Source organism: Vibrio sp. Vb1755 (genome assembly GCF_033338635.1).
In the GTDB taxonomy this organism is placed as follows: domain Bacteria; phylum Pseudomonadota; class Gammaproteobacteria; order Enterobacterales; family Vibrionaceae; genus Vibrio; species Vibrio alginolyticus.
Genome location: NZ_JAWOTA010000003.1, coordinates 125,988 through 241,330, shown reverse-complemented (window position 1 = coordinate 241,330; position 115,343 = coordinate 125,988). Strand labels below are relative to the sequence as shown.

Sequence of the window (115,343 nt, the reverse complement as noted above, 5' to 3'; positions counted from 1 at the left end):
CAGCCATTCAATCGCACCAAAGTGAAACTGAAAAAAGAGATCGTAACATTAGGTGTTGAAGGTATAGACCCTCGCCACGTAGTGGGTACTTACGTGAAACCTCAAGAGTGGAACGATCTTATTGCTGATCCTGAAGTGTTTGTTGTCGATACACGTAATGATTACGAAATCGAGATCGGGACATTCAAAGGCGCTGTAAACCCAAATACTGAAACCTTTCGTGAATTCCCAGACTATGTAAAAGAAAACATGGACCCGGCAAAACACAAGAAAGTTGCGATGTTCTGTACCGGTGGTATCCGCTGCGAAAAATCAACGGCTTACATGAAAGAACAGGGCTTTGATGAGGTCTACCACCTAGAAGGCGGCATTCTTAAATATCTTGAAGAAGTTCCTCAAGAAGAGAGCATGTGGGAAGGCGATTGTTACGTATTTGACGGTCGTGTTGCAGTGAACCACCAGCTAGAAAAAGCAGATTACGATTTATGTAACGCTTGTCGTCTACCGATCACTGAAGAAGACAAACAGTCAGAATTGTTCGAGCAAGGCGTGAGCTGTCCAAAATGTCACGGCACACACTCAGAAGAACAAATTGCTCGATTCCGCGAGCGTGAAAAACAAGTTGTTCTTGCAGAGCAGCGAGGCGAGCAGCATGTTGGTGGTGAAAGTGCCAAGCAAAGAGAAGCCCGACGTGCCGCTAAGTACGCGCAAAAAGAAGCGCAGCGTAAACAAGACTAAGCCCAACTCTCCTTATATTTAGCGAGCTGCCGTAAGGTGGCTCGCTTTTACTACGCACCAATACTCTTTCAATACAATTTTGTATCCCTCACCAATACCTCTAGTTGATTGTCTCTTTTGCCTTCGGGTAGCCCCACCATTTCATCATAAGCACTTTGATGCACTAGAACCTGCTTATTTGCTTTGATATTCCTGCACTTCTTTTGCATCTCGATCAGGGAATGAGCCCTCAAAAAGATACCGTTGTCATCAGTGATAAATTGCGCTTCTCCATCAATCACGACAGATGCCTGGTACAATGCGAGATCAAGCGAATGAATGACCAATTTGTCTACATAGAAGTATTTTTGTAACTTACTCAATGGTATTGCCATGTGTCACCTCCCTGAAAGTTACCTCTACGTTTTGTAGAATAAAACCGATCATTGGATGAGATTTCTTCGGTTTACTTGCGTACAACATCGGAAACAAAGAGGATTCCGATGCAAACAATCAATGTCGTGTGGTTAAAGCGAGATTTAAGGCTGACTGACCATCAACCACTAACTCAAGCATTATCAACAAAGCACCCAACTGTGCTTTTGTATATTGTTGAACCATTGCTATTGAACAACCCACACTATTCTGAGCGCCACTGGCGATTTGTTTGGCAATCACTGCAAGACATGGATGAAACGCTCAAAGCGTATGGGCATCGAATCACGGTGCTGTTTGACGATGCCTTAGCATGTTTCCAATCAATTCAAGCGCAATATCAAATCAACGCTGTTTTTTCTCACCAAGAAATAGGACTCAACTGCACCTTTGAGCGCGACAAACAAGTTGCCGCTTGGCTGTATGAGCAGAACATCGACTGGTTTGAGTTCGAACACGGTGCTGTTATCAGAGGTGCAAAAAACCGGCAAGGTTGGGACAAACATTGGGACTCTGTCATGAGAGCCTCAATAAGCCCTATTGAGCTCCAAACCGACTTATTGCATTCATTGGATGCAGAAGCTCTCGGCTGTTCGTTTTCGCCACCATCATCCTGGCTATCAAAATGCAAAGGAATGCAAACGGGAGGAAGCCGGCTCGCTTGGAAAACACTAGAGGACTTTTTCCATCGTCGAGGTCGTGATTACTATCGAAGCATTTCTAGTCCCACAGCCTCACGCACAGCCTGTACTCGACTTTCTCCATATCTCGCTTGGGGTAACATATCCTTGCGTGAAGTTTATCAATACCTTTTGAAACACTGGCAAGTCGCTGGGTTTCGTCGCAGCTTAATTGCATTGTCTTCACGGCTTCATTGGCACTGTCACTTCATCCAAAAATTCGAATCGGAATACGACATGGAGTTTTACTGCGTTAATCGGGCTTACGAACCATTGATTAAACAAAGTAGTACTTTCGATGAAGAAAAGTTAGCAGCATGGAAATCCGGGCATACTGGCGTACCTTTGATTGATGCCTGCATGCGCTGTTTGCACCACACTGGTTACATTAACTTTCGCATGCGTGCCATGCTGGTTAGCTTTCTTACTCACCACATGAACATGAATTGGCGAGTAGGTGTAACGCATTTAGCGCAACTGTTTCTCGACTTTGAGCCCGGAATTCATTACCCACAATTCCAAATGCAAGCAGGAGTAACCGGGACTAACACAATCCGTATTTATAATCCGATCAAGCAAGCCCAAGAACATGATCCTGACGGCACGTTCATCTACAAGTGGGTACCTGAATTGCAAATGGTTCCTCCCCCTCTTTTATTCGAGCCTTGGACAATGACCCAGATGGAAGCTGTCATGTATCAGTTGCAGCCAGATAGCCGTTACCTTGCACCTATTATCACACCAGACAACGCAGCTAAGGCAGCAAGAGAGCGCTTATGGACGTGGCGGAAACGAGCCGATGTGAAACAAGAAGGCAGACGAATTCTTGCGCGACATGTTAGACCCTCAAAAGAAAGTAGGACGCGATGATCATCTCTCAATCACAATGCGTACAAATGCAAACACACTCCAGGGAACCCGTTGTACCCTCAACTAGTAAGGAACACATTATGTTCAAACGTATCTTAGTTATCGCGGCGACACTGATGGCGACGTTATCTTTTATGCTTCCCGTCAAGGCTCATGAGCATGGCATGATGAAAGCCGATATTGTCGACGTTGCCGCTGAAAACGGCTCTTTCAATACGCTTGTTGCTGCGGTAAAAGCAGCGGGCTTGGTTGACACTCTCAAAGGGGAAGGCCCATTTACTGTTTTTGCACCAACGGATGACGCTTTTGCAAAACTGCCAGACGGCACAGTCGACATGCTCTTAATGCCGGAAAACAAAGACAAGTTAGTATCTGTTTTGACTTATCACGTCGTCCCAGGGAAAGTGATGGCTGCCGATGTTGTTAAGCTAGACAAAGCGACTACGGTTCAGGGGCAAGATGTGATGATTAAAACCATGGGCGATAAAGTCATGGTTAACGATGCAAATGTCATTGCAACCGATGTGAAAGCTAAAAACGGTGTCATTCACGTGATTGATACTGTCATCATGCCGAAATAACACCATTCAAAGGGCGGTACACTCCGCCCTTTAGACAGAACTTCTTCCACCCTTAGCACGATTCCTCTCCACTTATCCCCAACAAACCCCCACTCATTCACGATGACTATAAAAAAGATAAAAACAAAATTAAAATCAATATCTTGCAAGACAACACTGCACAATATTGACGAGGTTAAGATATCGTTATCTTTCAATTTGAGAACAGGATTCCATGTCAGTGACGTTTACTTTTCCACATGTAAATTCTTAAGCTAAATTTTGGCTGCTCAATCACATTTCGGCAAACCATTCGAAAGGGTGGGACGCAAAGCTTCCGGTCTGTCAGCATTTAAAAATCTAAAAGAATGCTCATGATAGCGGGGTTACCATGACGCAGTGTTACAGAAGTCCAATTTCTGTAGCGTTGCTTTATGCTCAGCATGCGCCGGGGTGTGACACTAGTTTGTCAGCCATAACAGAGGACATGTGATGAAATCATTTCCAACCAAATCCGTACTCGCGTTAGCACTTGCAAGCATTAGCTCAGGTGCTGCGGCTCACGGTTATGTATCAGAAACCAATGGTGGTGTCGCTGCAAGTCGCTCGGCACTATGTAAGTATCCAACGCCAGATACTAACGAAAAAAATAATAACTGCGGTGCGATTCAATATGAACCGCAAAGCGTTGAAGGCCCTGATGGCTTTCCCGAAACAGGGCCTCGCGATGGTAAAATAGCGAGTGCCGAAACCGCTTTAGCAGCTGCCCTTGATGAGCAAACTGCCGACCGTTGGGTAAAACGCACTATTCAAGCAGGTACACAAACTTTTGAATGGACATTTACCGCTAACCACGTGACGCGCGACTGGAAATATTACATCACCAAGCCTGATTGGAACCCAAACGCTTCACTATCACGAGACTCTTTTGATCTAACTCCTTTCTGTGTCGTCGACGGCAATATGGTTCAACCCCCGAAACAGGTAAGCCATCAATGTAATGTGCCTACTCGCGAGGGATACCATGTCATCCTGGCAGTATGGGATGTTGGCGACACTGCAGCCTCATTTTATAACGTGATCGATGTGAAATTTGATGGTGACAGTCCCGTTATTCCAGATTGGAAGCAAGGCGGTCAAATTATTCCTACAATGGATTTAAATATTGGGGATTCGGTTTATACACGCGTATTTGATCAAGCAGGTGAAAACTTGGCGTATAGAACTGAACTAGAAATTACCGATGCAGCAATGGGCCAAGCGAAAAACTGGTCTTACGCACTCGCGACTAAGCTAAACCAAGAACAAGCAAAACTGCAAGCCGGGCAGTATGCAGAGGATAAATTCACTCCTGTTTATGGTACTAATCCGGTGTATCTGCAAGCAAATAGCGGCCTTGAGCGAGTAGAGATCGGCTATAACATTGAAACTCCTGTCCCAGAATACTCACTCACAGTAGATGGCTTAGCAGACGAGTATATCATTGAGTCAACACCGACAACGTTGGATCTGACACTAACTGCTGAAGGCGATTTAAATGCAGAACTCACCGTTTACAATCACCATCGCGAACCACTTGCAAGTTGGGCAAACGAAATGAAAGACGGCTCGGTAGAGGCGATATCGCTCGCTTTAAGTAAATCGGAGCCGGGTCACCATATGCTCGTAACACGTATTAAGGATAAAGATGGCAACTTGGTGGATCAGCAAACACTCGACTTTCACTTAAAAGAAGAGTCAGTTACTCCACCACCATCTGATGAGTACGATTTTGTCTTCCCTGAAGGACTATCTAGCTACACGGCGGGCACAAAAGTGCTTGCCAGCGACGGGGGCATTTATCAATGTAAACCTTTCCCATACTCTGGTTACTGTATGCAGTGGAAAGAAAGCGCAAACCATTACGAGCCTGGAATAGGTTCACACTGGGAGATGGCTTGGGATAAAGTCAACTAAATCACCCTTCGAACGTTAAGTAAAAAGAGCCTCACTATGAGGCTCTTTTATAATCAAACGCAAAAATGACAATTTTCCCGGTCTAAACCATAAACACCAGATAAACTAGTGAGATGCGCTCGCCCCTCAATCAGCCCCATTTCATACCCTTCTAGTAAAACGGATTGTCGCATTGATAAGCGCTGAACATGAAAATTATCTGGTGGGGCAATCACCCTAACATGTGTTCCTGGTGGAGGGTTACGAATAAACTCTAATGATTGATTATAGTTATCTGCACGTCTTAACATCGCATCCGCCATTTTGGGGTGCTCCGCAAACAGTTTCTTCATCAGCCATGTGGTCTTAACTGGTTTTTTGGCATAATTCAGCGGGTGAGAAAGTACTACGGTTATGTCGCGAGCCCCTCGACGATAAGCCTCACGCACTGGGATAGAATCAGCGACCCCACCATCGGTATAACAACCACCAGAAAAACAAGGGGTATGCTTGTAGGCAATCGGTAATGCTGTTGTCGCTTCAATCGCATGGTGAAAATTATCACGTGTCACGCGATAGTAATCTGCTTGCCCTGTATCTACATTTGTTGTCGCTGCGAGAAAAGGAACGCCATTAAACAGTTTATTTTCATCGACGGGATACAAGCGATTAGATTCTTCAAACAACCACTTCACATCGATGAGGTCTCCACCTTTAACGAAGCGAGTCGGGTCAAAAAAGCGTTTGCTTGTGGCCAGCTTAGTAATGACGTTAATACTGCGATGCGGGTAGTCGGTCAAATACCCAATCAAATTTGATGCACCAGCAGATACACCGATTGCAAAATCAAACGGTTTATAACTCTGCTCTAAAAACGCATCTAACACTCCGCTTGCGAAGACGCCTCGCATCGCGCCACCTTCTACTACAATTGCTTTTGTTGCCATATTTCCCCCATTCTCCTTGCCAAAAGAGTAATGAAATTCGTGCAATCACAACAATTGAATATTCTTATTATTGAAATAGGTGAAGTCTATTTATTTCTCTCTTAGAAAATGAAAACTAAAGTTCAAAAAAATCCGTACCCGTTAGAAATGTAATTGCGGGCTTAACCAAGGTGGCAAGGTCTAAGAGAAATCTAGGAGAAAACCGTTTTATAGGCTTCGCCCGCGCCATCAATGAACATTTGAGTACCAATAACCGCTAGAATTAAGCCCATCATTTTAGTCACAACATTTAGAGCACTTGGTCCAACCGCTTTGACCAATTTGTCTCCAAATAAAAACAGTACATAGGTGATCACACAGAGGACAGCGAAAGAAACGATAGTAATAATGGTTTGATCGAAACCACCCGCTGTCGCAAAGTTCATCGCGGTAGCAATCGTTCCAGGCCCAGCTAATATTGGCATCGCCAGTGGAGACACTGCAATACTCAATGCCGCCCGTTGCTGAGCTGGTGAATACGCCTTCTCTTTGGTTTTCTGATGCGTCGAATCACCTTGAAGCATGTTAAAACCTATCAAAAACACCAAAATACCGCCTGTTATTCGCAATGCATAAAGCGTGATACCAAACAAATCAAAAATTAACTTACCGGCAATAGAAAATATCGCGATGATAATAAATGCAATAAAAACCGAGCGGAGCGCAATGGAACGGATGGTTTCTTTATCTTCATCAGCAGTTAAACTCAAAAAGATGGGAATATTGGCGATAGGGTTCATGATGGCAAAGAAGCCCATAAACACCGTAACTGTATGAACAATGAGTTCTTTCATATTTTCCACTGCATTTAAATTATTGATTCTAAAAACAGTATATACGCTCTCAAACAGAACGAGTGGTGTAATCTCGAATCGTCTTCACACTTATGCGCCAAGCATTGTTTTTCTTTTGAGATAGTTTACCGACTCATCAAATGTCGCTAAGGTGAGTCTTCAGCCTTTAACGTAACAGGGGATGTTAAGTCACCATGAACAGCACGATTCAAACAATTCTCAATCACCGCTCAATTCGAAAATTCACCTCACAACCGATTGAGAGCGAACAATTAGATGCCATTCTTCAAGCCGGCCTTGCGGCGTCCTCATCAAGCATGTTGCAAGTCGTTTCAATTATTCGCGTGACCGACAAAGAAAAACGTACGCTATTAGCTCAATATGCCGGAAATCAAGGGTACGTTGAAAGCGCGGCTGAGTTTTTGGTGTTTTGCATTGATTACCAACGCCACGCCAGTATCAACCCAGATGTTCAAGCTGATTTTACCGAGTTAACGCTAATAGGCGCTGTAGACTCGGGCATCATGGCACAAAATTGCTTGCTTGCGGCGGAGTCGATGGGACTAGGAGGTGTGTATATTGGTGGTTTACGAAACAATGCCCAAAAAGTAGACGAATTATTAGGTTTACCTAAAAATACCGCCATTTTATTTGGTATGTGTCTTGGTCATCCAGATCAAGCCCCTGAAGTAAAACCTCGCCTACCTAAGCATGTCGTGGTGCATGAAAATCAGTATCAAGACCTAAGCTTGGATGATATTCAGACGTATGACCAAACTATGCAAAACTACTATGCAAACCGTTCGAGCAATCAAAAACAGAGTACTTGGTCACAAGAAGTCACCAGTAAACTGGCTAGCGAATCACGTCCGCACATCCTGCCTTACTTAAACAGAAAAGGGCTCACTAAAAGGTGATGACTACAATACGATAGGATCAAAAAAGGCCTCTGAAGAGGCCTTTAGAATTTATCAGCAAAAACTTGCTTAGTTACCGCCTGAACCGCCTGATGGTGGAGCAACCGGATCAACTGGCTTACCAGGCTTCGCATCTGGAACTGGTGGAACGGTAGGTTTGATTTGGTCTACAGGCTTACCTGCAGCAATGTCTTTTTCAACCTGCTCAACAACGTTCTTCGTATCTTCTTCAGAGATTTCTACGTAAATCACTTCTTCAGAATCCGCGCCTGCTTTAGGGTAATGCGGGTATTTCGCAATCACTTCTTCTGCCATTGATTTTGCAGCTACAGCCACGGCTTCAGGTGCAGCTGTTGGGTTCGCTTTAATGATATCAGACACGATATTTGCCGTAGCAACTAGCTTCGTAGCAAGTTCACTATTGCCGCCTTCACTTTGAAGGTTAGCAACTACAGACTCTGTATCACGAAGGATTTCGTCAACTGTTTTACCACTTGCATTGATATCGATACCTAAATTGGCAAATACTTTTTCAGCAGTATCTGATGAGTATACCTCTCCGTCATCTAGAGAGTTAGCTACCAACGTTGTAAATGGAGAACCTGTAACTAAAGAGTCAGCTTGGGCAAGACCTTTAGGAATCTTGTAATCAGACGTAATAGGTTTTCCGTTAGATGCATCTACACTCTTATCAGTATGCTTCAATGTGAAAGTACATTCACCTGGTGCACTCACTACGTCGATATGGCTAATGCGAGCTTTACCAACCATGCCTTCATAGTTTGTTGTTAGCTCATCAGCCTGACCTTTTAAGTCTCCACCACAGTCATAAGATACTTCCATGCCGATAACAGCTGGGTCATAAGCCTGTACTGAGTATGTTTTTACCTCAGGATCGCTGTCACTACCACAACCTGCTACTAGTAGAACAGCAGCCACACTTGCCGTTAAAAGTTTGATTTTCAAAATTAGCTCCAATATTTGTTGTTATATCCGACCGCAACACGAAGCATAACGGCAGTTGCATATAGTGTAAATAGGATGCATACAACTTTGGCATGAGTTTTTTCACATTACTGCCTGTTTGCTTGTGCAAAATCATGCATTCATCTCAATAACGTTAAATAGACACAATTTTGTCATGTATTCGTCAGTATTTTTTCAAGTAACTTGTTGCCTTTATTGCAACCAGATGGATAATAGTTGACTATTTTTTGTGGGTCGGATTTTCACACCTTCATTAATGAAACTAAGAGCTCTAAGTCGCTAGCAGCCATTTGGAGTGTTTATTACACAAATAATTCTGAATGGACTCGCTTTCTAAAGGCTTAAAACTGCATTTCATCAATATTGATGAAATGCAGTTCAATTAGAATGAATCAATTTCAGTCGGCAAACTTTCTTTCGGTAGTTATAAACCAATGAACACATTTAATAAATTTTTGGGGATATCAGTACTTCCTATCCTTCTTACAGGGTGTACTTTGCCTGGTAGCCACCTTTCGGTCAGTGACAAAACAGTCATGAGCACTGAATCGAGTGATATAGAGTCTCAGGTTACCGTTTATCCCTTAACTTTGGAGCGCGTAACGTCTTTAAATTCAGTGGACCCTTTTTCAAAACCAAACCCAGAGTTAGATATTGAAATCGCAAAATATGAATACGAAGTAGGACCTGGCGATATCCTAAATATCACTATTTGGGATCACCCAGAGCTAACGATCCCAGCGGGCTCATACCGAAGCTCAGCCGAAGCGGGTAACTGGGTGCATTCGGATGGCACGATCTTCTACCCTTACATAGGTGTCGTACATGTTGAAGGCAAAAACGTACGTCAGATTCGTGCAGACATTGCAAGCCGCCTTGCAAAATACATTGAGAGCCCACAGGTCGATGTAAGCGTTGCGGCATTTCGCTCTAAAAAGACTTATGTAACTGGCGAAGTTAACAAGCCAGGACAACAACCAATTACAAACATCCCCCTTACACTTCTAGATGCTGTGAATAGAGCTGGCGGACTGGCTGCCGAGGCTGATTGGCGTAATGCGACACTGACACGCAATGGCGTTGTTGAAAACGTCTCTTTGTATGCTCTGATGCAACAAGGCGATTTAACTCAAAACCGCCTTCTAAAGCCTGGCGATATTGTTCATATTCCTCGAAACGATGCGCAAAAAGTATTTGTTATGGGCGAGGTTAACGACCCGAAATTACTCAAAATTGATCGTAGCGGCATGAGCCTTACTGAGGCTCTTAGCAGCGTTGGTGGTATCAGTGAAATCTCCGCAGATGCTACCGGTGTGTTTGTCATCAGACGTTCAAAAGAAGAAGCTAAAATGGCGGACATTTATCAGCTAGATGTTTCTGACGCTTCTGCTTTGGTGATTGGTACTGAGTTTGATCTCAACCCTTACGACATAGTCTATGTGACGGCTGCACCTGTTAGTCGTTGGAATCGTGTGATTGCTCAGCTCGTTCCAACCATTTCCGGCTTTAATGAACTAACTGAAGGTGTACTACGAGTACGCACTTGGCCGTAAAACAACGTGCCGCAAGAAAATTATCTCTTGCGGCACGTAATCGATAGCTACTCAGCTCAATTGCGCAATATAAAGAAGCCAGCAATTCAGTTGAGATCATAAGCATACAACTTAAAGTAGGGTAAGCATTTGTTTTCTAATATTCTTGTCGTCTGTGTCGGTAATATTTGCCGCTCTCCAACAGGAGAGCGGCTTTTGCAGTCTTTACTACCAAACAAACATGTCGCATCAGCAGGAATCGCAGTAGATAAGAGCCATCTAACGGGAAAAGCTGCTGACGAGATGGCAACCACTATCGCGAACGAACATGGCGTAAGCTTAGATGGACACGAAGCACGACAATTAACACCTGAGCTTTGCGCTCAATACGATCTGATATTGGTTATGGAAAAAGGTCATTTAGAAGCCTTAACCAAAATCGCTCCTGAGGCACGAGGTAAAACGATGCTGTTTGGACAGTGGATAAATGAAAAAAGCATCCCTGATCCATACAGACAAAGTAGAGAAGCTTTCGAACATGCATATACGCTTATAGAAAAAGCAGCAAAAGCGTGGTCTCAAAAACTATAAGCCGCAAGGCTAAATAAACGCCAATGGCAAGGTATTTAAGAAGTTAAAGTAATGACAACACAAACTATTAAGCAATCACGTCAAGCCGACGATGAGATCGATTTGGGAAAGTTATTTGGGATCATTCTCGATGCCAAATGGCTCATTCTATGTACCGTAGTCCTATTTTCAATTATAGGCGTCGGCGTTGCCATTCTATCAACACCTATCTATAAAGCTGACGCTCTTATCCAAATCGAAAGTAAGAGTTCAGGTGGTATTTCAGCGATGGTTGGTGATATGGGAGAGCTGTTTTCAGCAGAATCATCAGCGACAACAGAAATAGAGATCATCAAATCTCGTATGATCTTGGGCGGTACTGTTGATAAGTTCAACTTAACGACTGTCGTTTCTCCAAACTACATGCCAATTATTGGTAAAGGCCTAGCTCGACTACAAGGTGAGCAAATCAGTCTGAGCGTTTCACGATTTAATGCTCCTTCTTACGCAGTTGGCGTTCCTTTAACTCTTGAAGTTATTGATTCTGAAAAACAGACGTTCAGGCTCTTAGAAGATGACAATAACGTCATTCTAGAAGGTAAAGTTGGTGAACTGCTTGAGAAGAATGGATACCAGTTTTTGGCGACTGAACTTGTGGCTCAAACTGGTGACTCATTCACGGTCAGCAAAATCAGTAAATTAGATGCAATTAATAAACTTCAAGAAAACTTATCGATTAGCGAACGTGGTAAGCAAACCGGGATTATATCTTTAAGCTTCTCTGGTGAAGACCGCGCTAAGATTCAAGATATCTTGAACGACATTAGCCAAAACTACTTCTTACAAAACGTTCAAAGAAATTCTGCAGAGGCAGAGCAAAGCCTCGAGTTCTTGAAAGGTCACCTCCCAGACATCAAAACAAAACTGACCGCTTCTGAAGACGTTTTAAATCGGTTCCGTCAAGAAAATGAATCTATCGATTTAGGCCTTGAAGCTCAGTCAACGCTGAAAGTAATGGTTGAGTTAGAAGCACAGCTAAATGAGCTTACATTCAAAGAAAGTGAGATCAGCCAACGCTTCACACAGGATCACCCAGCTTATAAGTCGCTACTTGATAAACGTGAAACACTACTAAAAGAGAAAGAACGTCTTAATAAACAAGTTCAAAAGTTACCGAAAACACAGCGTGAAGTTCTACGTATGACACGCGATGTAGAAGTAAACCAACAAATCTACATCCAACTATTGAACAAGGTTCAAGAGCTCAACATTATTAAAGCCGGAACAGTTGGCAACGTTCGAATCTTAGATAACGCTCAATCTTTCTCTAAGCCAATCAAGCCGAAAAAAGCGCTTATCGTTGTGCTAGCAACACTGCTTGGCGGTATGGCAGGCGTGGCTTTCGTATTAATTCGTGCAGCATTCCACCGTGGTGTGGAAACACCAGATCAAATTGAACAGATTGGCATGCCAGTTTACGCAAGCGTTCCAAAATCTATTCAACAACTGGAATTTGCAAACAAGCTTAAGCGCAACAAAGGCAGCAACAATGAGCTAGTCCTTCTAGCGGAAGCTAACCCAGCCGATCTTTCCATTGAGGCTCTACGTAGTCTTCGCACTAGCTTGCACTTTGCAATGATGGAAGCGAAGAATAACGTTCTTATGATTTCAGGTCCTGCACCATCTATCGGCAAAACATTTGTATCGACCAACTTTGCGGCCGTCGCTGCGAAAACCGGTCAGAAAGTGCTGCTTATTGATGCGGATATGCGTAAAGGTTATTTGCAGCAATGCTTCGGTCTACGCTGGGACAACGGTCTTTCTGATTACTTGAGCGGTAAGACATCCCTTAGCAACATCATTAAATCTACATCCATTGATAATTTAGATGTTGTGACTCGCGGCCAAGTACCACCAAATCCGTCAGAACTTCTTATGCACCCTCGCTTCAAGAGCTTTGTTGACGAGATGTCTGCACAATACGATCTAGTCATCATCGATACGCCGCCTGTACTCGCAGTTACCGACCCAAGCATTGTTGGCGCGCTTGCAGGAACAACTCTGATGGTCGCTCGTTTTGATCAAACGACTTTGAAGGAGATTGAAGTCGCGCAAGGTCGCTTCGAGCAATCAGGCGTTGAAGTTAAAGGTGTGATTCTCAATGCAGTTGAGAAAAAAGCATCTAACTCATACGGCTATGGATACGGCTACTATAACTACGCGTACAAAAGCGAATCATAACTTGAATTTAGATCGCTAATTAAACCAAATATGACAAAGCCCTGCTAGAAACAGCAGGGCTTTTTCTATTGCACTCTTAGTTGCTTGTACGTAATCAAACTAAGCAAGACAAAGAATATTGGGTCACTCCAACCAAAACCGACAAATACTCCGATAATGCCGGCATAGGTAGTAATCACTGCCCCTAAGCCATTAGTAATCAATAATGCTTTAAACAGCTGTTTCGCAGTATGCCCTGATTCCACATTACGTAACATCAAACTCACCGCTGCGATTCCACCTAAAAAGATCGAAGTATGCTGCGATAAAAACAGCGCGTACTGGTCGTTAATTTGTACTCCATACATCGGCCACATTATGGTTGGTACAAAAAACAACGCAAAAGCGAATACCGTATATACGACACCATGAACGGTTAGAAAAGTGCGGTTGGTCATCATCTCCTTATCCTCTAATAGGCCCTTGATTGAGCGTCGTTAACGGCACATTGATATCGAAAATTTGACCTCGTACTTCGACTACGCCCATTTTTCGTAAGCGTGCGGCATGCATTTCGAGATAAGCTTGCGCCGTGGCTTCATCTTCAAAAAGATAGATACCACCACCGAGTTTGTCTTTTTCGCTTTCCGTCCAGATTTTCCAAATCATGCCCGGCTCTTGGTTAATCGACTTAGCTAAGTCGACCAGAGCATTCGACATCTCGTCACCAAACGGACCATGAAATTCAAAATCAACTTGCAATAATTTCGCCATCTTGAGTCTCCTCTTCTTATTGACTCGTTTTCGATGACAAGATTATTACCTTTATAAAACTGACAGAAAAGTTCATAATTTCGCCATTAACTGTCTAAAAAATTGACTCATGAGACTAAAAACGACCTTAGAACAATGGCAAACGCTACAAGCGATTAATCAAGAAGGCAGCATTCAATCCGCAGCTTTACTGCTCAACAAGAGCCATACTACATTGATCTACTCGGTGAGGAAGTTAGAAGACCAACTTGGTATTCAACTTATCGAAGTACGAGGGCGCAAAGCGGGTTTGACAGAGCACGGCAAAACCATACTGCGTCGTGCACAATCCATGCTTGAACAAGCGCGGGAACTAGAAGTCATCAGCGAGCAGTTAAAAAGTGGGGTGGAATCTCAAATCACGGTCGCAGTAGATCATCTTTGTGACCCTTGTTGGCTTTATGCACCACTCAGTCAATTTTTGGAGGACAACAACACGACCTCCGTTCAAGTGGTTGAAACGTCACTGAGCAAAACAACCGAAATGGTCGTAAATGAGCTCGCTGACATCGCAATCATCAACTTACCGATAACCAACTACCCTGCCGAAGCATTTGGCGTAACAACCATGCTGCCTGTAATCGCAGCACACCATCCACTCGCTAAAAAGCCGCATGTTTCCATCGACGATTTTGCAACCACCAGCCAAATTGTCATCCGTGACTTAGGTGATTCAGACAAAACGAAAAGAGATGTGGGTTGGTTACGCGCACGTCAGCGTATTACCGTCGATAACTTCGACCACGCTTTTCACGCCGTAGAGCAAGGCGTTGGGTTTTGTCGGCTACCAGCGCACTTAGTCTCAGCCCGAAAGAGCGATAAAATTAAAGTATTGGAGCTCGAACACTCCCATCAATATCAAGTTGCGCTGCACCTCACTTTGCCCAAAGGAGCCAAAAGTGGTCCTGCGACTCAAGCGCTTTATCGTATTTTACTCAAAAGTGTAGAAACTCGAGTCTAGCAACAGTGGTATTGAGTTGAATCGCTAGTGTTATCGCCTATTGATTCTCCCTAAACATAGAGAAACGGCCATTTTGTGACGCTACACTCTCACAAAAGGTTGCACGAAGGATAGCGACCACCTACTATCACTCTGCTCATGCCTAAAGCACCCAACACTCGCGGAAAGAACTCGGTTCACGGCAATATCCTCACCTGCTTGGTTTAGCAGGCACAATCTGTTTTTACCTTCTTTTTAGCTTCTATTTAGGCGAGTGTGGAAGAAATAAGAAAGGTGAAATATGAACTCTACAAATAGCTTCTCGATCAATATCAATCAGCAAAAATCCATTGCTAAAAAAAGGCTCAAAGCTATCCGCCTATACGATGACGCCACGTTGGAGTTAGTTAAGCGATTTCACTCCAAACCAGAATCTTTGGCTCCCAATACAATTCAATTGGCTGACGTTCAACATGCACTCGCAAGAGAACTGGGCTTATCCAGTTGGAGTAAACTAAAAGCTCATGTCGAAGAGCTAGAAGCGCACAAACTAGCCATCAAAGAACAAAAACCGCCCCTAGATGCAAAAGTAAAAACGCTACACGTTCGTTGTGGCCACGACATTCAACAACAACTTAAAGCCAGCGGATTTGAAGGGACATTTTTAGCCCTGATCGATCCGCTTTGTATTGGCCCCATACCAGCAACACCACAGAACTTCCTTGCCATTCGTGCCCAATATGTCGTAGAGACTCTGCTGCCTGTGATGAAACGTGAAGACTCGGTTCAAGATATAGTCACATTGGAACAATCAAACCTCGATCTGTTGCAAAGTGATGTATTTGAACGAATCGTCTTTTGGGTCGAACATGACAGTTATGATCAATTGATGCTAATTCGTGCTCTAACACAGTTAGAGAATGTAGAGAATAAAGTGATAGAGATCATTGAGTTGAACCAGTTCCCGGGCACTGAACGATTCATCGGCTTTGGGCAGTTGCCTGAAGAAGCTATTCGTTCTTGTTGGCGATACCGTAAACCTGTGACAGCAAAATTATTCAGTCAGGCTAAACGGTGTTGGCACGCTATTACATCACCGACACCTATTTCCATAGTTAATTTGATTCAGCAGCATAACCTGGATTGCTTGCCCAATATATTCAACGTGCTTAAACGCCATTTGCAAGAGTTACCTAATTCACAAACTGGATTGAGCTTGACACAACACCTCGCACTAAAGGTCTTGAGCTCACAAAATCGTTCAATTCCCATCAAAGATTGGTTTGAGCAATATCAACAACTAGAACCTCTTCCTTACCTAGGAGACGTGATGTTTTACGCGTTACTCCTCCCTCTAGCACAGTGTCAAACACCGTTGATCACGATTGAATCACGTGAAAGGCACTGGTGGGAACAAAGCGTCCGTATCACTGAGGCTGGCAAGCAGTGTTTGGAAGGCTTAATACGAGCGAAACAATGCTATTGGGTTGGAGGGATTAAGAATACCCGTCAAAGTTATTGGAGCTGGGATCACCTCCAACTAACTACACTTGCCAACCATCATTGAGTTGACAAATATGAAAGCATAAAGGGTTCGTTGGCTCTGATGAACACTCAATACTAAAGTATCCCTAAAGAAGCGACCGCTAGCCTGAATATAACTTAAATAGTTATGCAGAAATGCATCCACTCAAAGAGAGTATGCACTCTATCTCTTATTAGAATTTATTGTAAATCCTCTTTGTTATCGGTTGTATATTCGATAAAAGTGTTAAAATACAAACTTTTTATCCAGGCAATTCGTTAATATTTGGTTAAAGTCCCATTTTTATTAGTGATAAAGTTCACATCTATTAACCATTTAGAGGATTATTCTTTCGTATTTTCTCACTCCGCTGCTAATCTGCTCGCCGCTTTGAAGTGAACTCAAGGTGCATAACTATAAGGAGTGTTCTCATGAATACCAAGAAACCGATGTCGCTTACCAGCCGCGTAATTTTAGGTATGGTTGCGGGTATCTTGACAGGATTTGCAATTCGCACACTTTTTGCCGACAACGGATTTGTCGACGCATACATTGTTAATGGATTATTCGAAGTTGGTGGACAGATCTTCGTTGCCAGCTTAAAAATGCTTGTTGTACCGCTAGTATTTGTTTCGTTAGTTTGTGGTACTAGCTCTCTCAAAGACCTTTCTACACTGGGTCGCATGGGTGGTAAAACCCTCGCTTTCTACGTTACAACAACGGCTATCGCGATTACGCTTGCTCTAACTATGGGTACTCTGTTCCAGCCAGGTGCTGGCGCTGACCTAACCGCAGCAAGTTCATTCAAATCAGCAGAAGCACCATCTTTGGGTCAGGTGATCATCGATATGTTCCCAACCAACCCTATCAGTGCGATGGCTGAAGGTAAAACCCTGCAAGTTATTGTGTTCGCGGTACTATTTGGTATCGCGATCAGCGCAGCAGGCAAACCTGGTGAACGTATTGCAGCGTTCTTCGCTGATCTGAATGAAGTGATCATGAAACTGGTCGCGATTTTGATGAACTTGGCGCCTTATGGTGTGTTCTTCTTAATGGCGAAGCTATTTACTGGTCTTGGTCTGGGCGCAATCGTCAATCTGGCAGAGTACTTCTTAGTACTGGCGGGGACGCTTGTCCTGCACGGCCTAGTCACTTACAGCTTAATGTTAAAAGGTTTCACTGGTCTAAATCCAATTACGTTCCTGCGTAAGATGGAAGACGCGATCATGTTTGCTTTCTCGACCGCATCATCAAACGCGACGATTCCAGTGACAATGGAAACAGCAAAGCACCGCATGGGTGTTGAGAACCGTGTATCATCGTTCACAGTACCGCTTGGTGCAACCGTGAACATGGACGGTACGGCGATCATGCAGGGCGTAGCAACTGCGTTTATTGCTCAAGCTTTCAATATTGATTTAACTATGGGCGATTACCTAATGGTTATCATGACGGCAACTCTGGCGTCTATCGGTACCGCAGGTGTTCCTGGTGTGGGTCTTGTCATGCTTGCTATGGTATTGAACCAAGTTGGTCTGCCGCTTGAAGGTATCGCGCTCATCATGGGTGTTGACCGTCTTCTTGATATGATTCGTACCGCGGTAAATATCACTGGTGACAGTGCTGTAACCGTCATCGTTGCAAAATCAGAGGGTGCATTGGATGAAGCTCGCTTCAACGACCCAATGGCAGGCGTAGCCGAAGAAGAAGTGCATCTTAAACGCGCTGACGCCTAAATCGTTCTACGATTACCATTCTGAAATTATATAGTCCTGTCTAAAAGAAAGCCCCGATGGAAACATCGGGGCTTTTGTTTTCTCCGCGTCTAGAAATACTCTTTCTAATCCGCCATCGAATTCAGCTTTTCTCTCGCTTGTTCTTCATGCTCGTCGGTGATGGCATTACCGACTGAGTTCGCGGCTAAGGTAAGTGCTGCCATGTCATCGGTAAAACCGACGCCAGCGAGTACGTCTGGCACCATATCTGTTGGTAGGACAAAGTATGCCAGCGCACCACCTAAAATCGCCTTATGGCGAACAGAGGTGTTAGAATCTGTCATCGCGAGCCATGATTTAATGCCCATTACGGCAATTTCTTCACCCGCTTTCTTAACCGACCCTTTCATTTTTCGCCAGAATGTTTTCTCATCTGGCGCTTGCATCGTTTGATCTTTGGCGTCTTTCGGCGCCGATTTTACAGACATTGTTGTGGTCATCGTTGCCTCCGAAATTTATGACTATGTCCAACATATTAATTAATCGAACCTGAACGCAAGATTAATAACAAGAAATGATAGTAAAGTGAAACACAGATAGAAAAATCCCCAAACCGAAGTCCGGGGATTATTGCATTGGAAAAAAGTCTTGCAAACCAAAAGGTTGAAGCCAAAAGCTTTGGGAACCAAGCTTTAAAAGCAGAATGCCCTATTGAGCAATCTTCTCCAATACACGCATCAGCATTTTGATACGTGGTTCGATAGACTCAAGCAACAAGTACTCTTGATCGCTGTGGAAGCCCGCACCGATAGGTCCTAGACCATCCAAAGTTGGAACGCCTAGAATCGCCGTGTTGTTTGCATCAGAGCCGCCACCCACTTCTTTCCAGTTGATGTCGATAGCCAGTTCACTTGCGGCTTCTTCAACTAATGCCATCAGGCTTTCCGTTTGCGCACTTGGCACCATAGAAGGTTTGTAAGCTTCACGAACCAACTCGATACTCACACCATCAACGAATGGTGTTTCCAGCATGCCGTTTAGCTTGCTGTCGACATCATCGTATTCTTCGTTGCTCCAGAAACGCACATCCACGATCGCTTCCGCGTGCTCCGGGACGATGTTCGCACCGTTGCCGCCAGAAACAATGCCGACGTTCAGCGTAGTACCAGATTCAAAGTTGGTCATTGCATTGACAGCCAGAATCCAATTCGCCATCTCAGTGATTGCGCTGCGGCCGTTTTCTGGCTCGTTACCTGCGTGAGCAGCAACGCCATTAAAGGTCATTTTGTAGCGAGCCATGCCTTTGCGCGCTTTCACTAAACCACCGTCTGCACGTGCGGCTTCCGCAACCAGCACATTCTTAGCGTTTTTCGCAACTGATTGAATCCAATCCACAGAGTCCAGAGAGCCCGTCTCTTCATCTGGGTTCATGCAGATAGCGATAGACAACTTATCCAACACCGCTTGGTCCAGATTGCGCATCGCGTATACGATGTTCAGCAAGCCAGATTTCATGTCCGAGACGCCCGGACCGTAGGCTTTCTCTGCATCTTGAGACATTGGACGAAGCTCAGCAGTACCCACAGGGAACACGGTATCCATGTGACCAATCAGCATTACGTCGATTTGCTCAGCTTCCGGCTTGTTTCGAACTTCAAGACCGATGCCCGCTCTGCCACAGTCGATGCGTTTTACGCTCCAACCTGACATCGCTTGGTACTTCTCTTCAAATTGAGAAGCGATAAACTCGATACCATCAGTCGTGTAAGTGCCACAATCCACATTAATCAGCGGACGTAGCTCTTCTAGATATTCATTTAGAGAGAATTGCATGACTCACTCCTAGACAAACAGATTCATCACTAGCATTGCGCCAAATGCGTTCAATACGGAAATCGCAATCATAATTGGGATATAACGACCTTCAGTACCGATAGGTCCCATAATTCGACCCATGTACTGAACCTGAGAGCCCATTAGGTAAATTGCAGGCGCAAGAATCGCAATGTGCGTGCCGTTCAGGATACCTTGGTCAAACAGTGTAATCACTACGCCAACCGCGCCGCCCATCGACATCCAAGCCCCGATCAATACCGCTGCTGCTTCACCCGGAAGACCAAACACTGCCATGATTGGAGAAAACACAGTGCCCATCAGATCCAGCGCACCAGTGATTTGCAGCGCTTTGATGATAACGAACGCCATTAATACGTTAGGAACCGTAGAGGTAGTCGCAATTACCCAACCTTTCTTAGCACCTTCAACGAAAATATCCGTCACCATTGGTTTTTTCGCTTTAACGTCACCCATTATGCCGTCTCCTCTTTTAGGTTCTCTGATTTGTTTTGGTCTTGCTTGTCTTCTTTACCTTCCGTCATGTTTAGGTAGATACGGAACAGGTTCGCACCAATGATCTTAAACGCGAACATCACCACAACCGCCAAACCAATAGAAGAAGTTACTGCTAGAGAGCCGTCAGCCATCGTCAACGTGAACAATACCGCACCCGATGAGAAGAAGTTCACGATGGTTGCACCCGCAGTGAACTGGAACATGGTAAATACGTCCGTTTCACGCTTAGTTAGGTGACCTTCATCTTTTAGTTGACGCGTCATAGCCGCACCTGCATCGGTACTTTGTAGAGAAGCAATTAAAGCCAGACCAGAGTTACCAGGGATACCCATTAGAGGACGTAGAAGAGGAGTAAGAAGCTTACGAGCGGCTTCAAGTGCACCGTAGTGCTCAAGTACGTTGATCATACCTAAGGCGAACATAACAGTTGGAATCAAAGTAAGTGCGAAAATGAAACCGTCACGAGCACCGCTACCACCAGTACCGCGAAGCGACGTTGTTGCAACTTGCACACCGTCAGCCGTTTCGGTGACACCATACGCCACCTTGCCGAAAGAGCCATTGAGCGTTGTAAAGTCGAATACACCGTACCATTCGCTAGATTGCATCAGGCCAGAAAAGAACACAACCGCAAACGCCAGAGCAACGTAGCACCCCAGTGTAACTTTACGCTCAGTTTGAACAGGAATTTTCATAACATTACCTACACATGTGGAACTTAACACATATGTTCACCTGAATAATGTGCTAGAGAGATGATCAAAATCAATCCGCCTGCCGAACATTATCGCGACTCAGTTATGAAGTTTTGTTTTATGATTTCAATCACAATTGAAAGATAATAAAAATTTGTGCTAACAATTAGGTATATTAATCTATGTCGATAGCTCACGACTTCTTCATCAACTCAAAAAATGATTCTGACGAATATTGCTTTCTACAACATTCATGACGTACTTCATACTTTGGCATTGAGGCAATATCGATTAACTCGAAAGTAACATTCAGCCACGAAATTTAGGTTAGGATGGTCCGGTCATATGTAAACGGCATAAACCAGAATTAACAGGACTATACGACCCATTGTTACGCTCACAATATAAAATAGCCAAATGGACACTCGCCCTCGTGCTTTGGGTGGTGATGATATGCTTAAGCCAAAATTCTGGTTTCTCGAAAAGCTGCCCAAAGGCTCACCAAATACAGAGTCAGCAAGATGAAAGCGTGAATTTATCACCATCTTGCGACCTTTCAGAAAAGTTGGTTCAAGCGTACCAACATCAGTTTGATCATATTCTTATTCCATTTTTTCTGTTTGCTTTGATTGTGGCGCTGCCGATGACAACCACAGCAATTCGCTATCTGGAATACACAGAACCGATACCGGAAAAGTATCGGGTTCACCTAAAACTTTGCGTGTTTAGAGAATAAAGCCAGCAAGGCGAGAGACCTTTCTGCCTGACTTTTGTACATATTTTATTCACTTCACATAACAAACAACGAAATTTAAAAGTTTTAGGAAATATTATGACATTCACTCGTACACTTTTGGCGTTAACGATGGCTATCGTACCTGCCGTATCTTTCGCATCAGAAAAGACCGCAGAACAAAAGCTAGAGGAAGTTACTCAGATACTAAAAGAAAACCCTCAAATTCTTGATTCATTGCACCAAAACCTTCAAGAGTACATTGCGTATCAACAGTCATTTGGCGACACCTTGAAGGAGGTTCGTCAATATCTAAGTGATGGCAAACATTCCTCTTTTGGTGCTGAAAACCCTGAGTTAACCATTATTAACGTAACAGACTACAGCTGCCCTTTTTGTAAACGTTTAGAAGGAGAGCTGGTCAAAGTTGGTAAGGAATATCCGCAGGTAAAAGTGCTTAACCTCAATGTCTCTTTTAAAGAACAATACGAGAAAAACGGCTACAACTCGGCAAGTTACGCATTAAATGTTTGGCAAAACCAGCGAGATAAGTACGAACAAGTGCATGAGTTATTGGTGAAAAAACCGGGCGCACATGACGCACGTTCCTTAAATCAAATCGCGAGAAAAACGGGGACAGAAGCACAGCTTGTCGACGACAAAGAGACCAAGGCGTTGCTTGATAAAAACTATCAGTATTTCACGCAACTTGGTTTACGCGGCACGCCCGCGTTGATCATTAATGATCAAGTCATTCCTGGCTATGTGCCGTTTGACGAGCTAGAAAAAGTCATCGACCAAGAACTGGCGAACTAATACAACAAAGCCCTTCCCTGATAACTCAAGGAAGGGCTTTTTCTATCTAGGCTTAAAACGAAGTTCTAACTACTTGTCGCGACCCACAAACGCCACAACGACTTTGTCATTGCCAAGCGAGCGAGAGAACACGTACGCGCCTTCTTGTTCAATTACTTGATGCTGACCCGCACCAATCGCTGGGTGCGCTTTACGGAACTGACCAAGAGTTTGCCAGTGTTTGAGCAGCGCTTGCTTCTCATCAGATAGCTTCCATACCATGTCAGAACGAGTGCCTTGGTGGAAATCGTCCGCGTAAGGACCAATGTTACGACCAACTTCATCACCATAATAAACCTGAACAGCACCAGGGCTCAGAAGCAGTGCATTCGCGGCGTTACGCTGCATACCGTAATCTTTGAAGCGAGAGAAGAACAACTCCGTATCGTGAGAAGACATGTAGCTCACTGGGTTGAAGTCTTTCTCATTGGCGATAGTATCTGCGTAACTTTGGTAGGTGTCTGCCATTTGGCTGAAACACGCCGCGCCTTTGTCTAATTTCTTCTGCATATCGAAGTTAATCAACGCGTCAAAGCCATCGTCAAAGTAAGGGCTGCGATAAGCGGTATGTCCCCATACTTCACCCATCATCCAGAATGGCTGACCTGACTTACCGTTCTCTTTACGCCACTGCTCAAGGCTGCTTGATGCCTCTTCTTTCAAGCGTTTCCACACATCGCCTTCAACGTGCTTCACCGTGTCGACACGGTAACCATCAATACCAAAGCGTTTCACCCAATCAGTTTGCCACTCAATTAGGTAGTCCGAGACGGTGTAATTGTCACGCTCCTCAACGCGAGTGCCAGGGTTATCCAATAGCCATTGAGCTGGCTTCACGGCTTTGTCTGATTCAGTGATAAAGTCTGGCAAACCCGCCAATGACATGGTGATATCACTGCTGCCCGGAACTGGGTATCCCGGTAGACCTGTTCTTACCCAGTCACCGCCCCACCATTTCGCCCAGTTTGGACTCTGGTAATCAATATTCTGGTGGTAGCTATGCCAGTTTTCGCCCGCTTTTGGTTTCCAATCCCCCCATTTCTTAGGTAGGTCAGCGTTTGGTTTTAACACCTCAATACCGTCAAATTGCAAATCGGCTAACGTTGAGTAACCAGTGTGGTTGATTACTGCGTCCATCAAGACTTTAAGGCCACGTTTATGTGCCTCTTCCACCAGCTTTTTAAGATCAGCTTCGTTACCGAAGTTCTCATCAATCTTGGTAAAGTCACGCGTCCAGTAACCGTGGTAAGCGTAAAATGGGAATGAGCCGCTATCGCCGCCGCCCACAAAACCGTGTACTTGCTCAACGATTGGCGACAACCAAATTGCATCTGTACCTAGGCTCTTTATGTAATCTAGCTTTTCGATCACACCTTTTAGGTCACCACCGTGAAAGGTACCAACCTCTTCTTTACCGTCTTTCTTGCGACCATAGCTGTTATCATTGCTGGTATCGGCATTGTTGAAACGGTCGACCATCACGAAGTAAATATTGGCATTACGGTAATCAAACGGTACTGCTTCTTTGGTTTTCTTCACTGGCTCTAGTAGCACCAAACCGCCTGAGTCTTTGCTTGGCGTCAGCGATACTTGCTGATCTTTTACTTCGACCATTTGACCAGAATAGGCATCACGCAACTTGGTGCCATCGGGGAAACTGTCACCCAGCGCGATGGTGACTTCGCCGCCTTGGTAAACCTCACATTGCACTTGTGGGATTGGGCGTTTGAATTCAGTCTTGGCGGCTTTCTTAGGTTCACGCTTGAAGCGCAGTGTTTTCGCTTCCGCATCAAAAGCAAAAGAGTAATCGCCAGTAAAACGGATTTTTAACGGCAGTTCTGTTGGTTTTCCGCAGTTCAGCGCGATAGGTTTGTTGAATTTGACCTTCTGGCCATCAGGCGCGACACAGTCGCCTTCAACACCCGTGATTTTGAGCGTGTATCCGTCTTTGGTTAAGGGCACAACCAAAGGCTGCTCTGCACTTAACGGAAAGTCACGGCTGTTGGTCGTGGTAGAAATGGTGATGTTTGGCTCGGCGATGGCACTTGCCGATGCAAGCAATAAGGTAGTCGTAATCAGATTCAGTTTCATCGTTCAGTCCATTGGTTGCGCATAGGCGCAGTATTCGTGTTGTAGTTTTATTCACACTAATAGTAAATGGATGAAAAACTGAGCGCATCATTCTGAAAAGCTACGCCCTAAAGCTTGTGACGCTTCACATTTTGCTTTTATGGGGGCGTAGTTCTACTTATGAGCAGGGTAAAAAGGAGTTTAAAGCTGAACGCTACCAAGGTTACGCATTTGTCTCATCGCCCAATTGACGCGGCTGATGGTGTAAGAAGTCTGAGGGTAAACTTTGATGCGATACGGATTTGGCAGCACCACCGCAAGCCTTGCTGCTTGGCGTGTTGAAAGTTGTTTAGCAGGAATACCAAAGTAGTTTTGCGCAGCGGCTTCCGCGCCATAAATACCTGGACCAAACTCCACCACATTCAAATACACTTCAAGAATGCGTTTTTTACTCCACATTGCTTCCATCAGCAGAGCAAAATAAAGCTCATACGCTTTGCGCACATAAGAGTGTGAAGGAAACAGAAACACGTTCTTTGCAGTTTGCTGAGTAATCGTGCTCGCACCGCGAGAGGGACCGCTCTCGCCAGACTCTGAGATCACTTTAAACAAGGAATCAAAATCCACTCCGTAATGGGTCGGGAACTTTTGATCTTCTGTCGCAATCACGGCCAGTTGAATGTGTTTAGAAATATCACTCAAAGGCACCCATTCATTTTGACTCTCTTCAGGAAATCCTTCAGGAGGAGAAATTATGCGGCTGATCTTCCATCCCCAAATTGGTGGATCGATGTATTTCACTATGCCAACGAGCATCACTGGTAAAAGCAAAAGCACCAATAAGATATTGAACAGAAGGGATTTAATCTTTCTCAAAGTCCGACCTAGCCTGATTTCATAAAACAATATGATGCAAGTATAGAGTATGCAGTCTGTTTATCGTTAGTGAAAACTTGGTTAAAAAAAGCCCGATTTACAATGTAAAACGGGCTTAGAATTTGATTAGACTAAATTATTTGTGCAGCTTGTAGAACACGGTTGAAAGTGGAGGCAAACGAAGCTCAAGTGATTGAGGCAGTGATTCACTTTCGACTTGTTCCGTTTTCACACTGGTCAGCACTTTAAAATCGCTTCCGCCGTATTTGCTGTCGTCCGTGTTCAGCAGCAGTTCGTATTGACCTGCATTTGGAACACCTAAACGGAAACGCTCGTGTGGTACGGGCGTAAAGTTGGTGATGATGAGAATACGCTCACCCTCTTTACTGATACGCTCGTGCGCTAGGATGCTTGCATCTGCCTCGTCTTGTAGACGCCACTCAAAACCAGCAGGAACACAATCTTGATCGTGCATCGCCGCTTCATTTCGGTACAAGTGGTTCAAATCGCGCATCAGCTTTTGAACGCCTTGATGACGTTCGTATTCCAGCAAGAACCATTGCAACTGATCATCGTGGTTCCACTCCGCCGTTTGGCCGATTTCCGCGCCCATGAAGTTCAGCTTTTTGCCCGGTTGACCATACATATAACCGTAGTATGCACGTAGGTTTGCGGTTTGCTGCCATTCATCGCCCGGCATCTTGTTATGGATAGAGCCTTTTCCGTACACCACCTCGTCGTGAGAGAGAGACAAGACGTAGTTTTCGCTGTGCGCATAAACCAGCGGGAAGGTGATGGTATTGTGGTGGTATTTACGGTGAACAGGATCTTCTTTGATGTATGAAAGACTGTCGTGCATCCACCCCATATTCCACTTGAAGCCAAAGCCTAAACCACCCATAAAGGTTGGCGCAGACACACCCGGAAACGCCGTTGACTCTTCCGCAATCGTCATCGCATTCGGGAAGTGCTTGTACACTTCTTCGTTCATCCATTTTAAGGTTGCGATTGCGTCGTAGTTTTCGTTGCCACCATCAACGTTCGGGACCCACTGATCGTGGCTACGTGAATAATCGAGATAGAGCATCGACGCAACAGCATCGACACGAATGCCATCAATATGGAATTGTTCAAACCAGTACAGCGCATTCGAGACAAGGAAGCGACGTACATGTTCACGGCCTAAATCGTAAATGTAGGAGTTCCAATCTTGGTGCCAACCGCGACGAGGATCTGGATCATGGAACAGAGGCGTACCATCAAAGTTAGCTAAACCATGATCATCCGATGGGAAATGCGCAGGAACCCAATCCAGCACTACACCGATACCAGCTTGGTGACACGCATCCACGAAGAATTTGAAATCATCAGGTGAGCCAAAACGGCTAGTTGGTGCAAACAAGCCAACAGGTTGATAGCCCCATGAACCATAGAATGGATGCTCAGACACAGGCATCAGCTCAACGTGGGTGTAGCCCATATCCACAAGGTATGGCACCAACTGCTCCGCGAGTTCGCGGTAGTTCAGGAAATCACCGTTCTCGTCGCGCTTCCATGATCCAGCATGTAGCTCGTAAAACGATAACGCTTCATCACGCTTTTGTGTCACTGCACGGTTTTGCCATTTCGCATCTTGCCATTGGTAACGCTTGTGATCGTAGGTAATGGATGCGAACGATGGGTATTGCTCAGAGTAGAAACCCCAAGGGTCTTGTTTGTGTGGCAACCCTTCCCCATTTGGCCCTTTGAGCTCAAATTTGTATTGTACCCCCTCTTCCAAACCAGGAATGAATAGGCCCCAGATACCGTAGTCTAAGCGTTGCATTGGATGACGACGGCCATCCCATTGGTTGAAGCAACCCACAAGGCTAACAGCAGATGCATGTGGTGCATAAACAAGGAAACGCACACCAGAGATGTTTTCACCGCCACGTTCTAGCGTGACAAAGTGTGCGCCCATGTAGTGATACATGTCTTTTGGCGTATGCAGATGCTCGTACTCTTGGTAGATATTGTGGTACTGGTACGGGTCATCAATAATTTGTTCAACACCATTCCAATCGACCGCTAAACGGTAGTGGGTCAGGTGTAAATCGCGTTGCTCTTTTAAGATGAAACCGCTGTCGCCATCACGCTCAAGCGCCACGCGAGGTTCACCATTAACAAGCAGTTCAACCTTGTTTGCGCCCGGCATCCAAACTCTCAGCGAAGCTTCGTCGTCAATGAAAGGACCCAGCGCCGCAAATGGATCTGAGTAAGCCGCCTCAGCAAGCAGTTCGTATGCGCGTTCGTGTTGTTTCTTTATTTTCTTGGTTTTGGTGGTTTTCAAATCTTTCTCCCTAGAGCCAACATCCTTTTCAAGACCAGAGATCTGAATCAAACATCGGTTTCTCCACAGCCAACGTTGTGAACTCACAAAAAGACTCCGCTTCTCACATTCGTTGCGTAAACGGCGTCAAAATACAAAAATGCCCGCTATTGTCGCGGGCATAATAACGGTACTTCATCCTAACGGATTGTGTTTTAGGAATGAGTGACCTAGACGGAACTTTCGTACCTCTGAGCTAACAAAATTGGTAATCAGCTCGTCCATCTACGCCACTCTAGGCATCTTACTTACTCGCCTGTGCACGAACTTCAGTAAGGCGTTTAGAAATACGATTCACATCTTCACGGCTGAAGATTTCATCTAGGTTCATCGACAATTTACGACGCCAGTTTGGATACTCATCCACCGTACCAGGAATATTGACCGGTTGATCCATTTCTAGCCAGTCTTCAAGCTGCACACTAAGCAGTGCAGAGTCACCCGCGGCTACGTGCAGTTGCAGCGCTTCGCTTAGGTATGAATCCATTGGCACGTACTGAGCATCATGACCAATGCCTTCTGGCAGATAGCCATGCCAGCGAACACTGTCTAGAATGCCTTGTTTGCACTTCAAGCGGTCAGCGAATAGGCCTTCCAACTGCTGCTCATCAGGGTACAGACCAATCTCACGCCCCATCTTCAAGTCATCACAGTGCCAGAAACCGCGTAGTGTTGGCATATCGTGCGTACACAGCGCAGCCATAGACTGCTCAGCGTAGTGCTTCGGAGAAATAAAACCGCCGTCGTCTTTTGATGTTTCGAAGAAGAAGACTTTGTACGAATGCACACCCGCATCACGAAGGATATCAACGATTTCATCAGGTACAGTACCCAAGTCTTCACCGATTACAGAACACTGATGACGGTGAGATTCCAACGCTAGGATTGCTAGCATGTCTTCAACTGGGTAGTACAGGTATGCGCCTTCTGTCGCTTTCTCGCCTTTTGGAATCCACCAAAGGCGAAGCAGGCCAAGTACGTGGTCGATACGCAATGCTCCACAATGCTTCATGTTAGCACGTAGCAATTTGATGTAAGCGTCGTAGCCAGTCGCTTCTAAAACCTGAGGGTTAAGCGGAGGCAGACCCCAGTTTTGGCCTAGTGGACCAAGTACATCTGGTGGCGCACCGATGCTTGCATCCAATACTAGCGCGCCTTCGTCAGCCCATGTTTCGCTGCCTGAATCTGCAACACCAACCGCAAGGTCGCGGTACAAACCCACAGCCATGCCTTTTTCTTCGGCTAGCGCTTGCGCTTCTTTGATTTGATCGTCTGCGATCCATTGCAGGTACATGTACAAGTGAACACGATCTTGGTTGTCCTTAATGTACTTCTGAGTACCGGCTGCGTCGAATGTGCGGTATTTCTCAGGGAATACTGGCCAGCCCCACATGTTTGCATCTTCTGCATGTAAATCAGCATGAAGTGCATCGAATGCAGCTTGGTGTAGCAAGCTGTCGCCGCCTTTTTCAACAAAGTCCAAGAAGGCACGAGCGCGATCAGTGTTCTTGTCTAAATGGCGAGCTTTAAACTCACTGAATAGCAACGGAAGAACGCTCATTTTTAGTTGCGAAACTTCGGTGTAATTCACCCAATGAGAGTCTCGCGCTTTTTGTAAACGTTGTTGGAACTCTGCACTACCGACACGTTGTTGTGCTTCTGCACTTAGCGCGAACTCAGGTACAGAGCTTACGTCGATGTACATGATGTTCAACCAACGACGAGAAGACGGGCTGTATGGGCTTGCCCCTTCTGGATTCGCAGGGAACAGCGAGTGAATAGGGTTCAAGCCAATGAAGTCACCGCCACGAGAGGCAATATCACTCACCAGTTGTTTTAGGTCGCCAAAATCACCGATGCCCCAGTTATGCTGAGTACGCAGTGTGTAAAGCTGGATACTAGGACCCCATAGCTTTTTGTGTTGGTTTAGATCGTCTTGTTTGAAACACGCTTTCGGCGTAATGATCAATGACATCTCGTAAGGTGTTTTACGACGCTTACGACTGATGATCAGTTTGTGATAACCCCAAGCCAAGTTCTTTGGCAATGCAAACACTAGAGGGCCACCCTCAGCACGCTCATCACGAACAATTTGGGACTGAAGATAGCCTTCAAGTACCTCTCCTTGTTCTGTTTCTAAACGCCAGCTGAATTCACTCTCACGAGCACTCGTACCTAGGTTTAGTTCCACTTCGACTGGTTCGCCGTCGCGTAAAACAAGAACAGGGGCTAGTACGTCTTTTTTATGTTTCTTTTCAGCAGAAGCCAGTAGTTTTTCATCACTGCTAGTATCGTAGCCAAGCGAAGCGAGCAAGCGGCGTAGCGTCTCCTCAGACACTTTCGCCTCATCTCCCCAAGCACTGACATAGCTATCAGCCAATCTCGCCATTTCCGCGACTTTCTTTAATGCTGTTTGTTCTTTCATCGCTTTCTCCGAAGGTAATACCAACACCTTCCATGTAGGGTTTTATTGTTATCAATAACTTCTTTTGGAAAATGACCAAAGGTAGCGCTTGGCTACCTTGGTCTTAACTAGGTTCTATTAGCGTTTCACCGCTTCAAGTTTCCAGATATTGTTCACGTAGTCGCGGATTGAGCGGTCTGACGTGAACTTGCCAACAAGGGCGGTATTAAGAATGGCCTTCTTCGCCCAACCAGCTTGATCTTTATATTGTTCGCTCATGTCTTCGTGCGCTTTCACGTAAGATGCAAAGTCCGCAAGACATAAGTACGGGTCACCGCCGTCTAGTAGGCTGTCGTATGTGGCACGCAGTAAGCCCGGTTGGCCTGGTGTGAACTCTTCACCCAATAGCAAGTCCATTGACGCTTTGAGTAAGTGATCCGCATTGTAGTAATCAAATGGGTTGTAACCTTGAGCTTTCAGCGCTTTCACACCTTCAACATCTAGACCGAAGATGTAGATGTTCTCATCGCCTACTTCCTCACGAATCTCAACGTTTGCACCATCCATTGTACCGATAGTTAGCGCACCGTTTAGCGCCATCTTCATGTTACCTGTACCTGATGCTTCTTTACCCGCTAGCGAGATTTGTTGAGAAACGTCAGCCGCAGGGATAATGATTTCAGCCATGCTCACGCGGTAGTCAGGGATGAATACCACTTTCAGCTTGTTACCGATGCGAGGATCGTTGTTCACCTTGTCTGCAATCTTGTTGATTGCGAAGATGATTTCTTTCGCTAGGTGGTAACCCGGTGCTGCTTTTGCTGCGAAGAACACAACGCGTGGCGTACACTCAAAACCTGGTTCATTAAGAATACGATGGTACAGAGACAGTACGTGTAGCAAGTCTAGATGCTGACGTTTGTACTCGTGCAGACGCTTGATTTGAACATCGAAGATTGCATTAGTATCGAGCTCGATACCCATGTTCTCTTTCACCCAAGTTGCTAGGCGTTCTTTGTTCTCTTTCTTCACTGCCATGAATTCTTTTTGGAATGTCGCGTCAGTAGCGTACTTCGCAATACCTTCAAGTTGCTCTAGTTTCGCTGGCCATTCTGGGCCGACTTTCTCAGTGATAAGCTGAGACAGACCTGGGTTACAGAACTTCAACCAGCGACGTGGCGTAATACCGTTCGTTACGTTGTGTAGACGTGTCGGGTACATTTCGTGGAACTCCGGGAATAGGTCTTTCTTAACCAATTCAGAGTGAAGTGCTGCTACACCGTTTACTGCGTAAGAGCCGATTACACATAGGTTTGCCATGCGAACCATGCGGTGGAAACCTTCTTCGATGATAGAAAGCTTCTGTTGCTTCGCGACATCACCCGGCCACATTGCACGTACGTCTTGTAGGAAGCGGTGGTTGATCTCGTAAATGATCTCCATGTGACGTGGTAGCAGGTGCTGGATTAGCGACTCTGGCCATGTCTCTAGTGCTTCTGGAAGTAGCGTGTGGTTGGTGTACGCAAATGTCTTAGAGCTGATTTCCCAAGCCGCTTCCCAAGCTAAACCTTTTTCATCCATCAGGATGCGCATTAGTTCAGGAATCGCAATCGTTGGGTGTGTATCGTTAAGCTGGATAGTCTCTTGCTTAGGTAGATCCGCTAGCGAGTAGCCCGCAGCTTCGTGGCGACGTAGGATGTCACGTACAGACGCTGCCGAGTGGAAGTACTGCTGCATTAGACGCAGTGTTTTACCTTTCTCGTGGTTGTCATTCGGGTAAAGCACTTTAGTGATGTTACCTGCGTCGATCAGTGCGTGCTGAGCTTCGAAGTAATCACCATTGTTAAAGCTTGCTAGTGAAAATGGTGCAATCGCCTGACATTCCCAAAGACGTAGCGGGTAAACCGTGTCTGATTCGTAACCCACAATTGGAAGATCCCAAGGCATTGCTCTTACTGTCATGCCTGGTACCCATTTGCGAACCTCTTTACCGTTCTCGTTAATCACTTCAACGTGACCGTAGAAACCGATCTCTTGCGCAAGTTCTGGACGCGCAATTTCCCAAGGGTAGCCTTCTACACCGCGCCATGCGTCAGGTGCTTCTTGCTGGCGACCATCTTTGAATGACTGTTTAAATAGACCGTATTCGTAATGTAAACCATAGCCGACAGTTGGGAATTCTTGTGCCGCACATGAATCCATGAAACACGCAGCCAGACGACCAAGGCCACCGTTACCCAATGATGGGTCGCGCTCTTCTTCTAGCAGATCAGTTAGGTTGTAACCCAGTTCAGCCATTGCTTCTGTTACTTGTTCATACAGACCCATGCTGATTAGGTTGTTACCCGTCAAACGACCGATAAGGAATTCTAGCGAAAGGTAGTTAACGCTCTTCGCACTTTTAATGCGTGGATCTTCTTCTGTCGCAAGCAAATCTAGAGTAGTAAATTCAGCCAGAGCATGCCCCATTGCTAGGTACCATGCGCGGCTGTCTGCGTTTTCAATCGTATGAGCGTAAGTTACAGATAGGTGTTTCTTTACGCTTTCTTGGAACGACTTCTTGTCAAATTGTTTTTGTTGAGTAGGTTTCATTACGAAATTCTCACGTCTTTTGGTAATTCATCTGCCATACATCGTGCATTTACCTCTGTGAATAAACATCCTCCTAATTCTCATCCTTTGAAGGAGGAGGGCTGAGGGCGTAGAGGGGGTACCATTGCTAGGTTAGTGATCCAAATCTCAACAAAGTGAACTTTGCACCAGTTCTTAGTGATTTTGATCACAATGGAATGTGAGAAAGGTTAAAACCCGTTCATGACGCTTTTTATAGTCCACTCATCTGATGATGTGAAAATTGTAATATCGGTCACATTAACTCGGTCAGCGTAGAAGAACTTTTCGTAATCTATGTGCAACGCGATCTTAACGCTAACGAAACAAACGATATTTAAGTGACGACAATCACAAATAAAGGGCGTAGTTGATGGTAAATCCATCAACCCTTGAGAATTAGGAAGTGGATCAAAGTAACGAACATTTCTGATGTCGTAACATCCCACTCAGCTCACAGGATTGTACGCTTTTTATACAAACTAGAATTAGGCGATGTGAGTTATTTCTAGTTTTCGCTAGCTTTTATATCTAAGTGACCGTATGGAATGGTTTTTCAGACGGACGCAAGCCCCAACAGTAGCGACATTATCCGGCATTCAAACAGTGTTTTTGATGCTGATGACATCATTCAGTAAGACGGCTTTCAAGGAGGCTTTACAAGAATGATCACGTTGCTGTCATTTGGGTATACATAAATAAGGACATAACTACTAATGTGGATTCCATCTAAGCTTACTCGACCAGGACGCCTGCACAATGCCATCGTGCGCCCACGAGTGTTGGACTTACTACAGCAAGCGCCTTACTACAAATTGGTTTTATTCCGATCCCCAGCAGGTTACGGAAAAACGACAATGGCAGCGCAGTGGCTATCCGATAAGCCAAACGTCGGTTGGTACAGCATTGATGACAGCGATAACGACGGCTTTCGCTTTGTAAACTATCTGCTTCAAGCATTAAACAAAGCCACCAACTTCAGTTGCGCTAACGCACAAAAACTGGCGGAAAAACGTCAGATCTCGTCTTTACGCTCCCTATTTAGCGAAGTATTCGCTGAAATGGCTGACTTTCATCAAGAGTGCTACGTGGTACTTGATGACTACCATTTAATCACGAATGATGAAATCCATGAATCCATGCGTTTCTTCTTAAAGCACATGCCAGACAACCTCACCGTTGTGGTAACCAGTCGTGCAGCGCCGCCTCTGGGCACTGCAAACTTACGTGTTCGTGATTTAATGATCGAAATCGGCAACGAGATGTTGGCGTTTGATACCGAAGAAACCACTCGCTTCTTTAACCAGCGTATCGCCGATGGTATTGATGAAGACATGGCGAACAGCCTAAGAACCTATGTTGAAGGTTGGCCATCGGCGATGCAGTTGATCGCATTACAAGCCCAACATCAAAACCGCACATTGGCACAAACTGTAGAGTCGGTATCGCAGTTCAATCACGCGCACTTGTGGGATTACTTGGTCGAAGAAGTGTTTGACTTACTCGATCACGAAACTCGTCACTTTTTAATGCAAGTATCCGTGCTTGACCACTTCAATGATGAGTTAGTGTTTGCCCTTACCCAACGCGAAGACGCACTGGGAATGATTGAATCGCTTAACCGTTACGGCTTATTTATTTACCCGCTCGAAGGGGAACAGAACTGGTTCCGGTTCCATAACTTATTTGGCGAGTTTTTATCTCATGAGCGCCAAGCTCGTATTCCTCAGCAAGAAAAAGATCTCCACCGCAATGCTGCTATCGCTTGGTTACAACAAAAAGCACCACACCAAGCGATTCATCATGCACAAAAATCGAATGATAAGGACTTAGTGGTAGAGATCCTAAACGAATTCGGCTGGAAGATGTTTAACCAAGGCGAACTCAGCACACTGGAAAGCTCAATTAACAAGTTGGACGATGATCTGTTGTTCAGCCACCCAAAACTTACGATGCTCCGAGCATGGTTGGCTCAAAGTCAGCATCGTTATAACCAAGTGGGCCACCTGCTTGAAGAAGCGGAAGAGGAACACAAAAAGCGTAACATTGCGTTAGATATTCATTATCAAGGTCAAGCAAACGCGTTGCTTGCTCAAGTGGCTATCAACAGTAACCAACCAGAAAAAGCTCTCGAATTAGCGGAGTTAGCGCTTAGCCAACTTGATAACACAATTTACCGTAGCCGAATTGTGGCGACTTCGGTTGTTGGTGAAGTTAACCACGTGCTAGGTAAACTAGACCGTGCTTTGCCGATGATGCAACAAACTGAAAAGCTAGCTCGTCAGTATCAGGTATATCACCAAGCGTTATGGGCAATATTGCAGCAAAGCGAGATTTTAATTGCACAAGGTTACGTGCAAGCTGCCTTTGAACTACAAGATTCCGCATTCCGTCTGATTGAAGATCAGCAGCTTCAGCATGTTCCTCTTCATGAATTTTTGCTGCGTATTCGCGCGCAAGTACTTTGGTGCTGGAACCGACTTGATGAAGCGGAAGAATGCGCGTACAAAGGTCTGCAAATTCTCGAAAACCATTCACCAAGCAAGCACTTACATAGCTATTCGATGTTGGCGCGTATTGCGATTGGACGCGGTGAATTAGACAAAGCCGGTAAATTCATTGAGCACATCCAACACTTGATGAAACAGTCGACTTACCATGTAGATTGGACTGCAAACGCTTCACTATCGTTGATTCTATTTTGGCAAGCGCGCGGGAATACCGATGCAATGCAAGAATGGCTCAACACTGCGGTTCGTCCTGAATCGGCATGCAACCACTTTTCTCAATTGCAATGGCGTAACATTGCCCGCGCCCACATTAACTTAGGCCAATATACCGACGCTCGTGCTGCGTTAGATTTCCTCCAAGGTGAAGCTCGTCGCACTAACCTAATCACAGATACTAATCGCAACTTAGTGGTTGAAGCGGTCCTTTCTGCTCGCCAAAAAGATGAGGAGCAAGCCAAGGCTCTGTTAAAAGAAGCATTAGTAATGACGAACCAAACTGGCATGGTCGGAAACTTCCTGATTGATGGTGCAACCATTGGCGGTCTGCTGGAGAAGTTGAGCCTCCGCCATGAACTGGGCGATCTTGAGCGTCACCGTGCTCAACAGTTAATGAAGGACATTTCATCGAATCAACGTAGCCGGTCGATTCACTTTGATGAAGACTTTATTGAAAAGTTGGTGAATCACCCTAATGTGCCAGAGCTAGTACGTACCAGCCCATTAACACAACGCGAATGGCAGGTTCTGGGACTGATTTATTCAGGCTTTAGTAACGAGCAAATCGCACAAGAGCTGGATGTGGCAGGTACGACAATTAAAACCCACATTCGCAACCTGTACCAAAAGCTTAATATTGCTAATCGTAAAGAAGCCATTGTGACAGCTGAAAATTTGCTACAGTTAATGGGGTACTGAACTGCTAGATAAACGGGTTAAAACGTAAAGTAAAACACAAGGGTTGGCGTAACACGTCAGCCCTTTTTTATGACTGACAGGAAGAGAAGTGCAATTTGCAAAGCACGTAAGTAACGTTGTTCATATAAAAAAATAGCCAACCGCAATAATCGCGATTGGCTTATATTTAGTGTGAACAAATTGTATTCACTAACAACGTCAGTTGGCTAGGTGACCCTCGGCTTAAGAAGGGTCGAGCAGTATTATGCATTAATCATGCCAAAATGCAAAGACTTATTTTTGGGCACAAGATCTCATATAAGCTGGATTTATTCACGCGCAAATTATCAAAATGCAATTTGATAATGCAAATTGCAATTGCATAATGCAACCAAGATTGATAATTGATAGTAGAGTTAATCATCTCAAAAATGTAAACCAAGCATTAAAAGCTCGTTACGGCGGCATTGTCTTTTGGCGGGTAATAAAGATAGGCAATAGATTGGATATAAAACCAAGTAGTTACAGCACTATTTCATACTTTTTTCATCGCAATGTTTGTATACTCTCTGCCATCGAAACGACTTAGCATTAGAGCAATGAACTACTTAATTACTTTCTTCAAGGGAATCGCCATGGGTGCAGCAGATGTTGTACCTGGTGTATCTGGCGGCACCATCGCGTTTATCACTGGTATTTACGATACGCTGCTTGAAAGCATTCGACGCATTAACCCCTCACTTTTCTCTATCTGGCGAAAAGAAGGGGTTAAAGCCGCGTTTAATCACATCAACGGATTCTTCCTTATCGCTCTGTTTGCCGGCATTTTCACCAGTATTGCAACGCTAGCAAAGTTGATTACTTGGCTTCTTGACACACACCCGATCCCACTTTGGTCATTTTTCTTTGGCCTAATTTTGGTCTCTGTGTATCACATTATTCGTCAGGTTGAGCAACGCGATCTTGTCCGCTTTGTCATTCTGCTCGTTGGTGTCGGGTTTGCTTATAGTATTACTGTGCTCAAACCTTTACACATGGAACCAACGGCCATTAACACCTTATTCGCTGGAGCTATCGCGATTTGTGCGATGATCTTGCCGGGTATCTCTGGCAGTTTTATTTTGCTGCTGATTGGCATGTATGCTCCTGTATTAGCCGCAGTGAAAGGTTTTCAAGTCGATACATTAGCGCTATTTTTGTCTGGCTGCGTGATCGGTTTACTGTCCTTCTCTCACTTATTGTCGTGGTTACTACGCAAGTTCCGTGATTTCACCCTGATGTTTTTGACTGGATTAATGATTGGTACGTTGCCAAAGATTTGGCCATGGAAAGAAACCATCACTTGGCGCACCAATTCGAAGGGCGAACAAGTGCCATTGCTACAGCACAACCTATCACCATTTGAATTTGAACACGTGACATCACAACCTTCTCAGTTAGTACTTGCTGTCGTGATGATGCTTGCAGCCATTGCTCTGGTTTTGGGTCTAGAGAAATTCGCAGATTCAGATAAATAACTTTGGTATCAAACACATACTGAACCAAATAAAAACGGAGTCAATTGGCTCCGTTTTATCTATTGGCTAAGGGCAAAACATCTCAATTGAAAACTCTGCTGTATTTGATGCAATAAAGTCCGTCGCGTTACTAGGAAGCTGGTCACCGAGGTATAACGCACAATTTACTGAGGTCACGAGTTGGCGAGCGGCGCATCTGTGCTACGATGCTCGTAATGTTAAGTGATAAATGCTGAACCTTAATGAAAGTGTTACAAATCGCCGCTGTTTCAGCCGCATTAGTTGCGGGATTTTATGCCCCGACTCTAATAAAAAGCTTTTCTTCTTCCACTCAAAGCAAGTCAATAGATGAATACTGCTTTCTCTCTACAACCTCTTGCGTCCAAGAAAATGTTACGATGACGCTAAACTCAGAAACTGCTCAACCCTTGGTTCCTACCACTCTAAATGTTGAGTGGCATACAAGCGATGCTAAGCAACTCATCCTAAGTCTTTCAGGAAGAGAAATGGAGATGGGTGAGCCTAAGTTTTTGCTGAAGCAAATCGCTCCTGGCCAATATCAAGGTGACATCATTCTCCCGGTTTGCACGGAGGATGCAATGACTTGGGTTGGTGAACTCAGTGATGGAGAGAATACCGTTTACCCTGCTATAAAAATGCAAAGATAAGGAATCGTTATGAGCCGCAATTGGTCCCTATTTCTCGTAGCTGCTTTCGCACTCGGGTTTGGCGTAAAGAGCTATTTAGATAATCAGAACACGAAGCCAGAGCTAGTGGACAGTTCCACCTCTCAACAAACGGTATTGTTTGGGGAAAATAACCAAGCTGTCAATATCTTCGATGTGAATGACCCTCGCATCCGAGTCGTCTATTTTGGCTTTACTCGCTGCCCAGACGTTTGCCCAACTTCTCTTGCAATGCTGGCAGGAGCACTGAATCAAATTGACGACGCGCAAAAAGCGCAACTACGCCCGATGTTCATTTCTTTAGACCCAGAGCGTGATGAGGCCGATGCATCAGCAAAATATGCCCATTACTTCCATCCAATGATTGAAGGCCTATCGGCACCACTTGATGTAACGACACCTTTGGCACACAACTATGGTGTCATTTTCCGCAAGACAGAATTGGAAGGCTCGGAACTAAAATACACGCTGGATCATAGCTCTTACTTTTACTTCTTGAAGCCGGATGGCACGTTAATCACTAAAGTACCGCATACGCTCTCGCCGGCACCGATTGTTGAAGCCATTTCAAAACTAACGACCGAAGGCTCTTCAAATGACGATTAAGTCAGTGCTGAAGCAATTTTTCAATTTCCTAACTCATACCAACCCCAATGTCGAACAAGACGTCGATACGATCATTGACGCCATTGGGGGCATAGAGAACCTGCTAGAAACTGGTGCATGTGCGACTCGGCTGCGTCTTACCCTCAGAGCGACGTCCGTCATCGATAAGAACGCACTCAAAAATCATGGCGCGCATGGCGTCGTGATATTGGATGATCGTCATGTCCAAATCATATACGGCTTAAAAGCCAACACGTATTCGCAGATTATGGAAGAGCGCATCACAAAACAAAGTTAATATTTTTGCAGTATAGCTACCCTCTTTAAAAAAGGGCAGCTATACTCTTTTGGCTTAATTAACTCACTTATTTATTAACCAACGAAGAGGACACAAGATGATTGTATTGAATAACACTAACTGGGCATCGCAAGGGTAATCCTAACAGCACCAACTCTGTGGCATAACCACAACTCCCCTTCTCTGCCCGGTCTTCACCGGGGTCAACTCTATCCGAATTAGACCCTAATGCGATTTGTATTAAGGCGCTTTGTTGCGTCTGGGATAATTCAATAATGAATCAAACACATACTTTTTGTGACACATTAGTTTCAACTTCAAACCCTCTAAAACAATTGGGTTGGAAACCATTTTTTCAGCAACAACTGACATTAGACGATTACGACAACACTATCTTTGCTCGTGTAATTGCGCATCACCGAAGTGGTTATTTATTGGCAACAGAAACTGGGCAAGTTCATCTTAATGCCCACCATTCTTTACCCAACATGACCGTCGGAGACTGGGTAATCTTAAATGAAGATCAGCAATTTGTTCGCTTACTGGATCGCTTGAGCCTCTTTAGCCGCAAAGCCGCTGGCAGCAAAGTGGCAGAGCAACTCATCGCAGCCAATGTGGATACAGTGTTTATCGTCTGTTCCCTTAACGACGACTTCAATTTAAGTCGTATTGAACGCTATCTTGCCTTGGCTCATGAAGCCGAAGTCGAACCCGTCATCGTGCTTTCCAAAGCCGATTTGTGTGACAATACTGATGAACTAAAAAGCCAAGTACAGAAGCTCGACCCTCTATTAGCTATAGAGACAGTCAACGGCTTAGAAATAGAGAGTGCTTCTAAACTCATGACCTGGTGCAAAGAAGGACAAACCCTCGCTTTTATCGGTTCTTCAGGCGTTGGCAAATCAACTCTTGTTAATGCATTACTCGGGCAACAAGAACAGGCAACTGGGCATATTCGTGAAGACGATAGCAAAGGTCGACATACAACTACATCGCGCTCTATCCATCTATTACCTGATGGCGGCATCTTGATTGATACTCCGGGAATGCGCGAGCTTCAACTAGCAGATTGTGAATCGGGGGTCAGCGAGGCGTTTTCTGACATTGAGGCTCTCGCTCAGCGTTGTCGCTTTGGTGATTGCCAGCATCAAACTGAGCCGGGTTGCGCAATTCAAACTGCGATTGAAAATGGCAAACTGGAAGTTCGTCGTTTCAATAACTATCAAAAACTATTGCGAGAACAAGCCTTTAACGGTGCGACTTTGGCAGAGCAACGAGCTCAAAGTCGACAATTCGGGAAACTCACTCGAAATGCCATGAGTGATAAGCGCAGGCGCCAACAAAGTTATTAATTTGTTGCGTTTGAGTTGTCAATAAAATCAAAGGAGACGAAAGTCTCCTTTTTAACAACTTTATTAAAAACCATTACTCATAACTAATGATAATTTTCAACATAAAAATCTTATTTAAATAACATTGAGCAAACATTTAATCCAAAAACAAACTAAAACTAGACACAAAATATTACCAAGCTAAGATATGTGATATTCAGCAAGAAAATGGCTGAATTTATAAAAACAGGATAATTGATAATCATGTGTCTTAGTGACCAGAAGCAATGCTCACCCCTTGTAATATAAGGGCATTATCGCCGTGTAATGATGGACTATTGCCCTGCCACTCTGGCATAAAATTGCAGGAATGATGTATGCAACACAACAGCCTCGTTGCCCGATATGCTCGTGGTAACCTCGTCGTCCAGATCCTTGTCGGTATCGTCTTTGGTATTTTGCTCGCGACAATTTCTCCAAGCCATGCCGAAAGCGCGGGATTAATTGGTAGCCTTTTTGTCGGTGCGCTTAAAGCGATCGCGCCAATTCTTGTGTTTATTTTGGTTGCCGCTTCAATTGCAAACCAAAAGAAAAACCAACACACTTACATGCGCCCAATCGTTGTACTGTACCTGATGGGTACATTCTTCGCGGCGCTATCAGCAGTGGTTCTAAGCTTCCTTTTCCCGACCAATTTAACGCTTGTCACCGGCGCTGAAGGTGCAACGCCTCCTCAAGGTATTGCTGAAATTCTACGCACATTGTTGTTTAAACTGGTCGACAACCCAGTAAATGCACTAGTAGAAGCAAACTACATCGGCATTCTTGCTTGGGGTGTGGGTCTGGGTCTTGCACTACACCACGCATCGGCAACAACGAAGGCCGTATTTGAAGATCTAAGCCACAGCGTGTCTCACATTGTGCGCTTTATCATTCGTCTTGCACCATTTGGTATCTTTGGCTTGGTTGCTTCAACGTTTGCGACAACGGGCTTTAGCGCACTAGCAAGCTACGCACACCTTCTGGCGGTTCTTCTTGGCGCAATGATGATCATCGCACTCGTTGTAAACCCAGCGATCGTGTTCGTTAAAACCAAACAAAACCCTTACCCACTTGTATTCCGTTGTCTACGTGAAAGTGGTGTAACTGCGTTCTTCACTCGTTCAAGTGCGGCGAATATTCCAGTAAACATGGCACTATGTGAGAAGCTAAAACTGGACGAGGATACATACTCAGTATCTATCCCTCTAGGTGCGACCATCAACATGGCTGGTGCTGCAATCACTATCACAACACTAACGCTTGCAGCTGTGCACACTATGGGTATCGAAGTTGATCTACTGACTGCGCTACTTCTAAGTATTGTAGCTGCGGTTTCTGCATGCGGCGCATCAGGTGTTGCAGGTGGCTCTCTACTACTTATCCCACTTGCGTGTGGCCTGTTTGGTATCTCAAACGACGTAGCCATGCAGGTTGTAGCGGTTGGCTTCATTATCGGTGTGATTCAAGACTCTGCAGAAACTGCGCTAAACAGCTCAACAGACGTTGTCTTTACGGCAGCAGTTTGTAAATCAGAGCAGCAAAAAGCTCAGTAAGACTGACAGAACAAAGAGAAAGGGGAGCCGATGATGGCTCCCCTTTTTTGTTTAATTGCGCTCAATTACGCGGTGACCAAAGCCACCTCTTCAATTGAGAAATGCTTACTTGGCTCAACAAACTCTTGCTGCGCAGCAATAGTTTGCAGCTCCCATTCGCCTGCATGGTACGTTGCACTTAACACCCCGTAGCATGCGTCATGACAATGTTGGAAAGCTTGCTTGGGAGACCAGCCTTTTAAGAGTCCCGCGGTAAAGATAGCTGAAATAAGATCGCCCACGCCAACAGGTTGTTTAGCAAACTCAAATTTAGGACGCTTCGCAAGGTAAATACCTTCTTGCGTAGCCAATAGCATGTTAAAGCTGCCATTTTCTAGGCAGTAAAGGTGCTTAACTAGCACCACTTTTGGACCTTTCTCTAGCGCACGTTGGCATGCGGTGATCGCATCGTCTAGTGAGTGGATTTCCATCTCAGCAAATTGACTTAGCTCGAATTGGTTCGGAACGATCACGTCCGCCATTGGCATCAAACGCGTTAGAAGATTTTCAGCAATGCCCGGAGCCACAATGCAGCCTTTGTCTGGCGCGCCCATCACAGGGTCGCAAACATAAAGTGCGTTCGGGTTCGCTTGCTTCACTTTCGTCACGGTATCTTCAACAGCAAGGCACTGCTCTGCGCTACCTTGGTAGCCCGTCAATACCGCTTGGCACTTTTCCAGCGCGCCGATGTTACCAAGTCCACGAACTAACTCGCTGATGTCTTCAGCCGCAAACGCTCGCCCAGTCCAGCCTTCTTGATACTGCGTGTGGTTAGAAAATTGAACGGTATGAATCGGCCATACTTCGAAACCCATGCGTTGCATTGGGAAAACGGCACTGCTGTTACCAGCATGACCAAAAGAAACATGAGATTGTATAGAGAGGATACCTTGCATAGTACCTTACCTCTTATTGTAGTTATCGATAGTTCAAAGACAGCGGCAAGCGCCAGTTTTGCGAAACCAGTAGTGTATCCGACAAACCAAGATTCTCTAACTCAATTCTCCTCAATATCTTCAGAGTAAGTTGGCGCGCTGGTTTTCAACACCATCTTCTTAATTTCCATTTTGTCTTTATTCAGTGCGATTTCTAGGGTATCTCCTTCCCTTATCCCGAGCTGAGCCAGGATTACGCTTGGAATGACTACGGCGGTGTCGTCACCGATTTTAACAGGTTGACTTATCATCTTTCGTCCTCCAAATGTCGAAAATGAGTTTTCACGTCATTGGATGTCTAGCCTCAAATACATTAAGCTGACTTGGATTTGGCGTAACATTTTAAAGACAAAAGAAAAGCCTCAATCTTGAGGCTTTTGGATAAGATAGGTTATGGTTGAAGGAAGTTTTGAGTGAAATCGAGCGCCTCTTTAGAAAGTTTTTTTTCGTTGGGCGATGTGCTTACCTGACCTTCTGCTGTTACCGTTGTCATGTTAGGCTGAAAATCTAGTGTTGATGCCTCCTCCCAAGCCTCGGAGGCTTCTTTACTCTCGTCATTCAACACCGCATTGAGCTCCTCTTCCGCAGGAAAATACGCTTCGCGTTTGTACACTTTGTTAAGGGCTCGAATAATAGAGTGCTTTCTCACCATTCCTGAGGCCAGCTTTCTTTGCAACGGCTTCGCTATGGACTGCAATCCAACGACAACATCAACACCAATATTGGTCGCCACTTCATCACGCAACGTACGCGCAGGTTGGTAGCCCATATTGGCAGAAAGAAACAGCCAAACGTAAGCAATTGCATTACCCGTTTTACCTTTATCCTTCCACGCTTCGCCAGCATGATACATCGCTTTAGCACTGCCACCTTCCGCGGCCCGTTCCAGCCAGTAGCAACCTTTAACCATGCTTTTTTCTGTACCAATGCCATTTAGGTAACATAAGCCGACTTGGATCTTGCCATCTGCACTGTCTTTTTCCGCCGCTTTCATAAACCAGTAAAGCGCATCTGCACTGCGTCCTGCACTATTGTCTGGTGAAAGCTGCCATTCCCCCATATAAATCATGGCATCAATGCAGCCTTCTTCGGCGGCAGTTTCAATCAGTTGGTTACCTTTTGGGATATTTTTTTCAGTTCCTCGACCAAAGACCAAGGCCTTGCCCGTCGAAAATTTCGCTTCGGTATCCCCTTCCATTCCCGCAATTGCGGTACGCCAGAAGTTTGCCTGCTCTTTTAAAATCACATCTTCGCGCATGCGTTCACTTAAGCGAACAATGCCGTACATCCCCGTCACATTGTCCAATTTAGCGGCTTTATCATACCAATACAGCGCTTGACGAATGTTGTCCTTTTCGGCTTCTTTCGCTAGAAATAAAATGGTGGGGATATGCCCGGTTTCTGCTTTGAACTCTCGCTCTTTACGCTCTTGCTCTCGCGCTTTATGCATCGCCTTTCGATAAGCGGCTTCGCGAGCTTTCCTCTCTGCCTCGAGTCTCTGTTTCCGCATCGACAACGAGATCATCCACACAAATATCAGGACGAGTGAAAGGCCAGTTGCCGCAATGGCAATGCCCATACTACTCATAAATAGCCTCTTTTGGTTTCAGGGCCCAATTCAACTCCCTTTCAGGGAAATCTTATGATTACGCGCCGACGTAACGCCGACTACCTTCATTATATAACGACCACTTAGCGAAAATCTGAAGCTTGCGAAGACTTAATGGCGGTATTTTATTCAACATCACTGCAACTTATTTTTAAAAGAAAAATATAGCCCTCATTTTTATAGAACTTAATCACGGTTTTGGGGCTGAGACATTCTCATCCCCTATCATCCCCCCTTACTCCTCCCATAAAAATTCACATTTTAATGATGTGCAGAACCTCTCACTATGCGCCTGTTTTATTATTTAATTTGTGAACAAAATCGACTGTGACAGAAAATTTGCACCTGTAAAAAACTTAACAGCCTGCTCTCACATTTTGCTGATGATTCAGTGTATTAGCATCTAATTGAACATTTCCTTTTTTGGCATCTGCCTTTCTAGCGTGTGCAAAACCTTCTTGATGATTGAGTCAGCGAAGGCAGCGCGCAGCTCAATATCAATTCAATAACAATGGATTTGTAAACGTGGACAATAAGACATTTAAATTATCAACAATTGCCAAAACCGTACTGCCTTTGATTTCCGTCGCGGTAATCAGTGGTTGTGGTAGTGATAGCACGAACGAAGATACGACGAACCCTGGCTCAGGCTTGTACCCTGCGGGAGAGAACGAAGTCGTCATTTATTACAAACGTGATGTAGCATCAGCTTCAACAGCAAGCGACTACGAAGGTTGGGGCTTGCACCTATGGAACGGTGAGGGCTGTACCAGCACAGATTTAGACGCAATGGGCATTCCGGGAACAGGAACGGATTGGTCTGCGCCACACCCATTCGATGGCATCAACGACACCTACGGTGCTTACTACGTACTGAAAATAAACCCTGACGCCTCTGACCCACACGAATGCATGAACTTCATTCTGCACAAAGGTGATGAGAAAGCGTTCGGCAGCGCAAACTCAAAAGTAGAGTTGACGAAAATCGGCGAATCGAAAGGTTTGTTTGGCTTCCACGGCAGCAGTGAACTTTACTACGAGCCAATAGAAGAGCGCCCTGTTGATATTGATGGTCAAAAAGCCCATTGGTTAGACGCCAACACCATCGCATGGGAAGCGGCGACCAGTGCGGATTCCATGAAGCTGTTCTACAGCCTTAGCAATGACATCAAAATGGATGAAGACAAGCAAATCTCTGGCGGTACAGCCGTTGAGCTGACAAAAGCTGGTGAGTTGTCTGATGGTCTGAAATCACGCTTCCGTCACCTTGCTAGCCTTCAAGCTGCGGGTATCGATGTCGATGACGCGACCTTGCGTACGATCCTGAAGTCACAAATTGTTATGGTGGCTTACAACGCAAATGGTGACGTCATTTCTGCAACTGAAATGCAAAAGCCGGGCGTTTTGGATGCGGTGTTTGCCGATTCCAAGGCAGGTAACGCGATCGGTCAAGAACTCGGTGCGATTGTGGAAGGCGGTGCCGCAACCTTCAAACTATGGGCACCAACTGCCCAAGATGTTGATCTGATAATCTACGATGAAAACTTAGCAGAAGAAGCGACCGTTGCCATGACGGAAGACCCAGCAACAGGTATCTGGGTTTCTGAGGCACAAAGCAACGTTGTCAACAAATACTATCGCTACCAAGTTAAAGTATACCACCCAACAACTGGCGTCGTTGAAACGCGTTTGGTAACAGACCCATATTCAATGAGCTTGTCTAAGAACTCACGATACTCGCAAGTGGTTGATTTAGATGATCCAAGCTTAATGCCTCAAGATTGGAAAAACTACGCACGCCCAACGGTTAAAAAAGACGAAGACCACGTCCTTTACGAGTCACACATTCGTGATTTCAGCTTTAACGACAGCAAAGGCACACCAAGTCTTGATGGCAAATATCTGGCGCTTACAGAACCTGAGCGTGAGTCTGTATCTCACTTACAAGCCCTGAAAGATGCTGGCCTAACAACGCTACATATCCTGCCTGCGTTTGATATTGCAACCGTGGATGAAGACGCTGACCAGCGAGTCGATATCACCGACACCGTGGGTAAACTTTGTGGCATCAAGCCAGAAGCCTCCATTTGTGAGACCGAAGATGACGGCAAAGTGATTGAAGAGGTATTAAATAGCTACGACCCAACAACGGGCAAAGCACAAGCGTTGATGAACGATCTTCGCATGCTAGACAGCTTCAACTGGGGTTACGACCCTTACCACTACACCGTGCCAGAAGGCAGTTATGCGACCGATCCTAACGGGTCTAAGCGTATTCTTGAGTTCCGCGAAATGGTTCAAGCGACGCATAAAATGGATCTGAAACTGGTCATGGACGTCGTGTACAACCACACAAATGCATCTGGTGTGAACGAAAAATCAGTACTGGATAAGATTGTCCCTGGGTACTACCACCGCCTAAACGTCAACACTGGCGGAGTCGAAAACTCAACCTGTTGTGATAACACCGCAACCGAGAACTTGATGATGGGTAAACTAATGGTTGACTCATTGATGGTATGGGCGGATGACTATAAAGTCGATGGTTTCCGTTTTGACCTTATGGGCCACCAGCCGAAAGATGTGATGGTTTACGCACTTGAAAAAGTCCGTGAAATTGATCCGAATACTCTGTTCTACGGCGAAGGTTGGGACTTCGGTGAAGTCGCGCAAAACGCTCGCTTCGATCAGGCGACACAAGTCAACATGGCGGGGACAGAAATCGGTACTTTCTCTGATCGTCTGCGTGACGCAGTTCGTGGCGGAAGCCCGTTTGATGGCGGTGTAGATTCTGAAGGTAAGCACCCACTTCGCTTTAACCAAGGCTTTGGTAACGCCGCTTATCCTAACGAAGAAACCAAAACTGACGCAGAGTCGGTGAATGGTCGTTTACACAACCAAGACCTGGTTCGTCTAGGTATGGCTGGTAACTTGGCTGACTACATCCTTCTTGATTACAAAGGCGAAACCAAACTGGGTAAAAACGTTGATTACAATGGTGCGCCTGCAGGCTACACAAAAGTGCCATCAGAGAACATCTCTTACGTGTCTAAGCACGACAACCAAACATTGTGGGATAACAACGCCTACAAGATTGCGACAGGCACTTCATCTGCCGAACGTGCACGTATGCAGGCTGTGTCCCTATCAACGGTGATGCTTGGTCAAGGCATTCCATTCATCCACATGGGTTCTGAGCTATTGCGCTCTAAATCCATGCAGCGCGACTCGTACGATTCTGGTGACTGGTTCAACCGTGTATTCTTCGACGGAAGCGACAATAACTGGAACGTTGGTCTACCACGTGAAGACAAAGACGGTGCAAACTGGGAGCTGATCAAAACCATCGTTGGTGACAGCACGGCGAAACCAGATTCAACCGACATCGAGCTGACTAAGCAACAATTCCTAGAGCTACTAAAAATCCGTAGCACAAGCGAACTGTTCCGCCTAGATACCGCGCAAGAAGTGATGAACCGTGTGGACTTCCGCAACGTAGGGAAAGACCAAGTGGAAGGCTTGATTGTGATGTCTATCGACGATGGTACATCAGCAGGTGCCGATTTAGATTCGAACTACGATGCTGTCGTGGCCGTTGTGAACTCAACATCAACTGAGAAGTCTTTCAAAGTTGCTGGCGCAACTGGTTTCGAGTTACATGAAGTTCAACAAAACTCTGCGGATGACATCGTGAAAGGTGCAAGCTTCACCAATGAAACGTTCACAGTACCAGCACTGACAACAGCGGTATTCGTGCAGCCACAAAACGGCGCACAAGGTGCTGGCCTACCAGTAAACACGGATAACAAAGACGTATCGAGCATTCCTCCTTACGGCGAAACCGTTGTTTACGTGAAAGGCACGATGAACGAGTGGTCTGATAGCAGTGATTGGGCGATGACCTTTATTGGCAACGGTATGTACTCTGTAACTGGCGTTCTTGAAGCTGGTGAACACGAGTTCAAATTCGCGGACTCTGGTTGGGCAAATCCAAACATCGGTTGTGATATTGCGAATATAGCTTCTGGTTCACTAGACTTAGGTTCAGAAGGTAACTGTAAGCTGTCTGTTGCTGAAACAGGTAAGTACAACTTCACTCTGAACGCGCTACATGTTCAAGATGAAAGCGTAGAAAAACCGGTCGTGTCAGTGACCAAGTCAGCAGATGCACCAACATTCGGTGAAACAGCACTTTACTTACGTGGCACTATCACTACATGGGATGCTCCAGCACAAGACTCAACTGCGAAGTTCAGCTATGTAGCAAATGACGTTTACTCGCTAGACATTACCCTAGCGGCGGGCAACTACGAGATGAAAGTTGCGAGCGCAGACTGGGCAGCAGACACCAACTTCGGTGGCGAAGGCAGTGTTGAGCTTGGTAAAGCGCTAACGATGGAAGTCGGTGGCGGTAGTGCAAACCTGAAAATTGCGATTGCAGAAGCAGGAAATTACAACTTCCACTTCAACGCGGCTGACAAGTCGGCGCCAATCGTGACGGTAACCAAAAACTAGTTTCATTTAAAAACATCCGTAATGAAAAAGGGGAAGCATCACGCTTCCCCTTTGTTTTATTGGCGTCACTAAATGGTGGATACCAAAATCAAAAAGGTGTTAGTTTCCCCAAATCTGTTCAACAAACTCAGGATGATCAATGAATGGATTACGATTGCCCTGAAAATCAAACACTTGTTGATTGCGATTTCGTTCTTTTTCACTAACGGGATCATTTTTGTGCCAACGCTTAAGCATGTTTAACACCCAAGGTTCAAAAACCGTCGAACTTGAACCATCAAGGACAGCATCCGCATTGCTTGAGTTACCTTCCCAATTACCTACAACATTTTCATAACGGGTCGCCATGTAGAAATAAGCACGGGCGAAGTCGCCCTTAAACTCATCAATCGGCTCAAACACCGTACCGAAGTAGCCCAGACTAGTGCTTGCTTGGCCAAGTTTAGAGCCATTACTAGACACGTAGGTCGCGGTGCCCACTTCACCAAATGGCCAATTACTGCGCTTCGCGTTTACATAACCATCAGTCGCAAACAAGTGATGACCGTCTGAGTTCATCGGCTCAACCTTACCGCCAAACCAGCTTTTCGGAAAAGAGTGCTCACGGTTGTAGCAATCCCCTTCCGTTTTGTATTGGCCACATTGGTCTGTGACTTTGGTAAAGCTTACTGTATCGCTAGCAGATGGCTTTTCAGAATACATATCGAGAATAGAGCCATCATTTTCGTAATAACGATCAATATCGGCATCTTTTACCAAGGCCCACACCGCAGAATAACCTCGGCTGGAGTGATTATTGATAATGTTAAACAGCGCCGTTTTTAGAGCGTAGCCCGTCTTACCAGATGCCGCTTGATAGTAACCATCAACCACTGGTGGGGTCGTGGTTGAGTCACCTAACGTAAAATCGGTGGTTTCACTTTTCGAGAATTCAGCGCCAGAAGCAAGAGTCTTATCTCCCTCAGTCAGAATGTACGACCCCGCGCCACTGCCACAACAAATGCCGTCACCATACTCGTCTTGAATCGTGAATTGGTAGTTACCGTCAGCTAAGCACATGCTCTTTTCAATGGTGATTGCTGACTCATATCCCTGACCAGAAAACAGTACTTCGGCTTGGTTATTTTTTAACATCCAGCTAGTTTCTGAACCATAATTATCTGTTGTGAGAGTCAAGACCACTTGGTGATCACTACAACTTTCTACAGGAGGTTGTGCACTCGTCTCAGTCGGTTGAAAATTATCGACGTAGACAACTTCTGAGCCATCAAAACTGGCTTCATCGTAAAAACGCAAACCGACGTTGATGGTCTTGTTCGAGCTCGCTGTGTAGTTGTGCGCCAGCTCTTGCCACTGGTTTACCTGCTGCGGATCTGAGTAATTGTGATAACCATCAACCACCAGACGTGCTTTTACATTTCCTTCGGTGTGATAAACCGAGACAGAAAACGGATAGGTTTTCCCTTGCTCCACATTAATGGTTTGCAAAAGGTCAGTGTTGCTTTGGGTACCTGTATTCACGACGACTTGAGCAGCCAGGCCGCCCGATTTGATTTGTTCGCTGCTTGGCGACACCGCGATGCCAGCGTCAATCACTGACCACTGCGTAGGTACATTGCCATTCCACTGTTCAAAGTCACCGTTGATAATTTGGCTATATGCAAACGGAGAGCTAACAGCAGCAAGGAGACAGAGGGAGTTCGTTATGGATTTCATTATACTTTTCCATTAGTTATATAAATCCCAAACACGATAAACATATTAGTGGGGCATAAGTAATCCTTCAGTCACATTTTTACGTTGCACAAGTGTTAATTTACTTTTTAATGTGCAGCTTATCTCACAAATATCCATCTGCTGAAAACAAACGCCAATACAAAAAGCGAAGCAACTTGTTGGCTACATCGTCGTAAAACCATTAAGGGAAAAGTAAAACAGACAGAAAAAAGCCAAGTGTGCGCCTATGGGGGTCAGCAACAACACTTGGCTTGTTTATAAGAAAGCTTGTGGTCAGCTCAACTGGTGAGCATCAATTCTGGATAATTCCTTAAGGTTTTACCGCAAAGAATCGTCCTTGTAGTGGCGACATCAGAATCTGATATTGACCATTGCTCGGAGTAATTTTTTCATTCGTGAGCAAATCCACCAACTCACCAGTACCAACACTCTCCTGAGTAAGAGTGACGCTTCTAGCGCTCTCTAAGGTATTTAGCGCAAACAAGACTTTGTCCGAACCAGATTGTTTCAAGTCCACATAACTGCCGTTACTCGCAACTAAATTCGTGCGTGACCCTTGATAAAGTGCAGGATGCGCATCGCGCATTGTCATCAGCGATGTCACATAAGATTTGAGATCGGCTTGGTTTGCATCAAGCGTCGCCGTCACGCCTTCAATTTTCGCACTGCTGCGCGCAACGTGATCATCGCACAAACCTTGAATGGCACAGGTGCTGTTGTCTTCTTTTGCGGCAAAACCATCCACTTGATCCCCGATTTCATCACCGTAGTACAACGTGATTGGCCCGGTGTACGCCGCTTGGAAAGCAAACGCGGCTTTATGGCGTAACCAATATTCTGCATCATTCACATCCGCCAAGTTTCCGCGCTGTAACAAGTCACCAAAGCGCACTAAATCATGGTTGCCGATCATCAAATTCGGCTGCGCATGTGTTGGATATTGGTTGTGTGTGCTGTAGCCGTTGTCTAACCAATCCACACCGCGACCACCCACGCCGCTCTCATTCACGGCCAAAGTTTCAACGATGCGATATCGCATAGGGAAGTCAAACGCAGAGCACAATGCTGGATCGCTGTTCGATCCATACGCCTCATTCGCAATCTCAGACTCCCCTTTCCAAATCTCTGCCACCATGTAACCCAACGGATTCACTTGATCGCCTTTGCTATTGGTGTACGTCACACTTTGTGAGGCTTCATCGACGGCTTTACGAAGTTGTGTCCAAGCGTCTGTCGGAACTTGATAGGCTTGATCTAAACGCCAGCCGTCAATCTTGAGTTCTTTGATCCAATACGTCGCCACCTCTTTGTAGAAATCGAGACTGGCTGGGTAATCCACGGGATTGCTTGAGCCTGAAGGCAACAAGCCGGAAGGCGAGGGTTTGATCAAACCATTCTTATGGTGGCCAAATACGCCATCAAAAAATACGTACAGACCGCGTTTGTGTGCTTCTTCGACTAAAGTTTTCGCGGTCGCTAAGTCACCAAATTTGGGGTCGATTTTAAAGTAATCTGTCGCAAAATAGCCGGTGGCGTCCAAACGATCCGCCCAATGATCTTGTCCTGCTATCTCTTCTGACTCAAAAACTGGCGTCAACCAAATCGCATTCATCCCTAAGTCTTGGATGTAATCGAGTGAATCAATCACTCCTTGCAAATCGCCGTTATGATGGCTGGTGCCATAACCTGTACCGTGACCAATGCTCGCATCACCATCCACAAAACTCTCTACCATGATTTGATAAGTACGAAGTTGGTTACTTTGCGCCATGACATTGGCTTGGCAAGCATAACTGGTATCCGGTAGCGGAGTGCTGCTATTAGTGTCGCCACCACCAGAAGAATTACACGCAGATAAAGCACCAATCACACTTAACGCAAGCAACGATCGAGACAGGCGATGGTTACGTAGGATATTACGCATTTTATTCTCCCTAACTTACTCAAATAAACTACGGAAATTTGAGTAATAAAATTAACCCCGACATGTGTTTCATGCAGGGGTTAATAAATAAAAATAGATTTTAAATAATTGAATGGAATATTATTGGCACTTATTTACCATGACATGAACAGGTTTGCCTTTTCCTTCAAACTGAAGACTCCATACATATTTACCATCTTCTTTAATATCAACCGAAGTATCCGTACCGTAACCACCAAATGTTAATGGTGTTAATTCACCAACGTTCATTCTATTACCTTTTGCGGTAAATTGTGGGAACCACAACTCGGTCGCATACTGCATTCTGTAGGAGCCTACTTTTTCTTGAACCACGGCTTGGTAGAAATTATTCCCTTTGTAGGTGTATTGACGCTGAGGCACGTGTTTCCAATCGGAATCCGCAAAAGTACCCACCACAAATAGTGGTTTAGAAATAGGTCCTTTCGCTGTGCTGTCTGGGTTGTCACACGCTTTCATGAAAGCAACCACTTCGTCTTGAGACATATTAACAACTGGCTCTGTGGCCGCTTCAGGTTCTGCCGTCGATTGACAACCTACTAAGGCAACAAGTAGGGCAGCAGCAAGAGAGGTCTTCATCATGTTCATTTCACGTAATTCCTTTTTAGTATATCCAAAGCAAAATAAACTCAACGGTTAAAAGAAATATTAATCGTTATTAAAATGGAAATATCAAACGCCAAATAAATATCGTCAGATTGCGAATTTAAATCACTTCGAGAAGTTTGTTTATTTCCTAAGTACAAAAAATAAGTTAGGAACTGCCATTAATTATTGATCCAACCTATATAAAAAACAAAGTAATAAAAATAATTATGTGAATAAGGTAACTCTATGTAGGGGTATTTTTATTGGTTTATTTTCTATGAAAAAGGTCAGCATTTCGCTGACCTTTTTTATCTGATTATTTTCTATTTACGGCTTTCACAAACACTTGTTGTGCACCTTCGATACCCAGCTCTTTTGCTTCATCAAGCAAAGTGAGCGCTTTCGGAATATCATTCGCTGCGACTGCTGCTTCAATGGAGCTGTAGTAGTAGCTAGTAAGGTCCGTACCTTGGGGAATGTTATCGTTTTTCGCAACAATCTTAGTATTCACGATATCATTCGCGGATACCGAAAAGCGGAACTGACCAAGTGGGCTATGTTTCGCTAGAGGGTCTGCAATATCTGGCGGCTGAGTGTGGCGCGCCATGGCGAAGGCTTTTGCAGGGTGTAAAACTTGTGTACTTCCTTTTAGATCGGCGGAAGTCGTGTAAACCAACACATGCAGATCGTTACCTGTCATGTCTGGAATCACATTGAGATCAAGTACGAATTTATCGTTGTCCAACAGTTTTGCTGGTTCATACTTAAACTTTGAAAAATCTGCTTGGTAAATGGTTTCTCCTGCCGAGTTCATCACTGCGACATTAGGAGCATAAAATTGAAGTTCTTTACTTACGAATGTCTCTAATTTGATATCGAGACTGCCACGGTTTCCTGGAAGAGCAAACGCTGCAATAGCGCCAGCACTGTTACCATCCAACAACATTTGGCTTTTATCAGTCAAAGCGAATTCAGTAACCACAGGCACGTTAAGCGGTACCCATTGAATATCACCCGATTGCGTGATCACTTGTTGCTGACCTTTTGGACTCATCTCTACTTGTTCTACAGACGCACAACCAGTAGCCAACATGCCCAGCAGTACGGGAGCAAGCCATTTTTTCATTACTGTCTACCTCGACTCTTTATTGTTTTTTAAATAAATACAGCCAGATAAGTTCTGGCTGTATCATTCTAGGACAATTTAGGACTTAGTGGTTAGATGATTACCACCAAGCTTCAGCTTGTACACCGAACTGGAACGTATCGTCTGAACGACCGTTGTCAAATGTGTTTGAGTTGTCTTCTTTGTCAGCCGTTAGGTAAGAAGCGTAAACACGGATTTCAGGACGAGCCCAGAAGCTAGAGCCAGCAGACCATGCTTGAGCAACAGTTAGCTTACCGTATTTGTTTTCTTCGCCGTCGTTATCGTCGATAGCGTAACCAGCTTCGAAAATAGTTTTGTGGTTGTCATCCCATTTGTACATTGGACGAACAACAACAGACATTGTTTCCCACTTGTCTTGGCCAGCCCACATGTCTTCACCAACACCGTACACTAGCTGGTGACCCATTTCCCAGCTGTCGCCCATGCCGATTACACCCCAGTTGATTAGGCGGTAACCAGATGCACCGTTGTCAGCTTCTGCGCCGTACCAGCTACCGTCGCCGTAGAATGCCATTGTTTTTGAGTAACCTTCAGTACCGTACTGAAGCACTGTTTTGTTGAAACCAGCGTCTAGACCTTGAGTCAATTCTGCTGTGAACATTACGCCGTTTTTCGCATCTTTAGTGCCGTTTGGCGCAGCGTCAGTTTCGTTAAGAATTGCGTAGTTCAAGCCCATTTCTAGAGAGCCGTTGTCCCATAGAGGAAGACCTGCGTAACGTACGTCTAGAGTGTTTACGTTTGTTGCGCCGCCATCGTTGCCTGGGTCTGCGATATCGCCGCGGTCGTTACGAACCCAAGCGAAAGAAACTTTACCAGGACCAGCTTCGATACCTTCAACACCAGCGCCCGCGCCAGAGATGTTCCAGTAGTAGAAGTCAGAGATATGAATGTCGTGACGTTGGTAGTAGCGTTTACCTGCCCAAAGCGTTGCTTCAGGAGCAAAGTTTAGTAGGCCTTTAGCTTGAACGTTGAACTGACGTAGTGCGAATTGTGCATCGTCTACACATTTCACTTCGCCGTTATCCAAACCACAGTTAGCAGAAGTGCTTTCCCAGTCGTTTGAACCGTTAGAAGTCATTGCAACCATAGAGTCTACGTAGAACGTTTTGCCGTTGTTGTTGTAAACTTCTTTACCTAGTTGAATCTCGCCGTAGATATCGCTTTCATTACCTAGACGACCGATCTTGTTCTTTTCGAATGTTAATTGTTGACCACCGTCAGCGTTCACGCCAACGCCAGCACGCATGTAACCGTGGAAATCCACTGCGAATGCAGAACCAGCAGCTAAAGTTGCAGCTACAGCAGCAGCAATTGCACTTACTTTTTTCATTCTTAACTCCATTAAGGGTATTTATAATTCTGTCTTCCCTGCTCACTCTTTTAGGTGAATATAGGCAGTAAAAACACACCTAAAGAAAGAGAGGTAAGATGGGAACGAATCCCCGTTTGTTTCAACAGTTGTGAGATTACCCGAGGCGTACAAGGATGACTTCCTCCGCCCTAAACTAATTTAAGGGGGATGAGAAGGGAGTAGAAAATTTACCGAATGGTGTTTTTTCGAGTCAGATCACCAATCTAGGGAGGAATTAGTAAGTTTGTTCGGTTTTGAGCCGCTACAAAGTGATAGCCATTTCATATTTTTGACTCTAAGCCGTCACATAAAGTAATTAAATTACACGAATATTTTTATATTTAGGGTGGTTGACCTTAGTAAGACAAAGTTTTTAACTTATAGTTTCCTAAAGGTAGCAATAAATATTAAATAAAGTATCTCCGATGACACGACTTCTCTCTCGCCCCTACCCCCTGGGCGCAACATTGAATAAAGAAGGCTGTAACTTCTCTATTCATGCTCCGGGCGTAAAAGACATTCAACTGGCATTGTTTGCAAACGATGGCAGCTACGAGCTTCACGGTTTACCGAATGAATACGCTGGCATACGTCATACTTTTATTCCAGATATTAAGCCGGGGCAAAAATACGGTTACCTTGTCTCCCACAAGGACGAGCCACTGTTAATTTCTGATCCGTACGCAAAATCAATAGATAAAGCCCTCCACTATCACCCTCCCTACTCTCCAGCCAAAAGTTTCGATATGCCGAAGTGCGTCGTTATCGAAGATGATTTTGACTGGCAAAACACGGATCACCCGCGTATACCCAGAGAAGAGATGGTATTGTTTGAGACGCACGTCAAAGGGCTTACCCAACGCCACCCAGAGGTTGAGGACAAGCTGAAGGGGCGCTATTTAGGTCTTGCATCACCTGAAATGCTGGCCTTTTACAAACAGCAAAACATCAACACGCTGCAATTGCTACCTGTCGCAGCATGCATGCATGAGCCTCATCTACTAGAGATGGAAAAGGTCAATTATTGGGGATACAACCCTTATCTCTTTATGGTGCCCGATCCGCGCTACGCAGAACAAGACGCCGTTACGGAATTAAAAACAACAATTCGCGAATTGCATAAAAACGGCATTGAGGTGATTCTCGACGTGGTTTACAACCACACTGCTGAAGGTGGTGAAGGGCCTACAATCTTCAACCTGAAGGCCCTCGATTCCCGTTTTTACATCAAACATGGCAACCACTTCGCCAATTACACCGGCTGCGGAAATACAGTGGATCTCACCTACCAACCAGCCTTAAACCTTGTGATGGATACATTGCGCTACTGGGTTAGCGAATTTAAAGTCGATGGCTTCCGTTTTGACTTGGCTGCAACGTTAGGTCGACAGGGCGATGATTACAACCCAGAAGCAGCTTTCTTTAAAGCCGTTGCGCAAGACCCAATTTTGCGTGAAACCAAATTGATTGCCGAGCCTTGGGATATTGGTCCAAATGGCTACCAAGTGGGTAACTTTCCATTTGGTTGGAACGAATGTAATGACAAACTGCGTGATATTTCCCGCAGTTTTTGGCGCGGTGATCAAGGCTATTTAAAAGAGTTTGCCACTCGATTAATGGGCTCTCGTGACATTTATAGTGCAGCGAACTGGCCATACAAACTCACCGTAAATTACATCACGTATCACGATGGCTTCACACTGCAAGATTTAGTGTCTTACAAGCACAAACATAACGAAGCCAATGGCGAAGAAAATCGCGACGGTCACGGCGACAATCGTTCAGAAAACTACGGTGTTGAAGGCGAGACCGAAAATCTGATGATCATCGCCACGCGTGAGAAGCAAAAACGCAACCTTATTGCTAGCTTGCTGTTTGCCTTCGGTATCCCACACATTCTCACTGCTGATGTTCTGTCTCACACCCAAGGCGGTAACAATAATGCCTATTGCCAAGACAACGAAACCAGTTGGCTGAACTGGGAAGAGACAGAACGTAAGCAACATTTCAAAGCATGGATGTCACAAATGGTCGCCAACCGAAATCAATACATGGTGCCATTTATCCGAGCTTTCAGTGGCGAAAACCGCAATAACAACCGCATTTTCTGGCGCCGAACAGACGGTCGCTTAATGGAGCACGATGATTGGAACCGTTTAAGCTCTGTCGCACTTCACCTTGGTATCGGTAAAGAAGGACAAGAGTTGGTCTACCTCATCAACCAAACTAACGCCACAGCGCGCTTTAAGCTCCCCAATGAGCGAAAGCAAGAATGGGTGACGATCTGTGATACAAACGTACGTAACCTCAACCCAGGACATGCTGAAGGCGAAGTCTTGCTGTCACCCACCTCGATGGTGATTTTGCACTATCAACCAAACCAAAGCACACCAAAAGGTGAGCAAACGCATAGCTAAATTATAAACGTTCCAAAAAAGGAAAGCCGATGCATCTCAGTGCTTCGGCTTTTTTGTTGGTTAGATGTGCCTAACTCATTATTCGCAAGGCGGCGCTAGGTGAATCAAAGCTAACCCACCCTGTGACGTCTCGCGGTATTTCTTGTTCATGTCCTTGCCCGTTTGGTACATGGTTTCAATCACCTTATCCAACGAGATCAAACATTTACTATTACGCTTTAGTGCCATGCGAGATGCATTGATCGCTTTCATTGCACCCATTGCATTACGCTCAATACACGGTACTTGCACTAAGCCACCAATTGGGTCACAAGTCATGCCTAGTGAGTGCTCCATGGCGATCTCGGCCGCAATACAAATTTGCTCATTACTACCACCACGCAGCGCGGTCAAGCCAGCTGCCGCCATAGAAGAAGAAACACCGACTTCGCCCTGACAACCTACTTCGGCACCCGAAATAGACGCATTAGTTTTGTACAAAATGCCAATCGCACCGGACACAGCAAGGAAGTCTTTAAGCTGTTTAGTATCAAGCTCTTTGATGAAGCGATGGTAGTACATCAATACCGCCGGAATCACACCCGCCGCACCATTAGTTGGCGACGTTACGACTTGTCCACCAGCCGCGTTTTCTTCACTCACAGCAAAAGCAAACAGGTTAATCCAATCCATGATTTCCATTGGATCGTTTTCGATTGCTGCATTTGCTTCAAGCTTTTTCAGCAAGTTTGGCGCACGGCGGGTCACGTTCAAGCCGCCATCCAAGATGCCCTCTGTTTCGAAACCACGCTCCATGCAACGCGTCATCACACGCCAGATCTGTTCTGCGCGTTGATTGATGGCTTCCATTTCCTGAAACGCTTGTTCGTTTTTCAGAATCATGCCGCCGAGGCTCATGCCGTTCTTCTCAGCCTGTGCCAACATTTCGTCCGCGCTGGAGAATGGGAACTCAACGTCTACGGGTGAAGTCGCACTGCCATTTTGCAGTTCATCCGCCGTTGCGATGAAACCACCACCGATAGAGTAGTAAGTTTCAAACCCAACCTGATTGCCATGCGCATCTAACGCAGTAATCGTCATGCCATTTTCATGCAGAGGAAGATTCTCTTCATGGAACAACATGTCCGTTTTGTAGTTGAATTCGATTTCATGACGGCCATCGACAGACATCATGCCCTCTTCAATCGCCTTGCGCATCGCTTTGTTTGCAGAAGCGATTTTGATGGTATCTGGTTTGTTACCCAACAGACCCAAAATCGTTGCACGGTCTGTATGGTGACCAATCCCTGTTAACGAAAGTGAACCGTATAAATCGACTTGAATACGAACCACTTTTGCCAAGTTCGATTCAATCAAACGAGTGAAGTGGTAACCCGCGATCATTGGACCATTGGTGTGAGAGCTAGAAGGGCCCACACCAATCTTGTAAATATCAAAGATGGACAGCATAAACTTACCTATTACGACAATGCAGCATAAAGCCAATCAGGGAGAACCATACAAGCAGCGATGGTCGCCACAGCGAACACCAACAGCCCGTAATGGCTTGCGGTTGGCTTTGCAAAAAGATGTTTTTGATTATTGATAAAGATTTGTTGCTCGGCAGTCACAGCGCCCCAACGACGACTCACTAACACACCAAACAAAAGGAAGACAAACGTACCAATTGGCGCGAACCACGGCCAAGCCACGTCGAGATACATTGCAGTAAACACCGCAATCACACTCATGATACTGCCAACGATCACGCCTTTTTCGTTGGCTTTCGACCAGAATAAACCAAGCACGAATGACCCCAAGCGGATACCAACGAAGATAGAAGTCAGACTAGCGATGGTTTTGAGTACCGATTCATTCGATACCGCGAGAAGAGCTGGCACTACCACCATGGCCGCAGCAAGCAAACTCATCTTTCTTGCGACTTTTTCGTAGTGCTCATCATCGGCATTTTTGCGAACGAAACGCTTGTAGATATCGAACGTCGCGACGGTCGCCATCGAGTTGTAGGTCGAGTCCAGCGTCGACATTGCGGCCGCCGCCAACGCGGAAATGATCAAACCAACGACGATTGGGTTAGTGTGGTTGAAGACGAAATCCAAAATCACTTCATTGCTGTTTTCAAACGATTGATCTTGATAGAAAACACTCAAAAGAACACCGAGTACCGCGAAGAACAAGTACACGAAAAACGCACCGTAACCACACAACAGCATCGACTTCTGCGCCGTCTTTTCACATCTCGTCGCTAACGTGCGTTGGATGATCAATTGGTTGGTGCCGTACACACTCAAATGCAAAAAGCTCACGGCAACCACGCCAGCCCAGAGTGTGGTATCTACGCCCAAATCAAAGTCTAAGTTGATGATATTCAGGTGATCACGAGAAAGGTAATCTGCCGCATTAATCTCTGTCATTAGAATGGCAAAGATGGCGATGCTGCCCGCTACCAATACTGCAGATTGCAACATATCGGTCCAGATAACCGTGGAAATCCCGCCCGCATAGGTATAGCAAGCGGTGAAAATACTGATGTAGATAATGGCTTCAGAAATACTGATAGGCAGAACTTGCACTAAGATCAGCGCCACGGCATACAAAATCACACCCGCAGAGATACATTGAACCACAATGAACACAATCGAGTTGATGGTTCTTGCATACACCCCAAAGCGGTGCTCAAGGTATTCATAAATCGAAGTCAAGCCCAGCTTATAGAAGACAGGCACAAAGAAAATGACAGTGAAAAAGATAACGATGGGATAGTTAAGGTGAATACTCATCGCTTCCATGCCAGAGCTATAAACCCAACCAGGCATCCCTACAAACGTCATCGCACTAATGTAAGTCGCAAGTATCGAAACACCCGCCGTAAACCAGCCAAATTGCTTTCCACCCGTGGAAAAGTCGCCACCATTGCTGTAGCGCTTATTCACTAAATAGCTGATTAGTATGGTAATTGCTACATATAACGCAATCACCACAAAACTTGAGTACGTAACCATTTTAAGGTTTTCCTAATTCTGGGTAGCTAATTATTATGCCCAGATATTACTGTAAAAAGGCATTTTTGAACGACAATCCCACTGTAAGTGTGATTATTATCACCAATATAGGCGAAAATGTATTCAAAATCGCCAAAAACGCCGATTAGTGAGATCCTTGTCACTAAAACCCACAAAATGGGTACGCATTCATTTTAAAATTGATTTTGATCACGGATCTAATAACCTTAAAAAAACTATGATTCACCCCGACACGAAATCGAAGATGATCCAAATAAGATCGTGTTCATTAAGTTTGAATAGCAACAAATCCTAAGTGAAATAGAGGTTTATCGGTCATGAATGCCAAAAGACACATGAGCGAAGTTCCTATGATTCAAAGGGTAGCAGCCTATCTAGCGATACTGGTTGGTTACTTTTTCTATTGTTATAACTTTGTAATTATTGACTACGTACGCCCATACATCGTTGAAGCGTATGATGGTATTAGCCTGTCAGACACTGCCCAGTTCTATACATGGCAGTCGGTTGGTGCACTTATCGGTGCATTGAGCTGTGCTTGGTTCGCAACAAAATTTGGTAAGAAATCCACTCTTATTACCATCACAGCCCTAAACGGTGGCGCAACGATCATCAATATGATGTTCACCGACTACACAACGTGGGCAGCAATGCGTTTCATCATTGGTTTGTCACTGGGTGGTTACTTCACCGTGGCAGTAAGCCTAATGATCGGCCTATTTACGCCAACGGTACGTGGTAAGTTGACGGCATTCGCGTCTTCTATGTTCTCTGTAGCACTGATGGTAATGGGTGCGTATGCAGCATTTATTGCAAGCATTGATGCTCCATGGGAAAGCCTAATGCTTGTAGGTGGTATCCCACCATTGGCAGCCGCTGTGGTCATGATCTTTGTACTACCTAGCGACAGCAAAGTGATCGCTTACGGTGAAGAAGAGCAAGCAAAAGTAGAAGAATCAAATGCACCAGCGAAAAGAGGCTCTTGGGGCGAAATGCTAAGTAAGCCTTACCGTAAGATCACATTAACGTGTCTATTACTGGCTGGCCTTAACTTCTACGGTTTCCAATTCTTTGGTGGCTTCGTAACCACTTACCTACGTGATGTACGTATGTTCGACGGTGCAACCATCGGTCTCATCTTCTCTATCTCAGCATTTGGTTCACTGTTTGGTGCGTGGTTCTGGGGTTGGGTAGCTGACAAATTCGGTCGTAAGGTGAACGCGTTTGGCTTCATCCTAGCGGGCATCATGGTTTCAATCTTCTTTGTTGCACCTGGCGACATGGTGATTGGCGGCCTAAACATGCTGGCTCTACTTGGTCTGATTTACAACTTCGGTCTGTCTTCTTCTGCGGTATGGGGTGGTTACTTCTCAGAACTGTTCCCAGCACACCTACGTAGCTACGGCGCGGCGCTATTCCACGGCGGTCGTATCCTCGGTATGTGGGCACCAATGGTACTTATCTTCATCCAAGAGCGTACCGACCTACAAACCGCAATGTGGGGTTCACCAATCGTATGGATCCTTGCTGGTCTTCTATGGCTATCACTGCCAGAGACACTAAAAGGCGGCGTGTTCGATAAGAGCAAAAAAGCCGAAGCAGCAAAAGCGTAACTGAATTTCAAAAACTCCGGCTGGCTCCCCGGCCGGATGAAAAAACTTAATTTCGAGTCCTGTTCCCAAAGCCGACTCGACAGCAAATAAGAGAGTTTATTATGTCTAAATATCAAGAAGCGAAACGCGTTGTACGTGAATACTTCAGCGCAATGGAAAACGCAACTCACGAGAACGTGGCAGAAGTACTAAAAGCACACACTTCAGAAGATTACCTATGGCGTGGTGTTTACCCATTCCGTGAGCAACAAGGCGCTCAAGCAGCGGCTGACGTTTTCTGGGCTCCTTTGATGAAATCAATGACTCGCATGCAGCGTCGTCAAGACATCTTCATCGGTGGTGAGAACGAAGTAACATCAGGTGAAATCTGGGTAATGAGCATGGGTCACTTCATGGGTCTATTCGACGCTGAATACCTAGGCATGCGCCCAACTGGCAAAATCATGAACATCCGTTACGCAGAATTTAACTGTGTTGAAAACGGCAAGATCACTAAGACTGGCCTATTCCTAGACCTTCTAGGCGCAATGGACCAAGCGGGTTGTTACCCACTACCACCATCAACAGGTAAGCACTTCGTATACCCTGGTCCTCGTAACCACGACGGTCTACTGTTCGAAGACGCAGCACCAGAAGAAGGCGTAGCAACACTAGCACTAGTGAACAAGATGGTTGATGACCTATCTGCACTGAACGACAGCGGCGCTATGGGTTGCCCACCAGAAGTTCTTGAGAAGAGCTGGTCTAAAGACATGATCTGGTACGGTCCATGTGGTATCGGTGCGTCTTACACAATTCCTCGTTACCAACAGCAGCACCAATTGCCGTTCCGTAACAACCTGAAAGACAAGAAGTTTAACGGCCACGTATGTCGTTTCGCAGAAGGTAACTTCTCTTGTTTCTTCGGCTGGCCAAACCTATCTAACACGCCAATCGGTGGTTTCCTAGGTATGACAGGTGGTGAAGTACGTGCAGACATGCAAGTGGTTGACGTTTACTACCGTGACGGCGACAAGCTATCTGAGAACTGGGTACTGATCGACCTTCCTTACTGGCTAAAACAGCAAGGTCTAGACGTGTTCGAGCGTACTCAACAGATCCTAAACCCTTCTCTATAAGAAGTCCTAGGGGCGGATTGTCAACCCGCCTTTATGTTGCCTGAATCCCCTCTCGGTTCAGGTGACATGCTCCCAACTCGTGCCTCAAGGATGGGGCACAACCTCAAGATAGAACCCTTATTCAAAACGGGCATGAACGCACGGTGGCTTTCTGCGCCCTGAATAATGAGATTGATGATGAAAAAGTCGACCCTTTCTGCAGTGATTTTAGCAGCGCTTACTTCTAGCTCAGCCTTTGCTGCACACACTTTTGTTAATGACGCTGGCGACAGCCTAACCATCGATGGCCGTTTCGATCTTCGCTACCAAGACCGTGGCGGTGATGACAACGGCGAATGGAACAGCGGCAGCTCACGTTTCGGTTTGAAAGGCCAAATGGGTCTGGATAACGGCTGGACTGGTTTCGGTCACGCGGAATGGGGCTACAACTCTGGCGCGAACGGCGACAACATTTACGACCGCTTGCTATACGCAGGTGTTGATCACGAAAAATACGGCAAGATTGCTGCGGGTACTAAGCAGTGGTCTACCTTCTACGACGTAGCATGGTACACCGATTTAGGTCGTGTATTCGGTACTCGTGGCTCAGGTGTTTACAATCTAGCTGACTGGGGTATCGCATCCGGTGCTGGTCGTGCAGAAAACTCAATCACGTACCGTAATTCAATCAATGAAAAAGTGAGCTACGGCTTTACTTACCAAACCACGCGTGAAGATGTTGCTCTAGCAAGCAATGCGACAGCCTCATTGAAAAACGGCATGGGTGCGTCGATCACTTACAAACCGGTTGATGGCGTAACACTGGGTGCGGCTTACCATCAAAATGAAGTTGCGGATCTAGACGCAAGCGTGGTTGGCGTAGAAAACGGCGACAACATGCGCATCATGCTATTGGGCGCGAACTACAGCAACGGTGGCTTCTACGCGGGTGCGACTTTCCACGTTGGCGAAAACTGGGAAGCAGTGAGTCAAGGCGGTACGGACGTGATGTTCGATACCCTAGGTGGCGAAATCTACACTTACTACCACTTCGACAACGGCCTACGCCCAACGTTGAACTACAACTACATGGAAGATCGCGGTGACGAGACACAAGGTTATGAGCGTAACTTGCTGATTCCTGGTCTTGAATACCACTTCCAGAAGAACAAATTCCTAGTTTGGACTGAATACCAGTTCGACCTAGGTAAAGATCAGTACGATGGCAGCAAATTCGAAAACCGTGATGATCAATTCGCGGCAGGTATTCGCTACTACTTCTGATAATACTCATCGCTCACCACCTATACCCAAGTAACCTTAAGGTGGTGAGTGATGAAGTTCTTATCAACACTAAGCAAAGTTATCTTGAAGCCAAGTAGTCATCACTTCACTAATAATTAAAGGCTGCTCAAGCGTAGATAGATGCCCACACTCAGGGATAACATGAAGCGTGACGTTTGGGATGCATCTCTCCATGAGCAGATGATTGTCTAGCGGACAAAGCTTATCTTCTTTACCTGTTATCACCAACGTAGGAGCTTGAATGTCCGCCAATAAAGGTCGAGCATCCGGGCGAGTTGCTAACGCTTTAGCATGTGCTTCAAATGCCTCCAAACCTACATTGACCGCCATGCCTTCTATACGCTCAGTTAACGCTTTGTCTTGCAAACGGCTTGGATGAATCAGCACAGGCATCAGAGTGTCAGGCGTAATGCGTTCAAACTCACCACTTAACGCACGGCTAACCAGTGCATCACGCTTTTGTGTCACCTCTGGCTTTTCATCTGCTGCATTGGTATCCATGAGGATCAAGCCTTTGACTCTGTTTGGCGCTTGACGGTACACCTCAAAGGCAAGAATCCCACCCATTGATAAGCCACCCAAGACAAACTCCTGCGGTGCGTCTTGCAACACTTTCTGCGCCAGCTGTTCCATTGACGGCAATGAGGCCAGCGTCGGGCATGAAGGCTCAACCCAACTTGGCAACGCTCGGTTGACTTCCTCAAACAATGTGCCATCACAAAGTAGTCCGGGTAGCCAAACTAACAAGGTGGGTTGCGTCATTTTATTCTCCTGCCAGCGGCTTTGGTTGATCAGACCCAAGAATGCAATACGTCAAACTATTACCACGCAAGTTCGTCAGTGAATAAGACGCACCTTCTGGAACATTCAGCACATCACCGCGCGTTAAAACAACACTCGCTTGTTCGCCTTGATGCGTGAGGACCACTTCAGTATCGCCATCAAAGTTGATAAGCACTTGTTTTTCTTCTCGGCAGTGTTGAGGAATCGAGCCACCTTCAGAAAGCTCATAAGCCATGATGCTCACTTCATCTTCACTCTTTACTTGGAAGTCATAACTCGCCAAAGGATGACCCGTTAAGGCGTATTGTTTCACGTTGCTTCCGCCGAAATCGCCTTTGATTTCACGATAATCTTTTTGCAGAGCGACAAATGGCATCATCTCTTCTGCGGTGTAGGTATCGAAGGTCGCGAGCTCTTCTTCGGTAAGCAGCGGCATCAATTCTGATTCTTGTGGCACCGGGTCGCCATTAATGGTGTCCACGAGTGTGCCATCGGCTTTGAGGTATAAACCATAACCTTGACTGTCTTTAATAACGTTTGGATGCCAAATAACGCCGCCACCTGAATCGTCGCCGCCAAGTACCGAGAACATAAAGCCGTAATCGCGGCCAACCACTTCAAATCCACGGAAGAGATTGGTTGGAATCGAGATGACGTCACCGTGAGACAACACCGCCTCATGCTCTCCATCGTTCCCCCAATAAAAACGGAACTGACCTTTGAACACCAAGAAAAGCTCGGCGGTACGATGAGAGTGCAACGAATTTTTGATGCCCGGCGGTTGGCCTGCGGCACCAATGTTAAAGCCCGCCGTATCGCGAATATGAACATGCTGACGACTGCTCTCTGCCACCCCAGCACCGATAATGCAAAAGTTATCTTTGAGATCACTGCCTGGCGTGCGCGCATCAATAAACGCACTCGTACCCGGAATCAGTTCCATGTAGCGGACCAGGTTATTATTCATTTTAGATTGTAGAGTCATTGTAAATCCTTGTTGTCCTTGTTTGGACCTAGCCTTTGAATTGTTAGTTACAGACCTAAAGGTCGCCCACCATCAACCGCGATGGTATTGCCTGTCGAGAAGGTCAAAACGTCTGCTGCGGCGTACACGGCTTGAGCGACTTCTTCATCATTGGCTAAACGCTTAAGCGGTGTGGATTGTTCTTGTTGATTACGCCATGCGTCATCCAAGCCTTTGACAAACTCAGTGTCGACAAGCCCTGGAGCAACAGCCAAAACGCGAACCTCGGGAGACAGAGCGCGAGCTAAAGAACGGGTCATGTTCTCCGCGGCAGATTTACTTGCACAGTAAGCAATGTTGCTCCCCATCGCAGTCTGTGCCGCGATAGAAGTAATGTTCACCACACAACCATTGGCTTGCTTAAGCCAAGGCTCAAACGCTCGAACCATGGCAAAAGGCGCACGGACGTTCACTTGGAAAATTTGGTCAAACAGCTGGTCATCTAAACTTTGCAAATCAGAGTGCGCGACGAATTTCGTCATCCCCGCACAGTTGACCAACAGATCCAGCTTGTCGCTTATTTCACTGACTTGATGTTTAAGCTGTTCAATCGCACTAGAATCTGCCACGTTCAATTTGAATGCTAGATGCTCGTTACGTGGCAGCGAGGAAAGCACATCCTCGGCCGCTTTCTGATTACTGTTGTAAGTCAGAATTACGCGATATCCCGATTCAGCTAGCTTGCGACAAATGGCGGCACCCAGTCCGCCACTGCCGCCTGTGACTAAGGCAAGTTTCGACATATTACGCCTCTTCCACTTTGCCTTTGTAACGGCGCACACGAATATCCGCTTGCTCTTTGTGGCCAGCAAAACCTTCGAGTGCACACAAGCGAGAGCAGTACTCACCAACTTTGAGCGACGCAGCTTCCGTTACACGCTGGTAAGTACAGGTCTTGATAAATTTACCTACCCAAAGACCACCGGTGTATCGCGCCGCTTTCTTCGTTGGCAGTGTATGGTTGGTACCAATACATTTATCGCCGTAAGAAACGTTGGTTTCACGACCTAGGAACAAGGCACCGTAGTTGGTCATGTTATCTAGGAAGTATTTAGGATCTTCCGTCATCACTTGAACGTGCTCAGAAGCGATATCGTCTGCCACTTCCACCATTTCTTCGTAGCTATCACACACAATCACTTGTCCGTAATCTGCCCACGCTTTACCCGCGACTTCAGCCGTTGGAAGAATGGTTAACTGACGTTCAATTTCTTTGATGGTTTCTTGCGCAAATGTTTCGCTATTGGTCAACAATACAGCGGGAGAGTTGTAACCATGCTCAGCCTGACCAAGCAAATCTGCCGCTGCTAATTCTGGGTCACAACCTTTCTCATCGGCAATGACTAGGGTTTCCGTTGGGCCTGCAAACAAATCGATACCAACGCGACCAAACAACTGACGTTTTGCCTCTGCTACAAATGCGTTACCCGGCCCTACAATCATATCGACTGGCGCAATAGTCTCCGTGCCCAATGCCATAGCTCCTACCGCTTGAACACCACCGAAGCAGTAGATTTCATCCGCACCCGCCATTGCCATCGCAGCGACAATCGCCACATTCGGTTGGCCATTAAACGGAGGTGCACAAGCAATAACACGTTTTACGCCCGCGACTTTCGCCGTCAGTACACTCATGTGAGCGGATGCAACCAATGGGTATTTTCCACCAGGGATGTAACAACCCACGCTGTTGACTGGAATATTTTTATGCCCCAGTACCACACCAGGCATGGTTTCTACTTCGACGTCTTTCATTGAGTCACGTTGAATTTGAGCAAAGTTTCGAACTTGTTGCTGAGCGAACTCGATATCATGACGAGTCGATTCATCAAGCGCATCCACACAGGCTTGGATTTGCTCTTCTGACAGGCGGAATTGCTCCGGCGACCAGTTATCAAACTTTTCAGACAACTCACGTACAGCGCTATCACCTTTCGATTCAATATCAGCAAGAATGTTTTCAACAATCTGACGCACTTTTGCGTCGTTTGATGCTGATGCTTCTTCAGTGATTCCGTTTTTTAAAATGCGTGCCATTGGGTTTCTCCTTGAACATTGAGGCTGACGAACGGTTACTTTTATACTTTTGGATACGAATGCAAAATCAGATTAAACACTTAATTAACATTTGACAAGTTAAGTCAACAAAACACAAAAACTATATTTAAGCCTTTGTATTAATTAATTAAAATAAATAAAAGAAAGTAATAAGGACCTTGATTGAGTTTAATTTTCAATCAAAAATGAGTTTTAGATCACATCATTTTTACTCATCATTTACATTTCTCCGTGTTAGTTTTTGCATACCTTTGCAAAGGAGATAATCATGAGCAATTTTAAGCAACGTCTGACTAAAGAAACGCTATTAGGTACATTTGTTAAAACCCCTCATCCTCACATTATCGAGGTATTGGCACTGGCAGAGTTGCCTTTTGTGGTACTGGATGCAGAGCACGCACCTTTCGATCGTTCCTCGCTTGATCTGTGCATCATGGCGGCCAGAGCGAATGACCTCGCGTGCGTGGTACGAGTACAAGACAGCGCCCCTTCAACCATTTTGAACGCGCTTGACTGTGGCGCGGCGGGTGTACAAATTCCCCATGTTTGTACTGCTGAGCAAGCGACGCAACTGGCGAAAATCTGCCATTACGGCGAAGGTGGCCGAGGGTATGCTGGTTCCAGTCGAACAGCGCAATACGCCACTAAACCCATGGTTGAACACTTAAAAGACAGCCGTGCGAATACGATTGTCATTGCACAAATTGAAGACCCTCAAGGGGTCGAAAATGTTGAAGCGATTGCCAATGTTGAAGGTATTGATGCGCTCTTCATTGGCCAAGTTGATCTCACTGTCGCTTATGGTGCTGATAGCGTTCATGATGAGAAAGTCGCACAAGCAAGTATGCGAGTAATCGAAGCGGCCAGAGCCGCCAATAAACCTGTTGGCATGTTTGTCGCGACGGCTCAACAAGCTCGGGAATGGCGTGAACTCGGCGTTAGCTTCTTTTGTGTTGGGTCTGAACACAAAATGATCATTGATGGCTTCAAACAAGAGAGAAATGTGATGAATTCTTGAGTTTTCTCTGATATTTACGCCTTATCAATGTAATGCTCTAGACACAGAAATCCCCTAGCCCATACACTCAGCACGTATGAGCAGGTTCAATGGCCTTAAATAAGGAGTATCACCATTAAAGCGAAAGTAACTTCGATCGACGTCGCGAAGATGCTCGGCGTCTCTCAATCGACGGTATCTAGAGCATTCAGCCCGACTGCGAGTATTAGCGAGAAGAAACGCAAAATGGTGATGGATGCCGCAGCTAAGCTCGGATACACACCGAATGCCATCGCCCGAGGTCTGATTTCGAATCGTTCAGGCTTAGTGGCGATTGCGTTAGATAGCGAATCAAACCCAATGTACGACATGCAATCTCGTGCTTTGGCTGTCGAAATTCAAAAGCGAGGCGGACAAGTTGTGCTTTGCCCTATCGACAAGGACGACCTCGATCTCGCCATTTCACGCGCCATTGAATACCAAGTGGACGGACTCGTTATCGCCACCAGCCGTTTAACCTCACGCGCGTTTGCCCAATGCGAAAAGTTTGGCGTTCATTTAAGCTTGATTAACCGCTACGCCGAGGGTATTAATGCCAATAGCTCTGGTATTGATAACCGATTGGCGGGCCAACAAGCAGCCGAGTATTTAACGCAGAAAGGCGCAAAACAGTGTGCTTATATCAGTGGCGATGCTGGCTCCATGACCAGTGAAGAGCGTTGGCTGGGTTTCTCTTCAAAGTTGCAAGAACTCGGCTCCCCGTCACCAACCTTTATCCAAGCCAAGTACAGCTTTGAAGCAGGCTTAGAAGCGGCGAAAGCGATCTTGTCGCACACTAGCAAACCCGATGCAATTTTTTGTGCAAACGACATCCTCGCCATGGGTGTGATGGATGGCTTGCGACAAGCCGGAGCAAAGATCCCCCAAGACTTCTCTGTGATGGGTGTAGATAACATTCCGATGTCTGCATGGCCGAGTTATGATTTGACCACCATTGCTCAACCAGTCGACAAAATTGTTAAACGAGCGGTTGAAGACTTGATGAATCGAATCAACGGCAACCTGGATGCAACTGGCGAATACCTTTTCGAGCAAGGCACCTTGATCGAACGTAGTAGCACCATTTAATAAATCCATTTTATTCATTCTTCATAAACAAAATGTCTTGCTTTCGAGTAAGGCATTTTCTGTGATCACGATTAAATTTTCACCAATCGTTATTTAATTCCTCATCAATTCATCAATCTTGTTATTGACTTGTTACTTTAATGTTTTATTTTGGATTCGTATGCAAAATGGATATGAATTGCTCAACTAATTTATAAAAACATAAAAAGTTGTGTGACTTGCCGACGAATGCCCATGGCAGGTCATACCAGAAACAAGGAAGAACGATGAAGAAAGCAATCCTTACTTCACTTACCGCACTGGGGCTTGCATTTAGCAGTATGAATACGTTTGCAACCAGTGTTATTCGTCTTGCTCATGACAGTCAAGAAACCTCTCCCGTACACAAAGCAATGCTCTATTTCGAACAAGAAGTGGAAGCTCGCTCAAACGGTGAGATAGAAGTTGAAATCTATCCGGCAAGACAACTAGGCGATGTGCGTGAGACGACTGAACTCGTACAGCAAGGCAACTTACAAATGACGTTTGGTGCGTCAGTTTTACTCTCTCCCTACGTCCCAGAGTTTAACGTGCTCGACGTGTTCTACCTTTTTGATAGCGAAGAGCAAGCACACAAAGCGCTCGACAGTGAGAAGATCGGACAACCATTGTTGAATGCTATGGAATCAAAAGGCTTTCATGGACTTGGCTTTATGGAGGTCGGCTTTCGTAGCGTGACCAACAACAAACAGCCAATTGATAGTATTGAGGACCTGAAAGGGCTAAAGATTCGCTCGGCATCTAACCCCACTCAAATAAGCGCGTGGAAATCTATTGGTACTGCGCCAACACCTCTGTCTTGGGGAGAAATTTTCACCTCGTTACAACAAGGCCTGATTAACGCTCAAGAAAGTGCTATCTACTCTATTTATGCCGAACGTTTTTACGAGGCACAAAAGTACCTCTCTTTAACTAACCATATATACACCAACTACGTGTTGTTCATGAACAAATCGTTTTGGGATTCACTGCCGGCCGCACAACAAGCGCTGATCAGTGAAGTAAGTAAAGAAACCATCGCAAAGCAGCGCGACCTCGCCGCTAAGCAAAACCAAGAAGTGATCAAAGATCTCGAAGCGAAAGGCATGACGGTTAACATCGTCCCAGATGACGTGCGCAGCATCATGAAAGAAAAAATGAATGCAGCCGTGTACCAAGATCTGCGTAGCAAGACAGGTGAAGACTTGTTTGACAACGTGATTGCCGAGATAGAACGCCTATAACTCCCACTCTTTTGCACGATCTGGAAACAGGTCGTGCTTTCCGTTTTGGAGGTGAATATGAAGTGGTTTCGCTTACTAGACAAATACCTAGAACCTACCCTTATCGTTATCGCGATCTCAACGATGACAACTTTACTGTGCTTGCAAATCGCACTACGCCTATTTGACGCAACGATCGCGTGGGCTGAAGAGTTGGCTCGTTATTTATTCGTATGGGCGATGTACCTGAGCATCAGCTACTGTATCCGAGATGATCGACACATCCGTATTCGTGTGTTCATCGATAAACTTCCGGGCAATTGGACGCAATTCAGTTTGATTGCCTCTGATCTTATCTACCTTGCCTTTAGTGCCACTGTCGCCTGGTTTGGATTTAAGGTCATCAACCGAAGCCTGCAACTCGGTCAGATCGCACCCGCAATGGAAATACCTATTGCTTGCCTGTATGCGTCCGTTTTGGTTTGCGCAATCTTAAGCTGCGTGCGCTTGGTAACCAGCATTTATCAACGCACTAGCGCTCTATCCAATACCAGCGAACGGATACGCTTTTCACGCCAACGCTATCGCCATCTTAAAGCCAAGTATCGTACTTCTAACCGACTATTGGAGCTTAACGCATGACATCTGCACTTTTATTTGGCAGCTTTGGTCTGCTTCTGCTCATTGGCGTTCCAGTTGGTATTGCTCTGGCGGCAGCCAGTATGGTCGCGATATTAAGCCTGCCCTTTCTTAACATCGAGTTCTTAGTACAAGGCTTGGTGACAGGGCTCGACTCCTTCCCTCTCCTTGCCGTCGTTCTTTTTACCTTGGCAGGCAACCTCATGAGCCAAGGAGGGATCTCAAAACGATTATTGCATGTGGCGGAGGTCTTCTTTGGTCACTTTACTGGTGGGCTTGGCATCGTCGCCATTGTGGCGTGCATGTTCTTCGCTTCCATCTCTGGTACAGGGTCTGCCACCGTTGCCGCTATCGGCCTGACGATGATTCCCTCTATGGTGAAGAAAGGCTACGACCGTAGTTTTGCAGGAGCTTTGATAGCCTCTTCCGGCGGGATTGGCGTCATTATTCCACCCTCTGTGGTGATGATCGTCTACGCGATCACAGCTGAGGTCTCAGTCACCAAGATGTTCATGGCGGGCATCATTCCTGGCTTGGTCGTCGGTATGGTATTGATCGGCTATTGTCTAATTGTATCCAAAATACGGGGCTACACAGGTAACGAGCACAAAGCGACTTGGGCAGAGCGTCTTGATGCGCTAAAAGAAGCCAGTTGGGCAATGCTACTACCCGTTATCATTCTCGGTGGCATCTATTCCGGTATTTTCACGCCTACCGAATCAGCCGCCATTGGTGTGCTCTATGGCTTGTTCTTTGGCATGTTTGTTTATAAAGAACTCAAACCAGCGCAAGTGGTGAAAATCATTCTAGAATCGTCACTGTTAGTTGGCGCTGTGCTCGTCATTGTGGGTGCGTCCGTGACGTTTGGCCGCATATTGACGCTAGAACGTCTACCAACAGAGATCGCTCAGTTCATTCTATCGATTACCGAAAACAAACTTCTGATACTGCTTTGCATCAATGTCCTGTTGTTGCTTGTCGGTACCTTTATGGAAACGCTGGCCGCCATTGTTATTCTCACGCCAATTCTGCTACCCATTACGTCAGCACTCGGCATGGACCCCGTTCATTTTGGTATCGTAATGATCGTGAACTTGGCCATTGGATTTGTTACGCCTCCTCTGGGTGCCAACCTGTTTATGGCAAGTCAGGTAGGCAAAGTACCAATAGAGTCGCTCTCTAAAGCCATTATGGGCTGGATTGGAGCAATGATAGTGGCCTTGATGTTGATTACCTTCATCCCTGCCATCTCTCTATCGCTGCCTGCGCTTTTATCCTGAACCCAAACTTCATAGGCCCGTAATAATTTCTCCAGCCACTAGGTATGCACCTTTCTAGTGGCTCTTTTTGTTTTTACAGGCGCTAGTGACGGCTTTACAGCAATTAGCATTCGTATGCAATTTACTCTCGCCCTTGCCTCATTTTGGCAAGACTTGCACCAAAACAGAGAAAAATAACGAAGGTTCCCATAGAGCGATAACAAAAAGCATCTTAAGTACTGATTGCTCTAACTATTTCTTTAAAACAAACGCAACCACCCTAGTTAAATCATTAAAAACAGAGCATTAGAAAGAAATTCATACAAAAAATGCATCTTAATCCTGCCTATAAATTCACTCAACAAAGTTCAGAATTTTCTTACAACACCACATTTGTCGTGTTTATTTTTCGATCAATTGTTAAAAATCTGATCATCAGCACGCTATTTACACACCACACAAACAATCCATTGACAAGTTTGCAACATGAGTTAGTTTTGGATACGTAATCAATTTTAATCCAATACATAACTATTCAACTCAGGAGGTGATTTATGGCCATGGTTGGCTTCGATGAAAAGTGGCGTGACTTTCCCGACTACATTCTTGGTATCACAAAAGAGATATGGGAAGATCGAGGTTTGAACACCTTGGAACACTACTACTCTCCTGACATTGTTGTTCGCACTCCCCTCTCTATCGTCCAAGGAAACGAGGGAGTTATCAGTGCTACGATGGCGACGCTAGCGGAATTTCCGGATCGAACTCTCTATGGCGAAGATGTCATTTGGTCTGGTACGCCAGAGCAAGGCATGCTTTCTTCTCATCGAATCATCTCTACCGCAACGCACAGCGGAAACGGCTTCTATGGACAAGCTTCGAACCGCAAGCTTCGTTTCCGCATTATCGCGGACTGCCACGCTATTAATAACCAAATCAATGACGAATGGTTGGTTCGCGATCAAGCCGATATCGCGAAGCAATTAGGCATGACATCAGAAGAGTTTGCACGCCAGCAAATCGAATTCGAGGGTGGCGTGGAATCAAGCCCATTTCCATTAACACCTAAAGCCGATATTCCAGGCCCCTATTTGGGCATAGGCAATGACAATGAATACGGCCAACGTTACGAAGCGATTCTAAGAAGTCTTATGAACGCCGAGTTCTCTACCGTACCAAAAGAATACGATCGCGCTTGTATCGGCGAATACACAGGCGGTCAAACTGCCCTATCACACTCGGAAGTTGACCATTTTTGGATGGCACTTCGCGCGTCCTTTCCTAATGCTCAATTTTCCGTTCACCATCGTATCGGCCGAGATGACGACATGATGTCACCACGCGCTGCAATTCGTTGGTCTTTGCATGGTAAGCATGAAGGGTATGGGATGTTTGGTAAGCCTTCGGGGAAAGAGGTTTACATCATGGGGATCAGCCACGCTGAGTTTGGCCCTTGGGGTCTTCGTCGCGAATTCACTTTGTTTGACGAGACCGCAATCTGGAAGCAAATCCTGCTACAGCAAGGCTAACGGCTGATTAAACACTATTCATTCAAATCACAGACAGTAAGGAAGCAATATGTCACTCAACATCATCGAACAGTTCTACCAGAACTACTTCAACGCCGCAGATAAAGAGCAAAAACAGACCGCTCTGCAAGCTTTGAACCCTGACGTAAAATGGTGCGTGGCGCACCCTGTGAACGATCTCAATGGCCCAGATGCAACCCACGAATCTTTCCTCTCACCACTTGTTAATGCTTTACCTGATGCCGAACGCCGTCCAATGATTGTGATGCACGGCGAATACGAAGGCCGCACTTGGTACAACTCTACTGGTTACTTTGTCGGTACGTTTGAACAGCCACTGTTTGGCATCCCTGCAACAGGGAAAACACTCTACTTACGTTACACCGAAATGGTGTGTGTGGAGAACGACCAAATCACCGAATCATACATGATTCCAGACTTCATCGATGCGATGAATCAAGCGGGAAGCAACCCTCTTAGAAAAAGCTTAGGCCACGATGGCTTAGTCCCTTCTCCTGCGACGTCAAACGGTATCCAACATTCTGTTGTGTCTCTGAAAGAAAGTGAGAAGAGCGCCCAATTAGTCGAAGATATGCTGTCTTGCTTGGGTCGTTTTGATGGTCAAGATCTCTTCTCGATGGATTTAGAAAACTACTGGCATAGTGACTTTATGTGGTACGGCCCAGCAGGTATTGGTACGACGCGCGGCATCAAAGGTTTCCGTAACCACCACCAAGCACCATTCGTGTTCGCCTTCCCTGATCGAAGTGTCGATATTGAGGTCAATTTTTTGGCTAAAAATGACTACGTATCCACAGGTGGCTGGCCACATATGCATGGTACTCATACTGGTCACAGTGGCTGGCTCGGTCTTGCTCCGACAGGAAAACACATCGAACTTCGCGTTATGGACATTTGGCGACGCGAAGGCGATTTACTGAAGGAAAACTGGGTGGCGATCGACATCGTTCATATCCTGCTGCAACTTGGATACGACGTATTTGCACAAATGAAAGAACAGTTAGAAGGACCTAATTATGCATGAGTTTGGCGCTCTTAACTGGAGCATCCTTGGCGGATACATTGCCCTAACGTTAGTTCTGGGCGCGGTAATTGGTAAGCGAGTGACTTCTGCGAGCCAATTCGCCTTGGGTGACAAAAACATTCCTTGGTGGGCGATCGGTATTTCAGTCGTTTGTACTTACGTCAGTGCTATGTCGTTTCTTGGTGGGCCGGCTTGGTCATACAAAGAAGGCCTATCGGTTATCGCAATTCACCTCAATTACCCACTCGTGATCTTCTTCATCGTGGCTGTATTTATGCCGTTTTTCTACAACAACGGTTTAACCTCTATCTACGAGTATCAAGAGCGACGCTTCGGCAAGGCTTCACGACTGACATTGTCGTTTATCTTCCTTATCAAACAAGCATTGAGCTCGGCAGCGGTACTCTATGCGACAGCAATGATTTTAGAGTTTATTACTGGTATCGACGTGATGTACTGCATCATGATCGTCACTGCAATTGCCCTCATCTATACCGTTATGGGCGGTATCGCGGCCGTTATTTGGACCGATGTGATTCAAGCTGTGATCTTGTTTATTGGCGCATTCATCATCATCGAAGCCGTATGGAATGGCATGCCTGCCCCGATGACGGAGGTAATGGCAGAACTCAAAGCGAAAGGAATGACAGATGCCCTACAAACAAGTTTTGACCTAAGCCAAGTAACGACGGTGTGGGCCGGCGTTATCGCAATGACCATGTTCCACACCACCGTGTATGGTGGTAACCAAATGATGGTACAACGTTGTATGGCCGCGAAAAACATGGGCGATGCGAAAAAGGCAATGTTGATGATGGGCTACGTGGCCTTCTTTATTTACTTTGTCTTTATCTTGCTTGGCGTCCTATTCAACGCTTATTACGACGGTAAAGAGTTTGAAAATGGCAACACCATCATTCTTCATTACGCGAGTGAATATGGAATGCCAGGCTTGATGGGCATCATTGCAGCTGCGATTCTGGCGGCAAGTATGTCGAGTCTCGATTCCGCCTTTAACTCAATGGCGACCGTTTCTGTGGCTGACTTTTACAAACGCTTCTACAAGCAAAACGAGTCGGAAGAGCATTACTTAAAGGTATCGCGTTTCTTCACGGTGGCGTGGGCGATTTTGGTCATCATTCCAGCGATCATGTTTGCCACCAGCACCGGCTCGGTACTGGAAGTGCTGAGTAAGGCAGGCTCTTACTTTGTCGGTGCGAGCTTCTGTATGTTTGTCCTTGGGTTCTACTCAAAACACATTACTGAAAAAGGCTTGTTGATTGGCGTTGCTGCTAGCTTCTTGGTGATTTGGTATGTAGCCGTTGCGACCGATATTGCGTGGCCTTGGTATTGCGTGATTGGCGTCCTTGTGAATGCCGTTGTTGCTTACATTGCTAGCCTTCTCCTGACGGGTAAACAAGATGAAATGCATCTTTACACAGTGAAAGGCCAGCAAGCGGAATATGCTCGTCTAAATAAACCAATCAAGGAAGATGGTTGGTATGTCGTTCCCGGCAAAATCGATGCTCCATGTTATGGCTTACTAGTGATGTTTGTGTTCTCTCTCGTGATGCTTTGGGGGATCAACGCGTTTACCGACAACGCTCCTATGCTGATTAACTTTATGCGTGGCTGCTCTATTCTTGTCGCAACCGCTTGCATCGGATACATGGGGTATTCACTCCTCTCCCCGAAACGTAAAGTTGCAGTCAAACAAGCAAATTAATGTTCTTTACGTAGATACTGTACGTCCAACAAACGGACAGTATCTACGCTCTAGCTCTAGTGCTAGCTCAAAGCAAATCGAATGGGTTAACCCACATTTTGCTTTTTAATACTCCAAAGCCATTATTCTACTTAGGATACCCGTTAGAACATTTATGAATACGTACCTATTTATGCTAGTCTTATGACCTCAATTACTGGCAACTAAGTTTTATTCATGAAATCAATTAAACACGTAGTCACATCAAAAGATGTGGCAAAGATGGCAGGCGTCTCTCAATCTACTGTATCGCGCGTGTTTGTTCCGGGTAGCTCAGTATCCGAAAAGACCAAGCAAAAAGTCTTTGAAGCGGCTAAAGCCCTTAACTACCGCCCTAACGCCTTTGCACGTAGCCTGACCACAAACGAATCGAAATTGATAGGTTTGGTGTTTCCTGATGCGGATTACCCTATCCATATGAAAACACTGCAATTAATTTCCAGTGAGTTACAGAAAAAAGGTTATTCTGCCGTATTGATTCCATGGCAAGTGGATGAAGAAGAGGGCCACTCAATCCCAAATATCTTCCAGTATCGCGTCGATGGTGTCATTGCTGCTTCCGCAACCTTCAATAAGTCCCTTTATGAAGAATGTGAAGAGTTTAATATCCCAATTGTTCAATACGCACGAGTTGTTGAAGGTACTAGGAGTAGCTACGTTATCAGTGACAACTACGAAGCAGGCCAACAAGCTGCGCAACTTCTGCACAAAAGTGGCGTGAAGAACGCGGTTTATTTGACGGGAGAAGTGCCAACCTTTACGAATGACGAACGTCAAAGCGGCTTCTGCTCTGAATTTGAAGACCTAACCGGCAAGACGCCACGCATCATTGAAGCCAGCTATGACTACGCGAGCTCACTTGATAAAGTCCGTGCCATACTGGCAGACAAAAATCGGCCTGAAGCGGTGTTCTGTGCAACCGATAACCTTGCGATGGCGGTCATGGATATCGCCCGTATAGAATGCGGGTTGAGGATTCCTCAGGACTTACAAGTCATTGGTTTTGATAATATTCCTCAGACAGAATGGTTAAGCTATCAATTAACCACGTTCCGCCAGGATTTCCGTCGCCTCGCTCGCGAGTGCGTGAAGATCATTGTTGATCAAATTAATACGAAAAACGGCAGCCTAGTAAAAATGATGGTGCCAGTGAAGTTAATCGAGCGCCAGACAACAAAAGCTTAAATAGCTATAGCCAGCCATTCGGTTGGCTTTTTTATTTGCCTCTGACTCCCAAACGGCTCATTTAGTGTTGTAAGCATTAATGAACCCATGTATATTTATGAGCTATTACACTATATGAACCAAACAAAAAGAGGCTCATAATCCTTATGACCACGTATCTTTACACTCGTTATTCGCCAAAAAATCGAGCTTACCAAGAGCACCTTAATACTCTAAAAGCTTTTGCGCCCGAAGCTCAGCATTTTGAGGATAAGGTTCGTGGTTGCATGCCTCCAACCGAGAGAGAGGCATTCTTACGACTGCTCGATTCCGTCAGAGCTGGGGATACGATTGTGCTCTGGTGGCTGACCGCATTTGGTCGCGACTTTAGTCAAGCATTGAACACGATAAAAATGCTACTCGATAAAGGGGTAACATTGAAAACTGTATGTGAATCAATAACTTTTGAGCCAGGTTCTGTTCAGACTCAAACACTACTCACAGTGTTATCTGGATATGGGAAAGTGCAGACTGAACATCGCCTGTTTGCCGCAGAGCAAGGGCGACAGGCCATTAAAGAGCAGCCAGAATTATGGAAACAGAAGTTTCGCGGCCGCCCCGCAAACAAAACCAAACACCAACAGATCGCAACGTTACTGCTAGAAGGCTACACATTGCAAAACGTAGCAGAGCAATGCGAAGTCAGTCTATCGACTGTGAAGCGGGTCAAAGCAAAGCTAAATGAAGTGGATGACGAAGGCGGCTTAAGCTCACGACGCCAAAAAGGTTGTTTGAATGGAGACCAGTCATGAGTCGCCCAATCAACTTTCATACTATACTACTCGCCTGTCTTATTATTAGCGTTGGCCAGTTGAGCATGGGGCTAGTTATGCCCTCTTTGCCATGGATAGCAAAAGACTTTTCCATCTCCCTCGACCAAGCTCAACTGCTTGTGAGTATTTATTTGCTCGGCTTCGGCCCCTCTCAATTTATCTACGGGCCAGTGTCAGATGCTTTAGGACGAAAAAGAGTATTACTTACCGGTTTACTCATCGCGATGTCTGGTCTGCTGATAATTATTTTCTTCAGTGACACATTTACAGGGATGGTGATGGGGCGCTTTTTACAAGGGTTAGGTACAGGATGCTGCGCGGTACTCGCGAGGGCGTCGACTCGAGATAGATTTAGCGGGGATGAACTCCCAGTGGCAATGTCTTACATCGCCATGGCGGCTTCAATCACGCCACTTATTGCACCTGTGATTGGCGGCTTTATCAACTTCCACTTCGGTTGGAGTATGGTGTTTATTTCTCTGTTGGGCTATGTCTCGCTGGCTTGGGTAATCATCGCCTTTAAGTTCACAGAAACCATCACAAAACGTTCTGTCATTCCGTCACCCCGAAAAATGTTACTCCAATACAAGAGCTTACTTACGTCTCGTTACTTTATGAGCTTCGCCAGTATCAGTTGGTTAAACTTCAGCTTAATGATTACGACAGTCTCTGTGATGCCATTTATCATGCAAGATCAAATTGGCATGACCTCCGCTCAATACGCGATGTGGGCGCTCATTCCCGCTTTGGGTATGTTATGTGGTACCACGATTTGTAACCGAGTAAGGCCAATTATTGGCAATAAAAAAATGCTGCTCTGCACCCCATTTCTTCACCTCGCTGCCGCAATATGGTTATTTTTCTGTCCTGTTGAGCCTCTATTTCTGATGCTAGGACAGCTATTAATGATCTTGGGTAATGGTATTGCCCTACCTTGTGCACAAGCGATGGTAATGCAACCTTATAAAAAGCAAGCAGGTGCCGCAGCGGCAATGTCTGGTGGTGGACAAATGGTCGTCTCCTCATTGGTCAGCTTAACTCTGGTGCAGCTTGGATTGAGTCAAGCATGGCATCTAGCGATCGTTATCGTAATATTTGCATCGCTTACCTTCACCAACATTCAACGTGGCTTCAGTGCAGAGCAACCTTCAGAACGATAACAAAAAACATACTATTGTCCTTATAGTTACGACAAATCGTATAAACTTAAATTTAGGAAAAGTTGGCGGATACTAACATGATGTTGCATTTAAGAATGGGCGCCTTAACACTCGCCACATTGATATCCGCTGGCACTGATGCGAGCGCCAACGAGAACTGGCAGTTCGAGAGTGACAAGAATGGAATCACAATTTACTCCCGAGAACATAGTGACGGTTTAGTTGAGATCCGTGCCCGGATGTTCACACCCACCAGCTATGGTGCATTTTTAACGCTACTGGAAGACAGTGACAATATCCCGAACTGGATTGACAATGCCAGTCATAGCCGGGTTTTAAATCAGATATCGGCCACCGAGAACATCGTTTACACCCAGTTTAAAGCACCATGGCCTGCCAAAAATCGGGATATGGTCACCTACTCAAAGTACTGGGTCGATGAGCTGGGATTCACGATAGAAATCAAAAGCGCACCTGACTCATATCTTGCTGAACAAAATGGTTATGTTCGAATTCGCTCGGTTGATGCGACTTGGGAGTTACAAAAACTCACAAACGATACAACACTCGTGGAATACAAGGCGTTTGCTGACCCCGGAGGTCTATTGCCAAACTGGCTGATCAACAAACTCTCAAAAGAAAGTGCATGGGCGACATTTAGTAATTTAAGAAAAGAGTTACCTGAATATCAGCAATACTCTCATCCTCAAATAGATGAGTAAGCGTCGCTCTTCCCACTCGCTTTTTAATACGGTACATAATAACAAAAGGCGGCTTCAAGCCGCCTTTTTCTACGCAATGTGTTACTGCTGTGCAACCGTTACAGGTTTAGTTGCACCGCGGTAATCAAACTCAAAACCAATACCTTGGTCTGTCACGTCCATCGTCATACCACCAACAAGCTCGCCTTGTAAGCTTTTGACAACATCATCCGGAACCGGCTCCCCAGTGATTGACGACGCACTCTCTAACACTTCCAAAATACGCTCTGAATCAAAATCAAAGCTGAACAAGCCATTTGGAGAAAGTGATTGCGCCATCACTTCTTTGCTTGCTTCCGCAGCACTATCACCACTGTAAAGGGTGAAATGGTTTTCGTTTAGACGAGCAAACACGTCCACCTTCATGCCAGTATGCATTTCTAATAGGTCACTGACATTAACAGGTTGGTTATCCGGTTGAATTTGCAATTGAGCAAGTTCAGGAACGAACATTTGCGCAGTTTGAATAAGCATCATTGGATCATTGGCAGAAAGAGACAACATACCATCTAGCTGGCTAAATACTTCACCATGCTGAGCATTAGTATCTACTTTGATATCAAACATTTGCAGGCTTAACCCTTTAAGGCCATTAACCATGCCTGACCCCATGCTTACAGCGGCTGCTGGATTCTGGCCGCCCATCTCTTGCTGCATTTGTGTCAATAAAGAGCATTGATATTGAGGCTGGGTCAAGTCAGCCCAAATCTGACCAATCGATGGCGCTAGAGTATTAATGTCTAAACCAAGCGCCATACTAAAGAAACTCTTATCACTTTTAGACTCAGCCAATACACCACGAATCGACTTGAGCGCATCTAGAATCACTTTATTGTTGGACTCAACAACAAAAGAACCTTTAATGAACGCCTGATCGCCTTTCATCTTGTATTCTGCAAACGCGACGGACTGAGGCCAGTTTTCTGCAACTTGAGTAAGCTCAGTATGGCAGGCTGGTGAACGCATTTCCTCAATCGTTGGTTCAGGATCTATTGCATCCAACGTGCTGATTTGACGAGCAAACATATTGCCATCTTTCGTCGTCAAACCTTTAATCACTTCGCGATGATCAAAGTAACCAAAAGAGTTGTTGTTTTCACCGTATTTGGCTTGCAACGCCTCAAGGCGTCCACTGTCAGCAATATTTTGACTTGGTGCTTCAAGCCCTAATGCCATTTTAATCGGGTTTTGAACGCCCAGTTGCGGAACATCAACCGTTAACGTAAGCACGTTATCAACCACGGCTACAACCAAGCCAATACCGTCCTGCGGGTCAATTGAATCAGTCATCTCGTAACGACGATACTCGACTTCACCAAGCTTAACCAACTCATGCTTAGCGCCGCTCATCTGCTCTTCATGATCCAGTGTTTTCCATAACGCGGCAGGGTCTTCAATATCCACTTTGTACACCGGTACCATACCAATTGTGTACAACACAGGATTAATGTTTTCCCCGGTGCCCAAATAAGCTTTTAATGTTTCTGGCGACGCAGCACTCTCTAGGTACCCATCGAATAAGTTAACTGCAAACTGCTGTTGTGGAGACAGTGGTTCATCGGCAAAAAGTTCTGCAATCGAGCCTTGATTCGCCGTACCGAATGCGTTCATGTATTTATAATGGTTAAAAGGTTCTGTCTGATACGTCACCATAAGTGAATCTGCAGGAACTTGCGTTAACAGTGAGCCTGCATCACTCGCGGTAGTATTGTTTTGGTACAGGTAGCCAGCGCCCCCTGCTGCTGCGACCACTGCTGTAGCCAATAGTAGTTTTTTCACGACCAACTCCGTTGTCATAGTTATGTGTTCCTAAACGAAATGTAACGCTTAGGTTTAAAGCCAATGAATAGTGCTTTATATCAACCGCTATCATAAACAAGTTATCGATGTAATGAATGTCGGTTTGATAAATTATCCAACATTTATAAGGCAAACCGTGAAGTAAGTTGAATTGCGTGCGGATGCTATTGGCAATATTCACAATCCAATTTCTCGGATAACCGCCTTAAAAATCATAATATTCAGTTAAATGAAGCGATTTGGAGTAATTACGACCAAAATCAGCAGAATATTAAATCTTTATTGAGTCTTTTATCTAATATCTGAAAACGCCTCACGACCTGACACTTCTTTCCAATTTGCCTCTGGCGGTCCCTACTCGTTTTCCTTACATTCCTACTAACTCAGTGACGAGACGTATACCAAATACGAGCAATAGAAGACGATGAAAGACCAGTTGACGATCTCTATATCAACTATCAATGGCTCAAGACATTGGTACTTCAGTAAAAGGATGCAACGCAACATAAAAACGTTTTTCGTTTTTTTTGTTGTTGCTCTGGCCGCGACCGTAATCTTAATTCATCACTTGTACACTCGCGTTGATAATGCAGCGTTAAAACAAGCTGAATTGACAGAGCATTCACGCACCATGGGTGAAGAGCTCAGCACACTGAAAACACTTAAATCAGAGCTAGAAAATGACCTTTCAGAACGGGAAGAACGGGTACAACTTGTTTCGGAACGTTTGGGTGAATTAGAGAAAGTGCTTGGGGTTGGAGAACATACCTCGACAAATAACTTGGATGCTAGGCTCGATGCAGCGGCGATAACCTCAAACGTTCGCATGGTGTTATTAAACCAAATACCAAGTGGCTCTCCAGTCGGCAACGTACGACTATCTTCCGGATTCGGTAAGCGTATCCATCCGGTGACAAAAGTTGCCAAGATGCATCGTGGGCTCGATTTTGCCGTAAATATCGGCACCAAAATTTATGCCCCTGCCGATGGGGTAGTGGAAGTCACCCGCCGCAGTAATAAAGGCTCTGGTAACTTCCTCAGGCTGCAACATTCTTTCGGTTTTTCGAGTTCTTATTCGCACTTGAAAGCGTTCAAAGTAAAAAGTGGTCAGTTCGTCAAAAAAGGGCAGCTGATTGCAATTTCCGGCAACAGTGGGCTCTCTTCTGGCCCTCACCTGCATTACGAGGTGCGATTTGTTGGGCGAGCACTGAATCCGAAACCATTTGTCGATTGGAGCCTTAATGATTTCGAAGACATTTTTACTAAGGAGCGAAGAATACGATGGGAATCTTTAATCAAAACAGTGGAACAACGAGTAGCTCAGCAGCTTCAACTCTCATCGCCAAAGGCTGTTCTCTTAGCGGAGAACTCAAAGTAGAAAACGATGTCCAGATTGATGGCATCGTCGATGGTCAAATTAACGTGGAAGGCACTCTCGTTGTCGCAGAAAGCGGGCGAGTAAACGGTGAAATCTACGCTAAACAGCTGATCATTAATGGCATGATGGACGGAAACTGTCACGCAGAACACATTCAAGTGCTTGCCAAGGGACGCGTAAGCGGTAGGATCTGGAGCAATAACCTCAGCATTGAACCTGGTGGCAAATTCTTTGGTGAAGCAGCCGAATTACCTGAAAAGGAAGTGGTAACGTTAAAGGGTAAGGCTCAAGACAGTGCGATCACAAAAGAAAACAACACCAACAATGAAAAGCGACTTGCGCGTAAATCAGCATAAAAGCTTTGATTAAAGTGCTTAAAAAAGACGGCTTTCACGCCGTCTTTTTTATTACTATTGCCACGATTTTCGTCAGAAACTACGTGATTATTCGGCCGGATTTAAAACCATCACCGAGCGTTTTGCTTGTGGACCAAAAGCTGATTTTGCATGCGCTTTCACTTCATCTAACGTCACACTTTTAGCCACTTTCTCAACGTCAAGTAACACATCGACGCCGTAATCATGCACCAAATAACGAGCATATGCCCATGATCTCTGTGCTGGGTTGTCATCCAATCCTTGCATCGCGACTGCCAGTTGTTTCGCGGCCGTATCCACTTCTTTTTGGGTAATATTTGACGCTAAATCATCAAACACTTTACCCAGTTTACTCTCTAAAAGTGCCACGTCTTCGGGCTCGACTTGAGACTCCAAGAGCCAATCAGAGATGGGTTCGCGATCTTGTGTCATGGTGTAAATGCTCGGGCTGTAATCAAGGCTAGACTCTTCTCGCACAATATCCAAAACACGTGCATTACTAATACGTTGCAAAATATCTTCGATAACCGTGTCTCTTGCCGTACGTTGGTAATCGCTCGTATTAGTCAAACGCATTACATACAACGATGAAGGTTCATGCCCATCCGCAACCACAGTTCGCTCCGGCACTTCCGGGTTAAACGCAACGTGATAATCAATCGAACGACTCGGTTTCATTTCGATAGAGGCCACATACTTACGCAAAAGTGGTGTAATTTCTTCCGGCTCTACGTTTGCAACAATAACCATCTTAAAACCATCATTGGTTTTGAAAAGTTGCTCATGCACCGCTAGTATCTGCTCAGAAGTCACTTGTTCAACATCATCACTGGACACTATACGATGACGACTACCCGGCAAATAAGAATTGCCGTTTGCTTTTTGAATCAGTTTTCCCATCGGTGATTCAAAAAAAGCGCCGCTCTGCTGTTTAAACTCTTGCTTCGCTGCTGCCATCTGGCGCTCGTCGACTTTAATCTCCGTCGCTAGGTTGTATAGTCCATTCAAAGCATCAGTTAGGTGCGTATTTGGCGCCGTAATTTGTGCTCCGTGACTGGTCGCATCAAGCATCGCGCCAAGCGCAATGTTGTTTTTGCGTAAGTAGCTATCTAGCTCTGAACCAGAAAATGCCCCTAACCCACTGCGTATTGCCGTTGTTGCTGCGATTTCATAAGCGGCATACAACGTCGGATCAACAGCGGCTTTACCACCTTGGCTCGCATAGTAAATATACGCTCGACCACCCGCTTTAGTATCTTTTTGGAACCACACTTCGACACCGTTTGATAGCGTATAGACTTGAAAACCACCCGCTTCCTGACGCATGCTCGTGATGCTGCCTTCCTGGGTAGGCTTTAAGAATCCATCCACTTTGTCATACATCTCTAACGGTTTTTCGCCAGTTTGAAGATAGGCACTGTTTAGAGCGGCAAATACACCATTGAACTGTTCTGACGTTTCGCTTTTCCCCAAACCAATAAAAAAGCTTGGCTGCTGAGATAACAAAGCCGTCAATTGTGTGTTAATGCTCTCTAAATTCTCGTTGTTGATGAATTCTGCCAAACTCTGGGCATAATTCTCTTTTGATTGGCTGACACTGTCTTGTCCAATTTGAAAAACACGTGCTTCTGCGTAACTGTTTGGCTTGCGCTGACTCCAATCTGAATCAATATTTGCAAGTTCACCTTGCCAATTTGACATAACGCTATCTAACTCGGATTGAGTCGCACCATAATCTCTCAACGACGCCAAGGTACGAATGAAAGTCTGGTGCATTTGTTCGCGGCGATCTGGTGCAAACGAAATCCCTGCCGACGTCATACGCTGATAGTTAGAGTAATAGGGCTCTGCATAAGCGTATTGAAAAGGTTCAGCGGCATCACTGAGTACACGGATCAAACGCTGTTGAATGAGTTGTGTTGCTACTTCATCACGCCACACTTCATGTTGTTGCTCAATCGTCGTGCCGCCACTTAGACCACGCTCAATCACTAAATGAAGACTTGGTGATTCCATCGTGTTACTTGGCAAGATTCTGTTTTCGTTGTTCACTCGAATATCACGGCGCTTCTCTATTAGCGTATCCGAGGTACTTTCCCAGTTCGAGAACTTGCTTTTGATAATCTTGGACAGTGAATCTACGTCGATATTACCAGTCACAATCAACTCGGCATTTTGTGGCTGGTACCATTTGTCGTAAAACGCCTTTAACTTACTCGAGGAAGCATTTTGAATCGCTTCGCGAGTACCTATTGGGTCATGCTCACCATACATAGTGCCTTCAATCGAGGCTTGGTAAGCATGCATAGAAAAGGACTTATCATCCGGATTAGCACGTCGCCATTCCCCGAGAATCACCCCTTTTTCTTTCTCTACTTGCTCAGGAGCAAACTCAAGTCCGTTACCGATATCTCTCATCCACTTCAGGGCATCTTCTAGCTTCGTATTATTCGCAAGGTCAAGTTGGTAAGACGTTTGCTGATAACTGGTAAAAGCGTTGATATCAGCGCCAAAGCTACCACCAGATTGCTCGAAAAGTTTAACAACGTCGTTACCGGTAAAATGCTCACTACCATTAAACGCCATATGCTCAACAAAGTGAGCGTAACCCTTTTGAGAAGATGTTTCTTGGAATGAGCCGATATTCATCACCAAACGGACCGAGACTTCTTGATCTTCTGTTGGATAAAGATGGTATTTCATACCGTTCGATAACTGGTCCACGTGCCAGTTGGCGTCAGGTTGAATCGGCGTCGACTGTTGTATCAGAGCACACCCTGACACTAATAACGCGGGGACTAACAATATACTGCGCATAACGATTGCCCATAACAATGATTAAGCTAATCAATATATATCCGGTGCTATAACCTTCACATTTTTAATGGATTATCAGACGCGCAAATGTGATAAAGATCACCTTTTATTGAAATCAATTCTCATTTACAAAAATCGACAAATCCTTACTTTACAAATACATAAATAATATCGTTCCAAATTCTTTTGCTTATTTGGTGTAAAACTCAAATTCGCGACATGGAGTCAGTATTTATTTTGAGCAATAAAATATAATTATTGAACAGATTCGAATCTGACTTTCTGCTGCATATTCAACAGCGCAGAGAGCACTGATGAGAATAAAAACACAACAACTATTATTCAAAGATCTATTATTCGCTTTATGTTCAAAAATCTATCATTAAAAAACAAACTGGCAATCTCTGCCAGTGCCGCCATCATTCTAGGGGGAGTGCTGGTAGAGGGGCTGTCTTTTCGAGATTCATTAAATAGGCTCGATGTCGAAGTCGCACAGCGACTAGAAAGCACTAGCGCATCTTACAATCAATACGTAAAGGACTGGCTACTCTCTAAAGAGCGCGCACTAACTTCACTCTCTTCTGATTCAGAGAAACGTTCTCTGGTTACGCATTTGAAACAAGTCCGAGACTCTGGCGCGTTCGATAACGTTTTCCTCGCTTACCCGGACGGGTCACAAGACAACGCTAATGGGGTGGTTTTGCCACCAGGTAATAACGATCCTCGCAAGTGGGGCTGGTACACCAACGCCATTGCCAATCCATCGAAAGTCTTTATGGATAACCCGACCGTTGCTGCTGCAACTGGTGCGAATGTGGTGTCGCTCGGTAAAGCCCTGCAATTGCATGGTCAAACCGTCGTTCTGGGTGCTGACGTAGAGATCGGTGATATCCTGAACAGTCTGAACCAAGTGATCCTACCGGGTGAAGGTTATATGTTTATTGCCAATGAACAGGGCAATATTTTCACTCATAACAACGGTAAACTGCTGAATCAACCGGTTAGCAAGCTAGGCCTCAACAACAACGACATTACGTCTGCCGCACGTTCAGGTACAGAGCATCGCGTCTCTATTAACGGCACCGAATATGTGATTTACGCGCGCCACATAGAGGGTACCAAGCTCACAACAGTGACGGTGTTAGATCAAAACTCGTTGGTTGCCCCACTCTACGATGCTGTTTGGGATCAGATCATCGCAACCACCATCGTCGTCGTTATCTGTGTAGCTTTGTTTAATCTGCTATGTAGCATCTTGTTCCGTCCGCTCTACAACGTTTCGAATGCGCTCGCACAAATCGCAAACGGCAGCGGCGACCTAACTCAACGCATCAAAGTAGAAAACCGTGACGAAGTTGGTGAGCTGGCTGAAAACTTCAACCAGTTCGTTGAAAGTTTGCAGCAACTTATTGGTCACATTCGTCACCAAGCGGAAGAACTGAGCCAACAATCGGAGCTGAGCACGAATCGCGCGAATCAATCGGTTTCCGATCTGAACCATCAGCAACAAGAAATCACTATGGTGGCGACCGCTGTGACTGAAATGGCATCGGCAACGCAAGAGATTGCAGCACATGCAGAGCAGACGGCTAAAGCCGCTCAAGACTCTTCAGCAAGCACACAAAACGGTCATGAGTTGGTGATCAACTCCAAATCGTCCATCAATAATTTGTCTTCTGAAGTCAACCAAGCGAGCGTTGTCATCGGTGAGCTCAACCAGCACGCGCAAGACATCTCAACCGTGCTATCAACGATTCGAGACATCGCAGAGCAAACCAACTTACTGGCTCTGAATGCGGCGATTGAAGCGGCGCGTGCAGGTGAACAAGGTCGCGGTTTTGCCGTTGTTGCAGACGAGGTTCGCGTGCTATCACAACGCACACACACCTCAACCGAAGAGATTCGCTCGACGATCGAGACCTTGCAGCAAACCACACAACGCGCAGTGGCCATCATGGATACAAGCTCTCAGCTCGCGCAAGGTTCGGTGGAAGATGCTGATCGCGCAGCACTGGCTCTGGATGAAATCAACGCGGCCGTTGCGCTGATCAGCGATATGGCAACGCAAATCGCGACCGCCGCCGAAGAGCAAACGCACGTAACCAATGAAATCACGCAAAACGTCACGTCCATTAAAGATGTGACCGATCACTTGGTAGTTGGTGCCGAAGAATCGATGAATCAATCTGCTGAGCTGAAATCGCAAGCTGAGGATCTCAACTCGAAAGTAGCAACATTTAAACTGGCTTAAACGCCACATTAAGGACGCTCTTAAAAACAACAAACCCCGCTAGCGACTTTGTTACTAGCGGGGCTTGTTTTTATGGATCGACGTTTTTATTGCAGATAGCTTTCGAAAGACGTAAACCTACACCGCCACACACATCGGCGTGCCTGAGATTGGGTCGTTAAATACTCTCGCTTGTAAATCAAACACCGATGCCAACATACCTTCTGTCAGTACCTCTTGCGGTGTTCCCTGCGTGACTAACTGACCTTTTTCCAACACCACCAAATGATCGCAGTAACGGCACGCTTGGTTTAGATCGTGCAGCACTACGACCACTGTTTTGCCTTTGTCGTTCATCTGCCTCATGAGTTTCATCAGCTCAACTTGGTGAGAGAGATCCAAGTAAGTGGTTGGCTCATCAAGCATCACTACGTCGGTATCTTGCGCCATTACCATCGCAATCCACGCCCTTTGCCTTTGACCGCCAGACAGCGATTCAACTGGCTTGTCAGCAAACTCAATCACGCCAGTATCTTGCATTGCTTGCTCGACTAAGGTCTTGTCTTGTTGACTTAACCGGCCCCAATGAGAGAGATAAGGCGAGCGGCCATATTCGACCAGTTTTCTGACGGTAATACCTTCAGGACTGACAAGAATCTGCGGCAGCAAAGACAACGAACGCGCCAAGCGTTTATCACCGTAGTTGCTTAGAGGTTTGTCGTCATACAATACTTGGCCAGAAGCGGGTTTATTGATGCGTACCAAGGTTTTTAATAGTGTCGATTTACCGCAACCATTTGGGCCAACAAGCGCGGTAATTTTACCTTGAGGAATCGACAAAGAGAGATCTGGAATGATGGTCTGTTTGCCGTACGCGACGGATAAGTTCTGCGTTCGTAACATGCTTACCAACCTCTATAACGATACAAAAGAAAAATGAAATATGGTGCGCCAATAACAGATGTCAGCACTCCCGCTGGTAGCTCAATTGGTGGCTGTAAGCCTCTCGCTAAACCATCGGCGCAAATCACCAACAAAGCGCCAAGGGTTGCAGCGGCTGGAATCAACAACTTGTGGTTGTGGCCAAACAGCAAACGCGCAAGATGCGGCGCAAGCAGGCCAACAAAGCTGATCGTGCCTGCCACAGACACACTGATACTCGCCAATAGCACGGCAGCAATCAACGCAATAATTTGGATCTGTCTTGGTTTCGTGCCAAGTGTAGTGGCGCTTTCTTCTCCCAGTCCCATAACATCTAGCCGCCAAGCCAGCCAAAACGCCAATGGTAGTAGCAGCAATAAAGCACTCCAAATAAACGGCACTTGTTGCCAGTTTCGTCCCCACAAACTGCCGGTTAGCCATACCATCGCCGTGTTGATTTCAATAGGGTGCACAATCAGAAGAAAATCGATACCGCTAGCTAAAAATGCGCTGACAGCAACACCAATCAGCGCCAAACGTGCTGGTGTTGGTTTCGACCAGTAAGCCAGCACAGCAATAAAGCCAGCAGCAAGCAAGCCTCCCGCCATAGCGACCATCGGCAACATTGCCACTGGCGCATTCGGATACAGCACCAAACAAGCGGTAGCCGCCAGTCCTGCTCCGGCGCTTATCCCCATTAAATCTGGTGAGGCAAGTGGGTTACGGATGACGCCTTGAACTAAAACGCCTGACAGCCCCAACCCAGCGCCCACGCCAATGGCGAGCAACATTCTCGGTAATCGATATTGGTGAATCACAAAGTCCGAGTCAGAGAAAGAAAACAGTAATGCAAAAACCTGTTGAGCCGACATGTTCGCCGCGCCAACAAACAGCGTGAGAGAAGACGCAATCAGCAACAATCCAACTAATGCAAACAGTTTGGTTTGATTCATCATGATGATTTCCTCATTGCAATCGCGATAAAGCAAGGTGTGCCCAACAGCGCGGTAATCACGCCCACTGGCGTTTCAGCCGGAAAGGCAATCGATCGTGATAAAGCATCTGACCACGTCACCAATGCCGCGCCACACAAAGCGGAAACCGGAATGAGAATGTGATAGTTGTGACCAACAATCGGGCGTACCAAGTGCGGCACTAACAACCCGACAAAGCCAATTGGCCCAGCAATCGCCACGCTAGTACCCGCCAACAGCACAACCGCTAAACCACTGATTAATCGCGTAAGACGAATGTTACCACCCAACCCGACAGCAACTTCGTCCCCCAACGCGAGTAAATTTAAGTTTCGCGCTAATCCCATTGCGAGCACCAAACCTAAAGTCGCAAAAGGCCACTGTTGCTGCCACTGCTGAGAATCTACCGCAGAGAGTGAACCCGTTAACCAATGCAACACGCTGTAAGCCATGTCATCCGCCAAAATTACCGACGCACGAGTTAACCCTATCAGCAGCGCACTGATGGCAATGCCTGCCAGCACCAAACGCAGTGGGTGAGAACGCGCGGAGAAAAAACCGCCCAACAACATGACCGCACCACCACTTAGTAGCGCGCCGAGTACTGCGTTGATGATTGGGTTCAATTGACTAAAGAATGGTACGCCGATAGACGCCAAGGCCATAAAACAAGCCGCACCAGCATTAATGCCGAGAATGGATGGCGACGCCAAAGGGTTACGAGTTAATCCTTGCATCAGCACTCCGGATACCGCAAGCGAAGCGCCAATTAATAACCCAGCATAGGCACGAGGCGCACGCAGCGTCGCGAGGATTTGATGCAGCATATTGCCCTCATCAAACGCAAACCAATAGCTTGTCAGATCATTAACGCTCAAAGAAAAGTTGGACCAGCCAATCATTGAGGCTGCATAGCCTGAGAGCGTACACAACGCCATAGCACAGACAAACAAGCTCGCTTTCCAATGCGATTTGCTAACCGAAGACGCGCTTTCCGAGCTTATCGCCGAACTCATGAGCGCTCCAATAACGCTTCAAGATTGCGGGCAATTTCTTCCGCAGCCAACATGCCGCGATTTAACGACCACAGTTCAGGAGAGACCTCAACAAGTTGCTGTTTTTTCGCAGCGGTTAGCAGCTTAAATAATGGGTTTTTGCGCCACTCATCCACAATATTTGGTTGAGAGTAAAGTCCAACTAACAACCAATCAGGGTTGGTTTTTAGTAAAAGTTCAAAACTGGTTGGGATATACGCTTTTTGCTCAGATGGAGCCAGCGGGCTTTGGATGCCCAGCGTACTCAAAACGCCCCCAGCGTAAGAAACCGGGCTATGCAGCCACATCCCTTTGTCAGAAACCACACCAAACTGAATGGTTTCTTGTGTTGCAAAATGCTGTTTGAACTCCGCCATTGTCTGTTTGTGCTGCTCAATGCGTTGTGTCATTTTCGCTTGTTTGCCAATTGCCACGCCGATTTTCTGTGCAGATTCGAGGTTTTCTTGATATGTCTCACCACGACTTTTTAATAGCAAAGTTGGCGCAATTCGCTGCAAATCTTGATAAATAGCGCGATGACGTTCGGCATCGGCAATGATCATATCAGGCTTGAGCACCGCGATCGCCTCTAAACTCGGTTGTGAACGCATGCCGACCGATTGCCAAGGTTCAATCTTGGCGCGAACAGCAGGGATGACTCGTGTGACATCGTTGTCATCGGCAACGCCTACCGGTGAGACATCGACGGCCGCCAGAGCGTCCACAAACGAAAACTCCAAAACCACAATACGTTGAGGTATCGCTTCTAGCTCAAAAGTGCCTTGCTCATCTTGCACGCTGCGCACCTGAGCACTTGCGGAAAATGACATAAAAACTGAGCTCAACAGCATCAGCAAAACGGTTGAAAAGTGTTTGATCGTAAATTGTTTTTTATTTTTCATCTTGCTTTTTTCCAGTGCTAAGTGTTTTCCAGTACCTAAGATCGGCAAAGTCGCCAAGGTAAATTGGCGACTTTTCTTTTCAAACTCGGTGAACGAAACGCTTAAAACTGATAGTTCAGATCCAGTGTGTAAGAGCGTCCTGGAGCTGGGTACCGACCAACTGGGCTTGTATCAATCCCGCGGAAGTAATACTCCTCGTCAAACAAGTTGTTCACCGCAACATTCATGCGTAACTTGCCTTTGTCGTCTTTGTATAAATCCGTCCCCAAATTGAAATTCCACACCATGTAAGATGGTACTTTACCCGTTGCGCCTGTTGCATCTTCGGCACTGGTGTTGGCGTTATCGGTATACGAGTCACTGAAGTAGAAGCCCGATAGCGTGGTGTCCATGCCGTAAAATGCGTAGGTTGCATCCCAACCAAGCTGATGCTTAGAGGTGTAAGGCAGTTGATTACCTTTATTCGTGCCTTCTTCTTCAAGCGTAGCGTCTAGATAGTTGTAGCTTGCGCCTAAACTCAGTGCAGGTAGTGCTTCAGGCACGTAACGAGCAGAAAGCTCTATGCCTTGGTGAAGTGTTTTTCCGATGTTATCGAAGGTCTGCGTTGAGCTTTGCCATTGCAATTGATCTTCAAAGTCGATGCGATAAAGTGCAGCGTTAAAGCTGGTCGCATCTTGGGTGTAACGCGCGCCGACTTCGTAGTTCCAAGCCAGTTCGCTACCTTCTTCACCCAAACCTCGGATGTAGGCAATTTGTGGCGCACGAAGTGATTTTTGCGCGTTCGCATACGTCACCCACTGGTCAGTTAAGTTGTATGCCACCGTCAAACCTGGCAACCATTCCGTCACGGTGTTGTCTGCCGTTTGTTTTTTACCACGATCGGTAAACGTCATTCGAACCGACTCAACACGCAACCCAGGCGTTACCTTCAATGTATCATTGAACAAACCAATTTCGTTGCTAACGTATCCAGCAAACGCGTCCGTATCTAGATGCCAATCACGCGGAACGCTGGTTGCACCACCGGCGATTGGAGTCTGAGTGAGTTTGTAGTCAATGTCTTCATTAACATAACGGGTACCCACGATCCAGTTTTGAGTAACGGATTTACCTTCGCCAAAGTACATCGCCATTTTTGGCTCTATACCATACACGGTAAATTCACGTGGAGAGGTACGAACGTCCGTCGCTGGCAGAGCCGGATCCGCCCAATGGCCACCCGCGCTGTTAAAGCCCCACTTGAAAAGACGCTCTGACTTATGGCCAAACGTTAGCACTTCTAGCTCGGCACTGTCGGCAAATGGCAAATCGTGGATGTACTTAACACTCCAGCGCGTCGACTTACCTTCATAATCATCGTAAGGACGTTTCGATTGGTGACGATCTTGCTCGTAATCTTGTGGCGAAAGTGCGCCCGGCATTTGCGTTTCAGCATCGTAACGTTGCAGGAATGCTTGAATCTCTTGAGTGTCACTCAATAGCCACTGTGCTTTGGCTTGGAAGTTCTTCACGTCCGTATCGGAATGTTCACGGAAGCTTTCACCTTTTAGGAAGTTACCTTCCAACTGTAGTGCAAATGTGTCGCTTAACCAGCCGCCCGTGCGTAGGTAAAAATCATTCAGCGGCGCATCACCGCCATCAAACACGGTAAGGCGGTTACTGATTTCAGTTTGCCACGTGTGTGGAATCGGTTTGGTCACTAAGTTGATCACACCACCGACGTTGTTTGGGCCGTACTGTACTGCGGCACCACCGCGTACAATGTCAATACGATCAAGCATCGACAGTGTTGCTGGGAAGATAGACTGACCAGTGTGACCATATGGCGCAAGTGTTAGCGGTACACCATCCATCAAGAACTGAGCATGACCACTACGGCTTGCTTTCAAACCACGTACGGAAATGTTAGGCAATACGCCCGTTCCGCTTTCATCCTGAACTTTAATACCCGGCACGCGCTGTAGCGCGTTATCAATCGAGCCTGCGGCGGTTTTCTCGATTTGATCGCGGGTAATGACGGTACGAGCACCTGGGTACTCTTTGACGTCTTCAATTTCAGATTTACCAATCACGCTACCAGTGACAACGACGGTTTCCATCGTGGTAGTTTGTTCTTTTTTAGCAGGAGCAGCAACCGCGCTCATGGATGTGGCAGAAGCGATTGCAATCGCAAGCACACTGTAAGTGGTAGACAAACCAGCACGTACACGCACTTTACCATCCAAATTCTGGTAAGACATTAAGATCTCCTTTGCGAGAAATTGAGCCTCGGGCAGAATACATCCCGTAGGCTCTAGGGGCTAAACATCCTCAATATGAGGCAAAAATCGGCTAACAGGCGCTAACTACGCACAAAAAGCCTAGAACTGATATCCGTAGCTGAGCATGAACTCGGCTGGTGCGCCGTAGCCAATCTGGTTTAAGCCAGACGTGCCGTTTGTTGCGCCAAGAATGTATTTCTCATCCAAAATGTTGTAAGCGTTCGCTTGGATTTTGTGACGACCAGTGGTGTACGCCGCCATCAAATCCACCGTTGTGTAATCGCCAAGTGCGACGGCTTCGTCGTTACCTGCGTAACGGTCGCCCACGTACTTCACACCACCGCCTAAACGCCAGTTGTCATCCAATTGGTAAGTGCTCCAAAGAGAGAACAAGTGGTCTGATACATCGTTAGGCTTTTTGCCTGTGGCTTTGTCTTCCGCATCTAAGTAGCTGTAACCAACAGAGATGTCCCACTGTTTGGTGATTTGGCCGCGAGCCTCTAATTCAATGCCTTGGTGACGCACTTCAATTTTATCGATCACATCGCCGTCCACGTTAGTTTGTGGTTGCTCTTGATCAATCTGGAACAGTGCCGCATTCAACATTAATGCGTTATCCAAAAGGTACGCTTTCGCACCCACCTCTTTTAAGTCGGTGTGGAAGAATTCCGCCAATTTTGGATTGATGTAGATACCAGCGTACGGTAACTGCCAAGAGCGCGCTAAACTGGCGTATACGGATGTGTCGGAATTGATGCGGTATACCAAACCAGCACGGTAGCTGACTTTGTCATCATCCAATTTTTCCTTATCTGAGCCCGCTTTTTGTTGTTCGAGTTCCATCGAGTCGTAACGCACGTTACCGATCAAAGAAAGGTCACCCCACGTATAGACGTCTTGCACATACAAACCTGTCGTGGTGGTGGTATTGTCACGAAATGGCTTAAAGCCCGGATCAGGCGTTGGACCAACGACTGGGTCGTAGATATTTTGCGGAGGAAGCGTTTTGTCACTTGCCAACGTTAGGTCGATATCGATCTGGTTGAAATCTGCACCCACCATCAATTGATTGTCCCTGGTTTCCCAAACCAACTCAGATTGTAAAGTGGTCGTAGTACGTGGATCGTAACCAAAGTTGTTAACGGTTTGAGACACTTCATTACCCGTCACTTTGCCCTGACGCGTGCCTTTTTGCTCAAGTTCGATATGGTTGAACGCCGCTCGGTTGTTCCATACCCATTGATCATTCAGACGCCATTCGTAATCCACCGCAATACGGAGACTGTCTGACTCCTGATAGTCGTTTGTGCCGCCAAAGTAAGTGCTTACTGGCAAATCAACTGGCTTGCCATTTTTTGATGGCACACCACGATACGGCACTAGTTCTTGATGGGCGTATTCCACGTCAATATCAATGGTGTGACCTTCCGCTGGTAACACACGAATGGTCGGTGCAATGAAGAAATCGTTTGAATCAACATGATCAACGTACGAGTCGGCTTGACGGTATTCCAAGTTAATACGCCCGTTGACCTTATCTGTAAACGCCATTGAGCTGTCGACCTGACCAACATACTGGTTGTTGCTGCCTACACTACCGTTTACGTGAGTAAAATTCTCACCGTTAGCGCGTTTCGTCACCAAGTTGATGATGCCCCCAGCCGAACCACGGCCATACAAAGCACCCGCAGGGCCTTTCACAATTTCAACGCGTTCAACGTTCGCTAAGCTGCGGTAAGACTGCAACGTACCGTCATCTCGCAAGCCATCACGGTACATATCGTTGAGTGAATCAAAACCACGGATCATGAACTGATCGCGGCTGCCTTCGCCCAAGGTGTTATTGACCCCGGCTACCCCATCTAGCGCATCCACTAAGCGCACCGCGCCTCGGTCTTGCATTTCTGTTTTCGTTACTACGGATACCGCTTGTGGCACATCAAGCCATTCCACATCGGTTTTGGTGCCTGATTGAGGCATGTGTTCAGCATAACCTTCGTACTGATGCCCGAAGACTTGAATCGTTTCAGTTGCTGATGAGGTTGAGTTCGTCTCTTCTGAAGCCACTGCGCTTGGTGCTACTAGTGAAGAACCAATCGCGACCGCCAAGGGGGTCAGGGCCAATAATTTATTCATTCCATAATTCCGTTTAGTTGTTATAAAGCCAACGGATGGAAATAAGAACAAATATTATTTCTATTTGCAATATTAATTTTATGCTCTATATTTATTTACCCTAAAAACACAACTAACAACAAAAAAAACCAAACATCATAACAATAAATACTAAAACTTCTGCCCTCCGTCTCGCGAGAGGCACATTGGAAGACGACCGTGAGCGACTTTATCAACGTTAGAAGAAAATGTTAGAAAATTAGGAAAGCTCATGAAATCTACGATGATTATCGTAAGTCATGTCGTTAACGATGCAGTCACTCACGGCTTCGTGCCTGCAGCTAAAGCGATGGACCTTCACGTCGTTCTTATCACCGACCATAAGCTCAGCCATTTAGAGCTGGCGAGTCGTGATAGTCACTTTAATCCGGATACCATTCTAGAATGTGATGTCTTCAACCCATTAGAACTCATCGAAACCATCACGGAGCATGACTTAAAGCCAGACGCTATTTTTAGCAATAGTGATCACTTACAAACTTCCACCGCCATCTGCGCGCAATTTTTTGGCCTCCCATCCAAAGATTGGTCTGTCACGTTAAAGGCCAAAAACAAACACTTAACTCGACAAGTGTTAAATGAAAAATCCTTACCCAACACACAAAGCTGTTTGCTGCATCGCCATTCGAATGTGGCATTAGGCATGGCCTTCCCTGTCGTAGCAAAACCCAAAGAAGGCGTGGCAAGTTTAGATGTACAGCGCTGTGACTCCCAAAGCGAGCTCGATGCTTACTGCGAGGCGTTTTGGCAAAAGCACCCAAACGCCGCCATTCTGGTGGAGCAGTTTCTTCAAGGACCGTTGGTTACGCTCGAAACTTTAGGAGACGGTAACCAACTTATCGCCGTGGGCGGTTTTGATGTGTCGCTCTCTGAGCCGCCTTACTTTATCGAAACCGCCGCAGACTGGAACGGACCAAACGGCATTGCTCACCGAGAAGCTTGCTTGGCTCAACTGAAAGCGTTCGGCGTTGGTTTTGGAGTTTGCCACAGCGAATTTATCATCACGGAAAACGGCCCAGTTCTGGTGGAAATCAACTACCGCAGTATTGGAGATGGCCGCGAATTCTTGCTCAACAATCTCGCTCACTTCGGCTGGTTTAGCACGATTTTGGGTCTGCATCTGGGTCGAAGATTGGACGGCGATTACCAAATTCATGGGTCAGCGCACGTGCACTACGTAGTTGCGGGACACAGTGGTGTGATTGACGGAGGTTCGACGTCGTTCATCCAACACGATGACGATATCATCACCCAGCAACAGGTACTAAAAACCGCTGGAGAACACTTCCAACAGAGTTATTCCAATAAGGATTATCTCGCCCGAATTTCGATTGTCTCACCATCAGGGCGAAACCTCGACCAAGCGCTGCAGAACGCGCTTAGCAATTTCGATCTCGCTCCGACTCGTGAGGTGGCAGCATGAATGACAACGCTTTGTATCTAACGCAACGATTGATCGACACTTGCTTGCGCGAAGACATGTTTGGCATTTTGTCGAAGGCCAAGTTCAGTAGAGACGCGCCAAAAGGGGTAATTGTTCCTCAAGACGAGCAAGTCTGGCTGATATTTGCCAACTCTGATTTCACGTTGTATTTACCTGTTGCGCCAACGTATTACATGCAGCACTGGCGCTACGGTCACGCCAATGACGAAACACCACCAGGTTGGTGGGTGGAGAAAAATGGCCAAATCGAGCATCAACAGCATTACAAAGAGTGGATTGCGCTACTAACGACACTGGCGGATGAGAGCTCTCACGAGTTGCTGGCGGGATACCTTCAAGAACTGGAATGTGCAGAGAAACACAAAGCGCTGTGTGACCAAGTGTTTCATCATCACGCAGACCACATTTCTCAACCAATATCCGAGCTTGGTTCTTGGCATCAAAAACTGCTGCTAGCCGACCAGATCGCTTCTTACCTTGACCATCCGTACTATCCAACTGCGCGGGCGAAGTTTGGTCTGAGCGATAAAGACCTTGCTAAGTACGCGCCCGAGTTTGCACCAAGCTTTGCTCTGCATTGGATTGCGATTGAAAAATCACTGGTGACATTAACCAGCGAACAACCTGATTGCTGGCCAACCATGGAGCAAGTTGGGCTTCCTGCTGATTTTGCACTGAGCCACGTACTGTTCCCTGCGCATCCGCTCACCCTGCGATCTTTAGAAGCCTTACCCGAAGGTATGATAGAAGCGCCTTTAACGTATCTAGACGTGACGCCGACGCTTTCCGTTCGTACGGTGGTCGTGAACGACGCACCGCACATTCACATCAAGGTTCCGCTGATCATGCGATCGCTAGGCACAAAAAATATTCGCTTAATCAAGCCTTCAACACTGTATGACGGCCACTGGTTTGAACGCCTACTCAGCCACCTTGAACAAACGGACGCCGACTTAAACAGTCGCTTGTTCCATTGCAACGAAAAACACGGTGGACACGTCGGCGAGGATAAAACCTTCGCGTACATCGTACGTGAGTACCCACTTACTCATTGCGAAGACAAAGCGTTAGTTCCGGTTGCAGCACTGGCAAGCCCAATGCCTGACGACCGCTTGTTCTTAGAACACTTGGCAGAGCAGTACTATCAACAAGATACGCTGGCGTGGTTCAAAGATTATGTCGACCTATTATGCCAAGTGCACCTCACCTTGTGGCTTCGTTATGGCATTGCATTGGAGTCCAACCAGCAAAACGCCATCGTTGCTTTTGATCAACAGGGCAAAATGACGCTCGCGATGAAAGACAACGACGCGGCGCGAATTTGGCCAGAGCGCTTCCACTTTGCAACAGAGCATGCAGCCCAAAAACACGGCGCAAAACTACTTCCAGTGGATTGCGATGAACTGCTCGATCAACGCATCAAAGTCGACAATGAATTGGCGCTCGGTCAGATGTTTACCACCATCACATTACAATTGGATATCGCAGCGATTGTAGAAGCCATGGCTACAAAGGGCATTGCCTCTTCAACATCGCTTTACGCCATCGTGGCCAAAAGCATTGCTGAGCAACTCAACCGATTGGAAGGCGAAGGGTTAGAAACAAAACTGGCACGCGAGTTACTGCAAGAGGCGCCTGATTTGTACGCCAAGTACTTGTTGAGCTCTGGCAGTTTGCTCTCGAAAGAAGCCTCCGGCGCGAGTGACATCAATAAGTTCTATGGTTTGTCGGCCCCGAACTTCTTGCTGCTTTCTAGCGAAGAAGCGCAGCGCGCCTACTTAGAAGCCATCAAAAAAAGCGTACGTTAAACGATTATGACCAAACTCATCTACAGTGTGTTGTTGTGCCACTTTATCGCTGCGTTTGCCGCGTTAGGTATGCCGCTATTTCTACCCGTCGTGTTGCCAACATTAGGCGCAAGCATTGATGCGGACTGGGCAGGGGTATTGTTTATCCTACCTACGTTTTGTACTGCGTTGGCGGCGCGATTTTGGGGCAACTTTGCCGATCGCTACGGTCGCCGCCGCTCACTCTTGCGTGCGCAACTTGGCCTTGCAGCAGGTTTTGCGCTGTGCGGCTTGGCAGACAACCTCGCCATGTTTGTGTTTGGTCTTATTGTTCAAGGAACCTTTGGCGGCACCATGGCCGCCTCGAACAGCTACTTATCTAGTCAAATTAAAGAAGCCAAAACACTCGGCAAGTCACTCAATAAAACCCAGCTATCTGCTCGCTTGGCGCTGATCGTTGCGCCCATTGGGCTCGGCTGGAGCTTGTCCGAAACCAACCCACTCAACGCGTACCTGTGGTTATGCGTTTTGCCTTTAATTGCTATGGGCATCACGCTAACACTGCCTGCGGATAAACCCGCCGAACGAAACCTCGAAAAGCCAAACTCAGAATCTCAGCAAGAAAAACCGGTTGCACAGAAAAACGCAATGCATGCCATTCGCTGGATCTTCTTTGCTCAGTTCGGGTTTGCGTTTTCCATGGTGGTGACCTTTCCTTATTTCTCGCCGTTTGTGCAGCAATATGGCATCACTCACCACGCATGGATCGGTTTTTTGTACGCACTGCCGCATGGCGTCTATCTGTTGCTGGCAGGCAAAATCCACGTGTTGTCAGATGGGCTGAATCGCCATCAACCGCTGCGCACGTTGTGGCTCGGGTTTGCATTGCTTGCCGTGAGCTCTGCCTTGCATTTGATTGCGTCCGAAACCGCACTCATTGCTGCGAGAATTATCTTTGGCATCGCGATGGTGTGTTGTTATCACGGATTGCATCAGCATCTTGCGAGCAATCTGGATCGCAAACTCAGTGGCAAAGTATTTTCTCGCTTTGATGCCATGTCCAAATGGGGTGGCGTGGCGGCGGGATTTTGCGCTTCTTTCATTTCTAGCTTGGGGCTACTTGAGGTTCCTTTCCTACTTTCTGCGATAGTCAGCGTAATCACCTTGATCGCGCTGGTTCTCCATTCAAAATTTGGAAATCAACATGTTACAAACTCAATCCTCTCAGACTAGCGAGTTGCGCGCGCATGATGTGCAGCTCAATCGGGAGAAGGCCCAACTCAACACGATAATGGGTGTTCTTAATTGTTACTTACGTGAATTTGCGCTACCGAATCAACAAGTGGAATGGCACTACCAATCGACATCGCTACCCCAAACGTTAAAACGCAACTATTCCGCCAAGCAGCGGGTAGCCGTTCATCTTTCTCAACAAAATGGCGTGCTGGTTTTGCCGATTCACTACGCGAGCAAACTGGGCAAAATCAAATTGGCAGAACTGCCGTGGGCGAAAATGCCGGGATCTGGTTGGGCGAAATTGGATGCCACGCAAACTCTTACGCTTTTGCTTAACTATCTCAAGCAGGTGTTGGCGATCCCGTTTAACCATGAGCTGATCGAACAACTAGAAAATAGCGTGCTGGTTACCGAGCAGTTTCTCAACGTCGCGCCCAAATCGCATCACAACGAGTTTATCGCTTCGGAACAGTCTCTGATTTGGGGGCATACTTTCCATCCGACCCCGAAAAGTCGTTCGGGCGTCACCATGGATGATCTCTTGGCGTTTTCTCCAGAAGTCGGCGCGCAAGTCCCGTTGTACTGGTTTGAAGTGGATACGTCCTTACTTGATGTGCTGAGTTCCGACGGAGAAGCTAACCCTGCTCAGCACATGCTACAACAGCTCGCGCCACAACACGCCACCAGCAATGGGAAGACCCTCTACCCTTGCCATCCTTGGGAAAGCTACACCATTTTGAGCAACCCAAGCGTGACGCGTGCCATTGAACAAGGCAAGATCACGCCACTGGGTTTAGGTGGTGAAAAGATGCAGCCGACCTCTTCAGTTCGTACCCTCTACCACCCAGATATGGATTGGTTTGCGAAATTCTCCATCAACGTACGATTAACCAATTGCGTGCGCAAAAACGCGTGGTACGAACTCGACAGCGCCGTGCAGCTCACGTCGATTCTTAAACCAATTAGAGAAAACGAGCAGCTGCACAACCCCGTATTTAAAGTGATGACTGAGCCTTACGCCACCACGTTGAATCTAGAAAGTGTCGCTGAGCACAACTGGGACGACAACACCAAAGCGCGCGAATCGTTTGGGATTTTATACCGCGAAAATTTCTCGCTGAGCGAAGTCGACATCTTAAAACCAACCCTCGCTGGCGCTCTGTTTGCTTACGACAAAAACGGCAACAGTTGCATTGCTCAACGCCTTAAAAACAAAGCGCGTACTACGCAAAATCGCTATTCCGACATCGCGACACTGTGGTTTGAACGCTATTTGCATTGCCTGATCCCGGGCGTGTTTAATTACTACTTCAAACACGGGGTGGCGTTTGAGCCGCATTTGCAAAACACCTTAATTGGCTTTGAGCAAGAGATGCCCTGTTGTGTTTGGATTCGTGATTTGGAAGGCACTAAATTACTGCCGGAGTTCTGGCCAGCAGAAACATTAACTGACTTGTCTGAACGCGCGCGACAATCGGTTTACTACAGTCGCGAACAAGGCTGGAATCGCATCGGATACTGCACCTTTATCAACAATATCAGCGAAGCGATTTTCTTCATCGCAGAAGGTGATGAGCCACTAGAGCAAACGCTGTGGAATGCGGTGCAAAGTGCCATTGTGCGTTGGCAGTCAGTGAATGGAAAACAGCCGGAACTAGAAGCGTTGCAGAATGGCGGTCACTTCCCAAGCAAAAATAATTTCACCACGCGTTTGATGCAAAAAGCCGATAAGGAGTCGGGCTATACCCAAGTCGCTGCGCCTTGGCAGCAACACGAAAAAGGAGCGCAACATGTCTAATTCACTCTCTCTACCGACACGCGTTAGCCAGCAAATTCACACGCTCGCACAGCAGCAAAATCAACCCTTGTGCGCGTACTTGTATGATCTAAACGCCTTAGAAGAACACATCAAACAAATGCGCCACGTTTTGCCGAAAAATGTCGAGCTATTTTACGCAGCCAAAGCCAATCCATCAGGCCCGATTCTTAAAACGCTCGCGCCGTATGTCGATGGTTTTGAAGCGGCATCTGGCGGGGAGTTGACACACCTCCACCAGCAACAACTCGATAAGCCATTGATCTTCGGCGGCCCAGGAAAAATGCCAAGTGAATTGCAACAAGCGATTGAGCTGGATGTCGATGCGATTCATGTCGAAAGCCTCACCGAGCTAAAGCGCATTGGAGCACTAACCGAGCGCCTCAACCGCCCTGCTTCGATCTTTTTGCGTATGAACATCGATATTGGCGACATCACGCTCAGCAAGTTGGCGATGGGTGGCAAGCCGACTCCATTTGGCTTGGACGAGTCCGAGCTGAGTAATGCTTTGATGTTGCTGCGCGATTTCCCGCAAGTGTCACTCAAAGGCTTCCATTTTCACTTGATGTCGCATCAGCTCGATGTTGAACGTCACTTAGCGTTAATGCAGCGCTATTTCCAAGTCGTGAAAACGTGGCAGCAGGAGTTCGAACTCAGTGAGCTGATGATCAACTTGGGCGGCGGCATGGGGATTAACTACCAAAACCCTGAGCAACACTTTCCGTGGATGGAGTTTTGCGACAAGTTGGAATTCCTCATCGCCAAAGAGCAAGTGCAAGACTGGACACTGCGTTTTGAATGCGGACGTTTCATCACGGCGGCATGCGGTTATTACGTGATGGAAGTACTGGATATTAAGCAAAATCTTGGCGAAAACTTTGTCATCGCGCGCGGAGGAACTCACCACTTCCGCACGCCAGCGGCGCAGAGCCATGATCATCCATTCGTCATCCTGAAAAGCGAGCAACACCATGAGATTTCTCATCCAATTCAGCATGCACAAGCGACCTTTGTCGGCCAGCTTTGTACGCCCAAAGATGTGCTGGCACGCAATCAACACGTCGCCCACGTCGATATTGGTGATTACGTTGTGTTTACCTTAGCGGGCGCCTATGCGTGGAACATCTCCCATCAAAACTTCTTGATGCATGAACCGCCGATCTTCCACTATTTTTAAACGGCATACTTCGCTTTACTCAGCCCCAATCATTGGGGCTTTTTTATTCCACTCGGCACAAATTAATTGCCATTAACCGCTTTGCGAAATAGCAATAATGCGTTTTATCAGCTCGTCGGGTTCCATCTTGGGATTGCGGTAAAAACGGAAGATTTCCGAGTTTATCGCTTGCTGAGCAACCGGATTGACCGCCATTGAATCAATCATACTCGGCACAGCGAGGTTGTGTTTAACGCCGTAGTGAAAGTCTTGATATGACTGGACCTGACACGGATTAAAATCGCTGATGTCGATATCGGTACGCACCGGAATCGAGCCTTTTACCTTATTGAACTTAGCTTGAAACTCGACGTCTGCCAGCGCGCTTGCGGTTTGCTGAGCCGCCTCGGCAGAAAACGACTTGCTCGACATAAACACCAAGCTGTCCATGTTGTAGAGGAATACACCATCGCTGTCCGGCGTTGGGTAACAGCCGACCTCTTGCGGAACCGAGACTTGATTGACGAGCAGCTCACCTAATATCCAATCACCGCCGATTTGAAACAGTGCTTGACCGTCGGCTAGCGCTTGGGTCGCCGTATCCCACTTACTGTCGGGCAATTGGTTGTCGATCAACAAACTGAGGCGACGAAATTGCGTCAGTGCTTGGCGCAGGGTGTCGCTGTCGATGCTATCTCGCTCAAGTTTAACCATCGCATTGGTGTAGAACTCAACGCCGCCAGTGGAGATCACTAAGTTCTCGAAAAGTTGGGCGACTTGCCACGGCTGCTCACCGACCGCGATCGGTACAATGCCATTTTGCTTAGCAAGCTCCATGGCAGCGAACATCTCTTGCCAGTTTTTCGGCGCGGACAGATTCAGTTGTTTAAGCAGTTTGTGGTTGACCCACAACCAGTTCAAACGGTGCAGCGTAAGTGGCAGGGCGATATAGCCGTTTTGTGTTTTATTGATTTCAATAGACAGCGGGTAGAGCACCTCGTCCCAGCGCTGCTCATCCGCTACCGCGTTGACGTTGTGCAAAATACCGATGGCATCCCACGCCTTAATACTTGGCCCTTCTATTTGCGCGAAGCTCGGTGGATTGCCCGCCAGCGCGCGAGCTTGCAGTACCGTCATTGCGCTGTCGCCACCACCGCCTAGCACCGGGCTTTGCAGCAGCTCAATATCGTGCCGTTTTAGCTGAGCTTTGAGTGTTTGCAGCGCTTGCTGTTCGCCGTCAGAAGTCCACCAATGTAAAAACTCTACCCCTTGTGGCGACTCAGCGTGAGCGACGCAAGGGGCGAGCAACAGTGGGAACAAGAATGCCAGTTTGTTCATAGTCAGTCTCTCGGGAAAGTCAGCGTGGCGCAGAGGCCGCCAAACTGAGAATGGCTCAGCAACAAGTTGCCGCCATGAGCCTTTGCAATACTCTGTGAAATGGTTAACCCCAGCCCACTGCCTTCTTTATCGTTGCTAGCGCGGAAGTACGGCTGGCAGAGCTTTTCAAGTAATAAATCGTCAACACCGTCACCGTGATCTTCAATGTCAATCTGGATCGACTCTGGGCTTTCACTCAGCGTAATGTCCGCTTGATGGCCGTATTTGAGCGCGTTATCGACCAGATTCTGAATGCAGCGCTTAATCGCTAACGGTTTGCCGGCAAAGTGGGTGCGGATTTCACCGTGGATGCGAATCGTGTCCGGCGCATCGGCGATATTGGAGGAAATGTGCTGAATCAGTTGGGTGAAATTGATCGGCTCGATTTCCTCGTGGATATCGGTCTCTTTAATGCATTGCAATGCGCCTTTGACCATCAAATCTAGGTCGTTACTCAGGCGGATAAAGCGTTCTCGGTCGGCGTCGTCATCCAGCATTTCCGCCCGTAGTTTTAGGCAAGCAATCGGCGTTTTCAGATCGTGTGAAATGGCGCTGAACAGCATCTCGCGGTCTTTAATGTGGCTGTCGATGCGTCGGTTCATTTTGTTAAACGCACGTACCGCCGCTTTCAGTTCGTTACTGCCGCGCTCAGAGACTTCGGGCACGTCTAATCGGCTCGACATCAGGGTTGCGGCTTTTGCCAGCTCTCGAATCGGTTGAATTTCTTTACGAACGATAAACCAGGTACACAACAGCAGCATTAGCGCGGACAGTAATAGCGTGAGCCATTGGCGCAGCTCAAAATAGTTAGTCTCTAGGTTGATGTATGGTGCGGGCAGCACCGCCGCGAGATAAAACCATTCGTTCTGCGCGACTTCGACCTGCATCACCAGAATCGGCGGATTGAGGTCACCAAACGAAAGCGAATAATGCGCCCACAATAGCGGCAGTTCATCGATAGGTAGCTCGTTGTTGAACACTTTGAGTTTGTCGCGCTGGGTGAACTCCACCTCGATATTAGGAATGCCGCTCAGCTCGCTTTCTAATACCTCGCGAACTTGGTTGATGACCAACGTTTTGCGCTCGCTCTCCGGCAGTGGGTCGACGTCAATCTGGTGATTGTTGAGTGAGACGAAAAAGCGCGTACCACCCATGTTGCGTAGTTGATTGAGCACCAAGTGGCGATATTCCGAAGGGAGGGTTTGAAAGAAGGCGATGGTAGAAGAAGCACTCAGTGCTAAGCTTTTGACTGTGGTGGTCAGGCCTTCTTTATCGCGTTCGCTGGCGTGTTGATACCAGATAATCCCGGATAATACCTGAGCCAGAATGATCACCAGCAACAAGAACACACTGGTGCGAACGACCAGTGATCCCGTCCAGCGTTTAATTCTCATAATGCACGTCCGTGGTCAGCATGTAGCCTTTGTTGCGCACCGTTAGGATCAGCGAACGGTCTTTATCTTCAAGGTGATGACGCAAGCGGCTGATCTGCACGTCAATGCCGCGTTCAAACGGGTCGGCATCGCGTCCCCAGATCTCGCGCGCAATGTCATCGCGAGATAATATTGATTGCGCGTGGTTGACGAACAAACCGAGCAGCGACAAATCCGCGCCACTCAGTTGCTTAACCTCGCGGCTAGCAACGTGGGTCAGTTGCCGGGTTACGGTATCTAATAACCAATCGTCAAAACGCACTTTACGCGTCAGTTTGCTATTGGCGGTCGATTGGCTGCGTCTCAGAATCGTTTTGATGCGCGCGAGCAGTTCACGCGGACTGAATGATTTGGTGATGTAGTCGTCAGCGCCCATTTCTAGCCCTGCGACTCGGTCGGCTTCTTCGGTGACGGCGGTCAGCATGATGATCGGGATATCGGAATTTTTGCGCAGTTTCTGGCACAGGGTAAAACCGTCTTCACCGGGCATCATAATATCGAGGATGATTAAATCAGGATGGTGATCGTTGAGCAGTTGCCACATCACGCCGCCGTTTTCCGCGCAAAGCACTTCAAACCCTGCGCGACCAAGGTAATCTGACAATGCTTCGCGAAGGTCGAGGTTGTCATCGACGACCAGTATCTGCTTGTTTTCCATCCTACTTTCCCTGTGTCCGTCCCTGTGCCTGCCTCTGAGTTTGGCGCTGGCCAATATGATGCATTCTTAAACGCACATTCACAATCGAGCCGATTACAATTTTCACTTCTCGGTGTAAGAGATTTGTAAGCGGTCACTTACAAACTGATTGCCTTTTGTAACCTTAGGCGCCGCCTTGCTCGCTATGATCATCCTGACCTTACGTGAAACAACATGACCTGAAGGAATCAGGTCCTACAACACTGGCATTCGTCAGGAGGAAACCATGTTTGCAAGTATATTTGGACAACTACAAAAAATAGGGCGGTCGTTGATGCTGCCTGTGGCGGTGTTACCAGTGGCCGGCTTGATGCTGGGTATTGGTAACGCGGGCTTTGCGTTTATTCCAGACGCGGTCAACAAAGTGATGCTCGCCGCCGGTGAAGGCGTGTTCGGCAACATGCAGTTGATGTTTGCGGTCGGTGTGGCGCTCGGGTTATCAAAAGGCAATGACGGTGCCGCTGCGCTCGCTGGCTTAGTTGGCCTAATTATTATGAACGCATCGCTCGGTATCGTGACTGGTCTGCGCGGCCTAGAAACTGACGCCACCATCATGGGCGTTGAGACGCTACAAACCGGGGTGTTTGGCGGCATCTTTATCGGTGCGGTCGCGGCAATCATGTACAACCGCTTCTACAACATCAAACTGCCGGAATATTTGGGCTTCTTCGCGGGTAAGCGATTTGTGCCCATTGTCACCGGTTTATCGGCGATCGTCGTTGGTGCGATTCTCGCGTTTGCATGGCCACCTGTCGGACAACTTCTTGATGCATTTTCTCATTGGGCAGCGTACCAAAACCCTGTACTCGCGTGGGCGGTTTACGGCGCGGGCGAACGTTCATTACTCCCGGTTGGTTTGCACCACATCTGGAATGCGCCGTTCTTCTTTGAAGTCGGCAGCTATGTAGACCCAGAAACCGGCAAAGAGTTTACCGGTGAGCTCACTCGCTTCTTCGCGGGCGATAAAACCGCAGGTTATCTGTCTGGTGGCTTTATGTACTCCATGTGGGCACTACCAGCAGCGGCACTGGCGATTTACCACTGCGCGTCTCCTGAGCGTAAGAAAATCGTCGGCGGTTTGATGATGTCTGCGGCGTTGACCTCTTGGTTGACTGGTATCACAGAGCCAATCGAATTTACCTTCTTATTCGTCGCGCCAGTGCTGTACGTGATCCATATTTTCCTAACTGGTATTGCATTTGCGATCACCGCGTTTTTGGAAATCAAACACAGTACGGACTTTGCGCACGGCGCGATCCAGTTCTTCCTTTACTACCCAATGTCGACCAACGCGTGGATGTTCATCATCATCGGTCCAATCTGGGCGACGCTGTACTATGGCTTGTTCCGCTTCCTAATTGTGAAATTGGATCTGAAAACGCCGGGCCGAGAAACCAACATTGCAGAAGTGAAGATTGCCGGACAGCCTGATGAAATCGCGGTGGATGTAGTCGCTGCATTGGGCGGCAAAGCCAATATTAAGTCAGTCGATGCGTGTATCACCCGTCTGCGTGTCTCGGTGAAAGACATTGCCAACGTTGATGTTGCTAAGCTAAAAGCACTCGGCGCGCGAGATGTTTTAGTGATTGGCGACAGTTTACAAGCGATTTTCGGCACGCAGTCTGACTCAATTAAGTCAGAAGTGCACAGCGTACTCGCCACCTCCTGATCTTACCTCCCCCAATCTAGGTAAGATTTGCCAACCTCCTTGTGAGGTTGGCTTTTTCGTTTTCGGAGTAAAAAAAGCGAAGCCAATAACCAGCCCTACTTCGCCGCCGCGTTGGTTAAATTGCCCAGCACGCCGCTGATTTTGTTCAATACCTCGTCACAGCCTTCAATATGATGGCGCTGCTTTAAATACATAGGATCGTTATAAGCTAACCACGTTTTGCCTTCAGCATCTTCATACACCAACACTTTTTGGGGTAAATCGAGCGCCACTTCCTGCGCACAGATCATCAGTGGCGTGCCCACTTTAGGGTTTCCAAACACGATAACTTCGGTTGGTCGCAACGTCATATCGACTTTCGTGGCATTCTCTTGATGGTTAATGCGCGCAAAGACGTTCAACCCTTTTTCTTGCGCGATAGCGACAAATTTATCCGCCGTATCTTTTGCTGAATGCGTGCTCGCAACGGTTACCACACCCTCCCCAGCCAATGCACTCAATGACGTCAACGCCACGACCAACCCGATGATTACTTTTTTCATTTGTCGTCCCTTCCTCTCTCTGAGTCGAAAACTAGATATAGAAAAACCAAATATAGGAAAACTATAGAAGTCAGATTCCGCTATCGCGAATTGCACTCTACCCACTCAAGAGTCGACCGTGTAATACGGATTAATTGATTCAGATTAATAAAGCGTTAACTAGCTGAGCATCAAAAGCGTGAAATACGTAACATTTGCCGCCTATTTTAGTAAGAAAGAGAAAAGTAGTGACACGCGATCAATTTGAGTTATTAGCACCCGGTGGTGATTTAGATTCCATCAAAGCCGCCATTGCCGCTGGCGCCGATGCAATTTACTGCGGGCTCGACCGCTTTAATGCTCGTAACCGAGCGACCAACCTCACCTTAGATAACTTAAATGGCGTGTTAACGTTAGCCCATCAGCACAGCTGTAAGATTTTCCTAACGTTGAATGTGCTGATTTTAGAAAGTGAAATTCCAGCGATTGTTCGCTTACTCAGCCAACTGAACACCACCAAAATCGATGGCGTGATCGTACAAGATCTCGGTCTGGCCTACATTCTCAAACATCACTTTCCCGATTTGGATGTGCACGCTTCAACGCAACTGAACACGCATAACGAAGGTCAGATCCTCTTTCTCAACCAGCTCACCGCAAGCCGAGTAAACTTATCTCGCGAACTTAACATCAGTGAGATAAAACATCTGGCGCAATTTGGTCGCGAGCACAACGTAATGATGGAAGTGTTTGTCCACGGCTCATACTGCATCGGATTCTCCGGAATTTGCTACATCAGTTCAGCTCGCAATGGCGCATCAGGTAACCGTGGACGCTGTAGCCAACCTTGTCGCGAACAGTACGAAACGACCAAAACAGGCAACAACTACCCATTCAATATGAAAGACAACTCCGCCTTTGGGGACTTGAAAGCGCTTGCCGATGCTGGCGTGTATTCCTTAAAAGTGGAAGGACGAATCAAGAAATCGCACTACGTCTATACCGTGGTCGACAATTGGCGTCAGCAAATCGATCGCTTGTGCGAAGGTTTGGAACTCTCTGAAGACACCACAGAGTTATACACGGTGTTCAACCGTGATTTCTCCAACGCATTTTTGCAAGGCGATTTCGGCAAGGCGATGTACATCGACAACCCGCGCGACCACGCTGTAAAGCATTTTTCGAAGGTTTATCAATGCCAGTCTGCTGATGATGTGCAAGCGGTGAAAAAGAAACTCTACGACGACAAAACCGCGATCATTGAGAAAGTGGCAGAGCAAACTAAGTCGTTCGATGTCACTTCGACACAAGTATCCGGCAGCAGCTTGAAAGGATCGATTGATGTGCCAACTCTGCCAACATTACCTCAACCAGAACCTCGCCAAGGTGCGCCAAAATTATCGGTTCTGATCTCGTCAGCACAAGAAGCCATGCTGTGCGAATACCGCGACATTGATGTTTACTATCAACTGCCAATGGGATTGTCTGGTGAACTGAGCGCGATGATTGAGTTGTTCCAAGCCAATCCAATGCTCAAACCTTGGTTCCCAGCCATTTTGATTGGCGAAGACTATCACGCCGTGCGCGTATTTTTGGAAACCATCCAACCTGAGTTGTTGATCACCAACAACTCAGGCGTCGGCATGATCGCAAAAGAGCTCGGCTTAGGCTGGGTGGCAGGCCCACAACTGAACACGGTGAACTCATACGCGTTTAAATGCCTCCAAGACGAGTTCGCGGTAAGTGGCGCGTTTGTTTCTAACGAGCTGAATATGAAGCAGATGCGTCACATAAAGCGTCCGAAAAACATGCGCAGCTTCTACAGCATTTATCATCCAAATACCCTACTCACGAGCCGCCAATGTTTGTTCCAACAAACCGAAGGTTGCCGCAAAATTAAGGTTAACAAAGGCTGTTTGAAGCGTTGTGACAAGCGCACATCGATCATCAACCTAAAAGACAACCCGTATGTGGTGCAAAAACAAAAAGGTAGCCA

The 115,343-nt window shown here is 46.3% G+C and carries 88 protein-coding genes and 1 riboswitch (2 of these 89 cut by a window edge); of the genes, 47 read left to right on the top strand and 41 right to left on the bottom strand.

Annotated features, from left to right (window positions below; genetic code table 11):
• On the top strand, window positions 1-738 hold the 3' portion of the coding sequence (locus R7E00_RS05580; protein WP_047102398.1) for a rhodanese-related sulfurtransferase. The gene continues 243 nt to the left of window position 1, outside the view; only the last 738 of its 981 coding nucleotides appear in the window; its start codon lies off the left edge, out of view; it ends in the stop codon at window positions 736-738.
• Between the two features lie 68 nt (window positions 739-806).
• On the opposite strand, the gene R7E00_RS05575 is transcribed toward R7E00_RS05580, so the two are convergent.
• Window positions 807-1,112, bottom strand: coding sequence for a DUF6482 family protein (locus R7E00_RS05575; protein WP_005374898.1), 306 nt, complete (start codon window positions 1,110-1,112; stop codon window positions 807-809).
• A 108-nt stretch (window positions 1,113-1,220) separates the two neighbouring features.
• Between R7E00_RS05575 and R7E00_RS05570 the strand changes: the two genes are divergently transcribed.
• From R7E00_RS05570 to gbpA, 3 genes are all read left to right on the top strand, one after another.
• On the top strand, window positions 1,221-2,702 hold the full coding sequence (locus R7E00_RS05570) for a cryptochrome/deoxyribodipyrimidine photo-lyase family protein (RefSeq protein ID WP_170893945.1): 1,482 nt from the start codon (window positions 1,221-1,223) through the stop codon (window positions 2,700-2,702).
• Window positions 2,703-2,782: 80 nt separating this feature from the next.
• The gene (locus R7E00_RS05565) at window positions 2,783-3,283 is read left to right on the top strand and encodes a fasciclin domain-containing protein (RefSeq protein ID WP_005384595.1); all 501 of its coding nucleotides are present in this window, start codon (window positions 2,783-2,785) and stop codon (window positions 3,281-3,283) included.
• 272 nt (window positions 3,284-3,555) lie between these two features.
• Window positions 3,556-3,656, top strand: a riboswitch (cyclic di-GMP riboswitch).
• A gap of 98 nt (window positions 3,657-3,754) precedes the next feature.
• The gene (gbpA, locus tag R7E00_RS05560; protein ID WP_205461240.1) at window positions 3,755-5,218 is read left to right on the top strand and encodes an N-acetylglucosamine-binding protein GbpA; all 1,464 of its coding nucleotides are present in this window, start codon (window positions 3,755-3,757) and stop codon (window positions 5,216-5,218) included.
• Window positions 5,219-5,271: 53 nt separating this feature from the next.
• Here the strand turns inward: gbpA and R7E00_RS05555 are convergent, their stop codons facing one another.
• A complete protein-coding gene (locus R7E00_RS05555) occupies window positions 5,272-6,144 on the bottom strand; it encodes a patatin family protein (RefSeq protein ID WP_053303897.1) in 873 nt (290 codons plus the stop codon).
• Window positions 6,145-6,335: 191 nt separating this feature from the next.
• A complete protein-coding gene (locus R7E00_RS05550; protein ID WP_005374889.1) occupies window positions 6,336-6,977 on the bottom strand; it encodes a MarC family protein in 642 nt (213 codons plus the stop codon).
• A gap of 194 nt (window positions 6,978-7,171) precedes the next feature.
• Between R7E00_RS05550 and nfsA the strand changes: the two genes are divergently transcribed.
• The gene (gene nfsA, locus R7E00_RS05545) at window positions 7,172-7,894 is read left to right on the top strand and encodes an oxygen-insensitive NADPH nitroreductase (protein WP_258481591.1); all 723 of its coding nucleotides are present in this window, start codon (window positions 7,172-7,174) and stop codon (window positions 7,892-7,894) included.
• 69 nt (window positions 7,895-7,963) lie between these two features.
• On the opposite strand, the gene R7E00_RS05540 is transcribed toward nfsA, so the two are convergent.
• The gene (locus R7E00_RS05540; protein ID WP_158155515.1) at window positions 7,964-8,860 is read right to left on the bottom strand and encodes a hypothetical protein; all 897 of its coding nucleotides are present in this window, start codon (window positions 8,858-8,860) and stop codon (window positions 7,964-7,966) included.
• A gap of 455 nt (window positions 8,861-9,315) precedes the next feature.
• On the opposite strand from R7E00_RS05540, the gene R7E00_RS05535 reads away from it, so the two are divergent.
• From R7E00_RS05535 to R7E00_RS05525, 3 genes are all read left to right on the top strand, one after another.
• Window positions 9,316-10,434, top strand: coding sequence for a polysaccharide export protein (locus R7E00_RS05535; RefSeq protein ID WP_017820139.1), 1,119 nt, complete (start codon window positions 9,316-9,318; stop codon window positions 10,432-10,434).
• A gap of 129 nt (window positions 10,435-10,563) precedes the next feature.
• Window positions 10,564-11,004 (top strand): phosphotyrosine protein phosphatase, encoded by a 441-nt coding sequence (locus tag R7E00_RS05530; RefSeq protein ID WP_025768627.1) that lies wholly within the window; start codon window positions 10,564-10,566, stop codon window positions 11,002-11,004.
• 51 nt (window positions 11,005-11,055) lie between these two features.
• Window positions 11,056-13,224, top strand: a complete 2,169-nt coding sequence (locus R7E00_RS05525; RefSeq protein WP_005374875.1) for a polysaccharide biosynthesis tyrosine autokinase — start codon at window positions 11,056-11,058, stop codon at window positions 13,222-13,224.
• A gap of 65 nt (window positions 13,225-13,289) precedes the next feature.
• On the opposite strand, the gene R7E00_RS05520 is transcribed toward R7E00_RS05525, so the two are convergent.
• Together R7E00_RS05520 and R7E00_RS05515 are read right to left on the bottom strand one after the other, a co-directional pair.
• Window positions 13,290-13,661, bottom strand: a complete 372-nt coding sequence (locus R7E00_RS05520) for a hypothetical protein (RefSeq protein ID WP_017634450.1) — start codon at window positions 13,659-13,661, stop codon at window positions 13,290-13,292.
• Window positions 13,662-13,668: 7 nt separating this feature from the next.
• A complete protein-coding gene (locus tag R7E00_RS05515; protein WP_005374871.1) occupies window positions 13,669-13,977 on the bottom strand; it encodes a monooxygenase in 309 nt (102 codons plus the stop codon).
• Between the two features lie 109 nt (window positions 13,978-14,086).
• On the opposite strand from R7E00_RS05515, the gene R7E00_RS05510 reads away from it, so the two are divergent.
• From R7E00_RS05510 to R7E00_RS05500, 3 genes are all read left to right on the top strand, one after another.
• Window positions 14,087-14,977, top strand: coding sequence for a LysR family transcriptional regulator (locus R7E00_RS05510; RefSeq protein ID WP_033906667.1), 891 nt, complete (start codon window positions 14,087-14,089; stop codon window positions 14,975-14,977).
• Window positions 14,978-15,257: 280 nt separating this feature from the next.
• Window positions 15,258-16,523: a DUF1835 domain-containing protein gene (locus R7E00_RS05505; protein ID WP_213907545.1), complete on the top strand. Its 1,266-nt coding sequence runs from the start codon at window positions 15,258-15,260 to the stop codon at window positions 16,521-16,523.
• A gap of 389 nt (window positions 16,524-16,912) precedes the next feature.
• Window positions 16,913-18,217, top strand: coding sequence for a dicarboxylate/amino acid:cation symporter (locus tag R7E00_RS05500; RefSeq protein ID WP_017634452.1), 1,305 nt, complete (start codon window positions 16,913-16,915; stop codon window positions 18,215-18,217).
• Between the two features lie 104 nt (window positions 18,218-18,321).
• Here the strand turns inward: R7E00_RS05500 and R7E00_RS05495 are convergent, their stop codons facing one another.
• The 4 genes from R7E00_RS05495 to R7E00_RS05480 form a co-directional block, all read right to left on the bottom strand.
• Window positions 18,322-18,696 carry a YkvA family protein gene (locus tag R7E00_RS05495; protein ID WP_053303903.1) on the bottom strand — a complete coding sequence of 125 codons (375 nt, stop codon included), beginning with the start codon at window positions 18,694-18,696 and terminating at the stop codon, window positions 18,322-18,324.
• A 208-nt stretch (window positions 18,697-18,904) separates the two neighbouring features.
• The gene (locus R7E00_RS05490) at window positions 18,905-20,029 is read right to left on the bottom strand and encodes a M20 family metallopeptidase (RefSeq protein ID WP_053303904.1); all 1,125 of its coding nucleotides are present in this window, start codon (window positions 20,027-20,029) and stop codon (window positions 18,905-18,907) included.
• 9 nt (window positions 20,030-20,038) lie between these two features.
• Entirely contained in the window at window positions 20,039-20,506 is a 468-nt protein-coding gene (locus R7E00_RS05485; protein WP_053303905.1) for a YjiG family protein, read from the bottom strand.
• Complete coding sequence (locus tag R7E00_RS05480; protein ID WP_005374846.1) at window positions 20,506-21,243, bottom strand: nucleoside recognition domain-containing protein; 738 nt, start codon at window positions 21,241-21,243, stop codon at window positions 20,506-20,508. The genes R7E00_RS05485 and R7E00_RS05480 overlap by 1 nt, the downstream gene beginning before the upstream one ends.
• 448 nt (window positions 21,244-21,691) lie before the next feature.
• On the opposite strand from R7E00_RS05480, the gene R7E00_RS05475 reads away from it, so the two are divergent.
• Entirely contained in the window at window positions 21,692-21,979 is a 288-nt protein-coding gene (locus tag R7E00_RS05475) for a hypothetical protein (RefSeq protein WP_049872671.1), read from the top strand.
• A 96-nt stretch (window positions 21,980-22,075) separates the two neighbouring features.
• Window positions 22,076-22,792, top strand: a complete 717-nt coding sequence (locus R7E00_RS05470; RefSeq protein ID WP_136976807.1) for a DsbA family protein — start codon at window positions 22,076-22,078, stop codon at window positions 22,790-22,792.
• A gap of 69 nt (window positions 22,793-22,861) precedes the next feature.
• Here R7E00_RS05470 and R7E00_RS05465 read toward each other — a convergent pair whose 3' ends face one another.
• From R7E00_RS05465 to R7E00_RS05445, 5 genes are all read right to left on the bottom strand, one after another.
• Window positions 22,862-24,922 (bottom strand): alpha-amylase, encoded by a 2,061-nt coding sequence (locus tag R7E00_RS05465; RefSeq protein ID WP_005374841.1) that lies wholly within the window; start codon window positions 24,920-24,922, stop codon window positions 22,862-22,864.
• Between the two features lie 180 nt (window positions 24,923-25,102).
• Window positions 25,103-25,777: a monofunctional biosynthetic peptidoglycan transglycosylase gene (mtgA, locus tag R7E00_RS05460; protein WP_031778873.1), complete on the bottom strand. Its 675-nt coding sequence runs from the start codon at window positions 25,775-25,777 to the stop codon at window positions 25,103-25,105.
• A gap of 136 nt (window positions 25,778-25,913) precedes the next feature.
• Window positions 25,914-28,106 carry a 1,4-alpha-glucan branching protein GlgB gene (gene glgB, locus R7E00_RS05455; RefSeq protein WP_224721283.1) on the bottom strand — a complete coding sequence of 731 codons (2,193 nt, stop codon included), beginning with the start codon at window positions 28,104-28,106 and terminating at the stop codon, window positions 25,914-25,916.
• Window positions 28,107-28,389: 283 nt separating this feature from the next.
• A complete protein-coding gene (malQ, locus tag R7E00_RS05450; protein WP_005374838.1) occupies window positions 28,390-30,570 on the bottom strand; it encodes a 4-alpha-glucanotransferase in 2,181 nt (726 codons plus the stop codon).
• Window positions 30,571-30,687: 117 nt separating this feature from the next.
• Entirely contained in the window at window positions 30,688-33,141 is a 2,454-nt protein-coding gene (locus R7E00_RS05445) for a glycogen/starch/alpha-glucan phosphorylase (protein WP_005374836.1), read from the bottom strand.
• Between the two features lie 734 nt (window positions 33,142-33,875).
• Here R7E00_RS05445 and malT point away from each other — a divergent pair.
• The 7 genes from malT to sstT all read left to right on the top strand — a co-directional run bounded on the left by malT (window position 33,876) and on the right by sstT (window position 42,596).
• Window positions 33,876-36,584 carry an HTH-type transcriptional regulator MalT gene (malT, locus tag R7E00_RS05440; protein ID WP_005374834.1) on the top strand — a complete coding sequence of 903 codons (2,709 nt, stop codon included), beginning with the start codon at window positions 33,876-33,878 and terminating at the stop codon, window positions 36,582-36,584.
• Between the two features lie 578 nt (window positions 36,585-37,162).
• On the top strand, window positions 37,163-38,080 hold the full coding sequence (locus R7E00_RS05435) for a DUF368 domain-containing protein (protein ID WP_031778872.1): 918 nt from the start codon (window positions 37,163-37,165) through the stop codon (window positions 38,078-38,080).
• Window positions 38,081-38,322: 242 nt separating this feature from the next.
• Window positions 38,323-38,748, top strand: a complete 426-nt coding sequence (locus R7E00_RS05430; protein WP_017820123.1) for a hypothetical protein — start codon at window positions 38,323-38,325, stop codon at window positions 38,746-38,748.
• 9 nt (window positions 38,749-38,757) lie between these two features.
• Window positions 38,758-39,372, top strand: a complete 615-nt coding sequence (locus R7E00_RS05425; protein WP_054574877.1) for an SCO family protein — start codon at window positions 38,758-38,760, stop codon at window positions 39,370-39,372.
• Window positions 39,362-39,670, top strand: coding sequence for a PTS transporter subunit EIIB (locus R7E00_RS05420; RefSeq protein WP_054574876.1), 309 nt, complete (start codon window positions 39,362-39,364; stop codon window positions 39,668-39,670). The genes R7E00_RS05425 and R7E00_RS05420 overlap by 11 nt, the downstream gene beginning before the upstream one ends.
• Before the next feature lie 275 nt (window positions 39,671-39,945).
• Window positions 39,946-41,022: a ribosome small subunit-dependent GTPase A gene (gene rsgA, locus R7E00_RS05415; RefSeq protein ID WP_054574875.1), complete on the top strand. Its 1,077-nt coding sequence runs from the start codon at window positions 39,946-39,948 to the stop codon at window positions 41,020-41,022.
• 356 nt (window positions 41,023-41,378) lie between these two features.
• The gene (gene sstT, locus R7E00_RS05410; protein WP_005374821.1) at window positions 41,379-42,596 is read left to right on the top strand and encodes a serine/threonine transporter SstT; all 1,218 of its coding nucleotides are present in this window, start codon (window positions 41,379-41,381) and stop codon (window positions 42,594-42,596) included.
• A gap of 65 nt (window positions 42,597-42,661) precedes the next feature.
• Here sstT and pdxY read toward each other — a convergent pair whose 3' ends face one another.
• From pdxY to R7E00_RS05395, 3 genes are all read right to left on the bottom strand, one after another.
• Window positions 42,662-43,531, bottom strand: coding sequence for a pyridoxal kinase PdxY (pdxY, locus tag R7E00_RS05405; RefSeq protein ID WP_132936247.1), 870 nt, complete (start codon window positions 43,529-43,531; stop codon window positions 42,662-42,664).
• A 101-nt stretch (window positions 43,532-43,632) separates the two neighbouring features.
• Window positions 43,633-43,821: an AbrB/MazE/SpoVT family DNA-binding domain-containing protein gene (locus R7E00_RS05400; protein WP_017634469.1), complete on the bottom strand. Its 189-nt coding sequence runs from the start codon at window positions 43,819-43,821 to the stop codon at window positions 43,633-43,635.
• Between the two features lie 140 nt (window positions 43,822-43,961).
• Window positions 43,962-45,158 (bottom strand): tetratricopeptide repeat protein, encoded by a 1,197-nt coding sequence (locus tag R7E00_RS05395; RefSeq protein WP_104976397.1) that lies wholly within the window; start codon window positions 45,156-45,158, stop codon window positions 43,962-43,964.
• Between the two features lie 546 nt (window positions 45,159-45,704).
• On the opposite strand from R7E00_RS05395, the gene pulA reads away from it, so the two are divergent.
• Entirely contained in the window at window positions 45,705-49,694 is a 3,990-nt protein-coding gene (gene pulA / locus R7E00_RS05390; protein ID WP_193837789.1) for a pullulanase-type alpha-1,6-glucosidase, read from the top strand.
• 99 nt (window positions 49,695-49,793) lie between these two features.
• Here pulA and R7E00_RS05385 read toward each other — a convergent pair whose 3' ends face one another.
• From R7E00_RS05385 to R7E00_RS05365, 5 genes are all read right to left on the bottom strand, one after another.
• On the bottom strand, window positions 49,794-51,410 hold the full coding sequence (locus tag R7E00_RS05385; RefSeq protein WP_262606202.1) for an endonuclease: 1,617 nt from the start codon (window positions 51,408-51,410) through the stop codon (window positions 49,794-49,796).
• A 331-nt stretch (window positions 51,411-51,741) separates the two neighbouring features.
• Window positions 51,742-53,355 (bottom strand): alpha-amylase family glycosyl hydrolase, encoded by a 1,614-nt coding sequence (locus tag R7E00_RS05380; protein WP_017820115.1) that lies wholly within the window; start codon window positions 53,353-53,355, stop codon window positions 51,742-51,744.
• Between the two features lie 120 nt (window positions 53,356-53,475).
• The gene (locus R7E00_RS05375) at window positions 53,476-53,982 is read right to left on the bottom strand and encodes a hypothetical protein (RefSeq protein ID WP_042522205.1); all 507 of its coding nucleotides are present in this window, start codon (window positions 53,980-53,982) and stop codon (window positions 53,476-53,478) included.
• 316 nt (window positions 53,983-54,298) lie between these two features.
• Window positions 54,299-55,108: a MalM family protein gene (locus R7E00_RS05370; protein WP_005374786.1), complete on the bottom strand. Its 810-nt coding sequence runs from the start codon at window positions 55,106-55,108 to the stop codon at window positions 54,299-54,301.
• 100 nt (window positions 55,109-55,208) lie between these two features.
• Window positions 55,209-56,480, bottom strand: a complete 1,272-nt coding sequence (locus R7E00_RS05365) for a maltoporin (RefSeq protein WP_005374784.1) — start codon at window positions 56,478-56,480, stop codon at window positions 55,209-55,211.
• Between the two features lie 446 nt (window positions 56,481-56,926).
• On the opposite strand from R7E00_RS05365, the gene glgX reads away from it, so the two are divergent.
• Window positions 56,927-58,918 (top strand): glycogen debranching protein GlgX, encoded by a 1,992-nt coding sequence (glgX, locus tag R7E00_RS05360; RefSeq protein ID WP_005374781.1) that lies wholly within the window; start codon window positions 56,927-56,929, stop codon window positions 58,916-58,918.
• 78 nt (window positions 58,919-58,996) lie between these two features.
• Here glgX and R7E00_RS05355 read toward each other — a convergent pair whose 3' ends face one another.
• Window positions 58,997-60,367 carry an L-serine ammonia-lyase gene (locus tag R7E00_RS05355; RefSeq protein WP_149191703.1) on the bottom strand — a complete coding sequence of 457 codons (1,371 nt, stop codon included), beginning with the start codon at window positions 60,365-60,367 and terminating at the stop codon, window positions 58,997-58,999.
• A gap of 11 nt (window positions 60,368-60,378) precedes the next feature.
• Window positions 60,379-61,920 carry a sodium:solute symporter gene (locus R7E00_RS05350; RefSeq protein WP_149191702.1) on the bottom strand — a complete coding sequence of 514 codons (1,542 nt, stop codon included), beginning with the start codon at window positions 61,918-61,920 and terminating at the stop codon, window positions 60,379-60,381.
• A gap of 338 nt (window positions 61,921-62,258) precedes the next feature.
• On the opposite strand from R7E00_RS05350, the gene R7E00_RS05345 reads away from it, so the two are divergent.
• The 3 genes from R7E00_RS05345 to R7E00_RS05335 all read left to right on the top strand — a co-directional run bounded on the left by R7E00_RS05345 (window position 62,259) and on the right by R7E00_RS05335 (window position 65,935).
• Window positions 62,259-63,554 carry an MFS transporter gene (locus R7E00_RS05345; RefSeq protein WP_149191701.1) on the top strand — a complete coding sequence of 432 codons (1,296 nt, stop codon included), beginning with the start codon at window positions 62,259-62,261 and terminating at the stop codon, window positions 63,552-63,554.
• 101 nt (window positions 63,555-63,655) lie between these two features.
• Window positions 63,656-64,672, top strand: a complete 1,017-nt coding sequence (locus R7E00_RS05340) for a nuclear transport factor 2 family protein (protein WP_005374772.1) — start codon at window positions 63,656-63,658, stop codon at window positions 64,670-64,672.
• A 177-nt stretch (window positions 64,673-64,849) separates the two neighbouring features.
• Window positions 64,850-65,935: a porin gene (locus tag R7E00_RS05335; RefSeq protein WP_017634480.1), complete on the top strand. Its 1,086-nt coding sequence runs from the start codon at window positions 64,850-64,852 to the stop codon at window positions 65,933-65,935.
• A gap of 69 nt (window positions 65,936-66,004) precedes the next feature.
• Here the strand turns inward: R7E00_RS05335 and R7E00_RS05330 are convergent, their stop codons facing one another.
• The 4 genes from R7E00_RS05330 to hisD are packed head-to-tail and all read right to left on the bottom strand — an operon-like array spanning window position 66,005 to window position 69,800.
• Window positions 66,005-66,718, bottom strand: a complete 714-nt coding sequence (locus R7E00_RS05330) for an alpha/beta fold hydrolase (RefSeq protein ID WP_005383420.1) — start codon at window positions 66,716-66,718, stop codon at window positions 66,005-66,007.
• A 1-nt stretch (window position 66,719) separates the two neighbouring features.
• Complete coding sequence (locus R7E00_RS05325) at window positions 66,720-67,724, bottom strand: cupin (protein ID WP_005374765.1); 1,005 nt, start codon at window positions 67,722-67,724, stop codon at window positions 66,720-66,722.
• 47 nt (window positions 67,725-67,771) lie between these two features.
• Window positions 67,772-68,506, bottom strand: coding sequence for an SDR family NAD(P)-dependent oxidoreductase (locus R7E00_RS05320; RefSeq protein ID WP_005383422.1), 735 nt, complete (start codon window positions 68,504-68,506; stop codon window positions 67,772-67,774).
• A gap of 1 nt (window position 68,507) precedes the next feature.
• Window positions 68,508-69,800 carry a histidinol dehydrogenase gene (gene hisD, locus R7E00_RS05315; protein WP_005374756.1) on the bottom strand — a complete coding sequence of 431 codons (1,293 nt, stop codon included), beginning with the start codon at window positions 69,798-69,800 and terminating at the stop codon, window positions 68,508-68,510.
• A 289-nt stretch (window positions 69,801-70,089) separates the two neighbouring features.
• On the opposite strand from hisD, the gene R7E00_RS05310 reads away from it, so the two are divergent.
• The 12 genes from R7E00_RS05310 (at window position 70,090) to R7E00_RS05255 (ending at window position 83,303) form a co-directional block, all read left to right on the top strand.
• On the top strand, window positions 70,090-70,839 hold the full coding sequence (locus tag R7E00_RS05310) for an HpcH/HpaI aldolase family protein (RefSeq protein ID WP_005383427.1): 750 nt from the start codon (window positions 70,090-70,092) through the stop codon (window positions 70,837-70,839).
• Window positions 70,840-70,989: 150 nt separating this feature from the next.
• Complete coding sequence (locus R7E00_RS05305; protein WP_025768661.1) at window positions 70,990-71,946, top strand: LacI family DNA-binding transcriptional regulator; 957 nt, start codon at window positions 70,990-70,992, stop codon at window positions 71,944-71,946.
• Between the two features lie 266 nt (window positions 71,947-72,212).
• A complete protein-coding gene (locus R7E00_RS05300) occupies window positions 72,213-73,208 on the top strand; it encodes a TRAP transporter substrate-binding protein (RefSeq protein ID WP_262606201.1) in 996 nt (331 codons plus the stop codon).
• A 57-nt stretch (window positions 73,209-73,265) separates the two neighbouring features.
• Window positions 73,266-73,829 (top strand): TRAP transporter small permease, encoded by a 564-nt coding sequence (locus R7E00_RS05295; protein ID WP_262606200.1) that lies wholly within the window; start codon window positions 73,266-73,268, stop codon window positions 73,827-73,829.
• Window positions 73,826-75,106: a TRAP transporter large permease gene (locus R7E00_RS05290; protein ID WP_262606199.1), complete on the top strand. Its 1,281-nt coding sequence runs from the start codon at window positions 73,826-73,828 to the stop codon at window positions 75,104-75,106. The genes R7E00_RS05295 and R7E00_RS05290 overlap by 4 nt, the downstream gene beginning before the upstream one ends.
• Window positions 75,107-75,639: 533 nt before the next feature.
• A complete protein-coding gene (locus R7E00_RS05285) occupies window positions 75,640-76,614 on the top strand; it encodes an ester cyclase (protein WP_262606198.1) in 975 nt (324 codons plus the stop codon).
• Window positions 76,615-76,663: 49 nt separating this feature from the next.
• Entirely contained in the window at window positions 76,664-77,659 is a 996-nt protein-coding gene (locus tag R7E00_RS05280) for an ester cyclase (protein WP_262606197.1), read from the top strand.
• Window positions 77,652-79,385 (top strand): sodium:solute symporter family transporter, encoded by a 1,734-nt coding sequence (locus tag R7E00_RS05275; RefSeq protein ID WP_017820102.1) that lies wholly within the window; start codon window positions 77,652-77,654, stop codon window positions 79,383-79,385. Before R7E00_RS05280 ends, R7E00_RS05275 begins: the two co-directional genes overlap by 8 nt.
• A 216-nt stretch (window positions 79,386-79,601) precedes the next feature.
• Window positions 79,602-80,609, top strand: coding sequence for a LacI family DNA-binding transcriptional regulator (locus R7E00_RS05270; protein WP_017820101.1), 1,008 nt, complete (start codon window positions 79,602-79,604; stop codon window positions 80,607-80,609).
• 146 nt (window positions 80,610-80,755) lie between these two features.
• Window positions 80,756-81,400, top strand: coding sequence for a recombinase family protein (locus tag R7E00_RS05265; RefSeq protein ID WP_047102429.1), 645 nt, complete (start codon window positions 80,756-80,758; stop codon window positions 81,398-81,400).
• Window positions 81,397-82,581, top strand: a complete 1,185-nt coding sequence (locus R7E00_RS05260) for a multidrug effflux MFS transporter (RefSeq protein ID WP_017820099.1) — start codon at window positions 81,397-81,399, stop codon at window positions 82,579-82,581. The genes R7E00_RS05265 and R7E00_RS05260 overlap by 4 nt, the downstream gene beginning before the upstream one ends.
• A gap of 77 nt (window positions 82,582-82,658) precedes the next feature.
• Window positions 82,659-83,303, top strand: a complete 645-nt coding sequence (locus R7E00_RS05255; protein ID WP_017820098.1) for an START domain-containing protein — start codon at window positions 82,659-82,661, stop codon at window positions 83,301-83,303.
• A gap of 81 nt (window positions 83,304-83,384) precedes the next feature.
• Here the strand turns inward: R7E00_RS05255 and R7E00_RS05250 are convergent, their stop codons facing one another.
• Window positions 83,385-85,139 carry a hypothetical protein gene (locus R7E00_RS05250; protein WP_017634495.1) on the bottom strand — a complete coding sequence of 585 codons (1,755 nt, stop codon included), beginning with the start codon at window positions 85,137-85,139 and terminating at the stop codon, window positions 83,385-83,387.
• Window positions 85,140-85,566: 427 nt separating this feature from the next.
• On the opposite strand from R7E00_RS05250, the gene R7E00_RS05245 reads away from it, so the two are divergent.
• Both R7E00_RS05245 and R7E00_RS05240 read left to right on the top strand, forming a co-directional pair.
• Window positions 85,567-86,520 carry a M23 family metallopeptidase gene (locus R7E00_RS05245; protein WP_005374721.1) on the top strand — a complete coding sequence of 318 codons (954 nt, stop codon included), beginning with the start codon at window positions 85,567-85,569 and terminating at the stop codon, window positions 86,518-86,520.
• Window positions 86,424-86,876, top strand: a complete 453-nt coding sequence (locus R7E00_RS05240; protein ID WP_080773744.1) for a bactofilin family protein — start codon at window positions 86,424-86,426, stop codon at window positions 86,874-86,876. The genes R7E00_RS05245 and R7E00_RS05240 overlap by 97 nt, the downstream gene beginning before the upstream one ends.
• 87 nt (window positions 86,877-86,963) lie before the next feature.
• Here the strand turns inward: R7E00_RS05240 and R7E00_RS05235 are convergent, their stop codons facing one another.
• Window positions 86,964-89,714, bottom strand: coding sequence for a M16 family metallopeptidase (locus tag R7E00_RS05235; protein ID WP_213871306.1), 2,751 nt, complete (start codon window positions 89,712-89,714; stop codon window positions 86,964-86,966).
• A gap of 364 nt (window positions 89,715-90,078) precedes the next feature.
• On the opposite strand from R7E00_RS05235, the gene R7E00_RS05230 reads away from it, so the two are divergent.
• Window positions 90,079-91,965 carry a methyl-accepting chemotaxis protein gene (locus tag R7E00_RS05230; protein WP_262606196.1) on the top strand — a complete coding sequence of 629 codons (1,887 nt, stop codon included), beginning with the start codon at window positions 90,079-90,081 and terminating at the stop codon, window positions 91,963-91,965.
• A 117-nt stretch (window positions 91,966-92,082) separates the two neighbouring features.
• Here the strand turns inward: R7E00_RS05230 and fecE are convergent, their stop codons facing one another.
• The 6 genes from fecE to R7E00_RS05200 form a co-directional block, all read right to left on the bottom strand.
• Complete coding sequence (fecE, locus tag R7E00_RS05225; protein ID WP_005383457.1) at window positions 92,083-92,847, bottom strand: Fe(3+) dicitrate ABC transporter ATP-binding protein FecE; 765 nt, start codon at window positions 92,845-92,847, stop codon at window positions 92,083-92,085.
• Between the two features lie 2 nt (window positions 92,848-92,849).
• Window positions 92,850-93,821 (bottom strand): FecCD family ABC transporter permease, encoded by a 972-nt coding sequence (locus R7E00_RS05220; RefSeq protein ID WP_047102431.1) that lies wholly within the window; start codon window positions 93,819-93,821, stop codon window positions 92,850-92,852.
• Entirely contained in the window at window positions 93,818-94,777 is a 960-nt protein-coding gene (locus R7E00_RS05215; protein WP_392404212.1) for a FecCD family ABC transporter permease, read from the bottom strand. Before R7E00_RS05215 ends, R7E00_RS05220 begins: the two co-directional genes overlap by 4 nt.
• A 74-nt stretch (window positions 94,778-94,851) precedes the next feature.
• Entirely contained in the window at window positions 94,852-95,775 is a 924-nt protein-coding gene (locus tag R7E00_RS05210; protein WP_047102526.1) for a Fe(3+) dicitrate ABC transporter substrate-binding protein FecB, read from the bottom strand.
• A gap of 101 nt (window positions 95,776-95,876) precedes the next feature.
• Window positions 95,877-98,015 (bottom strand): TonB-dependent siderophore vibrioferrin receptor PvuA, encoded by a 2,139-nt coding sequence (gene pvuA, locus R7E00_RS05205; protein ID WP_115386857.1) that lies wholly within the window; start codon window positions 98,013-98,015, stop codon window positions 95,877-95,879.
• 120 nt (window positions 98,016-98,135) lie between these two features.
• Window positions 98,136-100,172, bottom strand: a complete 2,037-nt coding sequence (locus tag R7E00_RS05200) for a TonB-dependent receptor (protein ID WP_213871307.1) — start codon at window positions 100,170-100,172, stop codon at window positions 98,136-98,138.
• A 250-nt stretch (window positions 100,173-100,422) separates the two neighbouring features.
• Between R7E00_RS05200 and R7E00_RS05195 the strand changes: the two genes are divergently transcribed.
• The 5 genes from R7E00_RS05195 to R7E00_RS05175 are packed head-to-tail and all read left to right on the top strand — an operon-like array spanning window position 100,423 to window position 107,671.
• A complete protein-coding gene (locus tag R7E00_RS05195; RefSeq protein ID WP_262606194.1) occupies window positions 100,423-101,634 on the top strand; it encodes an acetyl-CoA carboxylase biotin carboxylase subunit family protein in 1,212 nt (403 codons plus the stop codon).
• Entirely contained in the window at window positions 101,631-103,463 is a 1,833-nt protein-coding gene (locus tag R7E00_RS05190; protein ID WP_151515254.1) for an IucA/IucC family protein, read from the top strand. Before R7E00_RS05195 ends, R7E00_RS05190 begins: the two co-directional genes overlap by 4 nt.
• Window positions 103,464-103,469: 6 nt before the next feature.
• Window positions 103,470-104,675: an MFS transporter gene (locus R7E00_RS05185; RefSeq protein WP_151515253.1), complete on the top strand. Its 1,206-nt coding sequence runs from the start codon at window positions 103,470-103,472 to the stop codon at window positions 104,673-104,675.
• Complete coding sequence (locus R7E00_RS05180; RefSeq protein ID WP_262606193.1) at window positions 104,647-106,476, top strand: IucA/IucC family protein; 1,830 nt, start codon at window positions 104,647-104,649, stop codon at window positions 106,474-106,476. Before R7E00_RS05185 ends, R7E00_RS05180 begins: the two co-directional genes overlap by 29 nt.
• Entirely contained in the window at window positions 106,469-107,671 is a 1,203-nt protein-coding gene (locus R7E00_RS05175; RefSeq protein WP_262606192.1) for a type III PLP-dependent enzyme, read from the top strand. The genes R7E00_RS05180 and R7E00_RS05175 overlap by 8 nt, the downstream gene beginning before the upstream one ends.
• A 72-nt stretch (window positions 107,672-107,743) precedes the next feature.
• Here the strand turns inward: R7E00_RS05175 and R7E00_RS05170 are convergent, their stop codons facing one another.
• Genes R7E00_RS05170 through R7E00_RS05160 form a run of 3 tightly spaced genes read right to left on the bottom strand, consistent with a single transcriptional unit; the run spans window position 107,744 to window position 111,118 of the window.
• Window positions 107,744-108,988, bottom strand: a complete 1,245-nt coding sequence (locus R7E00_RS05170; RefSeq protein WP_130545685.1) for an ABC transporter substrate-binding protein — start codon at window positions 108,986-108,988, stop codon at window positions 107,744-107,746.
• 2 nt (window positions 108,989-108,990) lie between these two features.
• Entirely contained in the window at window positions 108,991-110,421 is a 1,431-nt protein-coding gene (locus R7E00_RS05165) for an ATP-binding protein (RefSeq protein ID WP_258481609.1), read from the bottom strand.
• A complete protein-coding gene (locus R7E00_RS05160; protein ID WP_005383484.1) occupies window positions 110,411-111,118 on the bottom strand; it encodes a response regulator in 708 nt (235 codons plus the stop codon). The genes R7E00_RS05165 and R7E00_RS05160 overlap by 11 nt, the downstream gene beginning before the upstream one ends.
• A gap of 265 nt (window positions 111,119-111,383) precedes the next feature.
• Between R7E00_RS05160 and ptsG the strand changes: the two genes are divergently transcribed.
• Window positions 111,384-112,826 carry a glucose-specific PTS transporter subunit IIBC gene (gene ptsG / locus R7E00_RS05155; protein WP_238975610.1) on the top strand — a complete coding sequence of 481 codons (1,443 nt, stop codon included), beginning with the start codon at window positions 111,384-111,386 and terminating at the stop codon, window positions 112,824-112,826.
• A gap of 95 nt (window positions 112,827-112,921) precedes the next feature.
• On the opposite strand, the gene R7E00_RS05150 is transcribed toward ptsG, so the two are convergent.
• Window positions 112,922-113,368 (bottom strand): DUF302 domain-containing protein, encoded by a 447-nt coding sequence (locus tag R7E00_RS05150; protein WP_005383492.1) that lies wholly within the window; start codon window positions 113,366-113,368, stop codon window positions 112,922-112,924.
• Between the two features lie 227 nt (window positions 113,369-113,595).
• Between R7E00_RS05150 and R7E00_RS05145 the strand changes: the two genes are divergently transcribed.
• Window positions 113,596-115,343, top strand: partial view of a U32 family peptidase gene (locus R7E00_RS05145; RefSeq protein WP_258481610.1) — the 5' portion only. Its footprint extends 244 nt past the window's final position; only the first 1,748 of its 1,992 coding nucleotides appear in the window; its start codon is at window positions 113,596-113,598; its stop codon lies beyond the right edge, outside the window.

Bases quoted from the DNA above. Each gene is read 5' to 3' on its own strand.
- R7E00_RS05575 (WP_005374898.1), bottom strand. From the start codon at position 1,112: ATGGCAATACCATTGAGTAAGTTACAAAAATACTTCTATGTAGACAAA.
- R7E00_RS05570 (WP_170893945.1), top strand. From the start codon at position 1,221: ATGCAAACAATCAATGTCGTGTGGTTAAAGCGAGATTTAAGGCTGACT.
- R7E00_RS05565 (WP_005384595.1), top strand. From the start codon at position 2,783: ATGTTCAAACGTATCTTAGTTATCGCGGCGACACTGATGGCGACGTTA.
- gbpA (WP_205461240.1), top strand. From the start codon at position 3,755: ATGAAATCATTTCCAACCAAATCCGTACTCGCGTTAGCACTTGCAAGC.
- R7E00_RS05555 (WP_053303897.1), bottom strand. From the start codon at position 6,144: ATGGCAACAAAAGCAATTGTAGTAGAAGGTGGCGCGATGCGAGGCGTC.
- R7E00_RS05550 (WP_005374889.1), bottom strand. From the start codon at position 6,977: ATGAAAGAACTCATTGTTCATACAGTTACGGTGTTTATGGGCTTCTTT.
- nfsA (WP_258481591.1), top strand. From the start codon at position 7,172: ATGAACAGCACGATTCAAACAATTCTCAATCACCGCTCAATTCGAAAA.
- R7E00_RS05535 (WP_017820139.1), top strand. From the start codon at position 9,316: ATGAACACATTTAATAAATTTTTGGGGATATCAGTACTTCCTATCCTT.
- R7E00_RS05525 (WP_005374875.1), top strand. From the start codon at position 11,056: ATGACAACACAAACTATTAAGCAATCACGTCAAGCCGACGATGAGATC.
- R7E00_RS05520 (WP_017634450.1), bottom strand. From the start codon at position 13,661: ATGACCAACCGCACTTTTCTAACCGTTCATGGTGTCGTATATACGGTA.
- R7E00_RS05515 (WP_005374871.1), bottom strand. From the start codon at position 13,977: ATGGCGAAATTATTGCAAGTTGATTTTGAATTTCATGGTCCGTTTGGT.
- R7E00_RS05510 (WP_033906667.1), top strand. From the start codon at position 14,087: ATGAGACTAAAAACGACCTTAGAACAATGGCAAACGCTACAAGCGATT.
- R7E00_RS05505 (WP_213907545.1), top strand. From the start codon at position 15,258: ATGAACTCTACAAATAGCTTCTCGATCAATATCAATCAGCAAAAATCC.
- R7E00_RS05500 (WP_017634452.1), top strand. From the start codon at position 16,913: ATGAATACCAAGAAACCGATGTCGCTTACCAGCCGCGTAATTTTAGGT.
- R7E00_RS05495 (WP_053303903.1), bottom strand. From the start codon at position 18,696: ATGACCACAACAATGTCTGTAAAATCGGCGCCGAAAGACGCCAAAGAT.
- R7E00_RS05490 (WP_053303904.1), bottom strand. From the start codon at position 20,029: ATGCAATTCTCTCTAAATGAATATCTAGAAGAGCTACGTCCGCTGATT.
- R7E00_RS05485 (WP_053303905.1), bottom strand. From the start codon at position 20,506: ATGGGTGACGTTAAAGCGAAAAAACCAATGGTGACGGATATTTTCGTT.
- R7E00_RS05480 (WP_005374846.1), bottom strand. From the start codon at position 21,243: ATGAAAATTCCTGTTCAAACTGAGCGTAAAGTTACACTGGGGTGCTAC.
- R7E00_RS05475 (WP_049872671.1), top strand. From the start codon at position 21,692: ATGATATGCTTAAGCCAAAATTCTGGTTTCTCGAAAAGCTGCCCAAAG.
- R7E00_RS05470 (WP_136976807.1), top strand. From the start codon at position 22,076: ATGACATTCACTCGTACACTTTTGGCGTTAACGATGGCTATCGTACCT.
- R7E00_RS05465 (WP_005374841.1), bottom strand. From the start codon at position 24,922: ATGAAACTGAATCTGATTACGACTACCTTATTGCTTGCATCGGCAAGT.
- malQ (WP_005374838.1), bottom strand. From the start codon at position 30,570: ATGAAAGAACAAACAGCATTAAAGAAAGTCGCGGAAATGGCGAGATTG.
- R7E00_RS05445 (WP_005374836.1), bottom strand. From the start codon at position 33,141: ATGAAACCTACTCAACAAAAACAATTTGACAAGAAGTCGTTCCAAGAA.
- malT (WP_005374834.1), top strand. From the start codon at position 33,876: ATGTGGATTCCATCTAAGCTTACTCGACCAGGACGCCTGCACAATGCC.
- R7E00_RS05435 (WP_031778872.1), top strand. From the start codon at position 37,163: ATGAACTACTTAATTACTTTCTTCAAGGGAATCGCCATGGGTGCAGCA.
- R7E00_RS05430 (WP_017820123.1), top strand. From the start codon at position 38,323: ATGAAAGTGTTACAAATCGCCGCTGTTTCAGCCGCATTAGTTGCGGGA.
- R7E00_RS05425 (WP_054574877.1), top strand. From the start codon at position 38,758: ATGAGCCGCAATTGGTCCCTATTTCTCGTAGCTGCTTTCGCACTCGGG.
- R7E00_RS05420 (WP_054574876.1), top strand. From the start codon at position 39,362: ATGACGATTAAGTCAGTGCTGAAGCAATTTTTCAATTTCCTAACTCAT.
- rsgA (WP_054574875.1), top strand. From the start codon at position 39,946: ATGAATCAAACACATACTTTTTGTGACACATTAGTTTCAACTTCAAAC.
- sstT (WP_005374821.1), top strand. From the start codon at position 41,379: ATGCAACACAACAGCCTCGTTGCCCGATATGCTCGTGGTAACCTCGTC.
- pdxY (WP_132936247.1), bottom strand. From the start codon at position 43,531: ATGCAAGGTATCCTCTCTATACAATCTCATGTTTCTTTTGGTCATGCT.
- R7E00_RS05400 (WP_017634469.1), bottom strand. From the start codon at position 43,821: ATGATAAGTCAACCTGTTAAAATCGGTGACGACACCGCCGTAGTCATT.
- R7E00_RS05395 (WP_104976397.1), bottom strand. From the start codon at position 45,158: ATGAGTAGTATGGGCATTGCCATTGCGGCAACTGGCCTTTCACTCGTC.
- R7E00_RS05385 (WP_262606202.1), bottom strand. From the start codon at position 51,410: ATGAAATCCATAACGAACTCCCTCTGTCTCCTTGCTGCTGTTAGCTCT.
- R7E00_RS05380 (WP_017820115.1), bottom strand. From the start codon at position 53,355: ATGCGTAATATCCTACGTAACCATCGCCTGTCTCGATCGTTGCTTGCG.
- R7E00_RS05375 (WP_042522205.1), bottom strand. From the start codon at position 53,982: ATGAACATGATGAAGACCTCTCTTGCTGCTGCCCTACTTGTTGCCTTA.
- R7E00_RS05370 (WP_005374786.1), bottom strand. From the start codon at position 55,108: ATGAAAAAATGGCTTGCTCCCGTACTGCTGGGCATGTTGGCTACTGGT.
- R7E00_RS05365 (WP_005374784.1), bottom strand. From the start codon at position 56,480: ATGAAAAAAGTAAGTGCAATTGCTGCTGCTGTAGCTGCAACTTTAGCT.
- glgX (WP_005374781.1), top strand. From the start codon at position 56,927: ATGACACGACTTCTCTCTCGCCCCTACCCCCTGGGCGCAACATTGAAT.
- R7E00_RS05355 (WP_149191703.1), bottom strand. From the start codon at position 60,367: ATGCTGTCCATCTTTGATATTTACAAGATTGGTGTGGGCCCTTCTAGC.
- R7E00_RS05350 (WP_149191702.1), bottom strand. From the start codon at position 61,920: ATGGTTACGTACTCAAGTTTTGTGGTGATTGCGTTATATGTAGCAATT.
- R7E00_RS05345 (WP_149191701.1), top strand. From the start codon at position 62,259: ATGAATGCCAAAAGACACATGAGCGAAGTTCCTATGATTCAAAGGGTA.
- R7E00_RS05340 (WP_005374772.1), top strand. From the start codon at position 63,656: ATGTCTAAATATCAAGAAGCGAAACGCGTTGTACGTGAATACTTCAGC.
- R7E00_RS05335 (WP_017634480.1), top strand. From the start codon at position 64,850: ATGAAAAAGTCGACCCTTTCTGCAGTGATTTTAGCAGCGCTTACTTCT.
- R7E00_RS05330 (WP_005383420.1), bottom strand. From the start codon at position 66,718: ATGACGCAACCCACCTTGTTAGTTTGGCTACCCGGACTACTTTGTGAT.
- R7E00_RS05325 (WP_005374765.1), bottom strand. From the start codon at position 67,724: ATGACTCTACAATCTAAAATGAATAATAACCTGGTCCGCTACATGGAA.
- R7E00_RS05320 (WP_005383422.1), bottom strand. From the start codon at position 68,506: ATGTCGAAACTTGCCTTAGTCACAGGCGGCAGTGGCGGACTGGGTGCC.
- hisD (WP_005374756.1), bottom strand. From the start codon at position 69,800: ATGGCACGCATTTTAAAAAACGGAATCACTGAAGAAGCATCAGCATCA.
- R7E00_RS05310 (WP_005383427.1), top strand. From the start codon at position 70,090: ATGAGCAATTTTAAGCAACGTCTGACTAAAGAAACGCTATTAGGTACA.
- R7E00_RS05305 (WP_025768661.1), top strand. From the start codon at position 70,990: ATGCTCGGCGTCTCTCAATCGACGGTATCTAGAGCATTCAGCCCGACT.
- R7E00_RS05300 (WP_262606201.1), top strand. From the start codon at position 72,213: ATGAAGAAAGCAATCCTTACTTCACTTACCGCACTGGGGCTTGCATTT.
- R7E00_RS05295 (WP_262606200.1), top strand. From the start codon at position 73,266: ATGAAGTGGTTTCGCTTACTAGACAAATACCTAGAACCTACCCTTATC.
- R7E00_RS05290 (WP_262606199.1), top strand. From the start codon at position 73,826: ATGACATCTGCACTTTTATTTGGCAGCTTTGGTCTGCTTCTGCTCATT.
- R7E00_RS05285 (WP_262606198.1), top strand. From the start codon at position 75,640: ATGGCCATGGTTGGCTTCGATGAAAAGTGGCGTGACTTTCCCGACTAC.
- R7E00_RS05280 (WP_262606197.1), top strand. From the start codon at position 76,664: ATGTCACTCAACATCATCGAACAGTTCTACCAGAACTACTTCAACGCC.
- R7E00_RS05275 (WP_017820102.1), top strand. From the start codon at position 77,652: ATGCATGAGTTTGGCGCTCTTAACTGGAGCATCCTTGGCGGATACATT.
- R7E00_RS05270 (WP_017820101.1), top strand. From the start codon at position 79,602: ATGAAATCAATTAAACACGTAGTCACATCAAAAGATGTGGCAAAGATG.
- R7E00_RS05265 (WP_047102429.1), top strand. From the start codon at position 80,756: ATGACCACGTATCTTTACACTCGTTATTCGCCAAAAAATCGAGCTTAC.
- R7E00_RS05260 (WP_017820099.1), top strand. From the start codon at position 81,397: ATGAGTCGCCCAATCAACTTTCATACTATACTACTCGCCTGTCTTATT.
- R7E00_RS05255 (WP_017820098.1), top strand. From the start codon at position 82,659: ATGATGTTGCATTTAAGAATGGGCGCCTTAACACTCGCCACATTGATA.
- R7E00_RS05250 (WP_017634495.1), bottom strand. From the start codon at position 85,139: ATGACAACGGAGTTGGTCGTGAAAAAACTACTATTGGCTACAGCAGTG.
- R7E00_RS05245 (WP_005374721.1), top strand. From the start codon at position 85,567: ATGAAAGACCAGTTGACGATCTCTATATCAACTATCAATGGCTCAAGA.
- R7E00_RS05240 (WP_080773744.1), top strand. From the start codon at position 86,424: ATGGGAATCTTTAATCAAAACAGTGGAACAACGAGTAGCTCAGCAGCT.
- R7E00_RS05235 (WP_213871306.1), bottom strand. From the start codon at position 89,714: ATGCGCAGTATATTGTTAGTCCCCGCGTTATTAGTGTCAGGGTGTGCT.
- R7E00_RS05230 (WP_262606196.1), top strand. From the start codon at position 90,079: ATGTTCAAAAATCTATCATTAAAAAACAAACTGGCAATCTCTGCCAGT.
- fecE (WP_005383457.1), bottom strand. From the start codon at position 92,847: ATGTTACGAACGCAGAACTTATCCGTCGCGTACGGCAAACAGACCATC.
- R7E00_RS05220 (WP_047102431.1), bottom strand. From the start codon at position 93,821: ATGATGAATCAAACCAAACTGTTTGCATTAGTTGGATTGTTGCTGATT.
- R7E00_RS05215 (WP_392404212.1), bottom strand. From the start codon at position 94,777: ATGGCGTTGTGTACGCTCTCAGGCTATGCAGCCTCAATGATTGGCTGG.
- R7E00_RS05210 (WP_047102526.1), bottom strand. From the start codon at position 95,775: ATGAAAAATAAAAAACAATTTACGATCAAACACTTTTCAACCGTTTTG.
- pvuA (WP_115386857.1), bottom strand. From the start codon at position 98,015: ATGTCTTACCAGAATTTGGATGGTAAAGTGCGTGTACGTGCTGGTTTG.
- R7E00_RS05200 (WP_213871307.1), bottom strand. From the start codon at position 100,172: ATGAATAAATTATTGGCCCTGACCCCCTTGGCGGTCGCGATTGGTTCT.
- R7E00_RS05195 (WP_262606194.1), top strand. From the start codon at position 100,423: ATGAAATCTACGATGATTATCGTAAGTCATGTCGTTAACGATGCAGTC.
- R7E00_RS05190 (WP_151515254.1), top strand. From the start codon at position 101,631: ATGAATGACAACGCTTTGTATCTAACGCAACGATTGATCGACACTTGC.
- R7E00_RS05185 (WP_151515253.1), top strand. From the start codon at position 103,470: ATGACCAAACTCATCTACAGTGTGTTGTTGTGCCACTTTATCGCTGCG.
- R7E00_RS05180 (WP_262606193.1), top strand. From the start codon at position 104,647: ATGTTACAAACTCAATCCTCTCAGACTAGCGAGTTGCGCGCGCATGAT.
- R7E00_RS05175 (WP_262606192.1), top strand. From the start codon at position 106,469: ATGTCTAATTCACTCTCTCTACCGACACGCGTTAGCCAGCAAATTCAC.
- R7E00_RS05170 (WP_130545685.1), bottom strand. From the start codon at position 108,988: ATGAACAAACTGGCATTCTTGTTCCCACTGTTGCTCGCCCCTTGCGTC.
- R7E00_RS05165 (WP_258481609.1), bottom strand. From the start codon at position 110,421: ATGAGAATTAAACGCTGGACGGGATCACTGGTCGTTCGCACCAGTGTG.
- R7E00_RS05160 (WP_005383484.1), bottom strand. From the start codon at position 111,118: ATGGAAAACAAGCAGATACTGGTCGTCGATGACAACCTCGACCTTCGC.
- ptsG (WP_238975610.1), top strand. From the start codon at position 111,384: ATGTTTGCAAGTATATTTGGACAACTACAAAAAATAGGGCGGTCGTTG.
- R7E00_RS05150 (WP_005383492.1), bottom strand. From the start codon at position 113,368: ATGAAAAAAGTAATCATCGGGTTGGTCGTGGCGTTGACGTCATTGAGT.